Source organism: Streptomyces sp. NPDC016459 (genome assembly GCF_040632845.1).
Classification (GTDB): Bacteria; Actinomycetota; Actinomycetes; order Streptomycetales; family Streptomycetaceae; genus Streptomyces.
In genome coordinates, this window is record NZ_JBEYCR010000015.1 from 1 (window position 1) to 113,281 (window position 113,281).

The 113,281-nt window shown below is 71.7% G+C and carries 103 protein-coding genes, 2 pseudogenes and 1 riboswitch (1 of these 106 cut by a window edge); of the genes and pseudogenes, 27 read left to right on the top strand and 78 right to left on the bottom strand.

Annotation, left to right across the window (positions count from 1 at the left end; all coding sequences use genetic code 11):
- Nucleotides 1-88: 88 nt before the first annotated feature.
- From truB to rimP, 7 genes are all read right to left on the bottom strand, one after another.
- Nucleotides 89-1,015, bottom strand: coding sequence for a tRNA pseudouridine(55) synthase TruB (truB, locus tag ABZ567_RS27055; protein ID WP_360794377.1), 927 nt, complete (start codon nt 1,013-1,015; stop codon nt 89-91).
- Nucleotides 1,012-1,452 (bottom strand): 30S ribosome-binding factor RbfA, encoded by a 441-nt coding sequence (gene rbfA / locus ABZ567_RS27060; protein ID WP_360794379.1) that lies wholly within the window; start codon nt 1,450-1,452, stop codon nt 1,012-1,014. The genes truB and rbfA overlap by 4 nt, the downstream gene beginning before the upstream one ends.
- Before the next feature lie 30 nt (nt 1,453-1,482).
- The gene (locus ABZ567_RS27065) at nt 1,483-1,776 is read right to left on the bottom strand and encodes a DUF503 domain-containing protein (RefSeq protein ID WP_360794381.1); all 294 of its coding nucleotides are present in this window, start codon (nt 1,774-1,776) and stop codon (nt 1,483-1,485) included.
- Nucleotides 1,777-1,924: 148 nt separating this feature from the next.
- Nucleotides 1,925-5,020, bottom strand: coding sequence for a translation initiation factor IF-2 (gene infB / locus ABZ567_RS27070; RefSeq protein WP_360794383.1), 3,096 nt, complete (start codon nt 5,018-5,020; stop codon nt 1,925-1,927).
- A 150-nt stretch (nt 5,021-5,170) separates the two neighbouring features.
- Entirely contained in the window at nt 5,171-5,452 is a 282-nt protein-coding gene (locus ABZ567_RS27075; protein WP_360794385.1) for a YlxR family protein, read from the bottom strand.
- A gap of 74 nt (nt 5,453-5,526) precedes the next feature.
- On the bottom strand, nt 5,527-6,522 hold the full coding sequence (gene nusA, locus ABZ567_RS27080; protein ID WP_360794387.1) for a transcription termination factor NusA: 996 nt from the start codon (nt 6,520-6,522) through the stop codon (nt 5,527-5,529).
- Between the two features lie 2 nt (nt 6,523-6,524).
- A complete protein-coding gene (gene rimP, locus ABZ567_RS27085) occupies nt 6,525-7,031 on the bottom strand; it encodes a ribosome maturation factor RimP (RefSeq protein WP_360794389.1) in 507 nt (168 codons plus the stop codon).
- 167 nt (nt 7,032-7,198) lie between these two features.
- On the opposite strand from rimP, the gene ABZ567_RS27090 reads away from it, so the two are divergent.
- Genes ABZ567_RS27090 through ABZ567_RS27105 form a run of 4 tightly spaced genes read left to right on the top strand, consistent with a single transcriptional unit; the run spans nt 7,199 to nt 10,086 of the window.
- Nucleotides 7,199-7,756, top strand: a complete 558-nt coding sequence (locus ABZ567_RS27090; protein ID WP_360794391.1) for a hypothetical protein — start codon at nt 7,199-7,201, stop codon at nt 7,754-7,756.
- On the top strand, nt 7,753-8,169 hold the full coding sequence (locus tag ABZ567_RS27095) for a ferritin-like domain-containing protein (protein WP_360794393.1): 417 nt from the start codon (nt 7,753-7,755) through the stop codon (nt 8,167-8,169). Before ABZ567_RS27090 ends, ABZ567_RS27095 begins: the two co-directional genes overlap by 4 nt.
- 32 nt (nt 8,170-8,201) lie before the next feature.
- Nucleotides 8,202-9,101, top strand: coding sequence for an aminoglycoside phosphotransferase family protein (locus ABZ567_RS27100; RefSeq protein ID WP_360794395.1), 900 nt, complete (start codon nt 8,202-8,204; stop codon nt 9,099-9,101).
- Between the two features lie 46 nt (nt 9,102-9,147).
- Nucleotides 9,148-10,086: a slipin family protein gene (locus ABZ567_RS27105; protein WP_360794397.1), complete on the top strand. Its 939-nt coding sequence runs from the start codon at nt 9,148-9,150 to the stop codon at nt 10,084-10,086.
- Between the two features lie 81 nt (nt 10,087-10,167).
- Here ABZ567_RS27105 and ABZ567_RS27110 read toward each other — a convergent pair whose 3' ends face one another.
- The 10 genes from ABZ567_RS27110 to ABZ567_RS27155 form a co-directional block, all read right to left on the bottom strand.
- On the bottom strand, nt 10,168-11,868 hold the full coding sequence (locus tag ABZ567_RS27110) for a proline--tRNA ligase (protein ID WP_360794399.1): 1,701 nt from the start codon (nt 11,866-11,868) through the stop codon (nt 10,168-10,170).
- Nucleotides 11,869-11,938: 70 nt separating this feature from the next.
- Nucleotides 11,939-12,484 (bottom strand): GNAT family N-acetyltransferase, encoded by a 546-nt coding sequence (locus ABZ567_RS27115; protein WP_360794401.1) that lies wholly within the window; start codon nt 12,482-12,484, stop codon nt 11,939-11,941.
- Nucleotides 12,485-12,527: 43 nt separating this feature from the next.
- A complete protein-coding gene (locus ABZ567_RS27120) occupies nt 12,528-13,373 on the bottom strand; it encodes a GNAT family N-acetyltransferase (RefSeq protein ID WP_360794403.1) in 846 nt (281 codons plus the stop codon).
- A gap of 127 nt (nt 13,374-13,500) precedes the next feature.
- Entirely contained in the window at nt 13,501-14,658 is a 1,158-nt protein-coding gene (gene ispG, locus ABZ567_RS27125) for a flavodoxin-dependent (E)-4-hydroxy-3-methylbut-2-enyl-diphosphate synthase (protein ID WP_360794405.1), read from the bottom strand.
- A gap of 102 nt (nt 14,659-14,760) precedes the next feature.
- Nucleotides 14,761-16,068 carry a site-2 protease family protein gene (locus tag ABZ567_RS27130; protein WP_360794407.1) on the bottom strand — a complete coding sequence of 436 codons (1,308 nt, stop codon included), beginning with the start codon at nt 16,066-16,068 and terminating at the stop codon, nt 14,761-14,763.
- Nucleotides 16,065-17,315, bottom strand: a complete 1,251-nt coding sequence (gene dxr, locus ABZ567_RS27135) for a 1-deoxy-D-xylulose-5-phosphate reductoisomerase (RefSeq protein ID WP_360794409.1) — start codon at nt 17,313-17,315, stop codon at nt 16,065-16,067. The genes ABZ567_RS27130 and dxr overlap by 4 nt, the downstream gene beginning before the upstream one ends.
- Before the next feature lie 48 nt (nt 17,316-17,363).
- A complete protein-coding gene (gene aroA, locus ABZ567_RS27140) occupies nt 17,364-18,599 on the bottom strand; it encodes a 3-phosphoshikimate 1-carboxyvinyltransferase (protein WP_360794411.1) in 1,236 nt (411 codons plus the stop codon).
- A 119-nt stretch (nt 18,600-18,718) separates the two neighbouring features.
- Complete coding sequence (locus ABZ567_RS27145; protein ID WP_360794413.1) at nt 18,719-20,653, bottom strand: acyl-CoA dehydrogenase family protein; 1,935 nt, start codon at nt 20,651-20,653, stop codon at nt 18,719-18,721.
- A 128-nt stretch (nt 20,654-20,781) separates the two neighbouring features.
- Entirely contained in the window at nt 20,782-22,227 is a 1,446-nt protein-coding gene (locus tag ABZ567_RS27150; protein WP_360794414.1) for an aldehyde dehydrogenase family protein, read from the bottom strand.
- Nucleotides 22,228-22,385: 158 nt separating this feature from the next.
- Nucleotides 22,386-23,372 (bottom strand): EamA family transporter, encoded by a 987-nt coding sequence (locus tag ABZ567_RS27155; protein ID WP_360794416.1) that lies wholly within the window; start codon nt 23,370-23,372, stop codon nt 22,386-22,388.
- Between the two features lie 159 nt (nt 23,373-23,531).
- Between ABZ567_RS27155 and ABZ567_RS27160 the strand changes: the two genes are divergently transcribed.
- Nucleotides 23,532-23,726 (top strand): hypothetical protein, encoded by a 195-nt coding sequence (locus ABZ567_RS27160; RefSeq protein ID WP_360794418.1) that lies wholly within the window; start codon nt 23,532-23,534, stop codon nt 23,724-23,726.
- 87 nt (nt 23,727-23,813) lie between these two features.
- On the opposite strand, the gene ABZ567_RS27165 is transcribed toward ABZ567_RS27160, so the two are convergent.
- Complete coding sequence (locus ABZ567_RS27165) at nt 23,814-25,367, bottom strand: PucR family transcriptional regulator (RefSeq protein WP_360794420.1); 1,554 nt, start codon at nt 25,365-25,367, stop codon at nt 23,814-23,816.
- Between the two features lie 141 nt (nt 25,368-25,508).
- Nucleotides 25,509-27,770, bottom strand: a complete 2,262-nt coding sequence (locus ABZ567_RS27170; RefSeq protein ID WP_360794422.1) for an ATP-binding protein — start codon at nt 27,768-27,770, stop codon at nt 25,509-25,511.
- A 334-nt stretch (nt 27,771-28,104) separates the two neighbouring features.
- Here ABZ567_RS27170 and gabT point away from each other — a divergent pair, with 334 nt between their 5' ends.
- On the top strand, nt 28,105-29,439 hold the full coding sequence (gene gabT / locus ABZ567_RS27175) for a 4-aminobutyrate--2-oxoglutarate transaminase (RefSeq protein WP_360794424.1): 1,335 nt from the start codon (nt 28,105-28,107) through the stop codon (nt 29,437-29,439).
- Nucleotides 29,440-29,527: 88 nt separating this feature from the next.
- Nucleotides 29,528-30,292 carry a phosphatase PAP2 family protein gene (locus ABZ567_RS27180; RefSeq protein ID WP_360794426.1) on the top strand — a complete coding sequence of 255 codons (765 nt, stop codon included), beginning with the start codon at nt 29,528-29,530 and terminating at the stop codon, nt 30,290-30,292.
- Here ABZ567_RS27180 and ABZ567_RS27185 read toward each other — a convergent pair.
- From ABZ567_RS27185 to ABZ567_RS27220, 8 genes and pseudogenes are all read right to left on the bottom strand, one after another.
- Nucleotides 30,228-32,030, bottom strand: a complete 1,803-nt coding sequence (locus tag ABZ567_RS27185) for a glycoside hydrolase family 18 protein (protein WP_360794428.1) — start codon at nt 32,028-32,030, stop codon at nt 30,228-30,230. The two genes, ABZ567_RS27180 and ABZ567_RS27185, sit on opposite strands and share 65 nt — an antisense overlap.
- A gap of 143 nt (nt 32,031-32,173) precedes the next feature.
- Nucleotides 32,174-32,493, bottom strand: a pseudogene (locus ABZ567_RS27190) (hypothetical protein); the annotation flags it as partial.
- A gap of 65 nt (nt 32,494-32,558) precedes the next feature.
- Nucleotides 32,559-33,977 (bottom strand): FAD-binding oxidoreductase, encoded by a 1,419-nt coding sequence (locus tag ABZ567_RS27195; protein ID WP_360794430.1) that lies wholly within the window; start codon nt 33,975-33,977, stop codon nt 32,559-32,561.
- Nucleotides 33,978-34,014: 37 nt separating this feature from the next.
- Entirely contained in the window at nt 34,015-34,809 is a 795-nt protein-coding gene (locus ABZ567_RS27200; RefSeq protein WP_360794432.1) for an ABC transporter permease, read from the bottom strand.
- A complete protein-coding gene (locus tag ABZ567_RS27205; protein ID WP_360794434.1) occupies nt 34,809-35,741 on the bottom strand; it encodes an ABC transporter permease in 933 nt (310 codons plus the stop codon). Before ABZ567_RS27205 ends, ABZ567_RS27200 begins: the two co-directional genes overlap by 1 nt.
- Entirely contained in the window at nt 35,738-36,907 is a 1,170-nt protein-coding gene (locus tag ABZ567_RS27210; RefSeq protein WP_360794436.1) for an ABC transporter ATP-binding protein, read from the bottom strand. The genes ABZ567_RS27205 and ABZ567_RS27210 overlap by 4 nt, the downstream gene beginning before the upstream one ends.
- Nucleotides 36,908-36,951: 44 nt before the next feature.
- Complete coding sequence (locus tag ABZ567_RS27215) at nt 36,952-38,199, bottom strand: spermidine/putrescine ABC transporter substrate-binding protein (RefSeq protein ID WP_360794438.1); 1,248 nt, start codon at nt 38,197-38,199, stop codon at nt 36,952-36,954.
- 74 nt (nt 38,200-38,273) lie between these two features.
- Nucleotides 38,274-39,791: a gamma-aminobutyraldehyde dehydrogenase gene (locus ABZ567_RS27220; RefSeq protein ID WP_360794440.1), complete on the bottom strand. Its 1,518-nt coding sequence runs from the start codon at nt 39,789-39,791 to the stop codon at nt 38,274-38,276.
- A 175-nt stretch (nt 39,792-39,966) separates the two neighbouring features.
- Between ABZ567_RS27220 and ABZ567_RS27225 the strand changes: the two genes are divergently transcribed.
- The gene (locus ABZ567_RS27225) at nt 39,967-40,515 is read left to right on the top strand and encodes an NADAR family protein (protein WP_360794442.1); all 549 of its coding nucleotides are present in this window, start codon (nt 39,967-39,969) and stop codon (nt 40,513-40,515) included.
- A gap of 110 nt (nt 40,516-40,625) precedes the next feature.
- Here the strand turns inward: ABZ567_RS27225 and ABZ567_RS27230 are convergent, their stop codons facing one another.
- Nucleotides 40,626-41,327: a DUF4190 domain-containing protein gene (locus ABZ567_RS27230; RefSeq protein ID WP_360794444.1), complete on the bottom strand. Its 702-nt coding sequence runs from the start codon at nt 41,325-41,327 to the stop codon at nt 40,626-40,628.
- Nucleotides 41,328-41,402: 75 nt separating this feature from the next.
- Between ABZ567_RS27230 and ABZ567_RS27235 the strand changes: the two genes are divergently transcribed.
- The 6 genes from ABZ567_RS27235 (at nt 41,403) to ABZ567_RS27260 (ending at nt 47,202) form a co-directional block, all read left to right on the top strand.
- The gene (locus tag ABZ567_RS27235; protein ID WP_360794446.1) at nt 41,403-42,434 is read left to right on the top strand and encodes an adenosine deaminase; all 1,032 of its coding nucleotides are present in this window, start codon (nt 41,403-41,405) and stop codon (nt 42,432-42,434) included.
- A gap of 38 nt (nt 42,435-42,472) precedes the next feature.
- The gene (locus ABZ567_RS27240) at nt 42,473-43,210 is read left to right on the top strand and encodes a glycerophosphodiester phosphodiesterase (protein ID WP_360794448.1); all 738 of its coding nucleotides are present in this window, start codon (nt 42,473-42,475) and stop codon (nt 43,208-43,210) included.
- Nucleotides 43,207-43,995: an SAM-dependent methyltransferase gene (locus tag ABZ567_RS27245; protein WP_360794450.1), complete on the top strand. Its 789-nt coding sequence runs from the start codon at nt 43,207-43,209 to the stop codon at nt 43,993-43,995. Before ABZ567_RS27240 ends, ABZ567_RS27245 begins: the two co-directional genes overlap by 4 nt.
- Nucleotides 43,995-45,155, top strand: coding sequence for a histidine kinase (locus ABZ567_RS27250; protein WP_360794452.1), 1,161 nt, complete (start codon nt 43,995-43,997; stop codon nt 45,153-45,155). Before ABZ567_RS27245 ends, ABZ567_RS27250 begins: the two co-directional genes overlap by 1 nt.
- Entirely contained in the window at nt 45,152-45,868 is a 717-nt protein-coding gene (locus ABZ567_RS27255; protein WP_360794454.1) for a response regulator transcription factor, read from the top strand. Before ABZ567_RS27250 ends, ABZ567_RS27255 begins: the two co-directional genes overlap by 4 nt.
- A 125-nt stretch (nt 45,869-45,993) precedes the next feature.
- The gene (locus tag ABZ567_RS27260) at nt 45,994-47,202 is read left to right on the top strand and encodes a serine hydrolase domain-containing protein (protein WP_360794456.1); all 1,209 of its coding nucleotides are present in this window, start codon (nt 45,994-45,996) and stop codon (nt 47,200-47,202) included.
- A 206-nt stretch (nt 47,203-47,408) separates the two neighbouring features.
- Here the strand turns inward: ABZ567_RS27260 and ABZ567_RS27265 are convergent, their stop codons facing one another.
- Nucleotides 47,409-48,845, bottom strand: coding sequence for a gamma-aminobutyraldehyde dehydrogenase (locus tag ABZ567_RS27265; protein WP_360794458.1), 1,437 nt, complete (start codon nt 48,843-48,845; stop codon nt 47,409-47,411).
- 190 nt (nt 48,846-49,035) lie between these two features.
- Between ABZ567_RS27265 and ABZ567_RS27270 the strand changes: the two genes are divergently transcribed.
- From ABZ567_RS27270 to ABZ567_RS27285, 4 genes are all read left to right on the top strand, one after another.
- Nucleotides 49,036-49,542 (top strand): Lrp/AsnC family transcriptional regulator, encoded by a 507-nt coding sequence (locus ABZ567_RS27270; protein ID WP_360794460.1) that lies wholly within the window; start codon nt 49,036-49,038, stop codon nt 49,540-49,542.
- Nucleotides 49,527-50,906 carry an aspartate aminotransferase family protein gene (locus ABZ567_RS27275; RefSeq protein WP_360794462.1) on the top strand — a complete coding sequence of 460 codons (1,380 nt, stop codon included), beginning with the start codon at nt 49,527-49,529 and terminating at the stop codon, nt 50,904-50,906. Before ABZ567_RS27270 ends, ABZ567_RS27275 begins: the two co-directional genes overlap by 16 nt.
- A 233-nt stretch (nt 50,907-51,139) precedes the next feature.
- Nucleotides 51,140-51,868: an ATP-binding cassette domain-containing protein gene (locus ABZ567_RS27280; RefSeq protein ID WP_360794464.1), complete on the top strand. Its 729-nt coding sequence runs from the start codon at nt 51,140-51,142 to the stop codon at nt 51,866-51,868.
- Nucleotides 51,850-52,995 carry a hypothetical protein gene (locus ABZ567_RS27285; RefSeq protein ID WP_360794466.1) on the top strand — a complete coding sequence of 382 codons (1,146 nt, stop codon included), beginning with the start codon at nt 51,850-51,852 and terminating at the stop codon, nt 52,993-52,995. The genes ABZ567_RS27280 and ABZ567_RS27285 overlap by 19 nt, the downstream gene beginning before the upstream one ends.
- A 286-nt stretch (nt 52,996-53,281) precedes the next feature.
- Here ABZ567_RS27285 and ABZ567_RS27290 read toward each other — a convergent pair whose 3' ends face one another.
- The 9 genes from ABZ567_RS27290 to rpsB all read right to left on the bottom strand — a co-directional run bounded on the left by ABZ567_RS27290 (nt 53,282) and on the right by rpsB (nt 63,009).
- Nucleotides 53,282-54,295: an ABC transporter ATP-binding protein gene (locus tag ABZ567_RS27290; RefSeq protein ID WP_360794467.1), complete on the bottom strand. Its 1,014-nt coding sequence runs from the start codon at nt 54,293-54,295 to the stop codon at nt 53,282-53,284.
- Nucleotides 54,295-55,908: an iron ABC transporter permease gene (locus ABZ567_RS27295; protein ID WP_360794583.1), complete on the bottom strand. Its 1,614-nt coding sequence runs from the start codon at nt 55,906-55,908 to the stop codon at nt 54,295-54,297. The genes ABZ567_RS27290 and ABZ567_RS27295 overlap by 1 nt, the downstream gene beginning before the upstream one ends.
- A 38-nt stretch (nt 55,909-55,946) precedes the next feature.
- Nucleotides 55,947-57,026: a thiamine ABC transporter substrate-binding protein gene (locus ABZ567_RS27300; RefSeq protein ID WP_360794585.1), complete on the bottom strand. Its 1,080-nt coding sequence runs from the start codon at nt 57,024-57,026 to the stop codon at nt 55,947-55,949.
- A gap of 116 nt (nt 57,027-57,142) precedes the next feature.
- Nucleotides 57,143-57,253, bottom strand: a riboswitch (TPP riboswitch).
- 29 nt (nt 57,254-57,282) lie between these two features.
- Nucleotides 57,283-58,389: a 23S rRNA (adenine(2503)-C(2))-methyltransferase RlmN gene (rlmN, locus tag ABZ567_RS27305; RefSeq protein WP_360794469.1), complete on the bottom strand. Its 1,107-nt coding sequence runs from the start codon at nt 58,387-58,389 to the stop codon at nt 57,283-57,285.
- 81 nt (nt 58,390-58,470) lie between these two features.
- The gene (locus ABZ567_RS27310; RefSeq protein ID WP_360794471.1) at nt 58,471-59,565 is read right to left on the bottom strand and encodes a phosphatidate cytidylyltransferase; all 1,095 of its coding nucleotides are present in this window, start codon (nt 59,563-59,565) and stop codon (nt 58,471-58,473) included.
- Nucleotides 59,565-60,122 carry a ribosome recycling factor gene (frr, locus tag ABZ567_RS27315; protein ID WP_360794473.1) on the bottom strand — a complete coding sequence of 186 codons (558 nt, stop codon included), beginning with the start codon at nt 60,120-60,122 and terminating at the stop codon, nt 59,565-59,567. Before frr ends, ABZ567_RS27310 begins: the two co-directional genes overlap by 1 nt.
- 94 nt (nt 60,123-60,216) lie before the next feature.
- On the bottom strand, nt 60,217-60,981 hold the full coding sequence (gene pyrH, locus ABZ567_RS27320; RefSeq protein ID WP_360794475.1) for a UMP kinase: 765 nt from the start codon (nt 60,979-60,981) through the stop codon (nt 60,217-60,219).
- Between the two features lie 164 nt (nt 60,982-61,145).
- Nucleotides 61,146-61,982, bottom strand: a complete 837-nt coding sequence (gene tsf / locus ABZ567_RS27325; protein WP_360794477.1) for a translation elongation factor Ts — start codon at nt 61,980-61,982, stop codon at nt 61,146-61,148.
- 100 nt (nt 61,983-62,082) lie between these two features.
- The gene (gene rpsB, locus ABZ567_RS27330) at nt 62,083-63,009 is read right to left on the bottom strand and encodes a 30S ribosomal protein S2 (protein WP_360794479.1); all 927 of its coding nucleotides are present in this window, start codon (nt 63,007-63,009) and stop codon (nt 62,083-62,085) included.
- Nucleotides 63,010-63,265: 256 nt separating this feature from the next.
- Here rpsB and ABZ567_RS27335 point away from each other — a divergent pair, with 256 nt between their 5' ends.
- Nucleotides 63,266-63,715 carry a M23 family metallopeptidase gene (locus ABZ567_RS27335; protein WP_360794481.1) on the top strand — a complete coding sequence of 150 codons (450 nt, stop codon included), beginning with the start codon at nt 63,266-63,268 and terminating at the stop codon, nt 63,713-63,715.
- Nucleotides 63,716-63,734: 19 nt separating this feature from the next.
- Here the strand turns inward: ABZ567_RS27335 and ABZ567_RS27340 are convergent, their stop codons facing one another.
- The 17 genes and pseudogenes from ABZ567_RS27340 to ABZ567_RS27420 form a co-directional block, all read right to left on the bottom strand.
- Entirely contained in the window at nt 63,735-64,283 is a 549-nt protein-coding gene (locus ABZ567_RS27340) for a helix-turn-helix domain-containing protein (protein WP_360794587.1), read from the bottom strand.
- A 72-nt stretch (nt 64,284-64,355) separates the two neighbouring features.
- Entirely contained in the window at nt 64,356-65,192 is an 837-nt protein-coding gene (gene whiG / locus ABZ567_RS27345) for an RNA polymerase sigma factor WhiG (RefSeq protein WP_360794483.1), read from the bottom strand.
- A 239-nt stretch (nt 65,193-65,431) separates the two neighbouring features.
- Nucleotides 65,432-66,622, bottom strand: a complete 1,191-nt coding sequence (dprA, locus tag ABZ567_RS27350; protein ID WP_360794485.1) for a DNA-processing protein DprA — start codon at nt 66,620-66,622, stop codon at nt 65,432-65,434.
- Nucleotides 66,619-68,241, bottom strand: a complete 1,623-nt coding sequence (locus ABZ567_RS27355) for a YifB family Mg chelatase-like AAA ATPase (protein ID WP_360794487.1) — start codon at nt 68,239-68,241, stop codon at nt 66,619-66,621. Before ABZ567_RS27355 ends, dprA begins: the two co-directional genes overlap by 4 nt.
- A gap of 1 nt (nt 68,242) precedes the next feature.
- Nucleotides 68,243-68,599: pseudogene (locus ABZ567_RS27360) on the bottom strand (YraN family protein); the annotation flags it as partial.
- A gap of 297 nt (nt 68,600-68,896) precedes the next feature.
- Nucleotides 68,897-69,205, bottom strand: coding sequence for a DUF2469 domain-containing protein (locus ABZ567_RS27365; RefSeq protein WP_056791138.1), 309 nt, complete (start codon nt 69,203-69,205; stop codon nt 68,897-68,899).
- A gap of 55 nt (nt 69,206-69,260) precedes the next feature.
- Nucleotides 69,261-69,797, bottom strand: coding sequence for an NUDIX hydrolase (locus ABZ567_RS27370; RefSeq protein ID WP_360794489.1), 537 nt, complete (start codon nt 69,795-69,797; stop codon nt 69,261-69,263).
- Complete coding sequence (lepB, locus tag ABZ567_RS27375; RefSeq protein ID WP_360794491.1) at nt 69,794-70,543, bottom strand: signal peptidase I; 750 nt, start codon at nt 70,541-70,543, stop codon at nt 69,794-69,796. Before lepB (ABZ567_RS27375) ends, ABZ567_RS27370 begins: the two co-directional genes overlap by 4 nt.
- Before the next feature lie 74 nt (nt 70,544-70,617).
- Entirely contained in the window at nt 70,618-71,550 is a 933-nt protein-coding gene (gene lepB, locus ABZ567_RS27380; RefSeq protein WP_360794589.1) for a signal peptidase I, read from the bottom strand.
- Entirely contained in the window at nt 71,519-72,514 is a 996-nt protein-coding gene (gene lepB / locus ABZ567_RS27385) for a signal peptidase I (protein ID WP_360794493.1), read from the bottom strand. Before lepB (ABZ567_RS27385) ends, lepB (ABZ567_RS27380) begins: the two co-directional genes overlap by 32 nt.
- On the bottom strand, nt 72,507-73,313 hold the full coding sequence (gene lepB / locus ABZ567_RS27390; RefSeq protein WP_360794495.1) for a signal peptidase I: 807 nt from the start codon (nt 73,311-73,313) through the stop codon (nt 72,507-72,509). Before lepB (ABZ567_RS27390) ends, lepB (ABZ567_RS27385) begins: the two co-directional genes overlap by 8 nt.
- A 69-nt stretch (nt 73,314-73,382) precedes the next feature.
- Complete coding sequence (rplS, locus tag ABZ567_RS27395; RefSeq protein ID WP_015036473.1) at nt 73,383-73,733, bottom strand: 50S ribosomal protein L19; 351 nt, start codon at nt 73,731-73,733, stop codon at nt 73,383-73,385.
- 130 nt (nt 73,734-73,863) lie between these two features.
- Nucleotides 73,864-74,685 (bottom strand): tRNA (guanosine(37)-N1)-methyltransferase TrmD, encoded by an 822-nt coding sequence (gene trmD, locus ABZ567_RS27400; RefSeq protein ID WP_360794497.1) that lies wholly within the window; start codon nt 74,683-74,685, stop codon nt 73,864-73,866.
- The gene (rimM, locus tag ABZ567_RS27405) at nt 74,682-75,239 is read right to left on the bottom strand and encodes a ribosome maturation factor RimM (RefSeq protein WP_360794499.1); all 558 of its coding nucleotides are present in this window, start codon (nt 75,237-75,239) and stop codon (nt 74,682-74,684) included. The genes trmD and rimM overlap by 4 nt, the downstream gene beginning before the upstream one ends.
- A gap of 117 nt (nt 75,240-75,356) precedes the next feature.
- Nucleotides 75,357-75,596, bottom strand: coding sequence for an RNA-binding protein (locus ABZ567_RS27410; RefSeq protein ID WP_014048589.1), 240 nt, complete (start codon nt 75,594-75,596; stop codon nt 75,357-75,359).
- A gap of 2 nt (nt 75,597-75,598) precedes the next feature.
- Nucleotides 75,599-76,042 (bottom strand): 30S ribosomal protein S16, encoded by a 444-nt coding sequence (gene rpsP, locus ABZ567_RS27415; RefSeq protein WP_030206380.1) that lies wholly within the window; start codon nt 76,040-76,042, stop codon nt 75,599-75,601.
- A gap of 171 nt (nt 76,043-76,213) precedes the next feature.
- Nucleotides 76,214-76,807: a hypothetical protein gene (locus ABZ567_RS27420; RefSeq protein WP_024755886.1), complete on the bottom strand. Its 594-nt coding sequence runs from the start codon at nt 76,805-76,807 to the stop codon at nt 76,214-76,216.
- A gap of 375 nt (nt 76,808-77,182) precedes the next feature.
- Here ABZ567_RS27420 and ABZ567_RS27425 point away from each other — a divergent pair, with 375 nt between their 5' ends.
- The gene (locus ABZ567_RS27425; protein WP_360794502.1) at nt 77,183-77,908 is read left to right on the top strand and encodes a methyltransferase domain-containing protein; all 726 of its coding nucleotides are present in this window, start codon (nt 77,183-77,185) and stop codon (nt 77,906-77,908) included.
- A gap of 354 nt (nt 77,909-78,262) precedes the next feature.
- Here the strand turns inward: ABZ567_RS27425 and ffh are convergent, their stop codons facing one another.
- The 5 genes from ffh to ABZ567_RS27450 form a co-directional block, all read right to left on the bottom strand.
- Nucleotides 78,263-79,816 (bottom strand): signal recognition particle protein, encoded by a 1,554-nt coding sequence (gene ffh, locus ABZ567_RS27430; RefSeq protein ID WP_360794504.1) that lies wholly within the window; start codon nt 79,814-79,816, stop codon nt 78,263-78,265.
- 118 nt (nt 79,817-79,934) lie between these two features.
- A complete protein-coding gene (locus tag ABZ567_RS27435) occupies nt 79,935-82,382 on the bottom strand; it encodes a [protein-PII] uridylyltransferase (RefSeq protein ID WP_360794506.1) in 2,448 nt (815 codons plus the stop codon).
- Nucleotides 82,383-82,402: 20 nt separating this feature from the next.
- Nucleotides 82,403-82,741, bottom strand: a complete 339-nt coding sequence (locus ABZ567_RS27440; protein ID WP_015036464.1) for a P-II family nitrogen regulator — start codon at nt 82,739-82,741, stop codon at nt 82,403-82,405.
- Nucleotides 82,738-84,081 (bottom strand): ammonium transporter, encoded by a 1,344-nt coding sequence (locus tag ABZ567_RS27445; protein WP_360794509.1) that lies wholly within the window; start codon nt 84,079-84,081, stop codon nt 82,738-82,740. Before ABZ567_RS27445 ends, ABZ567_RS27440 begins: the two co-directional genes overlap by 4 nt.
- Nucleotides 84,082-84,410: 329 nt before the next feature.
- Nucleotides 84,411-85,886 carry a hypothetical protein gene (locus ABZ567_RS27450; RefSeq protein WP_360794511.1) on the bottom strand — a complete coding sequence of 492 codons (1,476 nt, stop codon included), beginning with the start codon at nt 85,884-85,886 and terminating at the stop codon, nt 84,411-84,413.
- Between the two features lie 426 nt (nt 85,887-86,312).
- Between ABZ567_RS27450 and ABZ567_RS27455 the strand changes: the two genes are divergently transcribed.
- A complete protein-coding gene (locus ABZ567_RS27455) occupies nt 86,313-86,975 on the top strand; it encodes a bifunctional DNA primase/polymerase (RefSeq protein WP_360794513.1) in 663 nt (220 codons plus the stop codon).
- 68 nt (nt 86,976-87,043) lie between these two features.
- On the opposite strand, the gene ftsY is transcribed toward ABZ567_RS27455, so the two are convergent.
- Nucleotides 87,044-88,270 (bottom strand): signal recognition particle-docking protein FtsY, encoded by a 1,227-nt coding sequence (gene ftsY, locus ABZ567_RS27460; protein ID WP_360794515.1) that lies wholly within the window; start codon nt 88,268-88,270, stop codon nt 87,044-87,046.
- 86 nt (nt 88,271-88,356) lie between these two features.
- Here ftsY and ABZ567_RS27465 point away from each other — a divergent pair, with 86 nt between their 5' ends.
- Nucleotides 88,357-89,814, top strand: a complete 1,458-nt coding sequence (locus ABZ567_RS27465; protein ID WP_360794517.1) for a cytosine permease — start codon at nt 88,357-88,359, stop codon at nt 89,812-89,814.
- Nucleotides 89,815-89,979: 165 nt separating this feature from the next.
- On the opposite strand, the gene ABZ567_RS27470 is transcribed toward ABZ567_RS27465, so the two are convergent.
- From ABZ567_RS27470 to ABZ567_RS27485, 4 genes are all read right to left on the bottom strand, one after another.
- A complete protein-coding gene (locus ABZ567_RS27470) occupies nt 89,980-91,413 on the bottom strand; it encodes a sugar porter family MFS transporter (RefSeq protein WP_360794519.1) in 1,434 nt (477 codons plus the stop codon).
- Nucleotides 91,414-91,592: 179 nt separating this feature from the next.
- Entirely contained in the window at nt 91,593-95,144 is a 3,552-nt protein-coding gene (gene smc / locus ABZ567_RS27475; protein ID WP_360794521.1) for a chromosome segregation protein SMC, read from the bottom strand.
- Between the two features lie 209 nt (nt 95,145-95,353).
- Nucleotides 95,354-95,572: a hypothetical protein gene (locus ABZ567_RS27480; protein ID WP_360794523.1), complete on the bottom strand. Its 219-nt coding sequence runs from the start codon at nt 95,570-95,572 to the stop codon at nt 95,354-95,356.
- A gap of 390 nt (nt 95,573-95,962) precedes the next feature.
- Complete coding sequence (locus tag ABZ567_RS27485; RefSeq protein ID WP_360794525.1) at nt 95,963-96,244, bottom strand: acylphosphatase; 282 nt, start codon at nt 96,242-96,244, stop codon at nt 95,963-95,965.
- A gap of 190 nt (nt 96,245-96,434) precedes the next feature.
- Between ABZ567_RS27485 and ABZ567_RS27490 the strand changes: the two genes are divergently transcribed.
- Both ABZ567_RS27490 and ABZ567_RS27495 read left to right on the top strand, forming a co-directional pair.
- Nucleotides 96,435-97,427, top strand: coding sequence for a CAP domain-containing protein (locus tag ABZ567_RS27490; RefSeq protein ID WP_360794527.1), 993 nt, complete (start codon nt 96,435-96,437; stop codon nt 97,425-97,427).
- Between the two features lie 98 nt (nt 97,428-97,525).
- Complete coding sequence (locus ABZ567_RS27495; RefSeq protein ID WP_360794529.1) at nt 97,526-97,912, top strand: helix-turn-helix domain-containing protein; 387 nt, start codon at nt 97,526-97,528, stop codon at nt 97,910-97,912.
- A gap of 112 nt (nt 97,913-98,024) precedes the next feature.
- Here ABZ567_RS27495 and mutM read toward each other — a convergent pair whose 3' ends face one another.
- The 9 genes from mutM to ABZ567_RS27540 all read right to left on the bottom strand — a co-directional run bounded on the left by mutM (nt 98,025) and on the right by ABZ567_RS27540 (nt 108,106).
- Nucleotides 98,025-98,885, bottom strand: a complete 861-nt coding sequence (gene mutM, locus ABZ567_RS27500) for a bifunctional DNA-formamidopyrimidine glycosylase/DNA-(apurinic or apyrimidinic site) lyase (RefSeq protein WP_360794531.1) — start codon at nt 98,883-98,885, stop codon at nt 98,025-98,027.
- A 256-nt stretch (nt 98,886-99,141) separates the two neighbouring features.
- Nucleotides 99,142-99,954: a ribonuclease III gene (gene rnc / locus ABZ567_RS27505; protein WP_360794533.1), complete on the bottom strand. Its 813-nt coding sequence runs from the start codon at nt 99,952-99,954 to the stop codon at nt 99,142-99,144.
- Between the two features lie 20 nt (nt 99,955-99,974).
- Nucleotides 99,975-100,148: a 50S ribosomal protein L32 gene (gene rpmF, locus ABZ567_RS27510; protein WP_015036448.1), complete on the bottom strand. Its 174-nt coding sequence runs from the start codon at nt 100,146-100,148 to the stop codon at nt 99,975-99,977.
- Between the two features lie 2 nt (nt 100,149-100,150).
- The gene (locus tag ABZ567_RS27515) at nt 100,151-100,834 is read right to left on the bottom strand and encodes a DUF177 domain-containing protein (RefSeq protein WP_360794535.1); all 684 of its coding nucleotides are present in this window, start codon (nt 100,832-100,834) and stop codon (nt 100,151-100,153) included.
- A gap of 99 nt (nt 100,835-100,933) precedes the next feature.
- On the bottom strand, nt 100,934-101,995 hold the full coding sequence (locus tag ABZ567_RS27520; RefSeq protein ID WP_360794537.1) for an ATP synthase F0 subunit B: 1,062 nt from the start codon (nt 101,993-101,995) through the stop codon (nt 100,934-100,936).
- 110 nt (nt 101,996-102,105) lie between these two features.
- Complete coding sequence (gene coaD, locus ABZ567_RS27525) at nt 102,106-102,585, bottom strand: pantetheine-phosphate adenylyltransferase (RefSeq protein WP_360794591.1); 480 nt, start codon at nt 102,583-102,585, stop codon at nt 102,106-102,108.
- Between the two features lie 26 nt (nt 102,586-102,611).
- The gene (gene rsmD, locus ABZ567_RS27530; RefSeq protein WP_360794539.1) at nt 102,612-103,193 is read right to left on the bottom strand and encodes a 16S rRNA (guanine(966)-N(2))-methyltransferase RsmD; all 582 of its coding nucleotides are present in this window, start codon (nt 103,191-103,193) and stop codon (nt 102,612-102,614) included.
- A gap of 65 nt (nt 103,194-103,258) precedes the next feature.
- Complete coding sequence (locus tag ABZ567_RS27535) at nt 103,259-106,468, bottom strand: helicase-related protein (RefSeq protein ID WP_360794541.1); 3,210 nt, start codon at nt 106,466-106,468, stop codon at nt 103,259-103,261.
- A gap of 27 nt (nt 106,469-106,495) precedes the next feature.
- Nucleotides 106,496-108,106 (bottom strand): DAK2 domain-containing protein, encoded by a 1,611-nt coding sequence (locus tag ABZ567_RS27540; protein ID WP_360794543.1) that lies wholly within the window; start codon nt 108,104-108,106, stop codon nt 106,496-106,498.
- A 236-nt stretch (nt 108,107-108,342) separates the two neighbouring features.
- Between ABZ567_RS27540 and rpmB the strand changes: the two genes are divergently transcribed.
- Nucleotides 108,343-108,528, top strand: coding sequence for a 50S ribosomal protein L28 (gene rpmB / locus ABZ567_RS27545; protein ID WP_003957616.1), 186 nt, complete (start codon nt 108,343-108,345; stop codon nt 108,526-108,528).
- Between the two features lie 117 nt (nt 108,529-108,645).
- Here rpmB and thiD read toward each other — a convergent pair whose 3' ends face one another.
- The gene (gene thiD, locus ABZ567_RS27550) at nt 108,646-109,446 is read right to left on the bottom strand and encodes a bifunctional hydroxymethylpyrimidine kinase/phosphomethylpyrimidine kinase (RefSeq protein ID WP_360794545.1); all 801 of its coding nucleotides are present in this window, start codon (nt 109,444-109,446) and stop codon (nt 108,646-108,648) included.
- A complete protein-coding gene (locus ABZ567_RS27555) occupies nt 109,443-110,405 on the bottom strand; it encodes a thiamine-phosphate kinase (RefSeq protein ID WP_360794547.1) in 963 nt (320 codons plus the stop codon). Before ABZ567_RS27555 ends, thiD begins: the two co-directional genes overlap by 4 nt.
- 233 nt (nt 110,406-110,638) lie before the next feature.
- Here ABZ567_RS27555 and ABZ567_RS27560 point away from each other — a divergent pair, with 233 nt between their 5' ends.
- Complete coding sequence (locus tag ABZ567_RS27560) at nt 110,639-110,872, top strand: Lrp/AsnC ligand binding domain-containing protein (protein ID WP_030551081.1); 234 nt, start codon at nt 110,639-110,641, stop codon at nt 110,870-110,872.
- Between the two features lie 23 nt (nt 110,873-110,895).
- Nucleotides 110,896-111,375 carry a DUF3515 domain-containing protein gene (locus tag ABZ567_RS27565; protein ID WP_360794549.1) on the top strand — a complete coding sequence of 160 codons (480 nt, stop codon included), beginning with the start codon at nt 110,896-110,898 and terminating at the stop codon, nt 111,373-111,375.
- 35 nt (nt 111,376-111,410) lie between these two features.
- Here the strand turns inward: ABZ567_RS27565 and ABZ567_RS27570 are convergent, their stop codons facing one another.
- Together ABZ567_RS27570 and ABZ567_RS27575 are read right to left on the bottom strand one after the other, a co-directional pair.
- Nucleotides 111,411-112,550 carry a D-alanine--D-alanine ligase family protein gene (locus tag ABZ567_RS27570; protein WP_360794551.1) on the bottom strand — a complete coding sequence of 380 codons (1,140 nt, stop codon included), beginning with the start codon at nt 112,548-112,550 and terminating at the stop codon, nt 111,411-111,413.
- Between the two features lie 85 nt (nt 112,551-112,635).
- Nucleotides 112,636-113,281, bottom strand: the 3' portion of a protein-coding gene (locus ABZ567_RS27575) for an NAD(P)H-dependent glycerol-3-phosphate dehydrogenase (protein ID WP_360794553.1). The gene runs 356 nt beyond the window's last position; only the last 646 of its 1,002 coding nucleotides appear in the window; its start codon lies off the right edge, out of view; its stop codon occupies nt 112,636-112,638.

Sequence of the window (113,281 nt, forward strand, 5' to 3'; positions counted from 1 at the left end):
GGTCCCGCCTGACCGGCTCGTCGGGGGGACCGCCGGGGCGGGGGCACGCGCGCGTGCCCGCCCCACGGGAGCGTCGAAGCCGGTCGGTTCAGCCGAAGACGGCGAGGCTCTTGGCCTTGCCCCGCTGGTCCTCGACGAGCGCGAGCAGTCGCCCCTCCGGTCCGAAGACCGCGACGGGCCCCGCCGGATACGTCGGCATCTCCACGCGGACGCCGTTGAGGAGGAGCTGGGCCCGCTTCTCGTCGACCTCCCACCGGGGGAACGCCGCCGCGGCCGCGTCGGCGACCGGCATCACCGTCAGCTCCTCCTGGAGCTGGTCGAGCGTCTTCGCCGAGTCCAGCTTGTACGGGCCGACCCGGGTGCGGCGCAGCGCGGTCAGGTGCCCGCCCACGCCGAGCCCGGCGCCGAGGTCCCGGGCGAGCGCCCGGATGTACGTACCGGAGGAGCAGACGACGGAGACGACCAGATCGACGACGGGGGTGCCGTCCTCGGCGGTCGCCTCCCGGACGTCGTACACCTGGAAGGAGGAGACGGTGACCGGGCGGGCCGGGATCTCGAACTCCTCGCCGCCGCGCACCCGCGCGTACGACCGCTTGCCGTCGATCTTGATCGCGGAGACCTTCGACGGCACCTGCATGATGGCGCCGGTCAGCTCGGCGACGCCCGCGTCGATGCCTTCGCGGGTGACCTTCGAAGCGTCGACCGACGCCGTGATCTCGCCCTCGGCGTCGTCGGTGATCGTCGTCTGGCCCAGGCGGATGGTGCCCAGGTACTCCTTCTCGGTCAGCGCGAGGTGCCCGAGGAGCTTGGTCGCCCGCTCCACGCCGAGGACGAGGACGCCGGTGGCCATGGGGTCGAGCGTGCCCGCGTGCCCGACCTTGCGGGTCTTCGCGATCCCGCGCATCTTGGCCACGACGTCGTGCGAGGTGAAGCCCGACGGCTTGTCGACGATGACAAGACCGTCCTGGGGTCCCCTCCCGGCCGTGGCCGGGGGAGTTGCTGCTGTGTCGCTCATTCGGCGGCTTCGTCCTCGCCCGGCTTCTTGTAGGGGTCGGCCTCGCCCGCGAAGGCGGCGCCGGAGGACGCCTCCCGCACCTGGGCGTCGGAGGCCCGCGCCCTGTTCAGGAGGTCCTCGATCGTCTTGGCGTTCTCCGGGAGGGCGTCCGCCACGAAGGTCAGCGTCGGGGTGAACTTGGTCCCGGCCGCCCGGCCGACGGCCGAACGGAGGATGCCCTTGGCACTCTCCAGGCCGGCGGCGGCGCTCGCGCGCTCCTCGTCGTCGCCGTAGACCGTGTAGAAGACCGTGGCCTCCCGCAGGTCACCGGTGACGCGGGTGTCCGTGATGGTCACGTGCGTACCCAGGCGGGGGTCCTTGATGCCGCGCAGCAGCTTCTCGGCGACCACCTCCTGGATGAGGTCTGCCAGCTTCTTCGCCCGCGCGTTGTCGGCCACTGGTCCTTCTCCTTCTTCGCCTTGCTCAAATCAGTCTTCATCAGTGTGGAGCCTGCGGCGCACCGCCAGCAGTTCCACCTCGGGGCGGGCGGCGACGAGCCGCTCGCACCGGTCCAGCACGTCGCTGAGGTGCCCCGAGTCCCCCGACACCATCGCGACGCCGATCTCGACCCGTCGATGGAGGTTCTGGCCGCTGACCTCCGCCACGCTCACCGCGAACTTCCGCTGGAGCTCGGCGACGATCGGCTTGACGACGGAGCGTTTCTCCTTCAACGAACGTACGTCGCCGAGGAGCAGATCGAAGGACAGTGTCCCCACGTACATATGTGTCCGGATGTCCCGCCGGTTCGGGTTCGGTGTGCCCGCCGACCACTCGGCGGGGACACCGGAAACGCTACACGCAACGGCCGGGGCCGATCGACGGAATACTTTCCGCCGACCGGCCCCGGCTCACACGTGCGATCGGACGCGATCAGGCGCGCGGCTTCTCGCGCATCTCGTACGTCGCGATGACGTCGTCGATCTTGATGTCGTTGAAGTTTCCGAGGTTGATACCGCCCTCGAAGCCTTCGCGGATCTCGGTGACGTCGTCCTTGAAGCGGCGCAGACCGTGGATCGTGAGGTCCTCGGCGATGACCTTGCCGTCGCGGACGAGGCGCGCCTTGGTGTTGCGCTTGACCTCGCCGGAGCGGATGAGGACACCGGCGATGTTGCCCAGCTTGGACGAGCGGAAGACCTCGCGGATCTCCGCCGTACCGAGCTCGACCTCTTCGTACTCCGGCTTGAGGAGGCCCTTGAGCGCCGCCTCGATCTCCTCGATCGCCTGGTAGATGACCGAGTAGTACCGGACGTCGACGCCCTCGCGCTCCGCCATCTGCGCGGCACGGCCGGCCGCACGGACGTTGTAGCCGATGACGATGGCGTCGGAGCCCATGGCCAGGTCGATGTCCGACTCGGTGACCGCACCCACACCGCGGTGCAGGACACGGATGTCGACCTCTTCACCGACGTCGAGCTGGAGCAGCGAGGCTTCGAGGGCCTCGACCGCACCGGACGCGTCGCCCTTGATGATGAGGTTGAGTTCCTGGACGAGACCGGCCTTGAGCACCTTGTCGAGGTCCTCGAGGGACACCCGGCGGACGCGCTTGGCGAAGGCGGCGTTGCGCTCACGCGCAGCGCGCTTCTCGGCGATCTGACGCGCCGTACGGTCCTCGTCGACCACCAGGAGGTTGTCGCCGGCACCCGGCACGTTGGTGAGACCGAGCACCAGGACGGGAGTCGACGGGGTCGCCTCCTCGACGTTGTTGCCCTTGTCGTCGAGCATCGCCCGGACGCGGCCGTACGCGTCGCCGACCACCACGGTGTCGCCGATGCGCAGCGTTCCGCGCTGGACCAGGACGGTCGAGACGGCACCGCGACCACGGTCGAGGTGGGACTCGATCGCAATACCCTGCGCGTCCTGGTTCGGGTTGGCCCGCAGGTCAAGCGAGGCGTCGGCGGTGAGGACGACGGCCTCCAGCAGGGAGTCGATGTGCAGACCCTGCTTGGCGGAGATGTCGACGAACATCGTGTCGCCGCCGTACTCCTCGGCCACCAGACCGAACTCGGTCAGCTGACCGCGGACCTTGGTCGGGTCCGCACCCTCGACGTCGATCTTGTTGACCGCGACGACGATCGGGACGCCGGCGGCCTTGGCGTGGTTGAGCGCCTCGATCGTCTGCGGCATGACGCCGTCGTTGGCCGCGACCACGAGGATCGCGATGTCGGTCGACTTCGCACCACGGGCACGCATGGCGGTGAACGCCTCGTGACCCGGGGTGTCGATGAAGGTGATGCGACGCTCTTCGCCGTTGACCTCGGTGCCCACCTGGTAGGCACCGATGTGCTGGGTGATGCCACCGGCCTCGCCCGCGACGACGTTCGTCTTGCGGATCGCGTCGAGGAGTCGGGTCTTACCGTGGTCGACGTGACCCATGACGGTGACGACCGGCGGACGGGAGACCAGAGCCTCTTCGCCGCCCTCGTCCTCGCCGAACTCGATGTCGAAGGACTCGAGGAGCTCGCGGTCCTCTTCCTCCGGCGAGACGATCTGAACGGCGTAGTTCATCTCCTCGCCGAGCATCGTCAGCGTGTCGTCGGAGACCGACTGCGTCGCCGTGACCATCTCACCGAGGTTCATCATCACCGCGACGAGCGACGCCGGGTTGGCGCCGATCTTCTCGGCGAAGTCGGTGAGGGAGGCACCGCGCGACAGGCGGATGACCTCGCCGCCACCGCGGGGAAGCATCACGCCGCCCACAGACGGGGCCTGCATGGCCTCGTACTCCTGGCGCCTCTGACGCTTCGACTTGCGACCGCGACGCGCCGGACCGCCGGGGCGACCGAAGGCGCCCTGCGTGCCACCACGTGCGCCCGGACCACCGGGACGGCCACCGAAGCCACCGGGACGACCGCCGAAGCCGCCGCCACCACCGGGACCACCCGGACGACCGCCGCCGCCGCCACCGGGACCACCGGGACGACCGGCGAAGCCGCCGCCGCCACCGCCGGGACCGGCCGGACGACCGGTGAAGCCGGGACGACCGCCGCCGCCACCGCCGGGACCGGCCGGACGGCCACCGGGGCCACCGGGGCCACGGCCGCCACCGCCGGGACCGGGGCGCGGGCCGGCAGCGGGACGCTGCGGCATCATGCCCGGGTTCGGACGGTTACCGCCGGGCGCGCCGCCCGGACGGGGAGACTGCGGGCGGGGCATGCCGCCCGGGGTGGGACGGGCACCGCCCTGACCCTGCGGGCGCGGAGCGCCGCCGGGGCCGCCCTGCGGACGCGGGGCGCCCGGACCGGCACCGGGGCCGCCGGGACGGGGAGCGCCGCCACCGGGACGGGGCGTCTGCGGACGCGCCATGCCGGTGGAGCCACCCGAGGTGAAGGGGTTGTTGCCCGGTCGGGGACCGGCCGGACGGGAACCGCCCGGACGGGGGGCCTGCTGGCCGCCGGGGCGCGGAGCACCCTGGCCCTGGGGGCGGGACGCCTGCTGGCCCGGACGGGCGGCGGCCGGGCGGGGGCCCGGGGTCGCGCCGGCGGGACGCTGCTGGGCGGCCGGGGCCGCCGGAGGCGCGGTGAACTCCGGGGTCGTCGGAGCCGGGGAGGCCGGCGCCGGCTTCGGCGCGGCCGGGGGCTTCGGACCCGGAGTGGGGCGCGACGAGCCGGCGGGAGCCGGAGTCGCGGGCTTCTCCGCAGCCGCGGGCTTGGGCGCCGGGGCGGGCGCTCCAGGCTTCGGGGCGGCGGGACGGGACGCCTGCGCCGGGGACGGCGCGGGGGTGGCCGACGCCGGCTTCGGCGCGGCGGGGGACGGCGCTGCCTTGCGGGGCGCGCCGGGCTTGGCAGGGGACTTTCCGGCGTTGCCACCGGGGCCCTGCAAAGCGTCAGTCAACTTGCGCACGACCGGCGCCTCGATCGTCGAGGACGCCGAACGGACGAATTCACCGAGTTCTTGGAGCTTGGCCATGACGACCTTGCTCTCCACACCGAACTCCTTGGCGAGTTCGTATACCCGGACCTTAGCCACTTTGCTCCTTTGTGAGGTCCGGTTACCGCCGGACCGTCGCTACTTCATGGGCGTACTCATCGCGTACTCATCGAGTGCTCATCGCAATCTCGACCTACTTCCAACTCGCGAGGTACCTGACCGCACGGTGTTCCGTGCCGTACTTCTTCTTCACTGCGGCGCCGGCCGCTCGACGTGGTTGCGCAGTTCCGTGGTGTCGAGCGGGCCCTGGACCTTGAAGGCCCTCGGCAACGCCCGGCGACGGACCGCCAGGTCGAGACAGACCACGGCGGGGTGCAGGTACGCACCCCGGCCGGGCAGCGTACCGCGATGATCAGGAACGCATTCGTCCTTGGTCACCACGATCCGCAGCAGATCGCTCTTGGCCGCTCGCTCCCGGCACCCCACACAGGTTCGCTCAGGGCACGCGCGGGCATGCGTCCGGCCAGACACGTCTAAGTCTACCTCCCCGTACCGACCTCACCTGTTTGGGGCAAGAATCGAACAGTTGTTGGCCAAAAACGGTCTCAGTCCTCGGGACCGTTCGGCTCCGTGTCGGGCCTGATGTCGATCCGCCAGCCGGTGAGGCGGGCGGCGAGACGGGCGTTCTGCCCCTCCTTGCCGATCGCCAGCGACAGCTGGTAGTCCGGCACCGTCACCCGGGCGGACCGGGCGGCCATGTCGACGATGTCGACCCTGGAGACCCGCGCCGGGGAGAGGGCGTTCGCCACCATCTCGGCCGGGTCGTCCGACCAGTCGACGATGTCGATCTTCTCGCCGAGCAGCTCCGCCATCACGTTGCGGACGCGGCTGCCCATCGGGCCGATGCAGGCGCCCTTGGGGTTCAGGCCCGAACGGGTGGAGCGGACGGCGATCTTGGTGCGGTGACCGGCCTCACGGGCGATGGCCGAGATCTCGACGGAACCGTCGGCGATCTCCGGCACCTCCAGGGCGAAGAGCTTCTTCACCAGGTTGGGGTGGGTGCGCGAGAGGGTGACGGACGGACCGCGGACACCCTTCGCCACCCGGACGACGTACGTCCGCAGCCGCAGACCGTGCGTGTAGTCCTCGCCCGGCACCTGCTCCTGCACCGGAAGGATGGCTTCCAGCTTGTCGTCCAGGCGGACGAGGACGTTCTTCGGGTCCTTGCCCTGCTGCACCACACCGGCGACGACATCGCCCTCGCGGCGCGCGTACTCACCGAACGTCACGTCGTTCTCGGCGTCGCGCAGCCGCTGCTGGATGACCTGGCGGGCGGTGCTCGCCGCGATCCGGCCGAAGTCGGACGGGGTGTCGTCGAAGTCCTTGGGCTCCTGGCCCTCCTCCAGATCGGAGGGGTCTTCCTTCGCCCACACCGTCACGTGACCGGAGGCCCGGTCCAGCTCCACGCGCGCGTGGCGGCGGGCGTCGGGGGTGCGGTGGTAGGCGATGAGGAGGGCCGACTCGATCGCCTCGACCAGCAGGTCGAAGGAGATCTCCTTCTCATGCGCCAAGCCCTTGAGCAGCTTCACGTCGATGTCCACGGCTACGCCTCCTCTTCCTTCTTGTCCTTGCGGTTGAACTCGATCTCGACACGCGCCTTGACGATGTCGGCGAACTCGACCCGGCGGGCGGTGGGCTTGCGCCCCTTCACGCCCGGCACTTCGAGGTCGAGGCCGCTCTCGTCCATGGCGATGATCCGCGCGACCAGCTCTTCGCCGGCGCCGTCGGCGGTCAGCTGGAGCTTGACCAGCCGGCCGACGGCGCGCTCGTAGTGGCGGGCCTGCGTCAGCGGGCGGTCGGCGCCGGGGGAGCTGACTTCGAGGACGTACTCGCCCTCGCCCATCGCGTCGGTCTCGTCGAGCTTCTCGGAGATCGCGCGGCTCAGCTCGGCACAGGCGTCCAGCTCCACGCCCTCGTCCGAGTCCACGACGATCCGCAGCAGTCCGCGGCGGCCGGCCCGGGAGACCTCGATCTCTTCCAGATCCAGGCCCTTGGCGTGGACCAGCGGCTCCACGAGTCCGCGCAGCCTGTCGCTCTGGGTGGTGCTCATCCGGGTGACTCCTCGGCCGCGTGTGCTGTTGTGGGTACGTCGCGTGTCAGACCAAAGGGTATCCGGTCCCGGAGGGTGTTGCCGTCCACCGACCCGGGGCCCGCGGGTACGCTCGCCTGCGGTGATCCGACGATCTTCGACGACATACCACAGCTGAGGGAGCGAGCGTGACGACGACGGGCAGGCGCGCACTCCTGACGGCCGGGGTCTCGGCCGCCGCGGCGGCCCTCGCGGGCTGCACCTCCGAGGCCCCCGGGCCCCGGGGGCCGAGCGCCGCCGAGCTGGAGGCCGAACGGGTGGCACGGGCGGAGGCGGCGCTGCGGATCCGCGCGGTGACCGCCTCCCGGACCCTGCTGGAACGTTACGACGCGGTGCTCGCCGCCCATCCCGCCCTCGCCCCCCTGCTGAGCCCGCTGCGGCGCTCGGTGGCGGCGCACGCGAAGGCCCTCGGCGAGGGCGGGACGACGGTACGGCCCGCGACGGCGGCACCGACCGCCCCTGCGACCTCCGCCGCGCCCACTCCCGCCCCCGTGCCCGTGCCCGTGCCCGTGGCGGCCGACCCCCGGGCAGCGCTCGGGGAACTGGCTGCGGCCGAAGGCACCGCTTCCGACGCCCACACCGCCGCCCTGCTCACCGCCCCGCCCGAGTACGCCCGGCTGCTCGCCTCCGTGGCCGCCGCCTGCGCCGCGCACGCCTATCTGCTGACCGAAGGAGCACGGGCATGAGCGCCCTCGACGCGACCCAGTCCGCGCTGGCCGCCGAGCACGCCGCGGTGTACGGGTACGGAGTCGTCGGTGGCCGGATCGGCGCCGAACGGCGGGCCGAGGCCACGACCGCGTACGAGGCCCACCGGGCGCGCCGGGACGCGCTGCGCAGGACCGTCCGCGACCTCGGCGGGGCGCCGGTGGCGGCGGAGGCGGCGTACGCGCTGCCGTTCCCGGTCGCGGACCCGGCCGGCGCCGTCCGTCTCGCGGCCGTCCTCGAGGACCGGGCGGCAGGGGTGTACTCCGACCTGGTGCGCGCCGCAGAGGGCCCGCAGCGGCGCGAGGCGGCCGCCGCGCTCAGGGAGGCGGCGGTACGGGCCGTCCGCTGGCGCGGCAGCGACGTAACCTTTCCTGGGCTCGCCGAGCGGGCGTGAACCCCGCCCCCGACCGAAGGAACACCGCACGCATGGCTTTCGAACCGCCGCAGCGACTGACGAGGACGCTCGGTGAGACGTACGGGGACGCCACCGCGGCCGCGTGGCTGGAAACGCTGCCCGCCCTCGCCGACCAGGTGCTCGACCAGGCGTCCCTGGACGCCGAACGGGTCATGGCCCCCGGCGGGCGGAGCAGTCTGGTCGTCCTCGTCCGGCGGTCCGACGGCTCCCCCGCGGCCCTCAAGATCGCACCCCCGTTCACCCGCCCGGACCGGGAGCGGGAGGCGCTCGCGCACTGGAACGGCTGGGGCGCGGTCCAGCTCCTCGACGAGGCCGGGGAGGGCTCCCTCGTCCTCGAACGGCTGCACCCCGAGGTCTCCCTGCGCTCCCTGCCGGAGGCGAAGGCGCTCCTGGAGGCGGCGGGGACCGTACGCAAGCTGTGGGTGGAGCCCCCGGCGGAGCACGGCTTCGAGACGGTGACCGAGCGGACGGCCCGGCAGGCCGCGGCGATGGACTCCCACCGGGGTGGCGACGCGACCGGTGAACTGACGGCGGCGGCGCTCGCGGCGCGCGAGGAGCTGGTGGCCGGCGCCTCCGAGACGGTCCTGCTGCACGGGAACTTCCGGCAGGGCAAGGTGCTTGCCGGGGACCGCGCCCCTTGGCTGGCCGTCGGCCCCGAGCCGCTGGTCGGGGAGCGGGCGTACGACCTGGCCCGGCTCGTCCGGGACCGGGTCGAGGATCTGGTGGCCGCGTCCTCCGGCGCGTCGGCGGCCCGGCGGCGGGTCAACAAGCTGGCCGACTCGCTGGACCTGGACCGGGAGCGGCTGCGCGGCTGGACCCTGTTCCGCGCGGTCGAGTCGGGGACGCGGGCGTTGGCGGCGGGGCGGCGGCAGGATGCCGAGCTGCTCCTCGAGTTCGCGAGCTGGCTGTAGGGGAATACCCTTTTTGTACTGTTCGGCTCGATGCCAGGGGGCCGCGATGATCGAAGAGCTGCTGATGGCGGCGGCCGGTGCGGCCGCCGCGTTCGCCGTGTACGCGGGCGCCGCGGCGCGGGTCGTGAAGCAGTACGAGCGGGGAGTGGTCTTCCGCTTCGGCCGGCTGCGGGACGAGGTGCGGGCGCCGGGATTCACGATGATCATTCCGGGCGTGGACCGGCTGCACAAGGTGAACATGCAGATCGTCACGATGCCCGTGCCCGCGCAGGAGGGCATCACCCGGGACAACGTGACGGTCCGGGTCGACGCGGTGGTCTACTTCAAGGTCGTCGACGCGGCCGAGGCGCTCGTCCGGGTCGAGGACTACAAGTTCGCGGTCTCGCAGATGGCGCAGACCTCGTTGCGGTCCATCATCGGCAAGAGCGACCTCGACGACCTGCTGTCCAACCGGGAGAAGCTCAACCAGGGGCTCGAACTGATGCTGGACTCCCCCGCGATCGGGTGGGGCGTCCAGATCGACCGGGTCGAGATCAAGGACGTGTCCCTGCCGGAGACGATGAAGCGCTCGATGGCCCGGCAGGCGGAGGCGGACCGGGAGCGGCGGGCGCGGGTCATCAACGCGGACGCGGAGCTCCAGGCGTCGAAGAAGCTGGCGGAGGCGGCGGAAGTCATGTCCGACCAGCCGGCGGCGCTGCAGCTGCGGCTGCTGCAGACGGTGGTGGCGGTGGCGGCGGAGAAGAACTCGACGCTGGTGCTGCCGTTCCCGGTGGAGCTGCTCAGGTTCCTGGAGCGGGCGACGCCGAGGGGCGGGGCGGATACGGGCCACGCGGAGACGATGCTGCATCCGACGCACCCGATACCGCCGCCGGTGCCGCCGTGGCCGGAGGCGTATCTGGCGGGACGGGCGGACGCGGCGGACGCGATCGAGGATCTGACGGGGACGTCGGTGGAACCGTCGGCGCAGCGGGAGGACGAGGGCTGAACCCTCCCCCGACACAGGGGGAAGGCGGGCACACGCCACGACGGGGGCGGGGCTCGGTGGGGCCCAGCCCCCGTCGTGGTCCTACGCCGTGAGGCGGGCGATCGCCTCTGCCGTCGGGAGTTCCTCCCGCTCGCCCGTGCGGCGGTCCTTCAGCTCCAGGACACCCTCGCCCGAGCGGCGGCCCGCCACCAGGATCTTCGGGACGCCCATCAGCTCCGCGTCGGTGAACTTCACGCCCGGGGAGACGCCCGCGCGGTCGTCGACCAGGACCCGGAGGCCGGCCGCGGCGAGCTGCGTCGAGACCTCGAGGGCCAGTTCCGTCTGGAGCGCCTTGCCCGCCGCCACCACGTGGACGTCGGCCGGCGCGACCTCGGCCGGCCAGCACAGACCCTTGTCGTCCGCCGTCTGCTCGGCGAGCGCGGCGACCGCGCGGGAGACACCGATGCCGTACGAGCCCATGGTCACGCGGACCGGCTTGCCCTGCCGGCCGAGGACGTCGAGCTTGAGGGCGTCGGCGTACTTGCGGCCCAGCTGGAAGATGTGGCCGATCTCGATGGCGCGGTCCAGCTTCAGGCCGGTGCCGCACTTCGGGCACGGGTCGCCCTCCTGGACGACGACGACGTCGACGTACTCGGAGACCTCGAAGTCACGGCCCGCTACGACGTTCTTCGCGTGCGTCCCGTCCTTGTTGGCGCCCGTGATCCACGCCGTGCCCGGCGCGACGCGCGGGTCGGCGATGTAGGTGACCTTCTCCAGGCCCTGCGGGCCGACGTAGCCCCGGACGAGGTCCGCGCGCTCGGCGAAGTCCGTCTCGGTGACCATCTCGACGGTGGCGGGCGCGAAGTGCGCCTCGACCTTGCCCAGGTCGACCTCGCGGTCGCCGGGGACGCCCACGGCGACGATCTCGCCGTCGACCTTCACCAGGAGGTTCTTCAGGGTGGCGGAGGCCGGGACGCCCAGGGAGGCGGCGAGGGTCTCGATGGTCGGGGTGTCCGGGGTGGGGATCTCCTCGGCCGCCGCGACGCCGGAGCCGTCGACCGTCTGCAACTCGTACGTGATCGCCTCGGTGTTCGCGGCGAAGTCGCAGTTCGGGCAGTCGGCGAAGGTGTCCTCGCCTGCCTCGGCCGGGGCGAGGAACTCCTCGGACTTCGAGCCGCCCATCGCGCCCGCCGTGGCGGCGCAGATGCGGTAGTCGAGGCCGAGGCGCTCGAAGACGCGCTGGTAGGCCTGGCGGTGCAGGGCGTAGGAGTGGGCGAGGCCCTCGTCCTCCGTGTCGAAGGAGTAGGAGTCCTTCATCAGGAACTCGCGGCCGCGCAGGATGCCGGCCCGCGGGCGGGCCTCGTCACGGAACTTCGTCTGGATCTGGTAGAGGATGACGGGCAGGTCCTTGTAGGACGAGCACTGGTCCTTGACCAGGAGGGTGAAGATCTCCTCGTGCGTCGGGCCGAGGAGGTAGTCGCCGCCCCTGCGGTCGTGGAGGCGGAAGAGCTCGGCGCCGTACTCCTCCCAGCGGCCGGTCGCCTCGTACGGCTCGCGCGGCAGCAGCGCGGGCAGGGAGACCTCCTGCGCGCCGATGGCGTCCATCTCCTCGCGGACGATGCGCTCGACGTTGGAGAGGACCTTCTTGCCGAGGGGCAGCCAGCTCCAGATGCCGGCGGCGGTGCGGCGCACGTACCCCGCGCGGACGAGGAGCTTGTGGCTGAGGACCTCGGCGTCGGCCGGGTCGTCGCGCAGCGTCTTCGCCATCAACTGGGACATGCGCTGGACCGGTGCGTTGGCCATGGTTCTCGTACTCCTGCCGGGACTGACGTTGATGGCCCGAGGTTAGCCGGGCCATCCCTGGTGGGAGAAATCAGTTCCGGCGCAGCAGCGGCAGCGGCGCGCCCATCACGGCGTACGGGCGGGCGGCGCTCGGGAAGTGCACCTGGCGGGCGAGGTCGGTGTAGCCGAGGGACCGGTAGAGGCCGCGGGCCGGGCTCTCGGTGTCGATCGCGGAGAGGATGGAGCGCTTCTCGACGGCGGTGTCGGTGATGGTGGTGATGAGCTCGCGGCCCACGCCCCGGCCCTGGAAGTCGGGGTGGACGTGGAGTTCGGTGATGACGAAGGAGTCGTCGAGCCATTCGGTGGTGCCGGTGGCGCGGAGATACGTCTCGACGACGGTGGACCACCAGTGGGTGCGGTCGTTGGGCATCCCGTACACGAATCCGACGAGCGCCCCGTCGGGGGTGGTGGCGCCGTAGGCGCGGGCGCCGGGGCTGAGCAGGTGGCGCAGCACGATGTGGCGGCGTACGGCGATCTCGTCGTCGTCCAGGCCGAAGGCGACCGCCTGCACGGCGAGGGCCTCGTCCACCCGGGCGGCGAGGTTGGCCGGACCGATCACGACCTGTGCGTCATCCATGCGGCGCACCCTACAAGCGGCCGCCCGTCCCGGGACAGCACGATCAGAACAGGACGCTCATGAAGGCGCCGGTCTCCTGGAAGCCGACGCGGCGGTAGGCGGCCCTCGCGGGGACGTTGTAGTCGTTGACGTACAGGCTGACGACGGGCGCGATGTCGGCCAGGGCCTGCTGGAGGACGGCGGCCATGCCCGTCTCCGAGAGGCCCTTGCCGCGGTGCTCGGGGGCGACCCAGACGCCCTGGATCTGGCAGGCCTGGCGGGTGGCGGCGCCGATCTCGGCCTTGAAGACGACCTTGCCGTCCTCGATGCGGGCGAAGGAGCGGCCGGTGCCGACGAGTTCGGCGACCCGGGCCTGGTAGAGCAGGCCGCCGTCGTTGGCGAGCGGGGAGACGCCGACCTCCTCGGTGAACATGGCCACGCAGGCGGGCATGATCACGTCCAGCTCGTCCCTGCGGACGCGGCGCACCAACGGGTCGGGAGTGACGGTGGTGGAGGGTGCCTCGGCGACCATCAGGGGTTGGCGGGCGCGGACGTCCCGCGCGGGGCCCCAGCTGGGCTCCAGGAGGCGCCACAGCTCGGAGGTGGCCTCGACGGGGCCGACGATCGAGGAGCAGCGGCGGCCGGTCCTGCGGGCCCGGTCGGCGAAGGCGCGGACGGCCTCGGGGGTGGCGCAGAGGGGGACCAGGTTGGCCCCGGAGTAGCAGAGGGAGCGCAGTCGGCCCTCGTCGTACCAGCCCCACATCTCGCCGCCGAGACGCCACGGGTCGAGCCCGGCGACCTGGACGCGGGCGGCGACGAAGGCGTTCTCGACGGGGGCGCTCTCCAGGACGGCGAGCGCGGCGCCGAGATCGGCGGGTTCGAGGACCCGGGTGGCGGGTTGTGTCAACACGAGGGGGCCTCACCGTGCGGTTCTGCTGGTCTTGGCACTTTACCCTTCTCGCCTGTGGCGGGGCCCTTCATGCGCACGGAGCCCCTCCGCCCGGTGGGGTGGAGGGGCTCCGTGGTGGTCCGTGTCCTCAGCCGGCGACGGCGACCGACGGCTCGCCGCTGGCGACGCCGTCCTTCTCCATCTGCTCGGCGATCTTCAGCGCCTCTTCGATCAGGGTCTCGACGATCTTCGACTCGGGGACGGTCTTGATGACCTCGCCCTTCACGAAGATCTGGCCCTTGCCGTTGCCGGAGGCGACGCCGAGATCGGCCTCGCGGGCCTCGCCGGGGCCGTTGACGACGCAGCCCATGACGGCCACGCGCAGCGGGACGGTCATCCCGTCGAGGCCGGCGGTGACCTCCTCCGCGAGCTTGTAGACGTCGACCTGGGCGCGTCCGCAGGACGGGCAGGAGACGATCTCCAGGCGCCGCTGGCGCAGGTTCAGCGACTCCAGGATCTGCATGCCGACCTTGATCTCCTCGGCCGGCGGTGCGGAGAGCGAGACGCGGATGGTGTCGCCGATGCCCTGGGACAGCAGGGCGCCGAAGGCGACGGCCGATTTGATGGTGCCCTGGAAGGCCGGGCCGGCCTCGGTGACACCGAGGTGCAGCGGGTAGTCGCACTGGGCGGCGAGCTGACGGTAGGCCTCGACCATGATGACCGGGTCGTTGTGCTTGACCGAGATCTTGATGTCGCGGAAGCCGTGCTCCTCGAAGAGGGAGGCCTCCCAGAGGGCGGACTCGACGAGCGCCTCCGGGGTGGCCTTGCCGTACTTCTTGAGGAGCCGGGCGTCGAGCGAGCCGGCGTTGACGCCGATCCGGATCGGGGTCCGGGCGTCGGAGGCCGCCTTGGCGATCTCCTTGACCTTGTCGTCGAACTGCTTGATGTTGCCCGGGTTGACGCGGACGGCCGCGCAGCCGGCGTCGATCGCGGCGAAGACGTACTTCGGCTGGAAGTGGATGTCGGCGATCACGGGGATCGAGGACTTCCGGGCGATCGTCGCGAGGGCGTCGGCGTCGTCCTGCGTGGGGCAGGCCACGCGCACGATCTGGCAGCCGGAGGCCGTCAGCTCGGCGATCTGCTGGAGCGTCGCGCCGATGTCGGAGGTGCGGGTCGTGGTCATCGACTGCACGGAGACGGGGGCGTCACCGCCGACGGCGACACTGCCGACCTGGATCTGGCGGCTCTTGCGCCGCTCGGCGAGCCGGGTCGGAACGGTCGGGATACCGAGAGCAATCGCGGTCATCTTCTGTGCAACCTCAAGGTTGTGCGTCGGCGGGCTCAGGTCTCCGAGGTTACCGCCCTGGGGGCGGGGGGCCGGACACCACCGGGGCCGGCCCCCCTGGGGCTACGTCAGTTTCACCGGGTTGACGATGTCGGCGGCGAGGACGAGCAGCGTGAAGCAGACGAAGACGCCGGCCACCACGTAGGCGGCGGGCATCAGCCTGGCCACGTCGAACGGGCCGGGGTCGGGGCGCCTGAAGATCCGGGCCGTGTGACGGCGTACGGACTCCCACAGGGCGCCCGCGATGTGCCCGCCGTCGAGCGGCAGCAGCGGGAGCATGTTGAACAGGAACAGCGAGACGTTGAACATGACCAGCAGGTTCATGAACATCACGAGGATCGTCGTGGGCGGGGCCTCGATGTTCATCAGCTCGCCGGTGATGCGGGCGGCGCCCACGACGCCGACCGGCGAGTCGTCGGCGCGTTCGCCGTCGCCGAAGGTGGCGTCCCAGAGGCCGGGGATCTTGCCCGGGAGGGCGATGACCGAGTGGACGCCGTTCTCCAGGAGGTCGGACATCCGGTCGGTGGTCTCGACGAACGTGAGGGGCGCGACCTCGGTCTTGGAGGCGAAGCCGAGGTAGCCGGCGTCGATGTACGTGACGGGCTGGACGACCTGGCCGTCCTCGTCCTTCTTCGGCACCTTGTTGGAGACGAGGGTGGGGTGCAGGTCGACGCGCTGCCCGGCGCGCTCGACGGTGACCGTGGCCGGGCCGACGGTGTCGCGGATGCGGTCGGAGAGGGTGTCCCAGTCGCCCACCGGGGTGCCGTTGAAGGCGACGATCCTGTCGCCTTCCTTGAGGCCGGCCTTGAACGCCGGGGAGACGGGGTCACCCGCCGCGCACTTCTCGCGCTTCTCGCTCTGCTCGATGACGCACTTCTGGACGCCGGCGACCTGGGTCGTCTGGCCCTCGATGCCCAGGGTCATCATCGAGCCGAAGAACAGCGCCGCCGCCAGGACCAGGTTCATGAAGGGTCCGGCGAACATCACGATCACGCGCTTCCACGGCCTGCGCGTGTAGAAGAGGCGGGTCTCGTCGCCGGGCTGCAGCTCCTCGTACGAGGCCTCGCGGGCGTCCTCGATCATCGAGCGCCAGGGCGAGGTGGAGCGGGCCTCGATGCGGCCGTCGTCGCCGGGCGGGAACATGCCGATCATGCGGATGTAGCCGCCGGCCGGGATGGCCTTGATGCCGTACTCGGTCTCGCCGCGCTTCCTCGACCAGATCGTGGGGCCGAAGCCGACCATGTACTGCGGTACGCGGATGCCGAAGAGCTTGGCCGTGGAGAGGTGGCCGAGTTCGTGCCAGGCGATGGAGACGAGCAGCCCGAGCGCGAACAGCACGATGCCCAGGGCGTACAGAAGCATTTCGGTCATGCGCGGGCCTCCGCTGTTGCCTTCGCTGCGAGCTCTCGGGCCCGGGCGCGCGCCCAGGTCTCCGCTTCGAGGACGTCCGGGACGGTGAGGGAGGTTCCCGTGGCGGGAACGCCGTGTTCCGCGACGACCGCTGTGACCGTATCCATGATTCCGTTGAACGGCAGCCGTCCGGCGAGGAAGGCCTCGACGCACTCCTCGTTCGCCGCGTTGAAGACGGCGGGGGCGGTGCCGCCGAGGGCGCCGACGTGCCGGGCGAGCCCGACGGACGGGAACGCCTCGGTGTCGAGCGGGAAGAACTCCCAGGTGGAGGCCTTGGTCCAGTCGAAGGCGGGGGCCGCGTCGGGGACCCGCTCGGGCCAGCCGATGCCGATGGCGATCGGGCCGCTCATGTCGGGCGGGGTCGCCTGGGCGAGCGTGGAGCCGTCCGTGAACTCGACCATCGAGTGGACGTACGACTGGGGGTGGACGACGACCTCGATGCGGTCGAAGGGGATGTCGTAGAGCAGATGGGCCTCGATGACCTCCAGGCCCTTGTTCACCAGGGTCGCGCTGTTCACCGTGATCACCGGGCCCATGGCCCAGGTGGGGTGGGCGAGCGCGTCCTCGCGGGTGACGTGGGCCAGCTCCTCGCGCGTACGGCCGCGGAAGGGGCCGCCGGAGGCGGTGACGACCAGCTTGCGGACGTCGGCGCGGGTGCCGGCGGCGAGCGCCTGGAAGAGGGCCGCGTGCTCGGAGTCGACCGGGATGATCTGGCCGGGCTTGGCGATCGCCTTCACCAGGGGACCGCCGACGATCAGCGACTCTTTGTTGGCGAGGGCGAGGGTGCGGCCTGCTTCGAGGGCGGCGAGGGTCGGCGCGAGGCCGATGGAGCCGGTGATGCCGTTGAGGACGGTGTGGCACGGCGAGGCGGCGAGCCGGGTGGCGGCGTCCGGGCCGGCCAGGAGCTCGGGCAGCGGCTCGGAGCCGTACAGCGCCTTCAGCGCGTCACGCAGCTCCGGCAGCGCCTCCTCGCGGGCCACGGCGACCGCGGTGACCTTCAGCCGGTGCGCCTGCTCGGCGAGCAGCGCGATCCGGCCGCCCGAGGCGGCCAGGGCGGTGACCCGGAAGCGGTCGGGGTTGCGCAGCACCAGGTCGATGGCCTGGGTGCCGATGGACCCGGTCGAGCCGAGGACGACGATGTCCCGGCGTCCTTCGGACACGTCGAAGGCGATATGGGGATCGGCGAGAGGAGAGGGGCGGTCGCTCATGCCCCCCATTCTTGCCGCAAACGCGGTGTCTTCTTCACGGGGTGCTCTTCACGGGGTGTGCGCGAACGTGTGGAACGCCCGGTGGAAGTCGGGGTACGTCTTCTTCACACAGCCGGGGTCGTCGAAGGTGATGCCGGGGGTGCGCAGCGCCGTGACCGCGAAGGACATGACGATGCGGTGGTCGCCGTGGGTGGCGATCTCGACGGGTCCGGTGGGGGCGCCGGGCTGGATCTCGATCCAGTCGGGGCCGGTGGTGACGGTGACGCCGAGGCGGCGCAGGTTCTCGGCGCAGGCGTCGAGGCGGTCGCACTCCTTCACGCGGGTGTTGGCGACGTCCTCGATGCGGACGGGTCCCTCGGCGAAGGGCGCGAGGGCGGCGAGGGTCGGCATGGTGTCGGAGATGTCCCGCATGTTGACGGTGAGTCCGTGGAGCCGGCCGGTGGAACGGACCGTGGTTCCGGTGCCGGTGATCTCGACGTCGGCGCCCATCCGGCGCAGGACGTCGACGAAGGCCAGGTCGCCCTGGAGGGCGCCGGTGCCGAGGCCGGGAACGGTGACGCAGCGGCCCGGTTCGAGGGCGGCCGCGGCGAAGAAGTAGCTGGCCGTGGAGGCGTCGGGCTCGATGTCGTACGTGCGGGCCCGGTAGCCGGTGGGAGCGACGCGGTACGTGCGGCCCTCCTGGCTGATCTCGGCGCCGAAGCTCCGCATCATCGCGAGGGTGATCTCGACGTACGGCTCCGAGACCAGGTCGGTGACGGTGATGTCGAGGCCCTCGGCGGTGAGCGGGCCCAGCATGAGCAGGGCCGTCAGGTACTGGGAGGACTGCCCGGCGTCGAGGGTGAGCGCGCCGCCCTTCACTCCGTGGGCGTGGACGGCGAGCGGGTGGTGGCCCTCCCGCCCGCCGTGCCTGAGGTCGACGCCGAGGTCGCGCAGGGCGGTACTGAGCGGGCCGAGGGGCCGCCGGCGCATCTGCTCGGAGGCGTCGAAGCGGTAGGTGCCGTGGCCCGCGGCGGCGAGGGTGGGCAGGAAGCGGGCGGTGGTGGCGCCGTCGCGGCAGTACACCTCGGCGGTGTCCGCTCCGGGGCCGCCGGGGCGGCCCTCGACGTGCCAGGCGCCGGGCTCGCGGCGGACCGCGTAGCCGAGGGCGGTGAGGCCCTCGGCGAAGCCCTCGGTGTCGTCGGAGACGAGCGGCCGCAGAAGGGTGGTGGTGCCCTCGGCCGCGGCGGCGAGGAAGAGCGCGCGGGCGGTGACGGACTTGGAGCCGGGGATGTGGGTGACGGTCACCGGGCCATGGTGCCGTGGCCTGCGCCCGTGTGGCCCACCCGTCCCGCAGGGCGGGACGGGTGGGCACCCGGAGGCGTCCGCGGCGGCGCCTCCGGGCGGGGCGTACGCCCGCGACCTGCCTACCGGATGCGGCGGTGGACGTCCTGCTCGGTGGACGGGCCGGGGCTCGCGTCCGCGATCCAGGGGCCCTCGCCGCTCGGGTCGACGATTCCGGCCTCCAGCCAGGTGTAGCGGCCGGCCAGGACCCCGTCGACGACCCGTCGGTCGAGGTCGTCCGTGTTGGACCAGAGGCGCCCGAACAGCTCCTCGATCCGCAGCCTGGCCTGGTGGCAGAAGGCGTCCGCGAGCTGGTGGGCCTCGCGGCCGTGGTCGCCGGTGGTGCGGAGGAGTTCGGCCCGTACGCAGGCCGCGCTCATCGCGAAGAGTTCGGCGCCGATGTCGACGATCCGGCCGAGGAACGCCTGCTTGAGCTCCATCCGGCCCTGCCAGCGGGACATCGCGTAGAACGTGGAGCGGGCGAGCTTGCGGGAGGTCCGCTCGACGTACCGGAGGTGGCCCGCGAGCTCGCCGAACTCTCCGTACGACCCCGGTCGTTGCCCCGGTCCCGTGACGAGACCGGGCAGCCAGCGGGCGTAGAAGCCGCCCGCCCGGGCGCCGGCCCTCGCCTTGTCGGTGAGCGACTTCCCGGGGTCGATGAGGTCGCCGGCGACGGACAGATGGGCGTCGACGGCCTCGCGGGCGATCAGCAGGTGCATGATCTCGGTCGAGCCCTCGAAGATCCGGTTGATCCGCAGGTCGCGCAGGAGCTGCTCGGCGGGGACCGCCCGTTCGCCCCGGGCGGCGAGCGAGTCGGCGGTCTCGTAGCCGCGGCCGCCCCGGATCTGCACGAGTTCGTCGGCGATGAGCCAGGCCATCTCGGAGCCGTACAGCTTGGCGAGGGCGGCCTCGATGCGGATGTCGTTGCGATCCTCGTCGGCCAGCTGCGAGGCGAGGTCGACGACCGCCTCCAGGGCGAAGGTGGTGGCCGCGATGAAGGAGATCTTGGTGCCGACGGCCTCGTGCCGGGCGACCGGCCCGCCCCACTGCTCGCGGACGCCCGCCCATTCGCGGGCGATCCTCAGGCACCACTTGCCGGCGCCCGCGCAGGCCGCGGGGAGGGAGAGACGGCCGGTGTTGAGGGTGGTGAGGGCGATCTTGAGGCCGGCGCCCTCGGGGCCGATGCGGTTCTCGGCGGGTACGCGCACGCGATGGAAGCGGGTGACGCCGTTCTCCAGGCCGCGCAGGCCCATGAAGGCGTTGCGGTGCTCGACGGTGACGCCGGGCGAGGCTGCCTCGACGACGAAGGCGGTGATGCCGCCCCGGTGGCCCTCGGACGCGGGGACGCGGGCCATGACGACGAGCAGGTCGGCGATGACCCCGTTGGTGGTCCAGAGCTTGACCCCGTCGAGGACGTAGGCGTCCCCGTCCTCGTCCCGGAGCGGTACGGCCGTGGTGGCGAGGCGCGCCGGGTCGGAGCCGACGTCGGGCTCGGTGAGCAGGAAGGCGGAGAGGTCGGTACGGGCCAGCCGCGGCAGGAAGGTGTCCTTCTGCTCCTGGGTGCCGAAGAGTTTCAGCGGCTGCGGTACGCCGATCGACTGATGCGCGGACAGCAGAGCGCCGACGGCGGGGCTGGCGGAGCCGACGAGGGCGAGGGCGCGGTTGTAGTACACCTGGGTGAGGCCGAGACCTCCGTACTTCCGGTCGATCTTCATCCCGAGCGCGCCGAGCTCCTTGAGTCCGGTGATCGTCTCGTCGGGGATGCGGGCCTCGCGTTCGATGCGGGCGCCGTCGATCCGGGTCTCGCAGAACTCCCGCAGGTTCGCGAGGAAGGCCTCGCCGCGCCGGGCGTCCTCGGGCGCGGGAAGCGGGTGGGGATGGATGAGATCCAGCCGGAACCGGCCGAGGAAGAGCTCTTTGGCGAAGCTGGGTTTGTGCCAGTCACGCTCACGTGCGGCCTCGGCGGTCTGCCGTGCCTCGTGGGCGGTGACCCTGGGCCGCTGGGTGGGCGCGGACATGGACACCTCCTGGGTCTCTTCTGTCCGTCGTACCCGATTTCCGGCGGTCCGGAAAGACGAGAAGACGGCCTGAACCCCCGCACAGTGGGCTCAGGCCGCCTGGTCTCGTGGACCCGTGGGCGTACGGGTTACAGGGCGAGGCCCGTCAGGACGAGGACGCGCTCGTAGGTGTAGTCGTCCATCGCGAACCTGACGCCCTCACGGCCCACGCCGGAGCGCTTGGCGCCGCCGTACGGCATCTGGTCGGCGCGGTACGAGGGGACGTCGCCGACGATCACGCCGCCGACCTCCAGGGCCCGGTGGGCGCGGAAGGCGGCCTGCAGGTCGTGGGTGAAGACGCCGGCCTGGAGGCCGAAGTCGGAGTCGTTGACCGCGGCGAAGGCCTCGGCCTCGCCGTCGACCTTCGCGATCGTCAGGACCGGGCCGAAGACCTCGGCGCGGGCCAGGGTGACGTCCGCCGGGAGGTCGGTGAGGATGGTCGGGGCGTAGGTCGCGCCCTCGCGCTTGCCGCCGGCGAGCAGCTTCGCGCCGGCCGCGACCGCCTCGTCGACCCAGGCCTCGACGCGCTGGGCGGCGGCCTCGTCGACGAGCGGGCCGACGTCGGTGGCGGCGTCGGACGGGTCACCGGTGACCTGGGCCTCGACGGCGGCGACGATCTTCGGCAGCAGGCGGTCGTGGACGGAGGAGTCCACGATCACGCGCTGGACGGAGATGCAGGACTGGCCGCCCTGGTAGTTGGAGAAGGTGGCGATACGGGTCGCCGCCCAGTCCAGGTCCTCCTCGGAGGACCAGTCGGGCAGGACGACGGCCGCGGCGTTGCCGCCCAGCTCCAGGGTGCAGTGCTTGTGCGGCACCGACTGCTGGATGGCGTAGCCGACCTTGTCGGAGCCGGTGAAGGAGATGACCGGGAGGCGCTCGTCCTGGACGAGGGCGGGCATCCGGTCGTTGGGCACGGTGAGGATCGACCAGGAGCCGGCCGGCAGGTCGGTCTCGGCCAGGATCTCGCCCAGGACCAGGGATGAGATCGGGGTCGAGGGGGCCGGCTTGAGGATGATCGGGGCGCCGACGGCGATGGCCGGGGCGACCTTGTGGGCGCTGAGGTTCAGCGGGAAGTTGAACGGCGCGATGCCGAGGACGACGCCCTTGGGGATACGGCGGGTCAGGGCGAGGCGGCCCGCGCCGCCGGCCTCGGTGTCCAGGCGCTGGGCCTCGCCGGCGTTCCAGCGGCGGGCCTCCTCGGCAGCGAAACGGAAGACGGAGACGGCACGGCCGACCTCGCCGCGGGCCCACTTGATGGGCTTGCCGTTCTCGGCGGAGATCAGCAGGGCGATCTCCTCGGTGCGCTCGGCGAGCCGCTTCGACACGTGGTCGAGGGCGGCGGCGCGGACGTGCGCCGGGGTCGCGGCGAACTCGTCGACGACGGCGTGCGCGGCGGCGACGGCCTCCTCGACCTGGGCCTCGGTGGGCACGCTGACCTTGCCGACCAGACGTCCGTCGTACGAGTTCGTGACGTCGAAGGTGGCGTCGCCGGTGGCCTCGCGGCCGGCGAGCCAGAAGGCGTGGGTGGTCGTCATTGCGTACCGGCCCTTTCCGTTTCGGGGGTGATGCGAGGGGGTGCTCTCGCGCTCTCGTGACACGTTAGGGCGAAGCGGGCGGCCCGGCGCTTGTCCGGTGTGGAGTGGTGGACCGTCACTCCTGTCCGCTTTGGCCGAAGGGAACCGTCCGGGGCCGCTCAGCCGCGCCGCTCCGTGGAGACGATCAGCCAGACGCCGCCGACGACGATCGCGCCGCCGAGGACGATGGGCCACGACAGGGCCTCGTTCAGGACCAGGGCACCGAGGGCGACCGCGACGACGGGGTTCACGTACGCGTAGGTGGCGACGAGCGAGAGCGGCGCGGCCTGGAGGAGCCACGCGTACGCGGTGAAGGCGATCAGGGAGCCGAAGACGATCAGGTAGGCAAGCGCGGCCCAGGAGCGGGTGGAGACCTCTCCGAGGTCCAGGCCGTGCTGCTCGCCCCGGACCAGACCGACGGCGAGGCCGCCGAGACCACCCGCGACCATCTCGTACGCGCTGGCCGCGAAGGGGTTGGCGGGCATCGGGAGGCGCGCGGAGGAGAACGAGCCGAGGGACCACAGGAACGTGGCCACGACGACGAGGGCCACCCCGCCGGCCTTCACGTCACCGCTGAGGCCGGGCAGGGTGAGCACGCCGAGCCCGGTGAGGCCCAGGAGCACCCCGGCGAGCCCGCCCGCGCTCGGCCGCAGGCCCGTGGCGGCCTTGAGCACGACGACCCAGGCCGGGACGACGGAGATGAGCAGCGCGGCGAGACCGGACGGGATGGAGGTCTCGGCGAGGACGACGAGGCCGTTGCCGCCGAGGATCAGGAGCAGGCCGACGAGCACCGCCGAGCCGAGCTGCCGGCGGGTCACCTTGAGGGCGGCCGGTCCCTGGCGCCAGGCGATGATCCCGGCGAGGAGCAGGCCGGCGGTGACGAAGCGGGTGCCGGCGGAGAGGAAGGGCGGCATCGTCTCGACGACGATCCGGATGCCGAGGTAGGTGGAGCCCCACACGACGTACACGATGCCGAGCGCGGCCCATACGGCTCCGGTGATCCGCCGCCGGGCGGGAGGGGAGGAAGCTGCGGGGGCGGCGGGGGTACGGGGCGCGGACGCGGCCCGGCGTGCTGCGGGGGCCGGATCGACGGCGGGGCTTGTCATGAGCGGAGCGTAAGGAGTGTCGGGCTCCATGACCAAGGGAATTGCCCGCGTCCGGGCAGGCGGAGCGGGAACGCGGAGGCACCGGGCGACATCTATGGCACTGACAGGATGTTCCGACCGCACACGGGAAGACCTCGGTGCACCGTTAGGGGGAAACACATGGTCCTGATCGCCTTGACCGGCGTCCTCGTCCTCACCGTCGCGGGCTGCGTCTGCGTGGTGTGGGCCGCGCGGGGCGGCCCCCGCTGGGTCCACGCCCTCGCGGCCGTGACCCTCGCGGCCGGCCGCCTGGTGCGGAGCGACCGGCGCCGGAGGGTGGGGTCCCGCAGCGGGAACGGGGACGGAGACGACTGACGGGCACGGGGACGGCTGACGGGCACGGGGACGGCTGACGGGCACGGGGCCGCCCGGGCCCTCCCGGGTCCGGACCGCTGACGGACCCTACTCCGCGCCCTCCCCCGTCGCCTTCAGGGCCAGCCACAGCTCCATCCGTACGTCCGGGTCGTCCAGGGACCGGCCGAGGATCTCCTCCACCCGCCGCATCCGGTAGCGCAGGGTGTGCCGGTGGACGCCGAGGTCCGCCGCCGCCGCGTCCCACTGGCCGTGCCGGGAGAGCCAGGCCCGCAGGGAGGCCACCAGGTCGCCGCGGCCCTTCGCATCGTGGTCCCGGAGCGCGCGGAGCATGCCGTCGGCGAAGGCGCGGACGGCGTCCTCGGCGAGGAGCGGCAGGACCGAGCCCGCCGCGAGGTCCTCGTGCTCGACGAGCGCCTTCCCCCGGCGTCTGGCCACCGAGAGCGCCTGCTCCGCCTGTTTGTACGCGGCGGCGGCCACGATCGGTCCCGCGGGGGCCGAGAGCCCGATGGTCACACCGGCATCGTCGGCGTCCCGCTCCGCGTACGTCTCGCAGGCGGCGACGACCGCGCCCCCGTCCCCGGCGAGGACGACGAGCCGCTGCTCGCTCTCCGGGACGGCGAGAACCGCCTCGCCGGCCCGGGCCGCGGCCGCCTCCAGGGACTCGGCGAGCACCGGGAGCGGCGGTTCGCCGGCCGGGTCGCCTCCAGCGGGTTCCGCGACGACGATCCGGAAGGGGGCGTCGAGCAGCCCGCCGTACACGTCCCCGGCCACCGCGCGCGCGTGGTCCGGCTGTCCCGCGAGCATCATCCGCAGGACCGCGGCGCCGAGCCGCTGTTCGGCGGCCTGGAGCGAGCGGGAACGTTCCGTCGTGAGGGTGAGCAGGGCGATCGCGGAGTGCACCGCGTACCGCTCGGCCGTCCCGAGGGGCGCGCCCGTGCCGACCGCGAGGGCGCCCCGCACCCGGCGTCCGGTGCCGAGGGACTGGAGCTCGACGCGGTCGTCCGTGCCGCCGACGACGGCGCTGGCGGGCGCCGGCCGGTCGCGCAGCCGTTCCACGTCGGAGGTGAGCCGGGCGGCCCGGCGGGCCGCCCAGTCGGGTGAGACGGCGACGACGGTGCCGGAGGTGTCGTAGAGCGCGACCCAGCCGTCGACGTGTGCGGCGAGCCGGGCGACGACGGCCTCGGGGCCCTCGGCGAGCGCGGCCCTCGTCAGCTCCCGCTGGGCCTCGAAGCCGGCCGTGACGGCCCGGTACTGGTCGGCGGAGATGGCCGCCGAGACGGCCTTGCTGATGGCGAGGAACGGCGTGCGGCGCGGGACCTCGAGGAGCGGCAGGTGCTCCTCGCGGGCGGCGTCGAGCAGCGCCCGCGGGATCTCCTCGTGGTTGACGCCGACGGCGAAGCCGAGCCCGACGACTCCCGCGGCGAGCAACCGCCGCACATAGCGGCGCATGGCCTCCGGGTCCTCCGCGTCGAGCGTGAGCGCGGTGGTGAGGAGGAGCTCGCCGCCCTCCATGTACGGGACGGGGTCGGCGAGCTCGCTGACGTGCGCCCAGCGGACGGGGGTGTCGAGGCGGTCCTCACCGGCACGCACGACGAGCTTCAGGGAGGAGTGCTGGACGAGCGAGGCGAGGGTGGGCGGCATGGGGAGACCGTCGGACCTTTGAGCGAGGGGGCGCCGCTCAGCCGAGCGGCGCCCCCGATTGTGCCAGGGCCCGGGGGCGGCCGCTCCGGCTTCGCCGCCCGCCCCGCCCGGGCTCCGGCCAGGTGCCGGCCCGGCCCCGCTTCAGTTCCGCAGGTCCACCAGCAGCGGCGGTGTGTACTCGCCCCGCACATGGGTGACGGACAGGACGGCGTGCCCGGCGGGGACGGCGTGCGCTAGGTCGGAGGCCGACCAGCGCTGGCGCTCCACCTCCCGCACGGTCACGGCCTCGGCGGTCGGGGCCTTGCCGGTCGCGAGGCGGCGCATGACGTGCAGGGCCTTGGTCAGCGGCTCGTCGGAGACGATCTGCCGGTTGGTGACATCCCGGGTCTGCACCCATTCGGTGCCCCAGGTCTCGGCGAACCGCCCGCCGTCCCAGGGCGCGATCCCGGCGAACGCCATCCGGCAGCCGACCGCCCCGAGGAGCGGCCCGCGCAGCGGCTCGGGCACGTCCTCCAGGCTGCGCAGGGCGAGGACGACGCCGGCGTTGGCGGAACGCAGCCGCTGGACGGCCCGTACCGAGTCGCCGGTGACGGTGTACGTGGCGTCGTCGAGGACCAGGCAGGCGAAGAGGGAGCGGTCGCGGCGGCCGAGGGCCGCCTCGGTGAACTGGGCGAGGAGCAGCCGGGACACGATCCGGGAGGCTTCGGCGTGGCCGCGCTCGGGGAGGTCGACGCGGACGCGGAGCGGGTGCTCGACGGCCCGGAGGGAGAACTGCGGCCGCTCGCGGTCCGCGCCGCCGCCAGGACGGTCCGCACCGCCGCGCCCGTCCGCCCCGCCGTGATCCGTACCGCCGAGCCCGTCCGGGTCGACGCCTGGGCGGCCCGCGCCGCCGTCCGTACCGCCGTACCGGTCCGCGCGTGCGACCGCGCCCCCGTCCGTGCCTCCCGTCGTGCGGAAGAAGCGGGCGAAGGCGGGGCGGTCGAGGAAGGCGAGGCGCTCGGCCAGGAGGTCGGCGACGTCGTCGCCGCGTTCGGCCTGCCGCTGCCGGGCGGTGAGCTCCCGCAGCTGGGCGGGGTCGCCCGCGACGGCTGCGCGCAGCGCGGCGAGCGCCTCGGGCGTCCCGCCGAGCAGCTCGCGCAGCTCGGGCACTCCCGGGAAGCGGCCGTGCGCCGCGCGGAACGGTCCGATCAGCTGGGCCAGCGCGGTGGCCGCCCTCCTGGTGTCGGCGGCGAGGTCGCCGACGAGCGCCTCGGCGAGGATCCGGGCGGCCTCGTCCGGGTCGTCGGCTCCGCCGTACAGGTCGAGGTCGTGGGTGGATTCTGGCCGGCCGACGGAGACGACGACGTCGAAGGCCTCGTCGGGGCCGACGGCGGTGGCGTGGGAGGTGACGGCGACGACGGCGGCGCGGTTGGCGAGAGCCTGGAGACAGAGGGACTCGACGACGGGCCGCACGAGCCGCACGGTCTTCCCCGACCCGGCGGGCCCGACGGCGAGCAGGGAGGTCCCGAGGAGACCCGGCTCAAGGGCGACACCGGTGGTGCGGCGGGAGTAGGGGTTGCGCGGGTGGTCGGCGGCGGTGCCGATGAGGACCTGGTCGGTGGCGAGGTCGTGGGTGGCGGTGCGGACAGGCAGGTCGCGCCGCCCCGAGGGGTGGCCGCACGCGGCGGCGCCCCGGGTGCGTACGGCCTCGGTGAAGGCGTGGAGCCGCTCCGGCCGGGTCCGTACGCCCTGCCAGGCGCGGCGGATCCTGGCGTAGTCCACGTCGCCGAGGCTCCCGCCCCTGGTGGCCTCGGCGAGCCGGGCGGCCGCCTCGGTCAGTCCGGCGTCGCGCAGCTCGGGCCACTCGGCAGGGTCGGCGGCCGGCGGGGGCGGCGGGGGCGGGGTGTCCTTCTTCCGGGTGTAGCGGCGCCAGATGTCCGGGACGTGTCCGACGCGGGCGAAGAAGACGAGGAATCCGCCGCCGACGAGGGCGTAGTAGGTGTAGCTGGCGGTGGCCCAGACGTCGGCGTCGGTGCGCCAGCTGTCGGGGGTGAGGACGAGCAGGGGCCAGAGCCAGTAGCGGCCGAGGTAGCCGTTCCAGAGGAGGGACCAGAGGAGCCAGCCGCTGAGCAGCGAGACGACGGCTCCGGCGAACAGTCGGCGGGCGGGCACCTCGTCCGGCTCCCGCTCGGGGCGGGGCCGGTGCCCGAGCCGCCAGATGCCGGGCTCGGCGGCGGGCCTGGGGATACGGAGCCAGTCGGCGACCCCGACGCGTGTCGGCGCATGGGCGGGCGGCGGGGGGACCAGGGGGCCGTCGGGCCCGGGGTGTGGGCGGGGCGGGGGAGGCGGCACGGGTGGACCCGCCGGGCGCGGGACCGCGCTCCCCCGCGTGTCGCGTGACTCGTACGTGCCGTCGGTCTCCATGAACCCCTGCCCCCTGACCAGCCAGGTCGCCGTCTCTGTGCCACCGTCAATCTAGTGGCCCCCGGACGCCCCGGAGGGGTTTCGCCCACCCGTGTGGCCGGAGGCCGCCGGGGGGCGGAGCCGGAAGCCGCCGGGGGCGGAGCCGGAGCGCCCCCGGCCGGAGCCTGAGCGACCACCGGGTGCCCTCACGGCGCTCGACCCCATCCGGTCTGTCCACCGCGGACAATGACCCGCCCCCAACACTCCCGATCGGCGCATGCCTCCACCACTCCCCCGCGCCTAGCCTGCGGAGGAAACCCGCAAGTGCGTCCAGAACACCCCCCAGGAGCCCCGCATGAACGCTGTCCCGCAGGAGCGGCGCGTCGTCACCGCCATCCCCGGTCCGAAGTCGCAGGAGCTTCAGGCCCGCCGTCTCGACACGGTCGCCGGTGGCGTCGGCTCCACGCTCCCCGTCTTCACCAAGCGGGCCGGCGGCGGCATCATCGAGGACGTCGACGGCAACCGTCTGATCGACTTCGGCTCCGGCATCGCCGTGACCTCGGTCGGCGCGTCCGCCGAGGCCGTCGTGCGCCGCGCCTCCGCGCAGCTCCAGGACTTCACCCACACCTGTTTCATGGTGACGCCGTACGAGGGTTACGTGGAGGTCTGCGAGGCGCTCGCCGAGCTGACCCCGGGCGACCACGCCAAGAAGTCCGCGCTGTTCAACTCGGGCGCCGAGGCCGTCGAGAACGCGGTCAAGATCGCCCGCTCGTACACCAAGCGCCAGGCCGTCGTCGTCTTCGACCACGGCTACCACGGCCGTACGAACCTCACGATGGCGCTGACCTCGAAGAACATGCCGTACAAGCAGGGCTTCGGGCCGTTCGCGCCCGAGGTCTACCGCGTGCCGGTGGCCTACGGCTACCGCTGGCCCACCGGCCCGGAGAACTGCGGTCCCGAGGCCGCCGCCCAGGCGATCGACAACATCACCAAGCAGATCGGCGCCGACAACGTCGCCGCGATCATCATCGAGCCGGTCCTCGGCGAGGGCGGCTTCATCGAGCCGGCCAAGGGCTTCCTGCCGGCGCTCGTGAAGTTCGCCAACGACAACGGCATCGTCTTCGTCGCCGACGAGATCCAGTCCGGCTTCTGCCGCACCGGCCAGTGGTTCGCGTGCGAGGACGAGGGCATCGTCCCGGACCTCATCACCACCGCCAAGGGCATCGCGGGCGGTCTGCCGCTCGCCGCCGTCACCGGCCGCGCCAAGATCATGGACTCCGTCCACGGCGGCGGCCTCGGCGGCACCTACGGTGGCAACCCGGTGGCCTGCGCCGGTGCGCTCGGCTCCATCGAGACGATGAAGGAGCTCGACCTCAACGCCAGGGCGCGGCGCATCGAGGAGGTCATGAAGGCGCGTCTGGCCGCGATGGCCGAGAAGTTCGACGCGATCGGTGACATCCGTGGCCGCGGCGCCATGATCGCCATCGAGCTGGTCAAGGACCGCGCGACCAAGGAGCCGAACCCGGAGGCCGCGGGCGCGCTCGCGAAGGCCTGCCACGCCGAGGGCGTGCTGGTCCTGACGTGTGGCACCTACGGCAACGTGCTGCGCTTCCTGCCGCCGCTGGTCATCGGCGAGGACCTGCTGAACGAGGGCCTCGACATCATCGAGAACGCGTTCGCCCAGATCTGACACTCCGTGTGAAGACTCTGTGGGGGGCCGATGGCGGGATGCGTTTCCCGCTGTCGGTCCCCTCGTGTCTGGCGTACGGTTTCCGCAGATGAGAGAAACACCCCGGGCGGAGCCTCCCCAGCCCCGCCCACACCGTGCCGTCGCGCACGCCCCTGGGGCCTCGTGCCCCGGAACTCCTCACCGATCGGACGGCCGCCCGCCCCACACCCCCCGGGGCGCGCGGCAGCCCGATCCCCTCGGCCGTCCTGGAACCACCCCCCCTGTTCCAGGGCGGCCGACTCTCTTCTCGGCGCTCGTCGCCCTCGCCGTCGTGACCTGGCAGGTGCTCGTCCACGGCCCCTTGGCCAGGCTCGACGAGCGGGTGTCCCGGGCCCTGGTGGACACGGTTCCCCGGCCCCTCTCCGAACTCGGCGCCGACCTCGGCAACATGACCGTGGCCCTGCCCGTCCTCCTCTGCGCGACGGCGTACGCGCTGTGGCGCGGCCGCCGCGCCGCCGTCCTGTACGCGGGCCTCGCGATGGCCGCGGTCCCGCTCCTGGTGATCCCGCTGAAGGAGTGGACGGCCCGGCCCGGTCCCCTGGAGCCGTGGGCCGAGGGCTACTACCCGTCGGGCCACACGGCCACGGCCGCCGTCGCCTACTTCGGCGCGGCCTTCCTCGTCTCGAACCGTCTGGTCCCCGTCGCGGCCGCACTGACGGCGCTGACGGGGACCGGACTGGTCCTGCGGGGCTACCACTGGCCGCTGGACGTGCTGGCCAGTCTCTGCCTGTCGCTGCTGATCCTGGCCGTCAGCTCCAGCGGTACGCGTCGAAGTTCTGCGAGAACTGCCACTGGTTGTAGCGGTCCCAGTTGATCGACCAGGTCATCAGGCCGCGCAGCGCGGGCCAGGTGCCGTGGGTCTGGTACGAGCCGCAGTCGGTCTTCTTCGTGAGGCAGTTCAGGGCCTTGTTCACCTCGGCCGGGGGCGTGTGGCCGTTGCCCGCCTGGGTGGAGGCGGGGAGGCCGATCGCGACCTGGTCGGCCCGCAGGGCCGGGAAGAAGCGGTCCGTGTTCCCGGCGACGGGGAAGCCGGTGAGGAGCATGTCGGTCATCGCGATGTGGAAGTCGGCGCCGCCCATCGAGTGGTACTGGTTGTCCAGGCCCATGATCGGGCCCGAGTTGTAGTCCTGGACGTGCAGGAGGGTCAGGTCGTCGCGCAGGGCGTGGATGACCGGGAGGTAGGCGCCGGCGCGGGGATCCTGGCCGCCCCAGGGGCCGGAGCCGTAGTACTGGTAGCCGAGCTGGACGAAGAAGGTCTCCGGGGCCATCGTCAGGACGAAGCCGGAGCCGTACTTCGCCTTGAGGGTCTTGACGGCCTGGATCAGGTGGACGACGACCGGGCTCGTCGGGTTCCGGAAGTCGGTGTCGCCGGTCTGGAGCGACAGGGAGTGGCCCTCGAAGTCGATGTCGAGGCCGTCGAGGCCGTACTCGTCGATGATCTTCGAGACGGAGGAGACGAAGGTGTCGCGGGCGGCGGTGGTGGAGAGCTGGACCTGGCCGTTCTGGCCGCCGATCGAGATGAGGACCTTCTTGCCCGCCGACTGCTTGGCCTTGATCGCGGCCTTGAAGTCCGCGAGCGATTCGACGTTCGGGCATTCCGTCGCCGGGCAGAGGCTGAAGCGGATGTCGCCGGAGGTCACCGAGGTCGGTTCGCCGAAGGCGAGGTTGATGACGTCCCAGGAGGCGGGGACGTCGGCCATCCGGGTGTAGCCGGAGCCGTTGGCGAAGCTGGCGTGGAGGTAGCCGACGAGTGCGTGCGCGGGAAGGCCGGGATTGCCGCCCCCGCCGCCGCTGGTCGTGGTCGCGCTCACGGCGGCCGACTTCACGGACTCGCCGGCGCTGTTCGCGGCGCTGACCTGGAAGCTGTACGCGGTGGAGGGGGTGAGTCCGGTGACGGTGGCCGAGGTGCCGGTCACCGTCTGGACCCGGGTGGCACCCCGGTACACGTGGTACGAGGTGGCGCCGGGGACCGCGGTCCAGGTGAGCGGCACGGAGCTGGACGTCGGGGAGCCCGCCGCGAGACCGGTGGGGGCGGCCGGGAGCTGCACCGGGTCGCCGCCGGGGCCGAACAGGGACAGGTCGTCGGCCTGGTAGGCGGGGGTGCCGTACCAGCCGTGGGTGTAGATCGTGACCGAGGTGGTGGAGGCGCCCGTCGTGAACGTGGTCGCGAGCCGCTGCCAGTCCGGGGCGGAGCCCGTCCAGGTGGAGACGTCGGTGGTGCCGGTACCGGAGGCGCCGAGGTAGACGTAGCTGCCGCGGACCCAGCCGCTGAGCGTGTAGGTGGACCGGGGCTTCACGGTGACGGTCTGGGAGCACTTGGCGTTGTCGCTGCCGGCCGGGGTGGCCTGGAGCGCCTTCGTACCGGTGCGTACGGGCGAGGAGACGGCGGCGCCGCTGCCCGCCGTGCAGCTCCAGCCGTCGAGGCCGGCCTCGAAGCCGCCGTTGCGGGCGAGTTCGGTGTCGGCGGCCTGGGCCGCGGGGGTGAGCGCGGCGAGTCCGCCGACGGCGAGGGCCCCGGCGAGGAGCAGGGTGAGAGGTCTGGCGCGGTGCACAACTGCCTCCGGGAATGGGGGAATCGAGGTGCGAGCGCGCCACAGCATGGTCCAGACCAATCAACTGGTCAAGACCTCTGTCCGGATGACACCTCCGCGCGGACCGTCGAGGCGGTCGAACCCCGTACCGCCCTCGGCTCCGCTCACCCCCCACCGGGACCACCCTCCCCCCTGGCCGGCCGCCCCGCCGCCTCGTGCATCGCAAGTTCGAGGAGGGCCGCGTCGGTGAGGGTGCCCGCACCGTCCGGGTCACCACCCAGCGCACCGCGCCCGTCGCCCGCCCCGGGTACGGGACGACGATCCAGGTCCCGGCGCCGGCGCCGCGCACACCGCTGCCGAGCCAGCGGGCGGCGGTGCCCGGCGGGACGAAGAAGCCCATCCGGGCGTCACCGAAGTCGGCGAGCACCGGGCCGGGCCGGCCCACCAGGCGACTCAGCACGTCGAGCGTCGGACAGCCGAGCTCCGACGGACGGGTTCTCCTGCGCGGTTTCAGCTACTCGCCAGTTGTGACGTGCATCATAGGTGAGGTCAGCTGTCGAAGCCGAGGCCCATCCGGTCCATGGCCTTCAGCCACAGGTTCCGCCGCCCGCCGTGCTCGTCGGCGCGCGCCATCGACCACTTGGTGATGCCGATGCCGGCCCAGGCGATGGGCTCCGGCGGGAACGGCAGCGGCTTGGAGCGGACCATCTCGAGGTCGGTGCGCTCGGTGCGCTCCCCCGCGAGCAGGTCGAGCATCACGTCCCCGCCGAAGCGGGTGGCGCCGACGCCCAGGCCGGTGAACCCGGCCGCGTACGCCACCTTGCCCCGGTGCGCCGTACCGAAGAAGGCCGAGAAGCGGGTGCAGGTGTCGATCGCGCCGCCCCAGGCGTGGCTGAAGCGCAGTCCCTCCAGCTGCGGGAAGCAGCGGAAGAAGTGCTCGGCCAGCTTGAGGTAGGTCTCCGGGCGGTGGTCCCTCCCGGCGTCGAGCTTGCCGCCGAAGGGGTAGACCGCGTCGTAGCCGCCCCACAGGATCCGGTTGTCGGCGGTGATCCGGAAGTAGTGGAACTGGTTGGCGGAGTCGCCGAGGCCCTGGCGGTTCTTCCAGCCGACGGAGGCGAGCTGCCCGGGGCTGAGCGGCTCGGTCATCAGGGCGTAGTCGTAGACCGGGACGGTGTACGGGCGGACGCGCTTGACCAGCGAGGGGAAGACGTTGGTGCCGAGCGCGACCCGGCGGGCGACGACCCGGCCGTACGGGGTACGGACGCCCATGCCGGCGCCGGTGGAGACCAGTTCCAGCCCGGGGGTGTTCTCGAAGATCCGTACGCCCAGGTCGAGGCAGGCCCGCTTGAGGCCCCAGGCGAGCTTGGCCGGGTTCAGCATGGCGACGCCCCGGCGGTCCCAGATGCCGCCGAGGAAGGTCGGCGAGTCGACCTCGGCGCGGACGGCGTCCCGGTCGAGGAGCTCGATTCCGTCCGCGAGACCGAGCCGGTCGATCTCCTCGTACACCTCGGCCAGCTCCTCGACCTGGTAAGGCTCGGTGGCGACGTCGATCTCGCCGGTGCGCTCGAAGTCGCAGTCGAGGGAGTAGCGGGCGACCGCCTCCTCGATGGCGTCGAGGTTGCGCTCACCGAGCTCCTCCAGCTTCGGCAGCTCGCCCGGCCAGCGGGCGAGCCCGTTGCCGAAGCCGTGCGTGAGGGAGGCGGCGCAGAAGCCTCCGTTGCGGCCCGAGGCGGCCCAGCCCACCTCGCGGCCTTCGATCAGGACGACGTCCCTGACGGGGTCGCGCTCCTTGGCGAGGAGCGCGGTCCACAGTCCGCTGTAGCCGCCGCCGACGACGAGGAGGTCGCACTTCTCGGCGCCGGTGAGGGCGGGCAGGGCGCCGGGCTTGCCGGGATCTTCCAGCCAGAAGGGGACGGGCTGGGCGTCGGAGAGAGATCGTGCAGCGAGACGCATGGCGACTGGGGCCATGGTTTCCAACTCCTTCGGCGCCTGAGCTGCCTATTGCTCAGGCTGTTGCTGTTTTCTTGCGCCGGTTCGTAATGATTTGCCCGGCCACGACCACCAGTACCGCGAGGACGAACATCGCGGAGCCGATGACGTTGATCTGCACGGGGGTGCCACGCTGCGCCGAGCCCCAGACGAACATGGGGAAGGTGACGGTGGAGCCCGCGTTGAAGTTGGTGATGATGAAGTCGTCGAACGACAGCGCGAAGGCGAGCAGGGCGCCGGCGGCGATGCCGGGCGCGGCGATCGGCAGGGTGACGCGCAGGAAGGTCTGCACGGGGCCCGCGTAGAGATCGCGCGCGGCTTCCTCCAGCCGCGGGTCCATGGACATGACCCGGGCCTTGACCGCCGTCACGACGAACGACAGACAGAACATGATGTGGGCGATGAGGACCGTCCAGAAGCCCAGCTCGATCCCCATGTTGAGGAAGAGGGTGAGCAGCGAGGCGGCCATGACGACCTCGGGCATCGCCATCGGCAGGAAGATCAGCGAGTTGATCGCGCCGCGCGCCCGGAAGCGGTAGCGGACCAGCGCGAAGGCGATCATCGAGCCGAGGACGACGGCGCCGACGGTGGCCCAGGCGGCGAGCTGGAGCGAGAGCGACAGCGACTCGCACATGTCGGCGACGCCGCAGGGGTCCTTCCAGGCGTCGAGGGAGAACTCCTGCCAGGAGTAGTTGAAGCGCCCCTTCGGCTTGTTGAAGGAGAACGCCATCACGACGAGGTTCGGCAGGATCATGTACGCGAGCGTCAGCAGGCCCGCGATGACGACGAGGTTGCGTCGTATCCAGCGCATCAGACCAGATCCTCCGTTCCGGCTCGGCGGATGTAGACGGTGACCATGGCCAGCACGATCGCCATGAGGATGAAGGAGAGCGCCGCGGCCGTCGGGTAGTCGAGGACCCGCAGGAACTGCGACTGGATGACGTTGCCGACCATCTTGGTGTCGGTGGAGCCGAGCAGTTCGGCGTTGACGTAGTCGCCGCTCGCCGGGATGAAGGTGAGCAGGGTGCCGGAGACGACGCCGGGCATCGACAGCGGGAAGGTCACCTTGCGGAAGGTGGTCGCCGGGGAGGCGTACAGGTCCCGCGCGGCCTCGTGCAGCCGCCCGTCGATCCGCTCCAGGGAGGTGTAGAGGGGCAGGATCATGAAGGGCAGGAAGTTGTACGTGAGGCCGCAGACGACCGCCATCGGGGTGGCGAGCACGCGGTCGCCCTCGGTCCAGCCGATCCAACTGGTCACGTCGAGGACGTGGAGGGCGTTCAGCGCGTCGACGACGAGGCTGTCGTCGGCGAGGATCGTCTTCCAGGCCAGCGTGCGGATCAGGAAGCTGGTGAAGAAGGGCGCGATGACGAGGACGAGGAGCAGATTGCGCCAGCGCCCGGCCTTGAAGGCGATCAGATACGCCAGCGGGTAGCCGAGCAGCAGACAGAGCAGGGTCGCGGTCCCGGCGTAGAGCAGGGAGCGGACGAACTGCGGCCAGTACTCCTGGAAGGCGTTCCAGTAGGTCGCGAAGTGCCAGGTGACCTCGAAGCCCTTCTCCAGGGAGCCGGTCTGGACCGAGGTCGAGGCCTGGTAGACCATCGGCAGCGCGAAGAAGACGAGCAGCCAGATGATGCCGGGCAGCAGCAGCCAGTAGGGGACGAGCCGCTTGCGGGTGGGCGGCTTGCGCAGGACCGGTTCCTCGACCGGGGCCGGCGCCTCTTTCGCGAGAGTCGGGGCGCTCATCCGGCGTCCTCCACCGTCTCCACGCCCGCGTCGATGTCCTGCGTGGCGTCGAGCCCGAAGGTGTGCGCCGGGTTCCAGTGCAGGACGACCTGGGCGCCGGGGACGAGCCGCGTGTCGCGCTCGATGTTCTGCTCGTACACCTGGAGCTCGGCGCCCGCGGGCGAGTTCACCACGTACTGGGTGGAGACACCGATGAACGAGGAGTCGACGATCCGGCCGGTGACCCGGTTGCGGCCGTCGGCTATGGAACCGGCGTCGTCGGCGTGCGCGAGCGAGACCTTCTCGGGGCGGACGCCCACGAGCAGTCGGCCGCCCTGGCGGACGGCGGAGGTACAGCGGTCGCCGGGCACCCGGAGCCTGCCGCCGCCCGCCGTGACGAGGACGTCGGCGCCTGTCTCCAGGACCTCGGCCTCGATGAGGTTCGAGGTGCCGAGGAAGTTGGCGACGAAGGTGGTCCTCGGGTTCTCGTACAGGTCGGCGGGGGCGCCGAGCTGTTCGACGCGGCCGCCGTTCATCACCGCGACCTGGTCGGCCATCGTCATGGCCTCCTCCTGGTCGTGGGTCACGTGCACGAAGGTGATGCCGACCTCGGTCTGGATCCGCTTGAGCTCCAGCTGCATCTGGCGGCGCAGCTTGAGGTCGAGGGCGCCGAGCGGCTCGTCGAGGAGCAGCACCTGCGGGTGGTTGATGAGCGCGCGGGCCACGGCGACGCGCTGCTGCTGGCCGCCGGAGAGCTGGTGCGGCTTGTGGTGGGCCTTGTCTCCGAGCTGGACGAGTTCCAGCATGTCGTCGACCTGCTTCTTCACCGACTTGATGCCGCGGCGGCGCAGACCGAAGGCGATGTTCTCGCTGATGTCCATGTGCGGGAAGAGCGCGTAGGACTGGAAGACGGTGTTGACCGGCCGCTTGTACGGCGGGAGGTCGGTGACGTCCGTGTCGCCGAGGAAGACGGTGCCGGTGCTGGGGTCCTCCAGGCCGGCGATCATGCGCAGCGTGGTGGTCTTGCCGCAGCCGGAGGCGCCGAGGAGGGCGAAGAAGGAGCCCTGCGGGACGGTCAGGTCGAGCGGGTGGACGGCGGTGAACGAGCCGTACGTCTTGCTGATCCCGGTGAGACGGACGTCGCCGCCGCCCGTGTTCTTTCCAGTGTGAGCAGTCTTGTCAGTCATGGGTTGTGGTCCCAGGGGAGTGAGAGAGGTGGACGACGTGGGCCTCAGGCGCCGATGAGCTTGGCGAACTTCTCCTCGTACGCCGTCTCCTCCGCGCTGGTGAGCGAGCGGAAGGCGCGCGACTTCCTGGCCATGGCCTTGTCCGGGAGGATCAGCGTGTTGTTCGCGAGTTCGGGGTCGATCTCTGCGAGCTCGTCCTTCACCCCGTCGACGGGACAGACGTAGTTGATGTACGCGGCGAGCTGGGCGGCGACGGGAAGCTCGTAGTAGTAGTCGATGAGCTTCTCGGCGTTCGTCTTGTGCCGGGCCTGGGCGGGGACGAGCAGGTTGTCGCTGGAGGTGATGTAACCGGCTGACGGGATGGCGAACTTGATGTCCGGGTTGTCCGCCTGGAGCTGGATGACGTCGCCGGCCCAGGCGAGACAGGCGGCGAGGTCGCCCTTGTCGAGGTCGGAGGTGTAGTCGTTGCCGGTGAAGCGGCGGATCTGCTTCTTGTCGACGCCCTTCTGGAGGCGTCCGATCGCCGCGTCGTAGTCGGCGTCGGTGAAGTTCCCCGGGTCCTTGCCCATGTCGAGCAGGGTCATGCCGACGCTGTCGCGCATCTCGGTGAGGAAGCCGACCCGGCCCTTCAGGGAGGGGTCGTCGAGGAGCTGGGTGACCGACTCGACCTTCTTCCCGCCGGTGGCCTTCGCGTTGTACGCGATGACGGTGGAGATACCGGTCCACGGGTACGAGTAGGACCGGCCCGGGTCCCAGTCGGGGCGGCGGAACTGGCTGGAGAGGTTGGCGTACGCGTGGGGCAGGTTCGCCGGGTCGAGCTTCTGCGCCCAGCCGAGCCGGATCATGCGGGCGGCGAGCCAGTCGGTGACGCATATGAGGTCACGGCCGGTGTCCTGGCCTGCCGCGAGCTGCGGCTTGATCTTGCCGAAGAACTCGACGTTGTCGTTGATGTCCTCGGTGTACTTGACCTTGATCCCGGTGCGCTTCGTGAACGCCTCCAGGGTGGGGCGGCCCTTCTCGTCCTCGCTGACGTCCATGTACTCGGTCCAGTTGGAGAAGGCGAGGCTCTTCTCCTTGGCCGACACGTCGGTGGAGGCGGTGCCCTGGCCCTCCCGTTTGGCCGGCGGGATGCCGCAGGCGCTCAGGGACGCGAGGCCGCCGATCGTGAGGGCGCCGACACCGCCCGCGCGCAGCATCGAACGGCGGCTGAGGGCTCCCCGGCCACTGGTCAGGCTGCGCTGTATCGCCGCCGTCTGCGCGGCGGACAGGCTGTCGGGCTCGTACTGCTCCATGCGCTGTGCCCTTTCGGGATGGTGTGAGCCGCTGGTCCGGCGGCGAGCTCCGCGCGGCGGTAGCCGCATATCGATTACGGACGGTCCCCGAAGATCGTGCGGTGCCAGTCCTTCGCGGCGACCGCCGTGTTGTCGAACATCACGTGCTTGACCTGTGTGTACTCCTCGAAGGAGTACGCCGACATGTCCTTTCCGTAGCCCGAGGCCTTGGTGCCGCCGTGGGGCATCTCGCTGATGATCGGAATGTGGTCGTTGACCCAGACGCACCCGGCCTTGATCTCCCGGGTGGCGCGGCCGGCCCGGTAGACGTCACGGCTCCAGGCCGAGGCGGCCAGGCCGTAGGGGGTGTCGTTGGCGAGCCCGATGCCCTCGTCGTCGCTGTCGAAGGGCAGGGCCACCAGGACCGGGCCGAAGATCTCCGACTGCACGACCTCGCTGTCCTGCGCGGCTCCGGTGATCAGGGTCGGACGATAGTACGCACCCTCCTTGAGGTCCCCGCCGGGGGCTTCGCCGCCGGTGACGACGGTGGCGTAGCCACGGGCGCGCTCGACGAAGGCGGCGACGCTGTCGCGGTGGCGGTGGCTGACGAGCGGGCCGAGGTCGGTCGTGGGGTCGAAGGGGTCCCCGAGACGGACGGTCTCCATCAGCTCGGCGACCCGGGCGACGAAGGCGTCGAAGAGCGGGCGCTGGACGTACGCGCGCGTGGCGGCGGTGCAGTCCTGGCCGCTGTTGATGAGGGAGGCGGCGACGGCGCCGTGGGCGGCGGCCTCCAGGTCGGCGTCGTCGAAGACGACGAACGGGGCCTTGCCGCCCAGTTCGAGGTGGAGGCGTTTCACGGTCGCGGTGGCGATCTCCGCGACCCGCTTGCCGACCGGGGTGGAGCCGGTGAACGAGGTCATGACGACGTCGGGGTGGCCGACGAGGTGTTCGCCGACGGTCCGGCCCGCGCCGTTGACGATGTTGATGACGCCGTCGGGGATCCCGGCCTCCGTCGCGGCCTGCGCGAACATCAGGGAGGTCAGCGGGGTGAGCTCGGCGGGCTTCAGCACGATCGTGTTGCCGGCGGCGATCGCCGGGAGGATCTTCCAGGCGGCCATCTGGAGCGGGTAGTTCCAGGGGGCGATGGAGCCGACGACACCGATCGGTTCGCGCCGGATGTACGAGGTGTGGTCACCGCTGTACTCGCCGGCCGACTGGCCCTGGAGGTGGCGCGCGGCCCCCGCGAAGAAGGCGGTGTTGTCGACGGTGCCGGGTACGTCGAACTCGGTGGTGAGCTTGAGGGGCTTGCCGCACTGGAGGGATTCCACGCGGGCGAAGTCCTCGGCCCGTTCGGCGAGGACGGCGGCGAAGCGGTGCAGCGCGTCGGAGCGCTCGCCGGGGGTGGCGCCCGCCCAGCCGGGGAACGCGGCCTTGGCGGCGGCGACGGCCTCGTCGACGTCGGCGGTGGAGGCGAGCGTGTACGTGTACACGCGCTCCCCGGTCGCCGGATCGATCACGTGATGTTCCTGATCGGACGTTCCGGCACGGAGCCGACCGCCGATGTACTGTGCGCCGTCCGCGAAGCGGTCCGTCACCTGGAAGCGGTTGCCCATGACGCTCTCCGTTGTCCCAGCTCGATTTGAGTGCCGATCCTGACAGAGCGACGGCACACCAACAAGGGATTCCGTTGTTGCCTTTTGGTTACGCGACGGAATCGGTCGACCATGTGTCGAGGCGCCCCGAATATCTCCGTACGGAGTGTCCGTGGCGGCTGTCAGACTCGCATGCATGAGGACGATCGAGGAGCTGACACAGCAGGTCAACAGGGGTGACAAGGTGAAGTGGCTGCACTTCTGGGGCCACCGCCCGCACCCCGATGGGCGGCTCTCCGCGAGCTGTCTGAGCCAGTGGTGGCCCGCACGCTTCGTGGTCGACGGCGTCTCCTACGCGACGGCGGAGCACTGGATGATGGCGGCCAAGGCGCGCCTCTTCGCGGACGCCGACGCCGAGCGGGCGGCGCTGCACGCCCCCACCCCCGCCGAGGCCAAGAAGGCCGGGCGGCTGGTGCGGGACTTCGACGGAGCGGTGTGGGACCGGGAGCGCTTCGGGATCGTCGTGGAGGGCAGCGTCCACAAGTTCTCGTCGAACGAGGCCCTGCGCGCGTACCTCCTGGGCACGGGCACCCGCGTCCTGGTGGAGGCCAGCCCGGTGGACCGCATCTGGGGGATCGGCCTCACGGCCGACGACCCCGGCGCCCACGACCCCGCCCGGTGGCGCGGCCTGAACCTCCTGGGCTTCGCCCTGATGGAGGCGCGGGAGCGGCTGCGGGGAGCGTGAGACGCGAGAGGGCCGCGCCGGCGTGAGAAGACCGCGCGGGCGCGCGACGCGCGAAGGCCCCGCACCTCACTCACGACCCGTGCGGGGCCCTCTCACACGCGCGTACGGCCTCAGCGGCCGCTCTCGACCACCAGGCTCGACGCGAACGGGTCCTCGTCGTACCCGGAGTCGTCGAAGGACGAGGAGTCCTGGGCGATCGCCCAGATGATGAAGCCCAGGAAGACGGCGCTGACCAGGGTGCCGATGGCGCCGAGGATGACGCCGGCGAGCGCCATGCCCCGGTTGGTCGCCTCGCCCCGTCCCGCCTTCTTCAGACCGATGACACCGAAGATCAGCGCCAGGATGCCGAGGATCACTCCCAGGCCGTACATGCAGAAACCCACCACCGAGATGATGCCGAGCACCATCGAGGTCGTCCCCATGCCGTTGGACGGCGACTGCGGGTAGCCGGGCTGACCGGGATAGCCGCCGGCGTACGGCGACGGCGACGGGTATCCGGGGTAGCCGTACCCGGAGGACGCCGCGGTCACCGGAGGGGTCGGTGCCGCCGGGTAGCCGTACCCGCCGGACGTGTCCGCCGCCGGATAGCCGTAGGCGCCGGGCGTGGCCGCGGGGCCGCCGGGGGCGACCGGCGGCGGCGGCACCGCGCCCGGATCGGGTGTCAGCGGCATGGACGTGACGGTCTGCTGGTCGTGCACCGGCGAGGGCGACGGCGTCGCCGGCTTGCTCAGTTCCACCCCGTCACGGTTCGGCGGAGCCCACGGGTCCGCCGGGTCGTACCCGTCCCGCGACTGGTCTCGGTTGTCAGACATGGGCCTCCCCCATCATGGTCCCGCCATGCTACGACCTCACCCCGTGGAGTGAACCGCCCGGCCTACGATGAGATGATGACCGACCTCCATCCCTTCATCGCGGGTCTGCCCAAGGCCGAGCTGCACGTCCACCACGTGGGATCCGCCTCGCCCCGCATCGTCGCCGAACTGGCGGCGCGGCACCCCGACTCCAAGGTCCCCACCGACCCGGAGGCGCTGGCCGACTACTTCACCTTCACCGACTTCGCGCACTTCATCGACGTCTACCTGTCGGTCGTGGACCTGGTCCGCACCCCGGAGGACGTCCGCCTCCTCACCTTCGAGATCGCCCGTGACATGGCCCGGCAGAACATCCGGTACGCCGAGCTGACCATCACCCCCTACTCCTCCACCCGGCGGGGCATCGACGAGCGCGCCTTCATGGCGGCGATCGAGGACGCCCGCAAGTCCGCGGAGGCCGAGTTCGGCACCGTCCTGCGCTGGTGCTTCGACATCCCGGGCGAGGCCGGCCTGGTCTCCGCCGAGGAGACCGCCCGCCTCGCCACGACCGACGGGCTGCGCCCCGAGGGCCTGGTCTCCTTCGGCCTCGGCGGCCCGGAGATCGGGGTGCCGCGCCCCCAGTTCAAGCCGTACTTCGACCTGGCGCGGGCGGCCGGTCTGCACTCCGTCCCGCACGCGGGCGAGACGACGGGACCCCGGACGGTCTGGGACGCGATCGTCGACCTGGGCGCCGAGCGCATCGGCCACGGCACCAGCTCGGTCCAGGACCCGGAGCTCCTCGCGTACCTGGCGGAGCACCGCATCGCCCTGGAGGTCTGCCCGACCTCGAACATCGCCACGCGCGCCGTCGCCACCCTGGACGAGCACCCGATCCGGCGGATGGTGGAGGCCGGGGTGCTGGTCACGGTCAACAGCGACGACCCGCCGATGTTCGGCACCGACCTCAACAGCGAGTACGCGGTCGCCGCCCGTCTCCTCGGTCTCGACGAGCGCGGTGTCGCCGCCCTCGCGAAGAACGCGGTGGAGGCCTCGTTCCTCGACCCGGCCGGCAAGGCCCGGATCGCCGCCGAGATCGACACGTACACCGACGGCTGGCTGGCGCGCTGACGACTGGTTCCCGGGCGGGCGACGGCGAGAATGGGTCCATGGACTCCGACACCGCCGGCAATCCGACCGCCTTCCGGGAAGCCGCCGGGAGGCGCGTCACCGTCGTGGGCCATCGCGGCGACCCGTACCGCGTCCGCGAGAACACGCTCCGCTCGATCGGCTCGGCCGTCGAGCGGGGCGCGGACGCGGTCGAGGTGGACGTCCGGCTGACGAAGGACCGGGTGCCCGTCCTCCTCCACGACGACACGCTGAAGCGGCTGTGGCGCCACGACCGGCCCCTCGCGTCGCTCTCGTACGAGCAGGTCCGCGAGCTGACGTACGGCGGGGTGCCGACCCTGCGCGAGGCGCTGCTGACCGCGGGGGACCGCCGTCTGATGCTGGACCTCCCGGGCGGTGACGAGTTCTCGGTCCGTACCGTCGTGGGGACGGTCCGCGAGTGCGGCGCCGGGGAGCGGGTGTACTACTGCGCCGGGGCCGTCGCCATGCTCCAGGTGCGCGCCGCGGACCCGGCCGCGGAGATCGCCCTGACCTGGACCTCGCTCGCCCCGCCCCGCCCGGTCCTGCTCGACGCGGTACGGCCGCGCTGGCTCAACTACCGCTTCGGGCTGGTGAGTCGGGAGCTGACCGAGCGGGTGCACCGGGACGGGATGCTCCTCTCGGCCTGGACGGCGGACACGGCCCGCACCATGCGTAAGCTGATCATGAACGGGGTCGACTCCGTCACCACGAACCGGGTCGGCACCCTCACCGACGTCCTGCGAAAGGCCCGCGCGTGAACGACCGGATCCGGACCGACATCGCCCACAACGCCCGCGTGTGGAACTACTGGCTGGGCGGCAAGGACAACTACCCGGTGGACCGCGCGGTCGGCGACCAGGTCACCGGCTTCTACCCGAGCATCGGCGAAGTGGCCCGCGCGGACCGGGCGTTCCTCGGGCGCGCGGTGACCCATCTGGCCGCCGATGCGGGCGTACGCCAGTTCCTCGACATCGGTACGGGACTGCCGACCGCCGACAACACCCACGAGGTCGCCCAGCGGGTCGCCCCCGACGCCCGGATCGTCTACGTCGACAACGACCCGATCGTCCTCACCCACGCCCGGGCGCTCCTGACGAGCGCGCCGCGGGGGGTCACCGAGTACGTCGACGCCGACGCGCACGACCCGGAGGAGATCCTGGCGGCGGCCGGTGCGACGCTCGACCTCTCCCGGCCGGTCGCCGTGATGATGCTCGGCATCCTCAACTTCGTCCTGGACACCGACGAGGCCCGGTCGATCGTGCGGACCCTGATGGGCGCCGTCCCGTCGGGCAGCTACCTGGTGCTGACGCATCCCACCCTGGAGCCGGAGCTCGGCGGCGAGGGCAACGAGGCCGCGATGGCCTTCTGGAACGAGAACGCGACCCCGCCGATCACCGCCCGCAGCCGCGCCGAGTTCGCGTCCTTCCTGGACGGTCTCGACGTCCTGGAGCCCGGCATCGTCTCCTGCGCCCGCTGGTGTCCCGCCTCCGCGGCGACGGGCGCCACCGTCGCCCAGTTCGGCGCGGTGGGCCGCAAGCCGTAATGGGCATACGGGGGCACGCGCGCGTCCGCTGGGAGCGGGCGCGGACCTGGGGCGCGGCGAACCCGTGGGCGGTGGACCTCGGGATCGCGCTGCTCGTCCAGGCGGCGATGACGATGCCGTTCGTCGTGCCGCGCCCGCCCGGCCTCGAACCTGCGACCTGGGCCGCGTACGGGCTCACGACGCTGACCGTGGTGCCCCTGGTCTGGCGGCGGCGCGCGCCCGTCGCCGTGCTGCTCGCGATCATGGTGGCGAGCGCGCTGTACAAGGTGGCCCTGGAGGGACCGGGGCAGCCGCTGCCGTACACCGGGCTCGTCAGCGTCTACACGGTCGCCCTGCTCTCATCGCCCTGGAAGCGCCTGGTGACGGCGGGGCTCCTGGTGGTCGCGGTGCCGGCCTCGGTGTGGCTCAACACGCAGTCGGCCCGTGAACTGACCTTCTCCCTCTTCGTGTTCGCCGCCGCCTATGTCTTCGGGCGGCTCCAGGACGCCCGCCAACGCGCCCACCGGATCGATGCCGAGCGGGCCGCCGCCCGTGAACGGGCCAGGATCGCACGGGAGATGCACGACGTCCTGTCGCACGCGGTGAGCCTGATGATCGTGCAGGCGGAGGCGGGACCGGTGGCGGTACGGACGGCGCCGGAGCGCGCCGAGGCCGCGTTCGACGCGATCTCGGAGACGGGCCGCGAGGCGATGAACCAGCTGCGTCAGATGCTGGGGCTGCTGCGCGAGGGCTCCGAGCCCGCCGCGCCCCGGGAGCCGCAGCCGGACCTCGCCGCGCTTCCCGGCCTGGTGGAGCGGGTCAGGAGCAGCGGCCTGGCCGTCACGTACACGACGGAGGGCGGGGTGCGGGCCGCGCTGCCCGCCGCGGTCGGGGCGAGCGTCTACCGGATCGTGCAGGAGGCGCTGACGAACGTCGTCAAGCACGCGGACGCCCGCACGGCGGAGGTACGGCTCTCCCGGGCGGACGGTGTCCTGTGCGTCACCGTGACCGACGACGGCGGCGGCCCGCGGGGCGGCTCCGGCGGTCACGGTCTCCTCGGCATCCGGGAGCGGGCCGCCGCCCACGGCGGGACGGCGACCGCCGGCCCGGGACCCGGCGGATGCGGATTCGAGGTGCGGGTCCGGCTCCCCGTACCCTCCACGGCGGAGGTGGGGCCATGACGATCCGGGTGGTGGTCGCGGACGACCAGGAACTGGTCCGCAGCGGCTTCGCGATGATCCTGGACGCGCAGCCGGACATCGAGGTGGTGGCGGAGGCAGGGGACGGGGCGGAGGCCGTCGAGGCGGTGCGCCGGCTGGCGCCCGATGTGGCGCTGCTCGACATCCGGATGCCCCGGACCGACGGCATCGAGGCCTGCCGGGTGATCAGCGCGGAGTCCGGCTGCCGGACGGTGATGCTGACGACCTTCGACACCGACGCCTACGTGTACGAGGCGCTGCACGCGGGCGCGAGCGGCTTCCTCCTGAAGGACGTCCGGCGGGACGATCTGGTGCACGCGGTACGGGTGGTGGCGGCGGGCGACTCGCTGCTCGCGCCGTCCGTGGCGCGGCGGCTCGTGGAGCAGTACACGGCGGGCGGCCCGCGCCGGACGGCACCCGGCCAGGACCCGCGGCTCGACGTGCTGACGGGCCGGGAGCGGGAGACGCTGCTGCTGCTCGCACGGGGTCTCTCCAACGCGGAGATCGCGGCGGAGCTCGTGGTCAGCGACCACACGGTGAAGACGCACGTGGGGAACGTCCTCGCCAAGCTGGGCCTGCGCGACCGGATCCAGGCGGTGATCTGGGCGTACGAGACGGGCCTGGTCGCGGCGGGGTCGCCGCCGCTCGGGTCCCCGCTGCCCGGCTCTCCCCCGCCCGGCGGAGGTGGACCCTGAGCCCCTCCCCCGCGCCGGGGAGGAACTGACCCGCCGAAGACCGCCGGTGCGGGCGATCCACCGGTCCTCCCTGGTCAGCAGGATGGAGCTGTCGAGAACGACGGCTCACACCAACGGAGTTGACCATGAGGACGTCCACCCGCACGCTGCTCGCCGCCGCCCTGGTCCTGGGTGTCGCCGCCGGACCGGCCATCGCTCCCGCCTTCGCGCGAACCCCGGGGGTACAGGCCGCCTTCCAGGCGTCTGATCCGGACCTGGCGGCCAGGATGAGCGCGGCCATCGCGGGTCTCCCCCGCGCCGACGCCACCGCTGCGCTCGTCCGGATCAGCGGCACCGAGGGCTCGTGGCAGGGCAGTTCGGGGGTCCACGACCTGGAGACGAATGCCCCGGCGGACCCCGCCGCCCGCTTCCGGGCCGGTTCGGTGACGAAGGTGTTCACGGCGGCGACCGTCCTCCAGCTCGCCGCCGAGGGCCGGATCGACCTGGACCGAACGGCCCGCTCCTACCTGCCGGAGCTGATCCCCGGCGGCTATGCCCGGGTGACCGTACGCCAGCTCCTGAACCACACCCACGGCATCCCGGCCCCCGACTTCCCGGGCGAGACCGTGGAGGAGTGGTACGCGCACCGCTTCGACGTCCACACCCCGGAGGGGATGGTCCGCTCGGCGACGGCCAAGCCGCGCGAGTTCCGGCCGGGCACCCGTCAGCACTACCTCAACATCGGGTACACGGTCGCCGGCCTGATCGTGGAGCGGGTGACGGGCGACTCGTTCGAGCGTCAGGTGGAGCGCCGCGTCCTGCGCCCGCTCGGCCTGCGGGACACCTATCTGCCGGGCACGGCCGCCGGGATCACCGGTCCGTACAACCACGGCTACCAGACGATGCGCCTCGACGACGGCACGACCGGGCTGCGGGACGTCTCGGTGTGGCGGGCGACGGACGGCTGGGCGGCCGGCGACCTCGTGTCGACCACCGCCGACCTGGAGCGGTTCATGCGGGCCCTGTTCGCGGGCCGGGTGGTGCGCGGGCCGCTCCTGGAGGAGATGTTCACGCTGCCGAAGGTCCCGGACGCGCGGTCGGGCCGGCCGGCCGCGTTCTCCGCCGGCCTGTCGATGAAGCGGCTCGGCGGACGCGAGGTGTGGGGCAAGACGGGCGGCCGCTGGGGCTACAACACGGCCGTCGCCTCGACCCGCGACGGCGCCCGCACCCTCGTCTACAGCGTCAACTCCACCGACGCGAAGGGCCAGGACATGAACCGGACCGCGCTGGACGTGATGGTGGCCGCGTACGGCATGCCGGACCAGGGGGATGTCACGGGTCAGGACAGGCCTTAGAGCCCTACGAGGGCGTTCCACCTCTTCGCGAAGGCCTGCCGCTCCTCGGAGGTGATGTCCCGGGCGACCGCGAGCCTGCTGTCACTCTCACCCGAGCAACATCCCGGCCGCCACCTGCGGCAAGGGACGGTCCGTCGAGCGGAGGACCGCGGCCCCGACACCCTGTCGATCAGGGTGTCGGGGCCGCGGTCGCCGAGCGGGAGGGATCAGCCGAGGGAGGTCATGACGTGCTTGATGCGCGTGTAGTCCTCGAAGCCGTAGGCGGAGAGGTCCTTGCCGTAGCCGGACTTCTTGTAGCCGCCGTGGGGCATCTCGGCGACCAGCGGGATGTGGGTGTTGATCCACACGCAGCCGAAGTCGAGCGCCTTGGACATGCGCATCGCGCGCGCGTGGTCCTTGGTCCAGACGGAGGAGGCGAGGGCGTACTCGACGCCGTTCGCGAACTCCAGGGCCTGGGCCTCGTCCGTGAAGGACTGGACGGTGATGACCGGGCCGAAGACCTCGTTCTGGACGATCTCGTCGTCCTGGTTGAGGCCGGAGACGACGGTCGGGGCGTAGAAGTAGCCCTTGTCGCCGACGCGGTGACCGCCGGCCTGGACCTTGGCGTGGGCCGGGAGGCGCTCGATGAAGCCGGTGACCTGCTTCAGCTGGTTGGCGTTGTTCAGCGGGCCGTAGAGCACGTCCTCGTCGTCCGGCTGTCCGGTCTTCGTCTCGGCGGCGGCCTTGGCGAGGGCGGTGACGAAGTCGTCGTGGATGGACTCGTGGACGAGGACGCGGGTGGCGGCCGTGCAGTCCTGGCCGGCGTTGAAGAAGCCCGCGACGGAGATGTCCTCGACGGCCTTGTCGATGTCGGTGTCCTCGAAGACGAGGACCGGGGCCTTGCCGCCCAGCTCCAGGTGGACGCGCTTGACGTCCTTGGCCGCCGACTCGGCGACCTGCATGCCGGCGCGCACGGAGCCGGTGATGGAGGCCATCGCCGGGATGGGGTGCTCGACCATGGCCTTGCCCGTCTCACGGTCGCCGCAGACGACGTTGAAGACGCCCTTGGGAACGATCTGGCCGATGATCTCGGCCATCAGGACGGTCGACGCGGGCGTCGTGTCCGAGGGCTTGAGGACGACCGTGTTGCCCGCGGCGAGAGCCGGGGCGAACTTCCACACGGCCATCATCATCGGGTAGTTCCACGGCGCGACCTGGGCGCAGACGCCCACGGGCTCGCGGCGGACGATCGAGGTCATGCCCTCCATGTACTCGCCGGCCGAGCGGCCTTCGAGCAGACGGGCGGCACCCGCGAAGAAGCGGATCTGGTCCACCATCGGCGGGATCTCCTCACTCGCGGTGAGGGCGATCGGCTTGCCCGTGTTCTGGACCTCGGCGGCGATCAGGTCCTCGGCGCGCTCCTCGAAGGCGTCCGCGATCTTGAGCAGTACCCTCTGGCGCTCGGCCGGGGTGCTGTCACGCCAGGCGGGGAAGGCCGCCGCGGCGGCCTCCATGGCGGCGTCGACGTCGGCCGGTCCGGAGAGCGGGGAGGTGGCGTACACCTCGCCGGTCGCCGGGTTGACCACGTCGATGGTGCGGCCGTCAGCCGCGTCGCGGAACTCCCCGTTGATGTAGTTACGCAGCCGGCGCAGCTCGGTGGTCACTTGCCACCCCTCCTGTCACGTTCTGTCGTCGCACGTCCTTGTGCGGTGTCCCGATGGGCGAGACACCTCAGCCTAGTCGCTCGACTGACGCTTTCAACAGCCCCGACCCCCCGCAACTTCGGATTCGGTGAGATTGAGGGCCTCTCGCAACTAATTACATCGCTCTGGGGTTGCACGACGGCCAATCTCGGTGCACAGTGAACCCGTGGCCAGTCGAAGCGCAGACTCCAGAACCGGAACCGGTTCGTCCCCGACGATCGACGCCGTCTCCCTAGCGATCATCGAACAGCTCCAGGAGGACGGTCGCCGTCCCTACGCGGCGATAGGAAAGGCCGTCGGCCTCTCCGAAGCCGCCGTGCGGCAGCGCGTCCAGAAGCTGCTCGACCAGGGCGTCATGCAGATCGTCGCCGTCACCGACCCGCTCACCGTGGGTTTCCGACGGCAGGCGATGGTCGGCATCAACGTCGAGGGTGACCTTGATCCGGTTGCGGAAGCCCTGACAGCCATGGCCGAATGCGAGTACGTGGTGATGACCGCGGGCTCCTTCGACCTCATGGTGGAGGTCGTCTGCGAGGACGACGACCACCTGCTGGATGTGATCAACAAGCGCATCCGCACCCTCCCCGGCGTGCGCTCCACCGAGAGCTTCGTCTACCTCAAGCTCAAGAAGCAGACCTATATGTGGGGAACCCGATAACCGTGACCCAGGACCTCTCCAAGACCGCCTACGACCACCTGTGGATGCACTTCACCCGCATGTCGTCGTACGAGAACTCGCCCGTTCCCACCATCGTGCGTGGTGAGGGCACCTACATCTTCGACGACAAGGGCAAGCGCTACCTCGACGGTCTCGCGGGTCTGTTCGTCGTCAACGCCGGACACGGCCGCGAGGAGCTGGCCGAGGTCGCGTACAAGCAGGCCAAGGAGCTCGCGTTCTTCCCCGTGTGGTCGTACGCGCACCCCAAGGCCGTCGAGCTCGCCGAGCGTCTGGCCGACTACGCCCCGGGTGACCTGAACAAGGTCTTCTTCACCACCGGTGGCGGCGAGGCTGTCGAGACCGCCTGGAAGCTCGCCAAGCAGTACTTCAAGCTGCAGGGCAAGCCCACCAAGTACAAGGTCATCTCGCGTGCGGTCGCCTACCACGGCACCCCGCAGGGCGCCCTGTCCATCACCGGCCTGCCGGCCCTGAAGGCCCCCTTCGAGCCGCTGGTCCCCGGCGCGCACAAGGTGCCGAACACCAACATCTACCGCGCCCCGATCTACGGCGACGACCCTGAGGCCTTCGGCCGCTGGGCCGCCGACCAGATCGAGCAGGAGATCCTCTTCGAGGGCGCCGACACCGTCGCGGCCGTCTTCCTCGAGCCGGTGCAGAACGCCGGCGGCTGCTTCCCGCCGCCGCCCGGGTACTTCCAGCGGGTCCGCGAGATCTGCGACCAGTACGACGTGCTGCTCGTCTCCGACGAGACGATCTGCGCCTTCGGCCGCCTCGGCACGATGTTCGCCTGTGACAAGTTCGGCTACGTGCCCGACATGATCACCTGCGCCAAGGGCATGACCTCGGGCTACTCCCCGATCGGTGCCTGCATCGTCTCCGACCGCATCGCGGAGCCGTTCTACAAGGGCGACAACACCTTCCTCCACGGCTACACCTTCGGTGGCCACCCGGTGTCGTCGGCGGTCGCGATCGCCAACCTCGACATCTTCGACAAGGAAGGGCTGAACCAGCACGTCCTCGACCAGGAGGGCAACTTCTTCGACACCCTGAAGAAGCTGCACGACCTCCCGATCGTCGGAGACGTCCGCGGCAACGGCTTCTTCTACGGCATCGAGCTCGTCAAGGACAAGGCCACCAAGGAGTCCTTCACGGACGAGGAGACCGAGCGCGTCCTGTACGGCTTCCTCTCCAAGGCCCTGTTCGAGAACGGCCTGTACTGCCGTGCCGACGACCGTGGCGACCCGGTCATCCAGCTGGCCCCGCCGCTGATCGCCGACCAGGGCACCTTCGACGAGATCGAGGGCATCCTGCGCTCGGTGCTCACCGAGGCGTGGACCAAGCTGTAACGGCCCCTCAGCATCACGCCGCCCTCACGGCGTGACTCCCGGCCCGGGCGTGCCTCCATCCGAGTGGATGGCGGCGGCCCGGGCCGTGTGCTGTCCGTACAAACGGATCTGAATCCTTACGGTGCATCCCTGGCCGTGCCCTGGATCCCTACGGAGCCAGTGACCGACAGGCCCGTCTCTTCGTTCCCCCGGACGAGGGAACACAGATCGGATCCGACATCGAGGTGTACGCGATGGCCCCACCGGACAACGACGTGCTCTGGGCGCGTTCCCTGCACTGCGCCCTGGGCGGCACGGACGCGCTCAGCGGCGTCTCCCTGGGCGTCCGCGAAGGCGAGATCCTCGCCCTCGTCGGCCCGCGCGGCAGCGGCAAGACCACGCTCATGCGCTGTCTGTCCGGCCAGCTCCTCGCCCAGCAGGGCGAGGTCTGGTTCAACAGCAGCCCCGTGCACACCCTGGGCCCCGCCGCCCGCGAGCGGCTCCGGCGCGACCGCTTCGGCTGGATCGACCCCGAACCTGGCCTCGTCCCCGAGCTCACCGGCTGGGAGAACACCGCCCTGCCCCTGCTGCTCCGCGGGGTGTCCCACCGGGCCGCGAAGACCGCCGCCCTGGAATGGCTGGAGCGCCTCGACATCGGCTCCTGCGCCCGGAAACGTCCGCACGCCCTCACCGGGCCCGAGCGCCAGCGGATCGCCACCGCCCGCGCCCTGGTCACCACCCCCTCGGTCCTGTTCGCCGACGAACCCACCGCCACCCTCCACCGGGCCGACGGCGCCCAGCTCCTGCGCACCCTGACGGCCGCCGCCCGCTCGCACGACATCACCGTGCTCCTGGCCACCCACGACGGTGAGGTCGCCGCCCTCGCCGACCGCACGGTCTCGCTGCTCGACGGACGCAGGGTCGGCGCCGTACCCCCGGCGGCAGGGGCGGAGGGCGTCGCCGCGTGCTCGCTCTCCGTCTAGCCCGCGGGGCCCACCCCCTCGTCCTGACCAGGCGACTCCTCGTCGCCGCCGCGGCGGCGGGGGTGGGCTTCCTCCTGCTGTGCACCCTCGGGTACGCCGTGGGACACCCGGAGCGCTCCTCCGCGTCCGTCCTGCGGCTGCTCTGGTGCCTCCTGCCGCTGGCCGCCACCGTCCAGTTCGCCGTCGCGGTGGCCCGCACCGACCCCAGCACCCGTCCCCGGCCCGGGCTCTCGGCGGTCGGCCTCGGCCCCGCGCGGCTCACGGCGATCGCCGCCGCGTCGACCGCCGTCTCGTGCACGCTCGGCTCCATGGTCGCGCTGCTGTTCTACCTGCACCTGCGCGGCGACATCACGGGGCTGCCCTTCGACGGGGCCGCCGCGGAACTCCTCGCCGCCGACCAGCCGATCCCGCTCGCCGCGGCCCTCACCCTGCTCGCCGTGGTCCCCGTCGTCGCCGCCACCGCCGCGGGCCTGGCGCTGCGGCCGCGCCCCGCGCCGGCCGAACCGGAGGGCGCGGAGAAGCCGGTGCCGTCCGGGCTGCCGTGGGGCGTCGCCCTGATCGCGGTCGGCCTGGCGGTCGAGACGTACGCGGGCCGTGGCGGAGGCGGCGACGGGCTCCCGCTGCCGGGCCGATTCGACGGCAACCCGGCGGGCGTCCTGGCCGGCTGGGTCCTCACCGCCTGCGGCCTCGCGATGGCGGGCCCCGGCATCACCCACGGCTGCGGCCGCCTCCTCCAGGCGGTCCGGCCGGGCGCCACCCGGCTGCTCGCTGGCCGTGTCCTGATGGACGAGTCCCGCCGTATCGGCCGACCCCTCGGCGTGGTGAGCGCGGTGCTCTCCGGTGCCCTCGCCACGGCGAACCTGCACGAGACCGGCTCCGGCGCCTTCGGCCCCCTCACCGGCCTGGGCGCGGCCCTGATCCTGGCCTGCACCACGGCCACCCTGCTGACCGCGGCCCTGGAGTCGCGGCAGAGCCGCACCCACACCACCGAGGCCCTCCTCCGCATCGGGGCCCCGCCGACCGCCCTGCGCACGGCGGCCATGATGCGCGCCGGCGTCCTGCTGGCCGTCTTCCTGCCGCTGACCTGGCTCGTGGCGGAACTGGCGGCGCTACCGCTCACCGGCTGAGAACCCCGCCGGGGCCACCCACGCGGGCGGCCCTCACCGGCCGAAACCCACGACGAAGGCCACCCGCACGGGCAGCACCCGCCGGCCGAGACCCACGACGGGGCCCCCACAGGCGGCACCCACCGGCCGAGACTCACAACAGGGCCACCCCCACGGGCGGCCCTCACCGGCTGAGACCCCCGACGGGGCCGCCCTCACCGGCTGAGACCCCGACGGGGCCGCCCCCACGGGCGGCCCCGTCGCCGTTCTCGTCCGTACGGATCAGGCCCTACGGGCGGCACTCCGGTCAGTCACCGAGCACCACGACCTCCTCCGCCCGGAAGGCCACCCCCACCTCGGCACCCTCCTCCGGCGCCTCCCGCAGGGGGAACTCCGCCTCCAGCGGCGGCCCGTCCACCGGACCGAGCCGTACGGCGACCCGGTCGCCCCGGAACGTCCGGGACTCGACTCGGCAGCGCAGGCCCTCGGCCGCGAGCCGCACCCCGCCCGGCCTGACCAGGAGCCGCCGCTCGCCCTGCGGCGCGCCCTCCGGCACCGGGATCCTCCCCCACGCGGTGTCCGCGACCGGCCCGCTCACCCGCGCCGCCACCACGTTGTCGAAACCCAGGAAGCGGGCCACGAACTCCGAGGCGGGCCGCGACCACACCTCGACCGGCGCACCCGACTGGGCGATGCGCCCGTCCCGCATGACGACCACCCGGTCCGCGAGCGCGAAGGCCTCCCCCTGGTCGTGGGTCACCGCGAGGACCGTCGTGCCGAGCCGCCCGAACAACTGCCGCAGCTCCACCACCAGCCGCTCCCGCAGCCCCCGGTCGAGCTGGCCGAGCGGTTCGTCCAGCATCAGCAGCCGGGGCCGGGGCGCCAGCGCGCGGGCCAGCGCCACCCGCTGCTGCTCGCCGCCGGAGAGCGCGGCGACCGACCGCCGCTCGGCGCCCGGCAGGCCGACGAGGTCGAGCAGCTCCGCCACCCGTTCGGTCTGTTCGGCGCGGCCCGCCCCCCGCATCCGCAGCCCGAAGGCGACATTGCCACCCACGTCCCGCTGCGGGAACAGCTGATGGTCCTGGAACATCAGGCCCACCCCGCGCCGGTGCACCGGCACCCCGCTCTGGTCGGCGCCACCGAGCAGCACCCGGCCGCCGTCGAGGTCCTGGAGTCCGGCGACGACCCGCAGCAGCGTGGACTTGCCGCTGCCGCTGGGCCCGAGGACGCACACGATCTCGTGCTCGGCGACCTCCAGGTCCACGGCGTCCAGCGCGGCCCGCTCCCCGAACCGTACGGTCGCGCGATCGAGTCTCAGCATCAGAACTCCCCGGAGGTCCGGTCGGTCCGGAGCCGTTCGAGCAGCAGCAGGGACACCGCGCACACCACCATCAGGATCGTCGAGAGGGCCATCGCCTGGCCGTAGTTGAGCTCGCCGGGCCGCCCGAGGAGCCGGGCCACCGCCACCGGGAGCGTCGGGCTCTCGGGCCGGGCGATGAAGACCGTCGCACCGAACTCGCCGAGCGAGACCGCGAAGGCGAACCCGGCGGCGATGAGCAGCGCCCGCCGCACCAGCGGCAGGTCCACCTCCCGCCAGGCCCGCCACGGCGAGGCGCCGAGCACGGCCGCCGCCTCCCGCAGCCGCTCGTCGACCGCGCGCAGCACCGGCAGCATCGTCCGTACGACGAAGGGGACACCGACCAGGGCCTGCGCGAGGGGCACGAGGATCCAGCTGGCCCGCAGGTCGAACGGCGGTTCGTCCAGGGTGATGAGGAAACCGAAGCCGACGGTCACGGCGGACACCCCGAGCGGCAGCATCAGGAGCGCGTCGAAGCCGCGTACCAGCCGGCCTGCCCGCCGGGTGAGCGCCGCCGCCGCGAGCCCGCCGATCAGCACCGCGATTCCGGTGGCGGCCACCGCGTACCGCAGCGAGTTCCCGATCGCCTCCAGGGGCGGTACGAGGAAGGTGCCGGACTCGTCGAGCGAGCCGAGCGCCCGGTAGTAGCCGAGGCCGTAGCCGCCGGACCCGGCGAAGGACCGCTCCACGAGCACCCCGAGCGGGAGCAGGATCAGCAGCGCCACCGAGACGAGGACGCCTCCGAGCAGCGCCCACTGCCCGGCGCCGCGCGGCCGGCGCGCGGTCCGCTCCGGCGGTACGAGCCGCAGCGCCGTCTCCCGCCTCCGTACCGTCCGGGCGTGCACGGCCAGGATCGCGCCGACCGCCACGAACTGGACGAGGGTCAGGACGGCGGCCGTCGGCAGGTCGAGCAGCCGGGCGGTCTGGCGGTAGATCTCCGCCTCCAGGGTGGAGTAGGCGTCCCCGCCGAGGATCTGCACGACGCCGAAGGAGGTGAAGGTGAAGAGGAAGACCATCAGGGCGGCCGCCGCCACCGCCGGCACGAGGGCGGGCAGCGTCACCGTCCGCCAGGCCGTCAGACGCGAGGCGCCGAGGACCCGGGCGGCCTCCTCCTGGCGCGGGTCCAGCTGGGACCATAGCCCGCCGACGGTCCGTACGACGACCGCGTAGTTGAAGAAGACATGGGCAAGGAGGATCGCCCACACACTCGTGTCGAGCCGCAGCCCCCACAGCTCGTCCGTCAGACCGTTCCGGCCGACGAGCGCGAGGAACGCGGTGCCGACCAGGACCGTCGGCAGCACGAACGGCACCGTCACCACGGCCCGCAGCACGCCCTTGCCGGGGAAGTCGAAGCGGGCGAAGACATACGCGCCGGGCAGCGCGACGAGCAGCGTCAGCGCCGTGGAGGCGAGCGCCTGCCACGCCGTGAACCCGAGCACGTCGAGGATGTCCGGCCGGCTCAGCGTCTCGCCGATCCGCCCGAACCGCCACGCCCCGTCGGGCCGCAGCCCCCGCTCGACGATCGAGACGACCGGCCAGGCGAAGAAGACCCCGAAGAACGCGGCGGGCAGGGCCATGAGCCCCAGCCGCGCCGCGCTCCCCCGCAGGTCGCGCGTCACTTCAGGACGAGCGACGACCACTGCTGGATCCACGGGTCACGCTTCTCTGCGATCTTCTCGGGCGCCATGGTCTGCGGCCTGTCGATGACCACGCCGTGCTTCGTGAAGAGCTCCGGCAGGGCGGCGTCCTTCGCCACCGGGTTCACGAACATCTGGAGCGGCATGTCCTCCTGGAACTCCTTCGAGATCAGGAAGTCGATCAGCGCCTTGCCGCCGACGGGGTTCTTCGCCCCGTTCAGGAGGCCGGCGAACTCGGTCTGCCGGAAGCAGGTGCCGGTGGAGACGCCGGTCGGCGCCACCTTCGGCTGCGGCTCGCCGTACAGCACCTCGACCGGCGGGCTGGAGGCGTACGACACGACGAGCGGCCGGTCGCCCTCGGCCTGCTTGCCGCCGGCCGAACCGGAGAACTCCTGGTTGTAGGCGAGCTCCCAGCTGTCGACGGTCTCCACACCGTTGGCCTTGAGCTTCGTCCAGTAGTCCTGCCAGCCTTCGTCGCCGTACTTGGCGGCCGTACCGAGGAGGAAGCCGAGGCCCGGGGAGGACCGCTCGGGGTTCTCGACGACGAGCAGGTCCTTGTACGCCGGCTTCACCAGGTCGTCGAAGGTCTGCGGCGGCGCCAGCTTCTTGTCGGCGAAGTACTTCTTGTCGTAGTTGACGCAGATGTCGCCGGAATCGATCGGCGTGACCCGGTGCTCCTTGTCGAGCCGGTACGCGGCCGGGACGCGGTCCAGGCCCTTCGCCTCGTACGGGACGAAGATCCCGTTGTCGAGGGCGCGGGACAGCAGGGTGTTGTCGACGCCGAAGAAGACGTCACCCTGCGGGGAGCCCTTGGTCAGGATCTCCTTGTTGACGGCCTCGCCCGCGTCCCCGCTCTTGAGGACCCTCACGGTGAAACCGGTCTGCTTCGTGAACTGCGCGAGCACCTCCTTGGAGGCGTTGAAGGAGTCGTGGCTGACGAGTGTCACGGTCTTCGGAGCGGGCGCGCCGGACGCGCCCGCGGCGTCACGGACGTCGTCCGTGCCGCAGGCGGTGAGGGCGGTGACGCCCAGGGCCGCGAGGAGCGCGGTGGCCGCCATCCTCTTGGTGCTCACGGAGATTTTGGTGCTCACTGAGATTTCCTCCTGGGTATGACCAGGAAGAGACGCGGCCCTGCCCACGACCGGCGGACCGGACGCGGGCAGGGCGCAACAGCTTGAGTTAACGACCGAACTTCCTACCCAGAATGACCTGGGCAAGGTTCAGAGGGTCTGCGGTCCTACGGTGACCGCACTCTCAGCGCTGTGGCGCTCCCCTGTCGGAATATGGAGATGTGTTCGAGCTCAGAGTACAAGGTCAGCGTTCGGCGGCGGCCAGCTGTCCACAGGCACCGTCGATCTCCTGGCCCCGGGTGTCCCGGACGGTCACCGGGACGCCATGGCGGGCGATGGCCTCGACGAAGGCCTTCTCGTCCTCGGGACGGGACGCGGTCCACTTCGAACCGGGCGTCGGGTTCAGCGGGATCAGGTTGACGTGCACCCGTCGGCCCTTGAGGAGTCGGCCGAGAAGGTCACCTCGCCAGGCCTGGTCGTTGATGTCCCGGATGAGCGCGTACTCGATGGAGATCCGGCGTCCGGACTTCTCCGCGTACTCCCAGGCCGCGTCGAGGACCTCCCGCACGTTCCAGCGGGTGTTCACCGGCACCAGGGTGTCCCGCAGCTCGTCGTCCGGGGCGTGCAGCGACACCGCGAGCCGGCACTTGAAGCCCTCGTCGGAGAAGCGCAGCATCGCCGGCACCAGACCCACGGTGGAGACGGTGATCCCGCGCTGGGAGAGGCCCAGACCGTCCGGCTCGGGATCGGTGAGCCGCCGGATGGCGCCGACGACCCGCTTGTAGTTCGCGAGCGGTTCTCCCATGCCCATGAACACGATGTTGGAGAGCCGCGCCGGTCCCCCGGGCACCTCGCCGTCGCGCAGGGACCGCATGCCGTCGACGATCTGGTGCACGATCTCGGCGGTCGACAGGTTCCGGTCGAGCCCGGCCTGCCCGGTCGCGCAGAACGGGCAGTTCATCCCGCAGCCGGCCTGCGAGGAGATGCACATGGTCACCCGGTCCGGGTAGCGCATGAGCACCGACTCGACGAGCGTGCCGTCGTGCAGCCGCCACAGGGTCTTACGGGTGGTGTCGTCGTCGCACGAGATGTGCCGCACCACGGACATCAGATCGGGAAGCAGCTCCCCGGCCAGCTTCTCCCGCGAGGCGGCCGGGATGTCCGTCCACTCGGCGGGATCGTGCGCGTACCGCGCGAAGTAGTGCGTGGACAGCTGCTTGGCACGGAAGGGCTTCTCGCCGATCGCGGCGACGGCCTCCTTCCGCTCGGCGGGCGTGAGGTCGGCCAGGTGCCGCGGCGGCTTCTTGGCTCCGCGGGGGGCGACGAAAGTGAGTTCTCCGGGCTTGGGCATGGTGATACCAGTGTCGCAGAGATACGAAGAAGGGCCCGCCGCCCCTGTGGACAACGAGCCCTTCACGTGAAGAACCGCAGGTCAGGCGGTACCGACGAACAGCGCGAGCAGCAGCCACACCACTGGTGCCGTGGGCAGCAGGGAGTCGAGGCGGTCCATGATGCCGCCGTGGCCCGGAAGCAGCGTGCCCATGTCCTTGATGCCCAGGTCCCGCTTGATCATCGACTCGCCGAGGTCGCCGAGCGTCGCGCTCGCCGCCACCGCGAGACCGATGATCAGGCCCTGCCACCAGATGCCGTCGTCGATCAGGAACTCCATGCACAGAGCTCCCGCCGCCATCGCGAACGTCACCCCGCCGACCAGACCCTCACGGGTCTTGCCGGGGCTGATCCGCGGGGCCAGCTTGTGCTTGCCGAAGCGCCAGCCGATCGCGTACGCCCCGGTGTCGCTGACCACGGTCAGGAGCAGGAAGGTCAGCACCCGCTGCGGACCGTCCTCGGCGGTCAGCAGCAGCGCCACGAAGGTCGCGAGGAACGGCACGTAGAACGCGGCGAACACGCCCGCCGTGACGTCCTTCAGATAACCCCCGGGAGGCTCCGTCATCCGCCACACCAGCACGGCGAGCGCCGTCAGCGCCATCGCCACCCAGGCGCCCTCGGCACCCCGGACGTAGCCGGCGACGACCATCGCCGCGCCGCCGACCGCGAGCGGGACCAGCGGAGCCTTGATCGCCTTGCGCTCCTGGAGGCGGGAGGTCAGCTCCCAGAGACCGACCACCACGGCGACCACGATCACCCCGACGAACGCCGGCTTCCAGATGAACAGCGACGCGAAGACGACGGTGCCGAGACCGACCCCGACCCCTATGGCCGCGCCCAGGTCGCGCCCCGCGGTCTTCTTCTTCCGGGGTGCGGGCGGCGGAGGCGGGGCGGGGCTGTGCATGGGCTCCTGCGGGTGCTCGTGCGGCGTCTCCTCACGGAACAGGGGACCGCTCGGGTGAGCGGCCCCCCGTCCGTGACCGTCCTGGAATCCGCCGGCGGGAACGTCGGGCACGATGGGCATGGGCCGAGTCTGCGCCGCCAGATGCCGATCGTATGCGGGACCCGCCGGGACGGGCCCCTGGTCGGGTCCCCTACTGCCGGAACCGGCCGGGGCCCCCCAGGAAGAGTCGTTCATCAGACCTCGAGCAGCTCGGCTTCCTTGTGCTTGAGCAGCTCGTCCACCTGCGTGACGTACTTCGCGGTGGTGTCGTCGAGCTCCTTCTCGGCGCGGCGGCCCTCGTCCTCGCCGACCTCACCGTCCTTGACGAACTTGTCGATGGTCTCCTTGGCCTTGCGGCGCACCGAGCGGATCGAGATCTTCGAGTCCTCGGCCTTGGTCTTGGCGACCTTGATGTACTCCCGGCGGCGCTCCTCGGTCAGCTCCGGGAAGACCACCCGGATGATGTTGCCGTCGTTGCTCGGGTTGACGCCGAGGTCCGAGTCCCGGATCGCCTGCTCGATGTTGCGCAGCGCGCTCTTGTCGAACGGGGTCACCACGGCCATCCGGGGCTCCGGGACGGAGAAGGACGCCAGCTGGTTGATGGGGGTGATGGCGCCGTAGTACTCAGCCACGATCTTGTTGAACATCGCCGGGTGCGCACGGCCGGTGCGGATCGCGGCGAAGTCCTCCTTGGCGACCACGACCGCCTTCTCCATCTTCTCCTCGGCCTCGAGGAGGGTCTCTTCGATCACCACATGCTCCTGCGTGTCGTCGCGTTGTGTCCTGCACGGTGTACGACCGGCAGGGCTCTGTCCAGCCCCTTGCGGGGCCGTTCCCCGGTTCGGGTCAGGCCCGGGTGCCCTGGTCGCTCACGAGCGTGCCGATCTTCTCACCCTTCACCGCGCGAGCGATATTGCCCTCGGTGAGCAGTTCGAAGACGAGGATCGGGAGGTTGTTGTCCCGGCACAGGGTGATGGCGGTGGCGTCGGCGACCTTGAGGTTGCGGGCGAGCACCTCGCCGTACTCCAGTGCGTCGAACTTGACCGCGTCGGGGTTGGCCTTCGGATCGGAGTCGTAGACGCCGTCCACACCGTTCTTGCCCATGAGCAGGGCCTCGGCGTCGATCTCCAGCGCACGCTGGGCGGCGGTGGTGTCGGTGGAGAAGTACGGCATGCCCATGCCCGCACCGAAGATGACCACGCGGCCCTTCTCCAGGTGGCGCACGGCGCGCAGCGGGATGTACGGCTCGGCGACCTGGCCCATGGTGATGGCGGTCTGGACGCGTGAGTCGATGCCCTCCTTCTCCAGGAAGTCCTGGAGGGCGAGGCAGTTCATCACGGTGCCGAGCATGCCCATGTAGTCGGAACGGGCCCGGTCCATGCCGCGCTGCTGGAGCTCGGCGCCGCGGAAGAAGTTGCCGCCACCGATCACCACCGCGATCTCCGCGCCGTCGCGGACGACCGCCGCGATCTCACGCGCGATGGCGTGCACGACGTTGGGGTCGACACCCAGGCCGGTACCGCCGGAGAAGGCCTCTCCGGACAGCTTCAGCATGTAGCGCCCGGCCGTCCTGCCGTTGTTGTCGTCGCCCTGTACGGCGCCCTGGTTCATGGAGATCTCCTCGTGCACATACGAAGGAGGCCATTGCCTTGGGTCCTCGCGGTTTCCCGTACGGCAATGGCCTCCTGTCAGATCTGCGGTCGTCCTGCGCGTGCGCCGACGACTGCCTCAGACCCTACCGGGGGGTCCGGTGTCCGTCGCGTCAGCGTACGGACTCAGATGCCGACCTTGATGCGGGTGAAGCGCTTCAGGGTGACACCGGCCTCGTCCAGGATCTGCTGGACGGACTTCTTGTTGTCAAGGGCGTACGGCTGACCGAGCAGCGTCGCGTCCTTGAAGAAGCCGTTCACGCGACCCTCGACGATCTTCGGGAGCGCGGCCTCGGGCTTGCCCTCGGCGCGGGTGGTCTCCTCGGCGACGCGACGCTCGGTCTCGACGACCTCGGCCGGGACGTCCTCACGGGTGAGGTACTTCGGCGCGAAGGCGGCGATGTGCTGGGCGACACCCTTGGCGACGGCGGCGTCGGCCTTGTCGAACTCGACGAGGACACCGATCTGCGGCGGGAGGTCGGGCATCGTGCGGTGCATGTACGCGTAGACGAAGCCGTCGGCGTACTGCGCGAAGCGGTCCAGGACGATCTTCTCGCCGAGGTTGGCGTTGGCCTCGTCGACGAACGCCTGCACGGTCTTGCCGGCCTCGATCTCGGAGGCGAGCAGCGCCTCCAGGTCGGCCGGGGAGGTGGCGGCGACGTGCGCGGCGAGCTGGTCGGCGACGGCCTGGAACTTGTCACCCTTAGCGACGAAGTCCGTCTCGCACTTCAGCTCGACGAGGACACCGGAGGTGTTGTCGTCGGCGATGAGGGAGACCACGGCACCGTTCTCGGCGGAGCGGCCCTCACGCTTGGCGACACCCTTCTGGCCCTTGATGCGCAGGGCTTCGACGGCCTTGTCGACGTTGCCGTCGGCCTCGTCGAGGGCCTTCTTGCAGTCCATCATGCCGGCGCCGGTGAGCTCGCGGAGCTTCTTGACGTCAGCGGCGGTGTAGTTCGCCATGAGTCTGTTTCTCTCTCGAAGTCTGAAAGATCGGGCGGGTCTACGGGTGGACGGCGGGGGCTTTGGGGCCCCCGCCGTCGTCACCCGAAGGTCCGGAAGGTCAGGCCTGCTCGGCGTCCGCGGCCGGAGCCTCGGCCGGAGCCTCGGCAGCCTCGGCGGCGGGGGCCTCGGCGGCGTCCTCGGCCGGAGCCTCGACGGCCTCGGCGGCAGGGGCCTCGGCGGCGGGGGCCTCGTCCGAGTCCGCCTTCTTCTCACCCTCGAGCAGGTCGCGCTCCCACTCGGCGAGCGGCTCGCCCTGGGCCTTCTCGCCCGGCTTCGAGTCGCCGGTCGCGGCGCCGGAACGGGCGATGAGGCCCTCGGCGACGGCGTCGGCGATCACGCGGGTGAGCAGGGTGACGGAGCGGATCGCGTCGTCGTTGCCCGGGATCTTGTAGTCGACCTCGTCGGGGTCACAGTTGGTGTCGAGGATCGCGACGACCGGGATCTTGAGCTTGCGCGCCTCGCCGACGGCGATGTGCTCCTTCTTGGTGTCCACGATCCAGACGGCGCTGGGCACCTTGGACATCTCGCGGATACCGCCGAGGGTCTTCTCCAGCTTGGCCTTCTCGCGGGAGAGGACCAGGAGCTCCTTCTTGGTGAGGCCGGACGCGGCCACATCCTCGAAGTCGATCTGCTCGAGCTCCTTGAGGCGCTGCAGACGCTTGTAGACGGTGGAGAAGTTGGTGAGCATGCCACCGAGCCAACGCTGGTTGACGTAGGGCATGCCGACGCGCGTCGCCTGCTCGGCGATGGCCTCCTGGGCCTGCTTCTTCGTACCGACGAACATGATGGAGCCGCCGTGCGCGACGGTCTCCTTGACGAACTCGTAGGCGCGGTCGATGTACGACAGCGACTGGAGCAGGTCGATGATGTAGATGCCGTTGCGCTCGGTGAAGATGAAGCGCTTCATCTTCGGGTTCCAGCGACGGGTCTGGTGACCGAAGTGGACGCCGCTTTCCAGCAGCTCCCGCATCGTGACGACGGCCATGGCCGTATCTCCTTGGGTTTCTCGGTTATGTCCTGACGCCCCGACGCGCCGTGCCACAAGGGACCGAATGGCGCTGCCACCGACCGGTGAGGGCTTGGTGGCGGGGCGTGCGAAGTCGACCCGGTGACCCGGGTCGCCATAGGAAGTGTACGGGACCCCGGGAGCGGCGGGTGACGGCTCTGTCCACAAGCTGCGGGTGGTCCACAGAAACCGTCCGGACCCCTGCGGACCGGGTGGTGCCGGGGAGCCTTTCCGTATGCACTTCACGGCACTGATCCTCATGCTCGGGCTGCTGTGGCCCGTGGGCCCTCCGCCGCCGGAGATCCTGCGCGGCTGGCAGCCCCCGGCCGGCCCTTACGCCCCCGGGCACCGCGGCGTCGACCTGGCCGCGCCACCGGACACCCCGGTCCTGGCCCCGACCGCCGGGACGGTCACCTTCGCGGGCCCGGTCGGCGGCCGCGGCGTCCTCACCCTCACCCTTCCGGGTACGGGCCTCCCGCCGCTCCGCACGACCTTCTCCCCGGTGACCCCTCTGGTGGCGAAGGGCACTCAGGTCCGGCCGGGCGCCCCGATCGCCCGGGTCGCCCCCGGCACACACTGCCCGGAGACCTGCCTCCACTGGGGGCTGCTGCGCGGCGACACCTATCTGAACCCTCTGGTCCTGATCCGAAGAGCCCCGTCCCGCCTGCTGCCGACGGGCGACTGAACGGGAAGGGGCCGGGAGCTCAGGCCGGGGTTCCGTTGACGCCGTGGAGGGCCATCGTGACCGCCGCCTCGGCGATCTCGGCCGGGTGCTCGGCGGCGCCGAGTTCGATACGGCGGACGGCGGCATCCACGACGCCCTGGAGGAGCATGGCGCCGAGGCGGGGCTGAGGCTGGCCCAGGGTGGCGAGGGCTTCGACGATCATGGCGACGAGGCCGCCGTGGGCCGCGCGGATCTTCTCGCGGGCCCCGTCGTCGAACTCGCTCGCCGAGATGGCGACGACCGCGCGGTGACGCCGGTCCCCGACCAGCTCCAGCTGCTTGCGGACGTAGGCCTCGACCTTGCCCTGGGGGGTCTCGGCCCCGTCCATCGCGGCCTCGACCTCGGCCGCCCAGAGGGGGAAGTCGACGGCGCACAGCTCTTCGACGACGGCCGCGCGCGATCGGAAGTACTCGTACACCGAGGAGCGGGCGAGGCCCGTGCGCTCGGCGAGCGCGGGGAAGGTCAGCGCCTCCGTACCGCCCTCGGACAGCAGGGAACGCGCGGCGTCCAGGAGGGCGCCGCGCTGCATCGTCCGGTGCTCGGCCACCGAGGCCGCTCGAATCCTGGGCACGGCTCCACTGTACGACCGGCTCGGGTCGGGTCAGCGTCCGACGTCGGCCAGCTTGGCGCGGAGCTGGAGGACAGACTTGGTGTGGATCTGGCTGACGCGGCTCTCGGTGACGCCGAGGACATGGCCGATCTCGGCCAGGGTCAGGCCCTCGTAGTAGTAGAGCGTGACGACGGTCTTCTCCCGCTCGGGGAGCGTGTTGATGGCTCGGGCGAGCAGTCGGCGCAGCTCGCGGTCCTCCGCGACCTCGACGGGGTTGTCGGCGGCCGTGTCCTCCAGGGTGTCCATCAGGGACAGCCGGTCGCCGCCCTCACCGCCGACGTGCAGCAGCTCTTCCAGGGCGACCACGTTCGCCAGCGACAACTGGCTGAAAACAGCGTGCAGTTCCTCCAGCGTGACGTCCATCTCGGCGGCCACCTCGGTCTCGGAGGGGGTGCGCCGGAGCTGGGCTTCGAGGGTCGCGTAGGCGCGCTCGACGTTGCGGGCCTTCTGGCGGACGGAACGGGGGATCCAGTCGAGGGCGCGGAGCTCGTCGATCATGGCGCCGCGGATGCGGGTGATCGCGTACGTCTCGAACTTGATGGCCCGCTCGACGTCGAACTTCTCGATGGCGTCGATGAGGCCGAAGACGCCGGAGGAGACGAAGTCGGCCTGTTCCACGTTGGACGGCAACCCCACGCTGACCCGGCCGGCGACGTACTTGACGAGAGGCGAGTAGTGCAGGATCAGCTGCTCCCGCAGCCGCTCGTCGCCCGTGTTCTTGTACGACCGCCACAGTTCGTCGAGGGAGGTCGGTGCGGGTGGTCGCACGGTGCCCCGGGCTGCTGGGGGCACCGCAGCGCGGTCAGACCCGGAGGTGTGCTGGGGCATGCGTTGCCTTGAGCCGTTCTGCTGTCGTGTACGTCGGTGCGGACGTCCTGGACGGAATGCAGGTGAGCGTAGCGTGAGTGCGCGGTCGCGGTGCGCGAACATCGGCGGATCGCGCCGCTCCGGGTGGACGCCGTCGGCCACATCTTCGAACCCGGGCCGTGGCGCGCGTCGGCGTCTCGGGCGCGGCCGAGAGAACTCGGTTGTTCATCGCCATCACCCTTGCACCCGAATGCCCCAGGTCAAGGACCGCCTCGCCGCGCGTTCGGCGTCGACGCGCTCGGCCGCGTCAACTCCCAGCCATCACCGCGCCGTTCGACGAATCCGAGCGAGTGGAGTTCGTACAGCTTCGCGAGGGTCTCGTCGGGGGTGGTCCCGGCGCGGCGGGCGATGACGGTCGTGGGGGTGGGGCCGCGGGCGGGGACGGCCTCCAGGATGTGGGCCGTGGCGGGGGCGAGGAGGTCGCGGGGAAGGACGGGCCCCCGGCGCGTCGGGGCGAGCTGACCCATGTCACCGATGAGTTCGACGATCTCGTCGGCGTCGGTGACGAGGGTGGCGTCGCCGCGGAGGAGTTCGTGGACGCCCGCGGAGAGCGCGCTGGTGACGGGGCCGGGGACGCCCATGGTGTGGCGGCCGAGCCGGGCGGCCGCGCGGACGGTGACCAGGGAGCCGCTGCGGTGCTGGGCCTCGACGACGACGGTGCCTCGGGTGAGAGCCGCGATGACCCGGTTGCGGAGGATGAAGCGGCTGGGGGTGGGATGACTGTCGGGTGGCAACTCCCCGACGACGAGACCCTGTTCTGTGATGCGCCGGATGAGCTGGTCGTGGCCGCGGGGGTAAGGGGCGTCGACGCCGCAGGCGAGGACGGCGACGGTGGCCCCGTCGGCGGCGAGGGCGCCTCGGTGGGCGGCGCCGTCGATGCCGTAGGCGGCGCCGGAGACGACGACCCAGCCCTGACGTGCCAGGCCGGTGGCGAGGTCGGCCGCGGTGTGGGCGCCGTACGGGGTGCAGGCGCGGGCGCCGACCAGGGCGACGGAGCGCAGGGCCCAGGTCCGCAGGTCGGCGGGGCCCCTGACCCAGAGGCCGATGGGGCGGGCGTCTTCGAGGTCGTCGAGTTGACGGGGCCATTCGGTGTCGCCGGGGATGAGGAACCGGCCGCCGAGGTCCTGGATGGTGGCGAGGTCGCGGTCGGGGTCGGCGGCGGTGGCGCGAAGTCGCCAGGAGGCGACGCGTTTGTGTCCGGTGCCGGGGAAGGGGTCGTCGCCGGACGAGGCACCGGGAGGGGAGGTGCCGGCGGTGTGGAGGAGCCGGTCGAGGAAGCCGGTGGCCCCGTAGCGGTGGAGCCAGCGCCCGGCGTGTTCGTCGCCGGGCTCGACGGCCCGGCTGAGGGCGGCGCGGGCTCGTCGTTCGTCCAGGAGGGCGGGGAGGTTCATGCGCGTTCCCCCGCTCCGACGGGCACGCCGCGGGTGACGCCGGTGCGCAGTTCGAGGGCGAGGGCGATGTCCTGGCTGTCGGGGCGGTCGTGTCCGGCGAGGTCGGCGACGGTCCAGGCGACGCGGAGGACGCGGTCGACGCCTCGGGCGGTGAGCAGTCCGCGTTCGATGTCGCGTTCGGCTGCGGCGAGGGCTCCGGGCGCGGCGAGGTAGCGGGTGCGGAGTTCGTGGCCGGGGATCTCGCTGTTGACGCCCCAGGGGGTGTCGGCGAGGCGGGCGGCGGCGCGGGCGCGGGCCTCGCGGACGCGGGCCGCGACGACGGCGCTGGTCTCGCCCCGGCCGCCCTGGCCGAGGAGGTCGGCGCGGGTGACGGGTTCGACTTCGACGCGCAGGTCGACCCGGTCGAGGAGCGGTCCGGAGAGGCGCGCCTGGTAGCGGCGGACGAGCGCGGCCGGGCATTCGCAACCAGCGCCGTGCAGGGTGTGCCGGCCGCAGGGGCAGGGGTTGGCGGCGAGGGCGAGGAGGAAACGGGCGGGGAGGCGTACGACGCCGGCGGCGCGGGCGATGACGACGTGTCCGGATTCGAGGGGTTGGCGGAGGGCGTCGAGGGCCTTCCCGGAGAACTCGGGGGCTTCGTCGAGGAAGAGGATGCCGCGGTGGGCCAGGGAGACGGCGCCCGGCCTGGGGAGTCCGTTGCCGCCGCCGACGAGGGACTGCATGGTCGCGGAGTGGTGTGGCGCGCAGTAGGGGGCGCGACGGACCAGGGGTTCTCCGGGCGGGAGGATGCCGGCGACGGAGTGGACGGCGGTGACTTCCAGCGATTCCTGTCGGGTGAGGGGCGGGAGGATGCCGGGGAGACGCTCGGCCAGCATGGTCTTTCCGGCGCCGGGCGGGCCGGAGAGCAGCAGGTGGTGGCTGCCGGCGGCGGCGACCTCCAGGGCGCGGCGGGCGCGGTGCTGGCCGGCGACGTCGGCGAGGTCGGGGCCTCCGGCGGGGTCGGTGGAGTCGGGGGCGAGTCCGGTCCCGATGCCGGCGCCGGGGACGAGGAGTCCCGCGAGCATGGCGTCGGGGCGGCCCTCTTCGGTGGGTTCCTCTTCGGGGACGGGTTCGTCGGTGAGGACGGCGATGAGCTGGCGGAGGCTGCGGACGCCGAGGACGGACACGCCGGGGACGAGCGCGGCCTCGCCCGCTGTCTGTTCGGGGACGACGACCTGGCGGTATCCGGCGTCGGCCGCGGCGAGGACGGCGGGCAGGATCCCGCGGACCGGGCGGACGCGTCCGTCGAGGCCGAGTTCGCCGATGAGGACGAGGTCGGCGATGGCGCGCGGGTCGATCCGTTCGGCGGCGCCGAGGACGGCGGCGGCGACGGCGAGGTCGAATCCCGAGCCGCCCTTGGGGACGGACGCCGGGCTGAGTCCGACGGTGAGCTTCTTCTGGGGCCATTCGGCGCCGGAGTTGACGATGGCGGCGCGGACCCGGTCGCGGCTCTCGCTGAGGCTCTTGTCGGGGAGGCCGACGAGGGTGAAGGCGGCGACGCCCGGTTCGAGGTCGGCCTGGACCTCGACGACGACGCCTTCGACGCCGAGGAGGGCGACGGAGCAGGTGCGGGCGAATCCCATCTCAGGCCACCCCCTGGGCGTGGGTGAGGACGGGGGCGCCGCGGCGGGGCAGGACGATGCCGACGAGGTCGATCCGGACGCCGCCGAGGGGCGCCGGGGTGCCGCTGCGGTCGAGCCAGCAGGCGGCGAGACGACGGAGCCGGTCGGCCTTCCGGGGCGTGACGGCGGCCATCGGGTGCTCGTAGGAGCCCAGGCGCCGGGTCTTGACCTCGCAGATGACGAGGGTGTCGCCGTCACGCGCGACGATGTCGATCTCGCCGGTCCGGCCGCAGCGCCAGTTCCGGGCGAGGATGCGCATCCCGGCCGCGGCGAGCAGACGAGCGGCCAGCTCCTCCCCGTACTGCCCTAGGGCCCGGGTCGTGCGGGACCGTCCGGGGGCCGGGGTCGTAAGAGACCGTCCAGGGGACGGGGTCGCAACAGACCGTCCAGGGGCCGGGGTCGTACGGGACGGGTCAGGGCTCCGGGTTCCGTCGGCGGGCCCTTCGGGGGTCCGGGCCGTGCTGTTTGCGCTGTTCTTGCAGGTCGCGTTCATCATGCGGTACCACCTCCGTCACCGACTGTGACGGGTCGTGGGGTTCCGCGTGCGGCGCTGTGGACGGCGGAGGGCCTGTGGAGAACGGCCTCACCCCTGAGGGTGAGGATCCGTTCGACGGTCTCAGCTGCCGGGTAGTTCGAGGTCGCTCTTGTTGAGCTCCTCGATGTTCACGTCCTTGAAGGTGAGGACCCGGACCTGCTTGACGAACCTGGCCGGCCGGTACATGTCCCAGACCCAGGCGTCGGCCATGCTGACCTCGAAGAACACCTCGCCCTGCACCGAGTGCACCTGCATCTCGTAGTCGTTGGTGAGGTAGAAGCGCCGCTCGGTCTCGATGACGAATTTGAACAGCCCGACGACATCGCGGTACTCCCGGTAGAGCTTCAGCTCCATCTCGGTCTCGTACTTCTCGAGGTCCTCGGCGCTCATGGCATGTTCCCCTTCAGCCGTGCGTCCCCCTATTGTGCGCCAGTCGAACGCGCCCCTAAACGACTTCCGGGGCGAGAACGAGCGGTGCACTGGGAGGTCCCTCGTCGAGCAGCGTGCGCAGCAGCTCGGCGAGTCTGGTCGGGTACACCGTCTCACGCGCCGCCGACAGTTCGGCGTAGGTCCACCATCTGAGGCCCGCGAGGCTGCGGCCCTCCAGCTCGGTGAGGGCTCGCGGCCCGGGCGCGGTCCCGGTTCCGCGGGTGCGGGCGAGGTAGTACCACTCGTCCTGGTCCCAGCGGCGTCCGGCGAAGGGGAAGGAGCAGTACCGCTTCCAGAGCACCGGGCCGAGGTCGACGTCGGTGATGCCGGTCTCCTCGGCGAGCTCGCGCAGCGCCGCCTCCGCGCGGGTCTCGGCGCCCTCCAGGCCGCCGCCGGGGGTGAACCACCAGGAGTCGGCCGGGTCGTCCGGCTCGTACCCGTGCAGGAGCAGCACCCGGTCGTCGGGGTCGAGGAGCACGACCCGCGCGACCCGCCGCCGGACGGGCGCCGGGTCCCGCTCCGTGTCCCCCGTTGGCGCGTCCGAATCCGTCATGTGCCCACCTTCTCGCGTTCCCGGGCCCGCCCGGCGAAGAAGCGGGCCACCGGGCCGTACGCTCCGCCGGCCAGGACCAGGAAGGCGCCGACGGCGATCGCGGTGAGGAGAGGCCGTACGGGCCCGGGTTCGGAGATCCCGCCGGGGAGGCCCGCGAAGCCCGTCGGGCGGTCCAGGAGGCCCTCGGCGGGCCAGACGACGGCGTCGACCCTGGCGACGACGCTGGAGCGGGGCACGGATCCCTGGCCGGTGTCCTCGATGTGCGTACGGGAGTCGAGCGAGGTGTGCCGGTCGTCGCCGAGGAGGAAGAGGTTGCCCTCCGGGACCGTGACGGAGAACTCCTGGCCGGAGGCGACGGTCCGGCCGCCCGGTCCCGGCCTCAGATAGGGCTCGTGGACGGGTGTGCCGCCGACGGTGAGCCGGCCCTCCCGGTCGCAGCAGGCGACGGTGTCACCGCCGACGGCGGCGACCCGCTTGACCATGGGCGAGTTGCCCCAGAGCGGGTCGGCGAAGACGACGACGTCCCCGCGCCGCACCTCGTCGCCGTCGACGCGCTGGGCGAGGATCTTGGACCCGACGCCGAGGGTGGGGGTCATGGAGTCGGTGGGGACGGAGTAGGGCTGGTAGAGAAGGGCTCCCCAGACGAAGCCGCCGAGGAAGAGCACACAGCCGACGGCCACGGCCAGCCCCGACAGCGCGCTGCCGAGGCGGCCGTGGCCGCCCTGGGTCCGTATGTTTCCGCTCATGTGCGCACCCCGTAGGTCTGTCGGCGGACCGTGGGTCTCTCCACGGTCCGGGACGGCACCCTACCCGGGGGTCACTACGCGGCGGTATGCCGTGCGGCGAGCTTCCTCCGGCGCCAGAGCACCAGCGGGAGCGCCCCGGCGAGACCGGCCGCGCCTACGGGGGCGGCGGTCATCGCCTGGTCGAGACCGGGCTGGTCGAAGATGTCGGGCACGGGGAGAGCGGCCCAGCGGGTGACTGGCCAGGCGACCACGACAGCGCGGCCCACGACCTCGTCGTCGGAGACGGTGCCGCCGCCGGGGAGCTGCTGGTGGAAGCGGGAGTCCAGGGAGTTCTGCCGGTTGTCGCCCATGACCCAGATCCGGTTCTCGGGGACCTTGATCGGACCGAAGGAGTCCTGGCAGGGGACGGAGCCGGGGTAGAGGTAGGCGGTCTCGTCGAGCGGCTTGCCGTTGAGGACGACCTTGCCGCCCTCCTTGCAGGACACGGTGTCCCCGCCCACGGCGATGACGCGCTTGATGAGGTCCTTCTCCTCGGCGGACGGCATGAGGCCGATGAAGCTGAGGAACTTCTGCACGACGTTCGGCGTGGGCGTGTCCTGGCCTTCGAGCCAGCCGCCCGGGTCGTGGAAGACGACGACTTCGCCGCGCTCGGGCTCGGAGCCGAACCACGGGGTCAGCTTGTCGACGAGGACCCGGTCCCCGCGCTGGAGGGCGTTCATCATCGATTCCGACGGGATCGAGAACGCCTGCACCAGGAAGGTCTTGATCAGCAGGGCGAGTACGAGCGCGATGCCGACGAGGAGGGGCAGTTCCTTCCAGAAGGAACGCTGCTTCTTGGGGCCACCGACGGGGCCGTCCGCCGCGTCGTCGCCACCGCCCGGCTCGCCACCGCCCGGCGGCCGCGCCTGCTCGTCATCCGTCACGTCGTCACCCGTCGTGTCATCGCCGAAGGCCCCGCCGGCCCTCTTGTCGGGCTCATCGTGTCCGGATCGTGCGTCGACGGCCAAATCCCCCACATCCACTCCTCAGTCCGTGCGATCGCCCGCCCCGGGTCAGGGACAGGCCCACCACTCCCATAACGAGCAGAAGTTCCGCAGGGGTCGGGAGCCCGGGGAATCCGTTCAGATTCCGCTGGGACACACTATGCGACGGACCGGGCGCGGATTCGGCGCCCGTACGGGCGCCCGGTACGGCGGCGAAGACGTCCCGCTCCTCCAGACGCCGCCAGTGCCCGACGGGCCAGGCGATCACCACGGCACGCCCCACGACCTGCTCCTCGGAGACCGTCCCGTGGCCCTCCTCGTCAAGATGGAAGCGGGAGTCCGCCGAGTGGGAGCGGTGGTCGCCGAGGACGAAGATCCGCCCCTGCGGGACCTTCACCTCGAAGGGGATGGTGGACGGCTCGTTCCCCGGGTGCAGATACGGCTCGTCGAGCGGTACGCCGTTGACGGTGATCCGCCCGTCCTTGCCGCAGCAGCGGACGGTGTCCCCGCCCACGGCGACGACCCGCTTGATGAGGTCCCGGTCGTCGGCGGACGGCAGCAGCCCGATGAAGGTCAGGGCCTGCTTGGCCTGCTTGATACCGACCGGGTCGTCCGCCGGCGCCGTGGCCTCCTGCGGGAGCCAGTTGCCGGGGTCCCTGAAGACCACCACGTCACCACGTTGGGGGCGGGAGCCGAACCAGGGGGTGAGCTTGTCGACGAGGACCCGGTCGGAGATCTGGATCGTCCGCTCCATGGAGCCGGACGGGATGACGAACGCCTGGACCAGGAAGGTCTTCAGGACGAGCGCGATGAGGACGGCCACCGTGACCAGGATGGGGATCTCGCGGATCGCGGAGCGCTGCCGGCGCCGCTTGACCTTGCGGGCGAGCCTGCGCCGCTCGGCCCGTCCCGGCAGGGCGGGGCCCCGGCCGGCGTCCTGCTCGGCCGTGTGGCCGGCTCCGCCCGGTGGTCGTCCCCTGCTACCCATGGGGCCCCGCCCCGTGTCCTGCGGGTGGCGCGGCCGGTACGGCGCCGAAGGCGTCCGTCGCGGGAACGGTGGACCAGCGGCCGAAGGGCCAGGCGATCCAGTCGGCGCGTCCGACGACCCGGTCGACGGGGACCATCCCGCCGCCGGGGCTGCCGAGGTGGTCCCGGGAGTCGCTGGACTGGCTGCGGTGGTCGCCCATGACCCAGAGCCTGTCTCGCGGGACGACGATGTCGAAGGGCACGCTGGACGGCTGGTCGCCCGGCATGACGTACCGCTCCGCGACGGGAACGCCGTTGACGCTGAGCCGGCCGTCCTTGTCGCAGCAGATCACCCGGTCGCCGCCGGTGCCGACGACCCGCTTCACGAAGTCGGTCTCGTCGGGTTCCGCGAGTCCGAGGGCGGCGGCGCCGTCGTGCAGGAGTCCGGTCACCGGATCGCCCGGCGGCTGTTCGCGTACGAAGGAGCCCGTGCCGTCGAAGACGACGACGTCGCCGCGCGCCGGCTCGCCGCCGAACCGGTACGCCAGCTTGTTGACGAGGATGCGGTCACCGACCTGGAGCGTGGGCTCCATGGAGCCGCTCGGGATCAGGAACGGCTGGATCACGAAGTGGCTCAGGAGCATCAGGAAGGCCACACAGGCGCCGCCCACCAGGGCCGTGCGGCGCCAGGAGGGCACGGCCCCACCGGGCGGGACCTCGTCCGGTGCGGACCCCTCGGCCTCGGAAACGCGCGCGGAGCGCGACCTCTCCTCCGGATCGGAAGAGGGGTCGCGCTCCGTGTGCTGTGCTTCGGTGTCCATCGGGGGCAGAGCCTATCCGGCCTGCCTGTGGGAGGACTCGGAAGCGCAGCGCGTGCCGGGAGCCGGAGCTCAGCGGTCGCGCTTCTCCTTGATCTTGGCGGCCTTGCCGCGCAGCTCACGCAGGTAGTAGAGCTTGGCGCGACGGACGTCACCGCGGGTCACGAGCTCGATCTTCTCGAAGATCGGGCTGTTCACCGGGAAGGTGCGCTCGACGCCGACGGAGAACGAGACCTTGCGGACCGTGAAGGTCTCGCTGACGCCCGAGCCCTGGCGACGGATGACGACGCCCTTGAACTGCTGGATACGGGAGCGGTTGCCCTCGATGACGCGAACGTGGACGTTCACGGTGTCGCCGGGGCGGAAGGCGGGGAGGTCGGAGCGGAGCGAACCCGCGTTGACCTGGTCGAGCAGGGAGGCCATGGAGGTCTCTTTCCTCGCTGATGCCACAGGTCATCAGCGGTACGTTTCGTGGAAGATCCGGAGCGTCGTCCGCTCCTGGCGGCGTCGTTCCCCCTGTGGCAGGGGCGCGCGCCGGACGGACGACAGCGGCCTATTGTTCCACGTCGTCGAGCCTGCGCCAAAATCGGCCGCCGGGCTCGGGCGCCCAGCCCATCATCGAGAGGATCTCGCGGTCCTTCTTGTCGAAGGCGGCCGGGTCGCAGCGCTCGATGAGATCCGGTCGATGGGCCGCGGTGCGCCGGAAGGCCTCGTCGCGCCGCCAGCGGGCGATCTTGCCGTGGTGCCCGCTGAGCAGGACGTCGGGGATGCCCCGTCCGCGCCACTCGGGGGGCTTGGTGTAGACGGGGCCCTCCAGGAGGTTGGCCATGGCCCCGGGGGCGAAGGAGTCGTCCCGGTGCGACTCGGCGTTGCCGAGGACACCGGGGAGCAGGCGGGCGACGGCCTCCGTGACGACGAGGACGGCGGCCTCTCCCCCGGCCAGGACGTAGTCGCCGATGGACACCTCGTAGACCGGCATCCGGGTCGCGTACTCGTCCATGACACGGCGGTCGATGCCCTCGTAACGCGCGGGCGTGAAGATCAGCCAGGGCCGCTCGGACAGCTCGACGGCCAGCTCCTGGGTGAAGGGGCGGCCGCTCGGGGTGGGGACGACGAGGACCGGGCCGTGGGCGCCGCCCTCGTAGCCGTCGGCGAGCGTCTGGTCGAGCGCCTCACCCCAGGGGTCGGTCTTCATGACCATGCCGGGACCGCCGCCGTACGGGGTGTCGTCGACGGTGTTGTGCCGGTCGTGGGTCCAGTCGCGCAGGTCGTGGACGTGGACGTCCAGCTGCCCCCGCGCGCGGGCCTTGCCGACCAGGGAGACGTTCAGCGGTTCGAGGTACTCGGGGAAGATCGTGACGACGTCGAGCCTCATGCGTCGTCACCCGGTTCGGCGTCCCGGGAGGAGACGATCTCGGCGCGGTCGTCGATGAGGCCGGGCGGTGGGTCGATGACGGCCCGCTGCTCCTCCAGGTCGATCTCGGTGACGATCTCCGAGACGAACGGGATCATCAGCTCGGTGCCGTCGGGACACTCCACGATGAAGAGGTCCTGGGACGGCAGGTGGGAGATCTCGGTGATCCGGCCGATCTCGGTGCCGTCGACGAGGACGACGTCGAGGTCCATCAGCTGATGGTCGTAGTACTCGTCCTCCTCCTCGGGCATCTCCGTGGGGTCGACGTCGGCGATGAGGAGGGTGTTGCGCAGGGCCTCGGCGCCGGTGCGGTCACGGACGCCCTCGAATCGCAGCAACAGCCGACCGCTGTGCACCCGGCCGGTCTCGATGGTCAGCGGCCCGATCGCGGCCGGGTCGGTGCGCAGTACGGCACCGGGACCGAGCCTGAGCTCGGGCTCGTCCGTCCGAACCTCGACGGTGACCTCGCCCTTGATGCCGTGGGCGCGGCCGATCCGCGCGACTACCAACTGCACTGCTCCACACTCTCCTGTCACCAGCTCGTACGACGGAAACGACAACGGGCCGGGGCGGGCTCGTAAGCCCTCCCCGGCCCGTGCCGGCACATCATTCAACCGATGTGGCCGACCTGCTCAGCGAACCTGGTCCACGTCGACGAGGTCGACGCGGATCCCACGGCCGCCGATGGCGCCCACGACGGTACGCAGCGCACGCGCGGTGCGGCCGTTACGGCCGATCACCTTGCCGAGGTCTTCCGGGTGGACCCGGACCTCCAGCACGCGGCCACGGCGCAGGTCGCGCGAGGCGACCTGCACATCGTCGGGGTTGTCGACGATGCCCTTCACGAGGTGCTCGAGAGCCTCCTCGAGCATGCTCAGGCCTCGGTCGACTCGGTCGACGCGGCCTCGGCCTCGTCAGCCTTCTTGTCGGCCTTCTTGGCCTTCGGGGTGATGGCCTCACCCTTGTCGTCGCCGCTCTCGAGGGTCTTCGCGAACTCGTCGAACGAGGCGCGCTTCGCCTCCTTCGTCGCCGGGACGAGCAGAGCCTTCTCGGGGGCCGGCAGGCCCTTGGCCTTCTGCCAGTCACCGGTGAGCTTCAGGATGGCGAGAACCGGCTCGGTCGGCTGCGCGCCGACGGACAGCCAGTACTGCGCACGCTCGGAGTCGACCTCGATACGCGACGGGTTGTACGTCGGGTGGTAGAGGCCGATCTCCTCGATCGCGCGACCGTCCCGGCGGGTGCGGGAGTCGGCGACGACGATGCGGTAGTGGGGCTGACGGATCTTGCCGAGGCGCTTGAGCTTGATCTTGACTGCCACTGAAGTGGTGTCTCCTGGTCTTGACGTGGTTGGGCACTTTGAGATGCCACGTGGGGTTGCGGTACTCGGATGCCCGATGGACGCGTCAGCCGGAGGAGAGAGGGGTCCTGTGCGACTGTCGAGTACAGCTAGCCATTGTGCCACACGCCGACGAGGCACCGACCCCGAGGTTCAGCTGGCGGCGCCCACCGTCTCCGGGATGCGGAACGGCTTGCCGCAGCCGCCGCAGACGATCGGGGCCTGGGCGAGCACCGAGGGCACCACGCGCACGTTCCGCCCGCAGTCGCAGACCGCCTTGACGCGCACGCCGCCGCCCGAGGACCCGTGCCGCGCGGCCGGTCCGCGGAACGAGCGCTTGGTGTCGGCCGCCGTGGCCACCGTGTGGGCCTTGAGGGCGCGCTGGAGCCGCTCGATGGTGGGCCGGTAGCGACGCCTCGCCTCGGGGTTGAGCGTGACCAGGGAGAAGCCGCTGCTGGCGTGCGGCTCCTCGGGGTGGTCGAGGCCCATCTCCTCGGCGATCGCGAGGAATCTGCGGTTGTGGTAGCGGCCGGCCCTGGAGGTGTCGCGGACACCTCGGGCGGCGGCGATGCCGTGGACTGCCTCGTGGAGCAGCCGTTCGAAGGAGAGCTCGGCGCCGCAGGCGGACGAGGACTCTCCGATCAGGGACTCTGGCGCGGCAAGGTCGGGCAGCTCGGGGTGGTGCCGCTGAATGTCGGCCCACGCCTGTGCCAGCTCTGCGGCGAGAACAGGTGGTGTCGTGCTCACGTCGGGTACAACGAGCCGGATCCCTTCCGGGTTCCATTACGGGGCATCCCAAATAATTTGCACGTACCAGTCAGTTGCCGTTGATGCGTGCGGACGCGGGCCAGTGCGCCGATCTGCGGAGAAGCCACGCAGGGAGCGTCAAGCCGGTGCGTAGTGGCGCATACGCCCCGGCGCCTGACCGCGGTGCGCGCGCCCCCCGAGGGGGCCCGCTGCCGCCCGGGAGGATCGCGAGGACACTACCGGGTCTCCGGGCGGGACGGGGCACCGCCCCTCCCCCGGGCGAATCGGTGCGGTGCGAGCACTGGACGCGGCCCGGGATGCGCAGTTCCCTGACTACGGGGGCTGTCGTCCGAGCACGGATTGGGGCACTTTTCCATGACACCTACGCTCGTCCCGCACCACCCCGCGCGTGACTGGGCCGAGATCCAGGAACGGATGCTCGTACCGCTCTACGAAGCGGTGTACGAGCGCCTCGCCGTGGGCGCCGGTTCGCGGGTGCTCGGCCTCGGCTGCGGCTCCGGTCTGGCGCTCCTGATGGCTGCCGCGCGGGGCGCCCGGGTGGCCGGCGCGGACCGGGACCACGCGCGCGTGGAGCTGGCCAGGGAGCGGTTGCCGGAGGACGTCACGGTCACGGAGGAGCCTCCGCGGGCCGGCCCGTACGACGTCGTCACGGCCTTCCACGCCACCGACGGGATCCTCCCGGAGCTACGGGCGCTCACCCGTTCGGCGCAACCGGGCGCGGCCGTCGTACTCGCCGGGTGGGGCCCGCCGGAGCGGTGCGCCACGGAGCCGGTGCTGCGGGTCGCGGCCCGTCTCGCGGAACGCCCCTCGTCGGTGAGGGCGGACCTGGACGGCCTGGTGGCGGAGGCGGGGCTGCGTCCGGACGGATCGGGGCAGGTGGCCTGCCCGTTCGGGTACGCGAGCGAGGGCAGCGCGGTGCGCGGGCTGCTGTCGACGGGCGCGTTCGACCAGGCGCTCGGGGAGACGGATCCCTCGCAGGTGACGAAGGAGATCGAGGAGGCCCTGGCCCCCTACGTGCGGGCGGACGGGACGGTCTGGATGCCGAACGTCTTCCGGTACGTGATCGCCCGGGTGCCGTAGGAAGCGGGGGCCGCCGGGGGCGGGGGGGCCGGTCGGTCGTCCTGCCCTCGTGGGGAACGCGCCGGCCGCCTGCCGGGCTTCGCTCGTGCGAGGCCCGGCACCCGGGGCCACGCCATCCGCCGGCCCGGGGCGGGCCCCGTCTCGGGCCGGCGGATCCTCAGACGTCGTGGCTCCCGTCCGGCGTCAGGTCCGACGTCGCCCGAGCACCCCCTCCCGGCGGGTTCGCGAACGTCACCCGGTGCGAAGGGGGTGCGCCGCCCGCTCTCCCGTCGGCCCGGCGGGCACCCGGACGTGCGAGAAGGGGCCCGGGACGGTGGCGTACCGTCCGGGCCCCTTCTCACGCCGCGACCGGCGTCAGCTCATGAACTTCTTGAACTCGTCCGGGAGCTCGAAGTCCTTGGGGGTCTGGCCCGCCGCCGGGAGACCGAACGCGCCACCCGCCTGGGCCTGCTCGCGGCGCTCGGCCGCGGCCTGCTCCTCGGCCTTCCGCTTCATCGGGTTGCCGCTCTTGCGCTTGCCCTTGGCCTGCTTGATCTGCTTCTTCTGACGACCGGGGCCGCCGCCCATGCCCGGCATGCCCGGCATCCCGGGGAGACCGCCGCCCTGGGCCATCCGGGACATCATCTTGCGGGCCTCGAAGAAGCGCTCGACAAGGCCCTTGACCGCGCTGACCTCGACGCCGGAACCCTTGGCGATACGGGCGCGGCGGGAGCCGTTGATGATGGTCGGGTCATGGCGCTCGCCGGGGGTCATCGACTTGATGATGGCGGCCGTACGGTCGACGTCCCGCTCGTCGATGTTGGCGATCTGCTCCTTCATCTGGCCCATGCCGGGAAGCATCCCGAGCAGCTTCGAGATGGAGCCCATCTTGCGGACCTGCTCCATCTGCGCCAGGAAGTCGTCGAGCGTGAACTCCTGGCCCTTCTTCGAGGCGAGCTTCGAGGCCATCTTGGCGGCCTCGTCCTCGTCGAAGGTCTGCTGGGCCTTCTCGATGAGGGAGAGCATGTCGCCCATGCCGAGGATGCGGGACGCCATGCGGTCCGGGTGGAACGCGTCGAACTCGTCCAGCTTCTCGCCGTTGGAGGCGAACATGATCTGCTTGCCGGTGACGTGCGCGATGGAGAGCGCGGCACCACCGCGGGCGTCGCCGTCGAGCTTGGAGAGCACGACGCCGTCGAAGCCGACGCCGTCGCGGAAGGCCTCCGCGGTGTTGACCGCGTCCTGACCGATCATGGCGTCGACGACGAAGAGGACCTCGTCGGGGCTTACGGCGTCGCGGATGTCCGCGGCCTGCCGCATCAGCTCCTGGTCGATGCCGAGGCGGCCGGCGGTGTCGACGATGACGACGTCGTACATCTTGGTCCGCGCGTACTCGATCGAGTCCTTGGCGACCTGGACCGGGTCACCGACGCCGTTGCCCGGCTGGGGGCCGTAGAAGGCCACGTCGGCGCGGTCGGCGACGACGGAGAGCTGGGTGACGGCGTTGGGGCGCTGGAGGTCGCAGGCGACGAGCAGCGGGGAGTGGCCCTGGCCCTTGAGCCAGAGACCGAGCTTTCCGGCGAGGGTGGTCTTACCGGCGCCCTGGAGACCGGCGAGCATGATCACGGTCGGCGCGGTCTTGGCGAACCGCAGGCGCCGGGTCTCGCCACCGAGGATGGAGACGAGCTCCTCGTTGACGATCTTGATGACCTGCTGGGCCGGGTTCAGGGCCTGGGAGACCTCGGCGCCGGCGGCACGCTCCTTGACCTGCTTGATGAAGGACCGGACGACCGGAAGGGCGACATCCGCTTCGAGCAGCGCGATACGGATCTCGCGCGCGGTGGCGTCGATGTCCGCCTCGGACAGACGGCCCTTGCCGCGGAGGTTCTTGAAGGTCGCTGCAAGGCGGTCGGAGAGGGTATCGAACACGGCGGTCGCGGATCCTCGGTGTCGGGGGCGGTCGGATTGCCCTCCAGGGTATCGGGCCGCTCGAAGTGTGTGCCCCCGCCCGCCGGATCCGGCGCGCGGGGCGGGTCGGGGCGGGGCTTCAGCGGAGCGCCGACTCCAGGGTCCGGGCCAGATCGACCGCCTCCTCGTCGGGGAGGAGGGAGCCGTCGGGCCGGGTCACGTACAGGGTGTCGACGGCGTTGGCGCCGAGCGTGGAGACATGGGCGCTGCGGACGCGTACCGCCGCTCCCTCCAGGGCGCGGCCGACCCGGTGGAGGAGGCCGGGGGCGTCCTGGGCCCGGACCTCGATGACGGTGGCGAGACGGGAGTCGGCGGCGGCGACGGTGACACGGGGCGGCGGGGCGGTGAGGCCGCGTCGGCGCGGGTAGGCGGCCTCGCGTTCGGCGAGGCGGGCGGCGATGTCGAGGGAGCCGTCGAGGGCGCGGACGAGGTCGGCGCGGAGCCGGTGGGCCTGGGGCAGCGAGCCGTACTCGGCGGCGACGCGCCAGTCGAGGACGAGGACGGAGCCGGCGCCGACCTCGGTGGGCAGTTCGATGGCCCGCAGATCGGCGGCGCGGACGGTCAGCCGGTGGAGGGCGAGGACGCCGGCGACGGCGGGCAGGACGCCGGGCTGGTCGGGCAGGGCGATGACGAGTTCGACGCCGACGGGTTCCGGTTCCTCGGGCTCCGCGCCGACCGGTTGGGTGTGGAGGGCGAGGACGGGTTCGCCGGTGCGCAGCGCCTCCATGGCGAGGCGTTCCTGTTCGGCGCTGGGGGCGGCCGCCTCGGGGTCGGGCGGGGTCTCGCCCGCGAGGACGCCCGCCACCCGCTTGACCAGGTCGGCGACGAGGGAGGCGCGCCAGGACGACCAGGCGGCGGGCCCGGTGGCGAGCGCGTCGGCCTCGGTGAGGGCGTGCAGCAGCTCCAGGGTGCCGACGGTGCCGACGGCGGAGGCGACGGCGCGGACGGTGGCGGGGTCGTCGAGGTCGCGCCGGGTGGCGGTCTCGACGAGGAGCAGGTGGTGGCGGACGGCGGTGGCGAGGACGCCGACGTCGGCGCGGTCGAAGCCGATGCGGGTGGCGAGGTCGCGGGCGATGGTCTCGCCGGCGACGGAGTGGTCGCCCGGCCAGCCCTTGCCGATGTCGTGGAGGAGGGCGGCGACGAGGAGGAGGTCGGGGCGGCCGACCCTGCGGGTGAGCGAAGAGGCCCGTACGGCGGTCTCGACGAGGTGGCGGTCGACGGTCCAGGTGTGCACGGGGTTGCGCTGGGGCCGGCAGCGGACGCGTTCCCAGTCGGGGAGCAGCTGGGTGATCAGCCCTTCGGCCTCCAGGGCCTCCCAGACGGGGACGGTGGCCTCACCGGCGCCGAGCAGGGTGACGAGCTCCTCGCGGGCCTCGGCGGGCCAGGGCACGGGCAGGGGCGTGGCGGTGGCCGCGAGGCGGCGTACGGCGTGCAGGGAGATCGGCAGGGCCGACTGGGCGGCCGCGGCGGCGGCCCGCAGGGGCAGCACGGGGTCGCGTTCCGGCCGGGCGGTGCGGGCGAGGACGACCTCGCCGTCCATCTCGACGACGCCCTCGGCGAGCGGGGTGCGTTCGACGGGGGGTTTCGCGACGCTGCCGCGGCCGGTGAGGAGGGCCCGCAGGCGGGGCCGGGCGGAGCGGGCCTTGAGGACGCGGTTGACCTCGCGCCAGGTGACGTCGGTGGCGTACGAGATGGTCCGGGCGGCCTCGTACACCTCGCGGAGCAGGGTGTCGGCGTCGAGGAGACCGAGGTCCAGCGCGACGGCGTCCTGGTCCTGGAGGGCTAGCCGGTCGGTGGCGCGGCCGGTGGTGAGGTGGAGGGCGTCGCGGGCGTCCAGGAGACGGCGACGGGCGGCGTCGAGGCCCTCGCGGGGGGCGTCGGCGAGCCAGGAGGCGGCGACGGCGCGGAGGACCTGGACGTCGCGGAGTCCCCCTCGGGCCTCCTTGAGGTCCGGTTCGAGCAGGAACTGGAGCTCGCCCATGCGATCGGCGCGTTCCCGGCAGAGTTCGTCGAGTTCGGGAAGGCGCTTGGGGGCCTGGTTGCGCCAGTCCGCGAGGATCGTGGTGCGCAGGGCGGCGACGAGGCCGTGGTCTCCGGCGAGGGGCCGCGCGTCGAGGAGGCCGAGGTGGACCTTGAGGTCCTCGCCCGCGGTGGCGCGGGCTTCGGCGGGGGTGCGGACGGAGTGGTCCAGGGCGAGCCCGAGGTCCCAGACGGGGTACCAGATCCGGTCGGCGAGGGCGGCGACCGCCGCCTTGTCGGCACTGCCGTCGTGGAGCAGGAGGAGGTCGAGGTCGCTGCGGGGGGAGAGCTCGGCGCGGCCGTAGCCGCCGACGGCGACGAGGGCGACTCCCCGGGGCGGTGCGGCGGACGTGAAGAGCCCGGTCAGCCAGTCGTCGGTGAGCCGGGCGAGGGCGGCACGGCGCGGCGGCCCGGACCGCTCCTTCTCCTGGAGGAGGAGCAGCCGGGCCGCCGCGTAACCGCCGGGTCCCGAATCTTCGGTCTCTTCGCTGACTTCGAGGCTCGTCACCCGGCGGCTCCTTCGTGTGCTTACAGTGCGTCCGGACCGCGCTCGCCGGTGCGGACCCGTACGGCGGTCTCGACCGGCACGCTCCACACCTTGCCGTCACCGATCTTGCCGGTTCGGGCGGCCTTGACGACGACGTCGATGAGCTGTTCGGCGTCCTCGTCCTCGACGAGGACCTCGATGCGGATCTTGGGCACCAGGTCGACGGTGTACTCGGCGCCCCGGTAGACCTCGGTGTGGCCGCGCTGGCGGCCGTAGCCGCTGGCCTCGGTGACGGTGAGGCCGTGGACGCCGAACGCCTGGAGGGCCTCCTTGATCTCGTCGAGCCGGTGCGGCTTCACGACTGCGGTGATGAGCTTCATGCGTCCACCTTCTTGTTCTCCGTGACGGCCGGGGCGGGGGCGGTGGAGCGCGAGGACGTTCCGCCGCCGGCTCCGCTGAAGTCGTACGCGGTCTCGGCGTGCTCGACCTGGTCGATGCCGGAGACCTCGTCGTCCTCGCTGACCCGCATCCCCATCGTCTTGTCGATGATCAGGGCGAGGATCGCGGAGGCGATCAGAGAGTAGGCCAGGACCGCGAAGACACCGATCGCCTGCTTGCCGAGCTGGTCGAGGCCGCCGCCGTAGAAGAGGCCCTTGACGTCGGACTGGACGCCGCCGGTGGCGAAGAGGCCGACGAGGAGGGAGCCGATGACACCGCCGACGAGGTGGACGCCGATGACGTCGAGGGAGTCGTCGTAGCCGAACTTGTACTTGAGGCCGACGGCCATGGCGCAGACGAGGCCGGCGATGGCGCCGACGGCGATCGCGCCGAGGGGGCTGACGGCTCCGCCGGCCGGGGTGATGGCGACGAGGCCGGCGACGGCGCCGGAGGCGGCGCCGAGGGTGGTGAAGGAGCCGTGGCGGATCTTCTCGTACGCGAGCCAGGCGAGCATGGCGGCGGCGGTGGCGACCTGGGTGTTGACGAACATCACGGCGCCGACGCCGTCGTCGTTGCCGAGCCAGGAGCCGGCGTTGAAGCCGAACCAGCCGAACCAGAGGAGACCGGCGCCGAGCATGACCAGCGGGAGGCTGTGCGGGCGCATCGGGTCCTTCTTGAAGCCGACGCGCTTGCCGATGACGAGGATCACGCCGAGGGCGGCCGCGCCGGCGTTGATGTGGACCGCCGTGCCGCCGGCGAAGTCGATGACGCCCATCTCGAAGAGCCAGCCGCCGGCGCCCCAGACCCAGTGGGCGACGGGGAAGTAGACGACGGTGACCCAGAGGGTGATGAAGAGGGCCCAGGCGGTGAACTTCACGCGGTCGGCGAGGGCGCCGCTGATCAGGGCCGGGGTGAGGATCGCGAACATCAGCTGGAAGACGGCGAAGACGTACACCGGGATGGTGTAGCCGTCCCACAGTTCGGTGACGCCGATGCCGCTGAGGCCGACGTACTCGGAGGACCAGCCGACGATCGAGCCGATGTCGGTGCCGAAGGCGAGGCTGAACCCGAAGAGCACCCACAGGATCGTGACGATCCCCAGGCTGATGAAGCTCATCATCAACATGTTGAGGGTGGACTTGACGCGGACCATGCCTCCGTAGAAGAAGGCGAGTGCCGGGGTCATCAGCATGACCAGGGCGGAGCAGATGAGCATGAACCCGGTGTTGGCGGCGGACAGCTCGGGGGCGTCTGCTGCCAGGGTCATGATGGCTGGTGCCATCGGCGTCTCCTCGTCGTCGGTACGGCCGTGCGGGGCGGGGCCGGAGAGAGCGGGCGGCCGTGAGGGTGGCCGGTTATGGCCCAGAGATTCGCGCAGCGCGGTTTCCGCCGATGCCGCTCGATGTTTCGGAGCGGTGACGAAGGGGTGGGGCGTGTTACGTGACCGTGAACGGCACAGTCACGGGAAGGTAACGGGCGTACCCTCTCCCGGACGGCGGACCGGCCGCGTCGGCCGTCCGTGTGACCTTGCGGCGGGGGAGCCGAGTCGGGCAGTACGGGACGTCCGGCGCGGCCGGGGTCGGGGGGCCCATGGGCGTCGGGCCGGGGGGGTCAGACCGCTTCGGCGGCCTCGGGCAGCAGCTGGGTGAGCCGGTCGGTGAGCTGGACGACCTCGGCCACGTCGCTGTAGTCGCGGGCGGCGTGGTCGACGGTCTTGCGGAGCCGGGTGTTGACCCGCTCGGAGCGGATGCTGCGGGCGACCCCGAGGGCCTTCTCCGCGAGGACGACGGACTGCTCGGGCTCGCGCTTGAGGAGGTGCACGGTGGCCATGCCGATGAGGTTGAGCGCATACGACCGCTGGTGGTCGGGGTCCTTCTCGAAGAGCTGGACGGCCCGCTCCATGACGGGCTCGGCGAGCGAGGCGTACGTCGGGGAGCGCCCGGCGACGTAGGCGAGGTCGCGGTAGGAGTGGGAGTTCTCGCCGTTGAGCTCGGCCTCGGAGAAGAAGCCGATCCAGTCGGGCTCGGGCTCGCCGTCGAGGCCGACGTCCGCGAAGGTGTCCTCGGCCATCCGGACGGCCCGCTTGCACTTGGAGGGCTGCCCCATGTTGGCGTAGGCGCGGGCCTCCATCGCATACAGCATGGCCTGGGTCCGCGCGGTGGCGCAGTCACGACTGCCGTACTGGGCGAGGTGGATGAGTTCGAGGGCGTCGTCGGGCCGGCCGAGGTGGATCATCTGGCGGCTCATCGAGGACAGGATGTACGAGCCGAGGGGCTTGTCGCCGGCTTCCTTGGCGGCGTGCAGGGCGAGCACGAAGTACTTCTGCGCGGTGGGCTGGAGGCCCACGTCGTAGCTCATCCAGCCGGCGAGCTCGGCGAGTTCGGCGGCGCAGGTGAAGAGACGCTTGGCGGTCGCGGCGGGCTGGTGCTCCTGGAGGAGGTCGGTGACCTCGTGGAGCTGGCCGACGACGGCCTTGCGGCGCAGTCCGCCACCGCACTGGGCGTCCCACTTGCGGAACATGGCGGTGGTGGACTCCAGGAGGTCGAGCTCGATCTCGGAGAGCCGGTTGGGGCGGCGGGAGTTGCCGGGGGCGTCGGGCCGCTCGACGTCGCCGACGGGCGTGGGGACGAGCCAGCGCTGCATCGGTTCGATGAGGGCCGGCCCCGCGGCGAGCGACAGGGACGAGCCGAGGAAGCCCCGGCGGGCGAGCATGAGGTCGCTGCGGGAGAACTCGCTGAGCAGGGCGACGGTCTGCGGGCCGGCCCAGGGCAGGTCGACGCCGGAGACGGAGGGCGACTGGTGCGCGGTGCGCAGGCCCAGGTCCTCGACGGCGACGACGGAGCCGAAGCGCTCGGAGAACAGCTCGGAGAGGATGCGCGGGATGGGCTCGCGCGGCTGCTCGCCGTCGAGCCAGCGGCGCACCCGCGAGGTGTCGGTGGAGATGTGGTGCGCGCCCATCTGACGGGCCCTGCGGTTCACCTGCCGGGCCAGTTCGCCCTTGGACCAGCCGCTGCGCACGAACCACGAACCCAGCTGCTCGTTCGGGCGCTTCCCGGCAGTCGTACCGTCTGTGCCGTTGCCGCCCACTGGAACGCCCCCATCCACCTGATTGCCTGTCCTGCGAACCCCTATCAGAATGCCGCGTCCTGCGGCACCCGTCCGGCGTTCGCGCTCCTTCGAACTGGAAACCGGGTTGCCTCCGGCATACCCGCGTGCGCATGCGGTCCCGGGCTTCGAGTACCGAAAGTAATCCCACGATCACCGCTCCACGAGGGTGTTTCAAGAAACGCCACCATTCGCCACCCCTTCGAATGAACTCGCCGCCCGGGGAACGCGATTCACTTGACATGCGACGGACCGGAGTCGGCGGACGGATGCGCGGAGAGGCGCGCGCACCGGCCCGCACCACCCCTCGCACGACCGCGCGACGCCACGCGGCGGCAGACCGTGACGAAGGGTGATGACGGTGCTCCCGGTCGTAACCACCGGCGCGCTCGACCCGTTGGAGGGGACATGGGTTTCACGATCGGCGGCATTCGTGAGATGCGGTCCGGCGCACGCCGCCGCGTACGCACCACGGAGTGCACAGCGGTGGCCGAGTACACAGGACTGTGGGGCTGGGACGTGGTCCCCGGCGCGCGGGCCGTCTCCGGCCAGTGCTCCTGCGGGGATCCGGCGTGTACGGCCCCGGGCGCGCACCCCCTCTCCTTCGCGGAGCCGGTCCCGGCTGGCGCCGGCCTCGACGACGCGGCCAAGGCGTGGTCGGAGTACCCGGGCGCGGCCCTGATGCTGCCGGTGGGCAAGGCCTTCGACGTGATCGAGGTCGCGGAGGCGGCGGGCCGTCTGGCGCTGGTGCGGCTGGAGCGCATGGGGCTGCCGCTGGGCCCGGTGTGCGCGACGCCGACCGGGCGGGCGCGGTTCCTCGTGGCCCCGGGCGCCGCGGCGGAGCTGCCGCAGCTGCTGTACCGGATGGGCTGGGACGACGCCGATCTGGACCTGCACTGTCTGGGGCCCGGCGGTCACATCACCGCTCCCCCGTCGGACCTCGGCGGGCTCGGTCCGGTGCGCTGGCTGCGGCCGCCGACGCTGGACACGGCGGGCGCGCCGCCCCAGGCGCGGCTGTTGCTGGGCACCCTGGCGTACATCTGCCACCGCACGCCCTTCTCGTCCCGCTAGTCCACGCGCACGTGTGAGGGCCCCCGCCGTCCTCGGCGGGGGCCCTCACACGTGCGCGTGGACCGTGGTCAGTCGCCGATCAGGGCGTCGACGAAGGCGCCCGGCTCGAAGGGGGCCAGGTCGTCCGGGCCCTCGCCGAGGCCGATCAGCTTGACCGGGACGCCCAGCTCGCGCTGGACCGCGACGACGATGCCGCCCTTGGCGGTGCCGTCGAGCTTGGTGAGCACGATGCCGGTGATGTCGACGACCTCGGCGAAGACACGGGCCTGGATCAGACCGTTCTGGCCGGTGGTGGCGTCGAGGACGAGGAGGATCTCGTCGAGCGGGCCGTGCTTCTCGACGACGCGCTTGACCTTGCCGAGCTCGTCCATGAGGCCGGTCTTGGTGTGGAGCCGTCCCGCGGTGTCGATGAGGACGACGTCGGCGCCCTCCGCGATGCCCTCCTTGACGGCGTCGAAGGCGATCGACGCCGGGTCGCCGCCCTCAGGGCCGCGAATGGTCCGGGCGCCGACGCGCTCGCCCCAGGTCTGGAGCTGGTCGGCGGCGGCTGCGCGGAAGGTGTCGGCGGCGCCGAGGACGACGGACTTGCCGTCGGCGACGAGGACGCGGGCCAGCTTGCCGGTGGTGGTGGTCTTGCCGGTGCCGTTGACGCCGACGACCATGACCACGCCGGGGACGTCCGTCGGGCTGTCGGTCCTCACCGTGCGGTCGAGGTCGGGGCCGAGGAGGGCGATCAGCTCCTCGCGGAGCAGGGCGCGCAGCTCCTCCGGGGTGCGGGTGCCGAGCACCCTGACCCGCTCGCGCAGCCGCTCGACGAGCTCCTGGGTGGGGGCGACGCCGACATCGGCGGTGAGGAGGGTGTCCTCGATCTCCTCCCAGGTGTCCTCGTCGAGGTGCTCGCGGGACAGAAGCGTGAGCAGCCCCTTGCCGAGCGAGTTCTGGGAGCGGGCGAGCCGGGCCCGGAGGCGTACGAGACGGCCGGCGGTGGGCTCCGGGATCTCGATCTCGGGGGCCGGCGGTTCGGCGACGACCGGGTCCTCGACGGCGACCGGCGTATCGACGGCCTCCTCGGCGGTCGGGAGGCCGACCTCGTCGATCGTCCGGCGCGGTTCCTCCCGCGGCGTCTCCGCCTCGTCACCGACGTGCGGCTCGGCGGGCGGAGCGGTGATGGTCGGCGGGGTGGACGGCGGCTCGGCCGGCGGCAGCTGCTTCTTCTTGCGACCGCTGATCACGAGCCCGCTCGTCACGGCGACCGCGACGACCAGAGCGATGACTAGAGCAAGGATGAGTTCCATAACCCCCTCAGTATCGGCCACGGAGGGGCCGGGGACGGAGCACGTACGCTGGGTGGGTCCCCCCCACATCTGTACGGAGTACCCCCATGCCCCACGACGCCTCCGAAGCCGCAGGCGCGACGCACGACGGCGCGATGGAGACCCGCGGTCTCGAACCCGTCCCCGACGCCGAGCGGACCGGCCGGGTCCGCGAGCTCTTCCCGACCTGGGTCGCCGCGAACATCAGTGTGCTGCTGCTCACGATGGGCGCCGGGCTGATCGTCTTCAACGGCCTGAACCTCTGGCAGGTCCTGGCCGTGGCGGTCGCCGCGCCGGTCCTCTCGTACGGGATCGTCGGCCTGATCTCGATCGCGGGGAAGCGGGGCGGGGCGCCGGGGATGGCGCTGTCGCGGGCCGTTTTCGGTCAGCGCGGGAACCTCTTCCCGGGGACGTTGATCTGGGTCGCGCGCTGGGGCTGGGAGACCATCAACGCGGTGACCGGCGCCTACGCGGTGCTGACCGTGCTCGATCTGCTCTTCGGCGTGAAGTCGAACACGCTTCTCATCGTGGTCACGCTGCTGCTCTTCGTCACCTGCACCTTCCTGGTCTCGGGCCTCGGGATCCACGCGCTGCGGGTGTGCAGCAAGTGGTCCACGTACCTCTTCGGCGGCTTCTCGGTGCTCGTCCTCGTCCACCTGGTGGCGAACACCGACTGGTCGGCGGTCTTCGACAAGCCCGCCGGTTCGACGGCGATGATGATCGCGGGCATCGGCACGATCGCGGCCGGTGGCATCAGCTGGGTCCCTTCGGGTCCCGACTTCACCCGCTATCTGCCCCGTACCGCCTCCTCGAAGGCGATGGTCGGCTCGACGGTCGGCGGCGCCGGGATCGTCGTCCTGCCGATGGTGCTGATGGGCGCGGTGATGGCGGTGTCGACGCCGGACCTGGCCTCGGCGCAGGACCCGGTCTCCTTCATCGGCGAGCTGCTGCCGATGTGGATCTCGGTGCCGTACCTGGTGATCGCCCTGATCGGGATGCTGCTGATCAACTCGATGTCGATGTACTCGGCCGGGTTCACGGCGCAGACCCTGGGCATCAAGGTGTCGCGGGCGGCGGCGGTCAGTGTGAACGCGGTGATCAGCCTCGTCTTCGGCTTCCTGCTCATGGTCGTGGCGACCAGCTTCATCGGTTCGTTCATCTCCTTCCTGACGCTGCTCGCGGTGGCGTTCTCGGCCTGGATCGGCGTCTTCGGTGGGGACATGCTGCGGCGTCGCTCGTACGACGCGGTGGCGCTCATGGACACGACGAGGACCAGCGCCTACTGGTATCGGGGCGGTTTCGCCTGGCAGGCCATGACGGCGTGGGCCGTGGCGCTGCTCGTGGGTCTGCTGTTCACGAAGGTCGACTGGTTCGCCGGTCCGCTCGCCTCCTCCTGGATCGGTGAGAACGGTCTGGGCTGGGCGGCGACGATCGTGGTGGCCGGCGTGCTGTACGCCGTACTGCCCCGTACGCCCGTGAAGGCTCCGGTGGAGGACACCGGGGCGCGCGAGACCGTATCCGTCTGACGCTGCGTCGGCCACCGTCCCCTTCGCCGGCATCCCACCCTCGCGGGGGGACTTCCTCCGGATCCTCTGCGCGGCGGGATGCCAGGACGACGGCGTACTGCCCCGGCGCGAGGCGTGGGCCTCGGGCCGGGGCAGTTCCGTGGATGAGGAGCGGGGCAGCGGGGGTCAGCCCATCTCCTCCAACGCCTTGCCCTTGGTCTCCTTGACGTACTTGAGCACGAAGGGGATCGAGAGCACGGCGAAGACCGTGTAGATGATGTAGGTGCCCGACAGGTTCCAGTCCGCGAGGGACGGGAAGCTGGCGGTGATGGCCCAGTTGGCGATCCACTGGGCGGAGGCGGCGACGCCGAGGGCGGCGGCGCGGATCCGGTTGGGGAACATCTCACCGAGGAAGACCCAGACCACCACGCCCCACGAGAGGGCGAAGAAGAGCACGAAGACGTGGGCGGCGACGAGCGCCACGACGCCCTGGGTCTCGGGGAGCTTGCCGTCGACGAGGTCGGCGGAGAAGGCCCAGGCCTCGAACGCGAGGGCGATCGCCATACCGATGGAGCCGACGAGGGCGAGCGGCCTGCGGCCGACCCGGTCGACCAGGACCATCGCGATGACGGTGCCGATGATGTTGATGATCGACGTGGTGAACGAGTAGAAGAACGAGCTCGACGGGTCGATGCCGACGGACTGCCAGAGCGTCGCCGAGTAGTAGAAGGCGACGTTGATGCCGACGAGCTGCTGGAAGACGGAGAGTCCGATGCCGACCCAGACGATGGGCAGCAGCTTGAAGCGGGCGCCGGTGGCGAGGAGGTCCTGGAAGGTGGACTTGTGCTCGCTGCGCATGGCGCGGTCGATCTCGGCGACGCGGCGGTCGAGGTCGACGCCGTGGCCCTCGACTTCGGCGAGCACCTCCTTGGCCCGGTCGGTCTTCCCGACGGAGATCAGGAAGCGCGGGGACTCGGGGATGGCGAAGGAGAGCATGCCGTACAGGACGGCGGGCACGACCATGACGCCGAGCATCCACTGCCAGGCCTCCAGACCGCCGATCTCACCGCGCTGGTCGCCGTCGGCGAGCTGGAGGATGCCGTAGTTGACCAGCTGGGAGATGGCGATGCCGATGACGATCGCGGCCTGCTGGAAGGAGCCGAGGCGGCCGCGGTACGCGGCGGGGGCGACCTCGGCGATGTAGGCGGGGCCGATCACGGAGGCCATGCCGATGGCGAAGCCGCCGATGACCCGCCAGAGCGCCAGGTCCCAGAGGGCGAAGGGGAGGGCGGAGCCCACGGCGCTGACCGCGAACAGCACGGCGGAGATCTGCATGCAGCGGATGCGGCCGATGCGGTCGGCGATCCGGCCGGCGGTGGCGGCGCCGATGGCGCAGCCGATCAGGGCGACGGCGATGACCTGGGCGAGGGTGCCGGAGCCGATGTCGTAGCGGTCCCGGATCGCCTCGACGGCGCCGTTGATGACGGAGCTGTCGTAGCCGAAGAGGAAGCCGCCCATCGCCGCGGATGCCGTGATGAAGATGACGTGGCCGAGGTGGTCCGGGTGGGCGGCTCGGCCTTCGGAAGGCGGCGGCGTGGGCGCCTGCGCGGTGTTGGTCACATGGACTCCTCGGTGGGGGGAAAGCCCTTCCAGTGGCGCACAACATCACGCCGCCCACCACCGAAGGCAAAAGCAACGTTGCAGAGACTATGTCTTCAAGTTTCGAAGTCAATAGGCGAAGTCGTGTGACTTTAAGAGCGCGAGGGGGCCTATTGAGTTCAACACTTGAACGGACAGTCCTAGCGCAGTCGCTGGCTGATGACCTTGGATACCCCGTCGCCCTGCATGGAAACGCCGTAGAGCGCGTCCGCGACCTCCATCGTCCGCTTCTGGTGCGTGATCACGATCAGCTGTGAGGACTCCTGGAGTTCCCGCATGATCCGGATCAGCCGCTGGAGGTTGGTGTCGTCGAGCGCCGCCTCGACCTCGTCCATCACGTAGAACGGGCTCGGCCGCGCCTTGAAGATCGACACGAGCAGCGCCACGGCCGTGAGGGAGCGCTCTCCTCCCGAGAGCAGCGAGAGCCGCTTGACCTTCTTGCCCGGCGGCCGGGCCTCCACCTCGACGCCCGTGGTGAGCATGTTCTCCGGATCGGTGAGGATCAGCCGGCCCTCGCCGCCCGGGAAGAGCCGCGAGAAGACACCCTCGAACTCACGGGCCGTGTCCCGGTACGCCTCGGTGAAGACCTGCTCGACCCGGAGGTCGACCTCCTTCACGACCTGAAGCAGGTCGGTACGGGTCTTCTTCAGGTCCTCCAGCTGCTCGGACAGGAAGCGGTGGCGCTCCTCCAAAGCCGCGAACTCCTCGAGGGCCAGCGGATTGACCTTGCCGAGCTGGTGGTAGGCCCGCTCGGCTGCCCTGAGCCGCCTCTCCTGCTCCGAACGGATGAAGGGGCGCGGCGGGGCATCCGTGCCGTCCGCCTCCTCGGCCCCCTCGACGGTGGGCGACGGGGGTACGGGCTGCTCCGGGCCGTACTCGGCGACCAGGTCACCGGTCTCCACACCGAACTCCTCCAGGGCCTTCGCCTCGAGCTGCTCGATCCGCAACCGCTTCTCGGCGCCGAGCACCTCGCCCCGGTGGACGGAGTCGGTCAGCTTGTCGAGCTCGGCCTTGAGATCACGGCCCCGGGTCCGGGCGGCCGTCAGGCCTTCCTCCCGGTCGGCGCGGGCCGCCTGGGCCGCCACCCGCTCCCGCTCGGCGCGGACCAGTGAGACCTCGACATGGGCCAGCAGGCTCCGGGCGCCGGCGGCGACGGCGCCCGCGACCCGCTCCTCGTGGCGCAGCCGGGCCCGTCGCTGCTCGGCACGCGCGCGTGCGTCCCGTTCGGCGCGGGCAGCCCGGTCGAGCGAGTCGGCCCGCCCGGCGAGCGCCTTGACCCGCTCCTCGTGGGTACGGACCTGGAGCCGCGCCTCCATCTCGGCCTGGCGCGCGTGGGAGCCGTCGATCGCGAGGCGGTCGCGGGCGGCGGTGTCGGGTTCCTCGTCCCCGCCGTCCGCGAAGTCGGCGGCCTCCTGGGCCACGAGGAGCCGTTCGGCGAGTTCCTCCGCCTCCGCGGTCGCCTTCTCCAGGGCCTCCTGGGCGCGGGCGGCCGCGGCCGCGGTCCGCTCGGCCTCCCCCGCCGCCGCCCTGGACTGCCCGGCGAGCCGCCCGAGTTCCTTGGCGACGGCCGACTTCTCGCGCTCGGCGGTACGGCGGCGGGTGTCGAGTTCCTCGACGAGTGCGGCGGCGGTACGGCGGCGCTCGTCGGCCTCGCGCCTGGCCGTGGCCAACGCCTCGCACCGCACGCTCAGTTCGTCGAGCTCGGCGGCGGCCTCGGCCACCGAGGCCTGGACTTCGAGGAGGCTCGGGGCACCCGCTGAGCCTCCCCGCGCGAAGTGCGCCCCGAGCAGGTCGCCCTCGGCGGTGACGGCGGTCAGCGCGGGCCGGCTCCTGACCAGCTCGGCGGCCTCGTCCAGGTCCCCGACCACCACGACTCCGGCGAGCAACCTGCTGACGGCCCCCATCAGTTCGGCGGGTCCCCGCACGAGGTCGGCCGCGTACGGATGTCCTGCGGCCGCCGGGCGGGGCTCCGGTTCGGGGGCTCCGGTCAGGAGCAGGGAGGCGCGGCCCGCGTCCTGTTTGCGCAGCAGCCGGAGGGCTTCGACGGCGGCGGAGGGTCCGGTGGCGGCGACCGCGTCGGCGGCGGCGCCGAGGGCGGTGGCGACGGGGATCTCGTACCCGGGGGTGATGGTGAGGAGTTCGGCCGCCGGGCCGAGGACTCCGCCGAGTCCCGCACTGAGCAGCGCGCCCGTGCCGTCCTTGCGGCGCAGTCCGAGGGCGAGGGTGTCGTGCCGGGCCCGGGTCGCGGCACGGCTGCGCTCCGCCGTGTCGGCGGCCTCGCGGGCGGCGCCGAGCACGGCCTCGGCCTCGGTCAGCTCGCGACGGGCGGCCTCGTGGCGCTCCGCCTCGGCGGTGTCGGCCGCGTCGAGTGCCTCGACCTCCGTCCGGAGCCGTTCGTACTCCTCCTGGGCGGTGGCCGCCCGCTCCCCCGCCTCGTCGCGGGTGGCGGCGAGCCGGTCGATCTCGGCCTGGGCGGAGGCGGCGCGCGAGCGGGCCGCGTTGACCTGGCCGTGGAGGCGGGCGAGGCCCTCGCGCCGGTCGGCGAGGGCGCGGGTGAGGTCCTTGAGGCGGCGCTCCTCGGCCGCCAGCTCCTGTTCGAGCCGGGCGCGGTGGGCGACGGTGTCCTCAAGGGCACGCTCGGCCGCTTCCAGGGCGACTTCCAGTTCCGCCTCCTGCTCGCGGACGCGGGCCGCCTCCCGCTCCAGGTCCTCCGGGTCGCGGCCGCGGCGCTCGTCGGTGGGCGCGGCGGTGGCGCTCTTCACGCGCGCGCCGGCGAGGGAGACGGTGCCGCGGACGCGCTCGGCGAGCTGGGACAGGTCGTACCAGGTCTGCTGGGCGCGCTCCAGGCGGGGCACGAGGGCGCGGGCCTCCGCTTCGAGCTCCGCCTCCCGGGCGAGCGCGGCGCGCAGCTCGGTCGCGGTGGCCTCCTTGCGGGCGAGGAGGGCCGCTTCGTCGGCGACCTCGGCCGTGAGGGCCCGCTGGAGGTGGACGAGGTCGTCGGCGAGGAGGCGGAGCCGTGCGTCGCGCAGGTCGGCCTGGATGACGACGGCACGGCGGGCGACGGCGGCCTGCCGGCCGAGGGGCTTGAGCTGACGGCGGAGTTCGTCGGCGAGATCCTGCACGCGCGCGAGGTTGGCCTGCATCGCGTCGAGCTTCCGCAGCGCCTTCTCCTTGCGCTTGCGGTGCTTGAGGACGCCGGCGGCCTCCTCGATGAAGGCGCGGCGGCCCATCGGGTCGGCGTGCAGCACGGAGTCGAGTTGTCCCTGTCCGACGATGACGTGCATCTCGCGTCCGATGCCGGAGTCGGAGAGCAGGTCCTGGAAGTCGAGCAGCCGGCAGGTGTCGCCGTTGATCTGGTACTCGCTGCTGCCGCCGCGGAACATGATCCGGGTGAGGGTGACCTCGGCGTAGTCGATGGGCAGCGCGCCGTCGGAGTTGTCGATGGTGAGGGAGACCTCGGCGCGGCCGAGCGGCGGGCGCCCGGTCGTGCCGGCGAAGATGACGTCCTCCATCTTGCCGCCGCGCAGCGACTTGGCGCCCTGCTCCCCCATGACCCAGGAGAGGGCGTCCACGACGTTGGACTTGCCCGATCCGTTGGGGCCCACGACACAGGTGATTCCTGGTTCGAACCGCAGGGTGGTGGCCGATGCGAACGACTTGAATCCGCGGAGGGTCAGGGCCTTGAGGTGCACCCCGAGGACTCTACCGGGGCCCGTGCGTTTCACCCGGGAAGGTGCAGGGCAGATCCTCGGTGGAGAGGGGTGGGACGTGGGGGGAACGACAGGTGAAAGAAAGAAGGGACGCCGAAGCGCCCCTTGCAGATCCAGCTGTGCCGGGCTGGGTGTCCCAGTCCGCCGTGCCGGCGTGCGTGTTTCCCACCTGGCCCCTCGGGGCTGGGTTGTCAGGTGAGCGCAGGCTCCGCCTGGGGTACGTCGAGGTCGATGCTGTTCAGCAGCGACTCTCCCTGGTGATGAGCGACGGCCGCGGCGAGCGAGTCGTTCTCGGACTGGATCCGTACCAGCTCGGATTCGAGGTCCTGGACGCGCTGCTGAAGCCGTCGCATCTCGGCGAGGAGTCGCGGGTCGGAGCCGCCGACGTAACCGAGAAGCGCCTTTGCCATGATGGATGGTCCTCCACAATGAGTGACCGACCGAATGCGGTTGGGTCGTGAGGGATTCGCACCCGCGGTGCTCGGCAGTACTGCTTGTGGTGCCGGTTCCACTGCCGAACAGTTAAGGTGCGCGGGGCTTCCAGAGTCTCACCAAAAAGTTTGACGGTCAACACGATCACGCCCCGTTCACAGGGGCGGCCGAGGAGACCGGGGCCGCTCAGGGGCGGCGGGGCCTCGCAGACTCGGCGCCTCAGGGCGTCACGATCGTCCTTACCTGGAACCCTTCCACGACGGGCGCTTCTTGGCAACCACCAGGCGATTTCCTTGTCGGACGCCTGTTACCACCCGTCCGCCCGACGCCCCTCTCGGTCACCGTACGGGGGTCGCCGCCCGGGACCCTCAGCGGATGGCGAAGCCGTCGTAACCGCCGCGCGGCGTGGCCCAGATCTCAGTGACGCCGTCCACGCGCCCGGGTGTGTCGTCGGAGTGGAGCCAGGCGAGGAGACGGTGGCAATTCTCACGCGTCCCTTCGGCCACCACCTGCACACGGCCGTCGTCGAGATTCAGGGCGAAGCCCACCAGGCCGCCGATCTCCAAAGCGTTTGCCCTGGTGAACCAGCGGAAGCCCACTCCCTGTACCCGGCCGCGTACCCAGGCGGTCATCCGTACGTCGTCGTTCATGGCTGCACGCTAGCGGGCTGATTGCCGGAGAAGCACTTCGCCCCCGTCGCGCATGGACTACAGTCCCGACCGAACACGCCTCACCCGTTCGGGCGCGCGCTGTTCGACTGTCGGCCCGAAACGGTACCGACAGCAAAGATCAGCAAAGATCCGCAAGCGCCAGCAGGACCAGCAGAGGAAGGCAGAGCAGATGGGACGCCACCGTCGCGCCGGAGCCGCGCCCGCCGCAGAAGAGTACGCGGCCGGCCCGGACCGCCTGCACCGGGGTGCCCGCCGCAAGCGGCGCGGGCCCGTGCGCACGGGTCTGTTCGGCGCCTCCGCCGCCGTCGCCATGGGCGCGGTCGCCGTCGCCACCGGCCTGCTCCCCGGCGGGGACACCTTCACGGTCGGCAGCGCCGGCACGACCGAGCGGCCGAGCCAGTCCCGGCAGGCCCCGGAGCTGACCACGCAGGGCGGGGCCACTCAGACCCCGGCGGGCGAGTCGTCCACGGGCAGCGCCACGGGCCCGCGTAGGGGAACGAGCACGGGTACGGCCAGCGGCAGGGCGGCCACGCCGTCGGCCACCCCGTCCACGAAGCCGGCCCCCGAGGCGACGCCGAAGGTCACACCGAAGCCGACCCCGACGAAGGCGACCCCCCCGAAGCCGGTGACCCCGAAGGTCACCAAGGCCCCCAAGCCCGCGCGGACCGCGCCCGCGACGCCGAGGGTCACCACCGCGCCCTCCACGAAGGCGCCCGTGCCGAAGCCGGACCCGACGACCGAGGCCCCGGTCGAGAAGACCTCGGCCCCGTCCACCGCCGACCGGGCCGATGCCGCCGAGGCCGAGGTGCTCCGCCTGGTCAATGCCGAGCGCGTCAAGGTGGGCTGCTCCGCCATGAGCGCGAGTGCCCAGCTGGCGGCACTGGCCGGGGCGTACAGCTCCGACATGGCGGCCCGCGGCTTCTTCGACCACACCGACCCCGACGGCGACACGCCGTGGGCGCGCGCACAGAAGGCTGGCGTCTCGGGCCTGGGCGGCGAGAACATAGCCCGCGGCCAGGCGGACGCGGCGGCCGTGATGGAGTCCTGGATGAACAGCGACGGTCACCGCGCCAACATCCTGAACTGCGACTTCACGACCCTGGGCGTCGGCGTCCACTTCGGCGACGGCGGCCCCTGGTGGACCCAGAACTTCGGCTACTGAGCCCGCACGAAGCCGACGGAGCACCCACTCATCGATAGCGCTTACCGGTCGACAGCGCACCCTGGAAGTGAGCACTGTGGGCGAGTACGGTGGAAGGCATGACCGACGACCTCGCCTATGACGTGTTCGCGCGGGCCTGCCCCTCACGCGGGACGCTCGAGCATGTGACGGGCCGCTGGGGCAGCCTGACGCTCGGAGCGCTGTACGACGGGACGTTCCGCTTCAACGAGCTGCGGCGGCGGATCGACGGCGTGAGCGAGAAGATGCTGTCGCAGACCCTGCACGCCCTGGAGCGCGACGGCCTCGTCCATCGCGAGGCGCAGCCCACCAACCCGCCCCGGGTCGACTACCGGCTCACCCCGCTCGGCCGCGAGGTCGCGGAGCGCCTGATCGGCCTGATCGAGCTGGTGGAGGGGCGGATGCCCCAGGTCGAGGCGGCCCGGGAGAGGTACGACGCGGAGCGCGCCGCTCCGGTCACCGCCTGAGCCTGAGCCTGACGCTGGGCATGAGGCTGGACGTCAGGCTGAGCCCGAACCCGTGCGCTGACCCGAGCCTCGCCCTCAGCCTCGCCCCCGGCACACGTCGTCCTCCCCGCCGCTACGGCGTCACGCGTGGCGCCCGCTGACAGCGCGGGCAGAAGTAGCTGGACCGGTTCATCCACGGCCGCCGCCGCAGCGGCGTACCGCAGCGTCGGCAGGGCTCGTCCTCGCGCCCGTAGGCGTCGAGGGAGCGGTCGAAGTAGCCCGACTCGCCGTTGACGTTCACGTACAGGCTGTCGAAGCTGGTGCCGCCGACCGCGAGCGCCTCGTTCATCACGTCCCTGACGTGCCCGAGGAGCTCGGCCGAACGCGGTCGCGTCAGCGTCCCGGCCGGCCGGTCGTAGTGCAGCCGGGACCGCCAGAGCGCCTCGTCGGCGTAGATGTTCCCGACGCCGCTGATCAGGGACTGGTCGAGGAGCGCCCGCTTGACGGTCGTACGGCGCAGGCGCAGCGCGCTGTGGAAGACGGCGTCGTCGAACTCGGGGTCCAGTGGGTCGCGGGCGATGTGCCCGATGACGTCCGGCAGCCCGTCGGGGGTCTGGTCGTGGACCGAGAGCCCGCCGAAGGTGCGCTGGTCGACGAAGCGGAGCTCGGTGCCGGCGGCGTCGTCGAAGCGGATCCGGATCCGCAGGTGCTTCTCGTCGAGGGCCTTCTCCGGCTGGACGAGCAGTTGCCCGCTCATTCCGAGGTGTCCGAGAACGGACGTGCCCGTGCCGGCCAGCGGCAGCCAGAGGTACTTGCCGCGTCGCCGCGCCACCTCGAACCGCTGCCCCTCCAGCCGGGCCGCGAAGTCGGCGCCGCCCGCGAGGTGTCGCCGTACGGCCCTCGGGTGGAGCACCTCGACCTCGGTCACGGTCCGTCCGGCGATCCAGCGCTCGAGACCGCGCCGTACGACCTCGACCTCGGGCAGCTCGGGCACGGGACTCCTCCGGACGGACGTCTTCGACAGCGCCTCAACCCTACCGGCCGTCCACCGACGGACGTACGGGCCCTCCGGACATGGGGACCCTCCGGACGTACGGGCCCTCCGGACATTCGGGCCCTTCGGACATGCGGGCCCTTCGGACATGCGGGCCCTCCGGACATGGGGACCCTCCGGACGTACGGGCCCTCCGGACATGCGAGAACCCCGCCCGGGGGCGGGGTTCTCGGGAAGCGATCGGGGGTGCGGGCCGTCAGGCCGACGCCCCGTGGACGGTCGGAGAGGGGTCGGCGACCTCTCCCGTTCCCGCCTCGGCCACGACCTTCGCCGCCGCCGCGCGTTCGTCCGCGGCGGCGCGAATCTCGCGCCACGCGGACTCCGCCGCCTGCTGTTCCGCTTCCTTCTTGCTGCGGCCGGTGCCGGTGCCGTACGAGACACCACCGACGCGGGCGGCAGCAGTGAAGGTCTTCTCGTGGTCGGGGCCCTCTTCGGAGACGAGGTACTCCGGCACGCCCAGACCCTCGGCCGCGGTGAGCTCCTGGAGACTGGTCTTCCAGTCCAGGCCCGCACCGAGGTTCGAGGACTTCTCGATCAGCGGGTCGAAGAGCCGGTGCACCAGCTCGGACGCCGCGTCGAGGCCCTGGTCGAGATAGACCGCGCCGATCACCGCTTCAAGCGTGTCGGCGAGGATGGACGCCTTGTCCCGGCCGCCCGTGCCCTCTTCGCCCCGGCCGAGCCGGATGAAGGAGCCGAGTTCGAGTTCGCGCCCCACGTCCGCCAGCGCACGCGAGTTGACCACCGCGGCCCGCAGTTTGGCCAGCTGGCCTTCCGGCAGGTCGGGGTGGGTCCGGTACAGCGTGTCCGTGACCACCAGGCCGAGCACGGAGTCCCCGAGGAACTCCAGCCGCTCGTTGGTGGGCAGACCGCCGTTCTCGTACGCGTACGAACGGTGGGTCAGCGCACGCACCAGAAGGGCGGACTCGAGCTTGTAGCCGAGCCGCCCTTCCAGAAGCGTGTGGGACGAGGCATGGTCCGTCTTGTCGTCCGTCTTGCGGGACTCAGACATTGCGCCTCTCACCAGCCCAATCAGACCGAGAGGACCTGGCGCTTGTTGTAGGTGCCGCAGCTCGGGCACGCGATGTGCTGGAGCTTCGGCTCCTGGCAACGCTCACACGAAACCAGGGTGGGGACCGCAGCCTTCCACTGCGACCGGCGGTGGCGCGTGTTGCTGCGCGACATCTTCCGCTTCGGAACAGCCACGGCTACTTCTCCTGCTTCTCGGCGGCGCTTCGGACGTCCCCGTCAGAGGCCTTGCCGCTCATGTTGTCCTTCTCATCGGTTCCCAGCGAACCGGCGAGTCCCTGCAGTGCCGCCCACCGAATGTCGGCGACGTCGTGGTGGTGGTCCGGGTTCTCGTTCAGGTTGGTTCCGCACTGGGAACACAGGCCTGCACAGTCCTCCCGGCACACCGGCTGCATCGGAAGTGCGAGCACCACCGCATCACGCAGCACGGGTTCGAGGTCGAACATGCCGTCCTCGAGGGGGATCATGTCCTCGTCTTCCTCGGCTTCGTCGTCCGCGGCCGCCCTGGAGCGGCTCCGGTCGTCGGAGTCGGGGTACGAGAACATCTCCTGGAAGTCCACGTCGAGCTCCAGCTCGACGGGCTCCAGACACCTTACGCACTCCCCCTCGGCCGATGCACGGGCGGTGCCTGTGACGAGCACCCCTTCCATGACCGACTCAAGACGGAGATCGATGTCCATCGGAGCGCCCTCGGGCACTCCGATCACTCCTTCGACGCCCAGGTCCCTGGGGGCCTCGACCGAACGGGAGAGCTTCTGGAGGGCACCAGGACGCCGCCCCAGCTCGTGTGTGTCGAACACGAGGGGGTTGCGGTGGTCGAGGCGCGTGCTCAGGGCTCTTCCTGCTTTCGGATCGTTTCGCATCGTGAGGAGGCTGCCGGAACGTGGGCAGCGGGGATCGCGGAGATACGCGCGACCGAAGAGCCAGGATACTGGACGCTTCGCCCAGGACCCAATCCGGGCCTAGTGCCCCTGTTCGTACCGCCGCAGCTGCTCCAGGTCGATCATGCCGGTGTCGAAGAAGCTGGTCTCGTCGAGCGCGGCGGTCTGCTGCTGGACGGGCTGCTGCGGCGGCTGGACGGGCTGCTGCTGCGGCTGGACGGGCTGCTGGTACGCGTAGGGGTCCTGCTGCTGGTAACCGTACGGGTCGGCCTGCTGCGGCTGCTGGTACGCGTAGGGGTCCTGCTGCTGGACCTGCTGGTAGGCGGCGTACGGGTCGGGCTGCTGCTGGACCTGCTGGTACGCCGCGTACGGGTCGGCCTGGGGCTGCTGGGCCGGGATCTGGACCGGCTCGGGGTCGGACAGCTCCGCGAGCCCGGCCAGGTAGTCGGCGTCGCTGGTGTGCACGGCGCCGCCGAGGCCGTCCTGGGCGGCCATGTGCTCACCCAGGGCGTCGGAGGCGATCCGGCCGTGCAGCTTCTGCCGGCCCCGTCCCACGGCCTCCAGGGTCTTGCTCAGCACGGCCTCGAAGGCGCCGAGCTTGGCGTCGACGTACTCGTCGGCCCGGTGGATCAGGGTCCCCGGGTCGGAGCTGTACTCCGGGGCGTCCGGGTCGACGTACCCGTCCTGGTCGAGTCCGGGACCGCGGCCGAGGAGCTTCTCGCGGCCCCGGTCGACGGAGCCGATCGTCTTGTTGAGGACGACCTCGAAGTTGGCGAGCTTGGAGTCGACGTAGTCGTCGGCCTCCGCTCGGACCTCCTCGGCCTCGCGGCGGGCCTCGGCGAGGATGCGGTCGGCCTCCTCCTGCGACTGCCGGGCGACCTGGGTGTCGGAGACGATCGAACCCCGCTCGGCGTGTGCGGCCTCGATGATCCGCTCCGCCTCCTGGCGGGCCTGCTCGACCAGCTGCTCGCGGCCGCCGATCAGCTCCTGCGCCTGGGCGAGGGAGCCGGGCAGGGCCTCCCGTACCTCTTCGAGCAGGGCGAGCAGCTCGGCCCGGTTGACCACGCAGGATGCCGACATGGGCATGGAGCGGGCGCCCTGCACGGTCGCGACGATCTCGTCGAGCTTCTTCTGTACGTCCACCGGGTGCTCGCCACTCTCTACAGCTGGATGGAGACGGACGGGACGACTGTAAGGGCAGTCGGCGCCCGTCCGACACCTGATGACGGAGCGTCAGCGGGGGTGGCCACGCGTCACTTCCGCGCCAGCCGCTCGGCCAGCCGGGGAAGGACGGTCGGGGGCACGAGGTGCGAGACGTCGCCGCCCCAGGCGGCGACCTCCTTGACCAGCGAGGAGGAGAGGAAGCTGTACGTCGGGTTGGTGGGGACGAACAGGGTCTCCACGCCCGTGAGGCCGTTGTTCATCTGGGCCATCTGCAGCTCGTAGTCGAAGTCGCTGACCGCGCGCAGCCCCTTGACGATGGCGGGGATGTCACGCTGCTTGCAGAAGTCGACGAGCAGCCCGTGGAACGACTCCACCTGGACGTTGCCGAGGTCGGCGGTCACCTCGCGGATCAGCTCGATCCGCTCGTCGACCGTGAACAGGCCCTTCTTCGACTGGTTGATCATCACCGCGACGTGTACGACGTCGTACAGCTTGGAGGCGCGGGCGATGATGTCGAGGTGTCCGTTGGTGATGGGGTCGAATGACCCCGGACAGACGGCGCGGCGCAACGTGGGTCCCTCGCTCTCCGGTCCGGTCATCGTGCGTCTTCGCACGTAGAGGCGGCGCGACCGTACCAAAACGTTCCCTCGCCGTAACGACGGGCCCGCAGTGGTGCGAAACCGGCCGGCCAGCCGAATTCACCGCCTCTGGTGCTGCGCTCCACGGTGACGAGAGCGTCGTCCGTGAGCCAGCCCCCTGAGCGGAGTGTGAGGAGTATCTCGCGAAGATCGTCGTCCCCGACGGCGTACGGCGGATCGAGGAAGACCAGGTCGTACGGGTCGGCCGGCGCCGGTCCCGTCACGATCTGCTCCGCTTTGCCGGTACGGAGTTCGGCGCCGGGCAGACCGATCGACCGGACGTTGTCCCGGATCGTCTTCGCGGCGCGCGGGTCCGCCTCGACGAGCAGGGCGTGGGCGGCGCCGCGGGAGAGCGCTTCGAGGCCGACGGCCCCGGAGCCCGCGTACAGGTCGGCCACGCGCGCCCCGGCGAGGCCGTGGAACGCCTCCCAGGTGGAGAAGAGGCCCTCGCGCGCGCGGTCGGATGTGGGGCGGGTGCCGTTGCCGGGCGGCACGGCCAGGCGGCGCCCGCCGGCGGTGCCGGCGATCACGCGGGTCATCGGTGTCCTCGTCCTTCATACCTATTGCGTACGCAATAGCTTATGGCCCTTTCAGTCACCCTGCGTCAGCCCTTCTCCAGGTACTCCTCCCGGTCCTTGTCGAGCAGCGCGTCGAGCGCGGTGCGCAGTCCGGGGTGGGCGGTGAGGTCGGGGTCGGCGAGGACGACGGCGGTGGCCTCCTCGCGGGCGGCGGTGATGACCTCCTCGTCGTCGATGACGGTGAGTACCCGCAGGGACGAGCGGACGCCGGACTGGGCCTGGCCGAGGACGTCGCCCTCCCGCCGCTGTTCGAGGTCGATGCGGGAGAGTTCGAAGCCGTCGAGGGTGGCGGCGACGGCGGCGAGGCGCTGGCGGGCGGGGGTCGCCTCGGGCATCTCGCTGACGAGGAGGCAGAGGCCGGGGGCGGAGCCTCGGCCGACGCGGCCGCGGAGCTGGTGGAGCTGGGAGACGCCGAAGCGGTCCGCGTCCATGATCACCATGGCGGTGGCGTTGGGGACGTTGACGCCGACCTCGATGACGGTGGTGGCGACGAGGACGTCGAGCTCGCCCGCGGCGAAGCGGCGCATCACGTCGTCCTTGTCGTCGGGGTGCATCCTGCCGTGCAGGACGGCGATCCGGAGCCCGGTGAGGGGACCCGTGCGGAGCTTCTCGGCGACGTCCAGGACGGCGAGGGGAGGGCGCTTCTCGGCCTGGTCCTCGGCGGACGCCCTGGACTTCTTCCTCTGGTCCTCCTCGTCACCGATGCGCGGGCAGACCACGTACGCCTGGTGTCCCTTCTCGACCTCCTCGCGGACCCGCTCCCACGCGCGCGCGAGGAAGTGCGGTTTGTCGGCGGCCGGGACGACATGGCTGGCGATCGGGGAGCGGCCGGCGGGCAGCTGGTCGAGGACGGAGGTCTCCAGGTCGCCGAAGACCGTCATGGCGACCGTGCGCGGGATGGGCGTCGCGGTCATCACCAGGAGGTGCGGGGGCTGCCTGCCCTTGCCGCGGAGGGCGTCGCGCTGCTCGACGCCGAAGCGGTGCTGCTCGTCGACGACGACCAGGCCCAGGTCGTGGAACTGGACCTTGTCCTCGATCAGCGCGTGCGTGCCGATGACGAGGCCGGCCTCCCCGGTGACCAGGTCGAGAAGGGCCTGCCGGCGGGCGGCGGCGCCCATGGAGCCGGTGAGCAGCACGACCTTGGTGGCCCGCTCGGCGCCGCCGAGCATCCCTCCCTCGGCGAGCTCGCCCATCATCTCGGTGACCGAGCGGTGGTGCTGCTGGGCGAGGACCTCGGTGGGGGCGAGCATGGCGGCCTGTCCCCCGGAGTCGACGACGGCGAGCATGGCGCGCAGGGCCACCATCGTGTTGTGCGTCACGGTGAAGTGATCGGTCACATAGGCGTGACTCTGGTCGGCGACGCTGATGCACTGCACCGACTTCCGCCCGACGTACTCGACCGCACGGATCGCACGTCGGAAAGTGCTGTACTTCGGCCTCGGGCCCATGCGCCGGGCCTTCCGGGCGCAACGGAACGGGACGTACTCGTCCGGCAACGCGATCGAGACGTGGAACGCCGCCTTCCTCGGCAGCACTCTGGCCCGCCCTCCCAACGAACGGACCAGCCACGCCACGTCGTCGGCCAGCGGCCTGGAGGCCGAACGGAACGACACGCTCAGGCCTTGGGCGTCCACGGTCCCGTCCGTGTCCATGAGTCCTTGCAGGACCGCCAGACGGTTCTTGACCGATGTGTTCTTGAAGGCGAGGGGCAGGAACTTGTCGTGCGACGTGGCCCCCCAGAGACCCAGCTCGCGCAGCACGCTGATCACTGGATTCCGCCGTGTGCCGCCCCTTGGGCCCCGCGGCCCGATGGGGTAGTCGCAGCGAGAGCCGGGAACCGGGGTGACCTCGCATTCCGGAGCCAGCACGGAGCGCACGGCGCCCAGGATTTCCTCGTCGGTCGTCGAGAGGCGCAGGTTGTGCCGGAAAGATCCGTCTCCCAGCAGCAAACCGAACACGTACGGGTCGAGATGTGGTGCCGTGCCGTCGGACAGGTCCACTGGGGTGGCCACGGGGAGGTACCACTTCGACGAGCCGTTGGCTTGGAACGTGTCCGCGCGGATCTCGCGCGTCGTCATGACCTTCGGTGTCTGCCCCCGGTCCCAGGCACAGCTCGTCCCGACGATCCACAAGTGCTCGTCATCGCATTCGACGGAGGTGTCGTCGGACAGCACGAGACGCCACACGTCCCGCTCGCCCTGGGGAAAGACGCCGTCGACCCAGCTGATCCCCCCGCTGGGGACCACGACCTCGTCTCCCACGGAGATCTCCCCCATCTTCCGGAAGCCCCCGGGCGTCAGCACGAGGGAGTCGAGGGGCTGGGCCTTGCCCGAGCCGACCTCGCCCTGGAGGAGGCGGTGCATGGGGTGGTCGGTGGCGAGGTCGTCGAAGATCTCCTTGGAGACCTTCTGCTGGCCGTCGGTGAGGGTGAAGGGGAGCTTGGCGTCGAAGGCGTCGAGGATGCCGTCGGGGGCGGGACGCCGGGCGACGGCGGGGAGTTGGGTGTCGGCGTGCCTACGGCGGGCGAGGGCGACCTGGAGGACGAAGGCCTCGTCCCACTTGAGTCGCTCGCGCGCGGTGGCGACGTCGGCCTTGGTGCGGGGCCGGTGGATCAGCCGCAGGGCTTCGGGGAGTTCGGCCAGACCGCGGCCTTCGCGGAGGGCGTCGGGGAGCGGGTCGACGGCGTCGACGACGCTGGGCAGCACGGCGTCGACGGCCTTGGCGAGCTTCCAGGACTCCAGCTTGGTGGTGGCCGGGTAGATCGGGATGAGGGCCCCGGCCCAGGTGTCCACCGCCTCCTCGCTGTCGCCGCGGAGGAGTTCGTACGACGGGTGGGCGAGCTGGAGGCGCCGGTTGAAGAGCGAGACCTTGCCGGCGAACATCGCCCGGGTGCCGGGCAGCAGGTCCTTGTGCGGCTTGTGCACGCCCTTGCCGAAGAAGACCAGCTGGAGGCGGCCGCTGCCGTCGGTGATGGTCACTTCGAGGCGCTGACCGCGTCCCTTGGAGCCGTTGAAGGTGAGCACACGGGCGTCGGCGACCTGGGCGACCACCGTGACGTGCTCGTCGAGCGGCAGGTCGGAGAGGGTGGTCAGCTCCCCCCGCTCGGCGTACCGGCGGGGGTAGTGGTGGAGCAGGTCACCGACCGTGTGCAGGTCGAGCGCCTCGGCCATGACCTTTGCGGTGGCGGGGCCGAGGGACTTCTTGAGTGGTTCGTCGAGCGCGGGCACGCGTTCCATTGCACACCACGGGACCGACAGTCGGGGTCATTCGACGCCGATGAGCAGCGGTGGGGCCCCCGCGCCCGCGTGGTAGGTGGTGGTGTCGACGGCCAGGTAGCCGCGCCTGACGTGCCGTTCCAGGTCGGGGGCGAGTTCGGGCGGGGCGTCGTCGGCGACGACGAGGGTGACGAGTTCGCCGCCGGCCGACAGCATCCGGTCGAGGACCGTGCGGGCCGTCTCGGTGAGGTCCTGGCCGATGACGGCGACGTCGCCCTCGATGAGGCCGAGGACGTCGCCCGCCTGGCAGACGCCGGCGGACGTGAAGGACTGGTGCTCGGCGACGGCGAGTTCGGCGTAGCGGGTGGCGCCGGCGGCGGCCGTCATGGCGACGACGTCCTCGTCGAAGCGCCGGTCGGGTTCGTGGACGGCGAGGGCGGCGATGCCCTGGACGGCGGCCCGGGTCGGGATGAGGGCGACGCGGATACCTTCGGCCCTCGCGCGTTCGGCGGCGGCGACGGCCGTCTGTCGCAGGTCGCTGTCGTTGGGAAGGAGGACGACCTCGCGCGCGTGGGCCCGTCGGATCGCGTCGAGGAGTTCGTCGCCCGCGGGCGGTTCGCCGGGTTTGGTCCGTACGGTGGTCGCGCCGGCTTCGGCGCAGAGCCCGGCGAGTCCCTCGCCGGGGACGACGGCGACGACGGCACGTTGGACACGTTCGCCGCGGACGTCGGTCGCGGCCGTGTCGGCCGCGAAGTGGGTGATCCGGATGCGGTGCGGCCGGCCGGCCTCGACGCCGGCCTCGACGGCGGCGCCCGCGTCGTCGACGTGCACGTGGACGTTCCACAGTCCGTCGCCGCCGACGACGACGAGGGACTCCCCCAGGGCGTCGAGACGGCCGCGCAGCAGTTCCACGGCGGCTTCCTCGGCCTCCAGGAGGTAGATGACCTCGTAGGCGGGCCCGCCCTCGGTGGGGCACTCCTCGCGGGGGGCGTACGGGACGGCGGCCGTGTCCGGCGGGGGCGGGGCCTGGCCGGTGACGGTCTCAAGGAGGGCGCCGAGGACGGTGACCAGGCCCCGGCCGCCCGCGTCGACGACTCCGGCGCGTTCGAGGACGGCGAGCTGCCCCGAGGTGGCGGCGAGGGCGGTCCTGGCCCCGTCGTGGGCTTTCCCGGCCACCTCCACGAGTCCGCCGCCGGCCGCGCAGGCCACGGCCGCGGCCGTGGCCACCGTGAGGATGGTGCCCTCGACGGGGTGGGCGACGGCTCGTCGGGCCGCGCTCGCGGCCTCGGCGAAGGCGCGGGCGAGATGATCACCGTCACAGCCCTCGGCGAGCACCCCGGCCATGCCGCGCAGGAGCTGGGAGAGGATGGTCCCGGAGTTGCCACGGGCCCCGAGGAGGGCGCCGTGCGCCATGGCCCGTACGGTCTCGGCGGTGTCGGGCGCGGAGGCGGCGAAGACGGCCTCGACGGCCTGGTGGGCGGCTTCCGCCGTCAGGTACAGATTGGTGCCGGTGTCCCCGTCGGCCACGGGGTAGACGTTGATCGCGTCGATCTCCTCGCGTTCCCGGCCGAGCGCGTCCAGGGTCCGCGCGCACCAGGACCTGACCGCCTCCGCGTCGAGCTCGACGAGTTCCTCGAAGGGCTGAAGGGCTCGCGACAACGGGGTCCTCCTTGGGCGGTGAGCTCACCGCAGGGTAGACCCGGCGTGTCCTGCCCGTGACCAGGGCCCGGGAGGGGGGCCGAGCGGATCGTGGTAGTTTCGTTCCACCGAGGCAGGCGTTGTATGCTGCTTCGGTTGCCCGGTTCACACCGGGCCGTCCCCCGGCAAGCCACTTCAGACTCCTGATTCCGGTGCGCCGGAATTCACTGTAAATCCTGAAGCTTTTGGAGTGACCCGTGGCTGCCAACTGCGACGTCTGCGGCAAGGGGCCGGGCTTCGGCAACAACATTTCGCACTCGCACCGCCGTACGTCCCGTCGCTGGAACCCGAACATCCAGCGCGTGCGTGCCGTGGTCGGTCGGACGCCGAAGCGGCTCAACGTCTGCACCTCGTGCATCAAGGCCGGCAAGGTCTCGCGCTAATCGCGACGTTCTGTCGTAGCGCAGCCCCTGCGGTTGCCTTGAAAGGCCGGTTCACCTAGGTGAACCGGCCTTTTGCCGTACCCGGACCCGGAGCGGGCCCCGGCGGCCCCGGGGCCGTCAGGTCCTGAACCGCCAGCCGTGGTCGACCGGGCCGATGCCCGCGCCCAGGGCGAACCCGGCGCCGATGGCCCCGGTCACGTACTCCTTGGCCTGCCGTACGGCCTCCGGTACCACGAGTCCCCCGGCGAGCCCGGCCGCGATCGCCGAGGCGAGCGTGCAGCCCGTCCCGTGGGTGTGCCGGTTGTCGTGGCGCGGGGCGCGCAGCCAGTGCTCCTCGGCGCCGTCCGTGAGCAGGTCGACGGCCTCGGCGCCGGTGGGCAGGTGCCCGCCCTTGATCAGGACCCACTCGGGTCCGTACGACAGGACCGCCTCGGCGGCGACCCGCATGTCGCTCTCGTACACGACGTGCACGCCTGTGAGCTGCGCCACCTCGTCCAGGTTGGGCGTGGCGACGGTCGCCCGGGGCAGCAGCCTCTCCCGTACGGAGCCGAGCGCGCTCTCGGCGAGCAGCGGGTCCCCGTGCTTGGAGACGCCGACCGGGTCGACGACCACCGGGGCCTCGGTGTCCGCGAGCAGTTCGGCGACGGCCTCCACGAGCGCCGCCGTGGCGAGCATGCCGGTCTTCACCGCCTGGACGCCGATGTCGTCGACGACGGCCCGGTACTGGGCGCGGACGGCCTCCGCCGGCAGCTCCCAGACGCCCTGGACGCCGCGCGAGTTCTGGGCGGTGACGGCGGTGAGCACGCTCATGCCGTGGACGCCGAGCGCGAGCATCGTCTTCAGGTCGGCCTGGATGCCGGCGCCGCCGCCGGAGTCGGATCCGGCGACGGTGAGCACCAGCGGGGGCCGGGAGATCACTCGGTCTCCCCGAAGTGGTCCCAGCCGCCCACGGTGTGCCAGGGGGCGCCGTCCACGGTGACCTGCGGCAGCGCGGAGGGGTGGAGGACCTCCCCGATGACCTTCCAGCGGGCGGGGAGCTTCACGTCCGGCGGGAAGGTGGCCACGATGGCGTGGTCCTCCCCCCCGGTGAGCACCCACTGCATGGGGTCGACGCCGACGGCCTGCCCGATGTCGTTCATCTGGGTGGGGATGTCTATGAGCCCGGAGCGCAGGTCGATGCGGACCTTGCTGGCCTCCGCGATGTGGCCGAGGTCGGCGATGAGGCCGTCGCTGACGTCGCACATGGCGGTGGCGCCGAGTCCGGCGGCGGCGGGACCCGCGTGGTACGGCGGCTCGGGCCTGCGGTGGGCCTCGACGAAGGCGCGCGGGGAGCGGAAGCCGCGGGAGAGGACCGCGTAGCCGGCGGCGGACCAGCCGAGCCAGCCGGTGTAGGCGACGACGTCGCCGGGCTGGGCACCGCCCCGGGTGACCGGGTCGTGGTTGCGGAGGTCGCCGAGGGCGGTGATGGAGACCATGATCGTGTCGCCGCGGACGACGTCGCCGCCGACCACCGCGGCGCCCGCGACCTGACATTCGTCACGGAGGCCGTCCATGAGTTCGGTGGCCCAGGTGACGGGGAGTTCGGCGGGGACGACGAGGCCGAGGAGGAGCGCGGTCGGGACCGCGCCCATGGCGGCGATGTCGGCGAGGTTCTGCGCGGCGGCCTTGCGGCCGACGTCGTACGCCGTCGACCAGTCGCGCCGGAAGTGACGTCCTTCGAGGAGGATGTCCGTGCTGGCCACCACGCGCCGGTCGGGGGCGGAGACGACCGCGGCGTCGTCGCCGGGCCCGACCCGTACCGCCGGGGTGGAGGTGAGCCGGGACGTGAGCTCTCTGATGAGCCCGAACTCGCCCAGCTCTCCGACTGTGCCCTTCACCGCGCCTCACCTCGTGTCTTCGTGCCGGCCGGCGGGCGGGTGCGCGTCGTCGCGCGCCGCGGGTCGCGGGCCGTCACCGTGCTGGGTACCGTCAAGTAGACCGTCAACTTCTGTCCTGCGTACGCCACCCCGGCAGCACCCCGGGACGCGCGGGTCTCCCCGTGGCCCGCGGCGACGCGGTACCGTGGCGTCCCTTTCTCCCACAAGATCCTCGTGGTCGCCCTGGAGGTTCCGTGGTTCAGGCGTACATCCTCATCCAGACCGAGGTGGGCAAGGCGTCGATCGTCGCCGACACCATCTCCAAGATCCCGGGGGTGCTCCAGGCCGAGGACGTGACCGGCCCGTACGACGTGATCGTGCGCGCGCAGGCGGACACGGTCGACGACCTCGGCCGCATGGTGGTCGCCAAGGTCCAGCAAGTGGACGGCATCACGCGCACCCTCACCTGCCCGGTCGTTCATCTGTAGCCCCCGTCTACGCTTGGCCGGTGATGTCTTCGCACCGGCCCTTCGGCCTGCCCGCCGCTGTGGCGGCCGCCGTCCTCCTGCTGGCCGCCGCCGGCTGTTCCTCGACGGACGCCGCGGCGTCCGTCGAGGTTCCCACTCCCTCCGCGGCGGAGGCCGCCTTCTGCCAGGCCTTGGCGAAGGAGCTTCCCGACACCGTGGCGGGGTGGGAACGCAGTGACCCGGAGCCCGGCTCCGAGCTGACCGCCGGATGGGGTGACGGTGCGATCGTACTGCGCTGCGGAGTGCCCCGGCCTGAAAAGATGAGCGATCCGAAGGCCCAGGGCATCGAGGCGGACGGGGTGAACTGGATGGTGGAGCGCCCGCAGGGCAGCGGGCCCCGTCTCACCTCCACGTACCGCAGGGCGTACGTCGAGGTGACGCTCGACGAGCGGTACGCGCACGATGTGACGCCGCTCGCCGATCTCGCCGCCTCCGTGCGGAAGACCGTGCCGCCGAGCCTCTGAGAGGCGGGGGCACGGTCTTGCCGTTTCGGCTCCGGTCAGCGCAGGCCCGTGGAGCGGCTCAGCGCGGCCTGGATGAGCCGGTCGACGAGCTCGGAGTAGCCGACGCCGCTCTCCTGCCACATGCGCGGGTACATGGAGATGGGCGTGAAGCCCGGCATGGTGTTGATCTCGTTGATGACGAAGTCGCCGTCCTCGGTGAGGAAGAAGTCCGCGCGGACCAGGCCCTCGCAGGAGACGGCCTCGTAGGCGGCGACGGCGAGGCGCTGCACCTCGGCGGTGGCCTCGTCCCCGATCGGGGCGGGCACGATGCCGGAGGCCGAGTCGATGTACTTGGCCTCGAAGTCGTAGAAGTCGTGGTCGGTGACCGGCGGGATCTCGGCCGGCACGCTGGCGCGGGGACCGTCCTCGAACTCCAGGACGCCGCACTCGATCTCACGGCCGCGCAGCAGTGACTCGACCAGGATCTTGGGGTCGTGGCGGCGGGCCTCCTCGATGGCCTCGTCGAGGCCGGAGAGGTCGTCGACCTTGGTGATGCCCATCGACGAACCGCCGCGGGCCGGCTTCACGAAGAGCGGCCAGCCGTGGTCGGCGGCGAACTCGACGATCTTCTTGCGGGCGGCGGCCGGGTTCTGCTCCCACTCGCGGGGCCGGATGACCTCGTAGGGGCCCACCGGGAGGCCGAAGGAGACGAAGACCCGCTTCATGTACTCCTTGTCCTGGCCGACGGCGGAGGCGAGGACGCCCGCGCCGACGTAGGGGACACCGGAGAACTCCAGGAGGCCCTGGAGGGTGCCGTCCTCGCCGTACGGGCCGTGGAGCATCGGGAAGACCACGTCGACCTCGCCGAGGGCCTTGGGCACGGCGCCGGGCTCGGTGAGGACGACCTCGCGGTTGGCGGGGTCGACGGAGAGGACGACGCCGCCTTCCGCGGACTCGGCCAGGTCGGCGACGTTCGGGAGGGCGCGGTCGGCGATGGCCATGCGCTCGGGGGCGTCGGCGGTGAGCGCCCAGCGCCCGTCCGTCGTGATGCCGATGGGCAGCACGTCGTACTTGTCCCGGTCGATGGCGCTCAGGACGGCGCCCGCCGTGACGACGGAGATGGCGTGCTCGGAGCTGCGTCCGCCGAAGACGACGGCCACGCGCGGCTTGCGGGGGCTCTGGGTGTTCTCGCTCATATCGCGATGAGCGTACCTTGCGCGTCCCGAACGGCCGTGCGCCCCGCTGCCGCCGCGCGCGTACGGCCCAGCGCCGGGGGGCCGCTCAGTGGCGCTCGGGCTTCGCGCTGCGCGACATCAGCTCCTTGAGGGCGACGATCGGCGGCTTGCCCTCGTGGACGATCGAGACGACGGTCTCGGTGATGGGCATGTCGACACCGTGGCGGCGGCCCAGATCCAGCACCGACTCGCAGGACTTGACGCCCTCGGCGGTCTGCTTGGTGGCCGCGATGGTCTCCTGGAGGGTCATCCCGCGGCCGAGGTTGGTGCCGAAGGTGTTGTTCCTGGAGAGCGGTGAGGTGCAGGTGGCGACGAGGTCGCCGAGGCCGGCGAGGCCGGAGAAGGTGAGTGGGTCGGCGCCCATGGCGAGGCCGAGCCGGGTGGTCTCGGCGAGGCCGCGGGTGATGAGCGTGGCCTTGGAGTTGTCGCCGAGGCCCATGCCGTTGGCGATGCCGACGGCGAGCCCGATGACGTTCTTGACCGCGCCGCCGAGCTCGCAGCCCACCACGTCGGTGTTGGTGTACGGGCGGAAGTACGGGGTCAGGCAGGCGGTCTGGATCCGCTGGGCGACCGTCTCGTCGACGCAGGCGACGACGGCTGCGGCGGGCTGCCGGGCGGCGATCTCCTTGGCGAGGTTGGGGCCGGTGAGGACGGCCACGCGCTCGGCGGGCACGTCGGCGACCTCGGTGATG

Excerpts from the sequence above, each read along its gene's own strand:
- truB (WP_360794377.1), bottom strand. The coding sequence starts at position 1,015 with ATGAGCGACACAGCAGCAACTCCCCCGGCCACGGCCGGGAGGGGACCC.
- ABZ567_RS27065 (WP_360794381.1), bottom strand. The coding sequence starts at position 1,776 with ATGTACGTGGGGACACTGTCCTTCGATCTGCTCCTCGGCGACGTACGT.
- rimP (WP_360794389.1), bottom strand. The coding sequence starts at position 7,031 with ATGAGCACCACCCAGAGCGACAGGCTGCGCGGACTCGTGGAGCCGCTG.
- ABZ567_RS27095 (WP_360794393.1), top strand. The coding sequence starts at position 7,753 with ATGAGCGCCCTCGACGCGACCCAGTCCGCGCTGGCCGCCGAGCACGCC.
- ABZ567_RS27100 (WP_360794395.1), top strand. The coding sequence starts at position 8,202 with ATGGCTTTCGAACCGCCGCAGCGACTGACGAGGACGCTCGGTGAGACG.
- ABZ567_RS27105 (WP_360794397.1), top strand. The coding sequence starts at position 9,148 with ATGATCGAAGAGCTGCTGATGGCGGCGGCCGGTGCGGCCGCCGCGTTC.
- ABZ567_RS27110 (WP_360794399.1), bottom strand. The coding sequence starts at position 11,868 with ATGGCCAACGCACCGGTCCAGCGCATGTCCCAGTTGATGGCGAAGACG.
- ABZ567_RS27115 (WP_360794401.1), bottom strand. The coding sequence starts at position 12,484 with ATGGATGACGCACAGGTCGTGATCGGTCCGGCCAACCTCGCCGCCCGG.
- ispG (WP_360794405.1), bottom strand. The coding sequence starts at position 14,658 with ATGACCGCGATTGCTCTCGGTATCCCGACCGTTCCGACCCGGCTCGCC.
- ABZ567_RS27130 (WP_360794407.1), bottom strand. The coding sequence starts at position 16,068 with ATGACCGAAATGCTTCTGTACGCCCTGGGCATCGTGCTGTTCGCGCTC.
- dxr (WP_360794409.1), bottom strand. The coding sequence starts at position 17,315 with ATGAGCGACCGCCCCTCTCCTCTCGCCGATCCCCATATCGCCTTCGAC.
- ABZ567_RS27145 (WP_360794413.1), bottom strand. The coding sequence starts at position 20,653 with ATGTCCGCGCCCACCCAGCGGCCCAGGGTCACCGCCCACGAGGCACGG.
- ABZ567_RS27150 (WP_360794414.1), bottom strand. The coding sequence starts at position 22,227 with ATGACGACCACCCACGCCTTCTGGCTCGCCGGCCGCGAGGCCACCGGC.
- ABZ567_RS27155 (WP_360794416.1), bottom strand. The coding sequence starts at position 23,372 with ATGACAAGCCCCGCCGTCGATCCGGCCCCCGCAGCACGCCGGGCCGCG.
- ABZ567_RS27160 (WP_360794418.1), top strand. The coding sequence starts at position 23,532 with ATGGTCCTGATCGCCTTGACCGGCGTCCTCGTCCTCACCGTCGCGGGC.
- ABZ567_RS27165 (WP_360794420.1), bottom strand. The coding sequence starts at position 25,367 with ATGCCGCCCACCCTCGCCTCGCTCGTCCAGCACTCCTCCCTGAAGCTC.
- ABZ567_RS27170 (WP_360794422.1), bottom strand. The coding sequence starts at position 27,770 with ATGGAGACCGACGGCACGTACGAGTCACGCGACACGCGGGGGAGCGCG.
- gabT (WP_360794424.1), top strand. The coding sequence starts at position 28,105 with ATGAACGCTGTCCCGCAGGAGCGGCGCGTCGTCACCGCCATCCCCGGT.
- ABZ567_RS27180 (WP_360794426.1), top strand. The coding sequence starts at position 29,528 with ATGAGAGAAACACCCCGGGCGGAGCCTCCCCAGCCCCGCCCACACCGT.
- ABZ567_RS27195 (WP_360794430.1), bottom strand. The coding sequence starts at position 33,977 with ATGGCCCCAGTCGCCATGCGTCTCGCTGCACGATCTCTCTCCGACGCC.
- ABZ567_RS27200 (WP_360794432.1), bottom strand. The coding sequence starts at position 34,809 with ATGCGCTGGATACGACGCAACCTCGTCGTCATCGCGGGCCTGCTGACG.
- ABZ567_RS27205 (WP_360794434.1), bottom strand. The coding sequence starts at position 35,741 with ATGAGCGCCCCGACTCTCGCGAAAGAGGCGCCGGCCCCGGTCGAGGAA.
- ABZ567_RS27210 (WP_360794436.1), bottom strand. The coding sequence starts at position 36,907 with ATGACTGACAAGACTGCTCACACTGGAAAGAACACGGGCGGCGGCGAC.
- ABZ567_RS27215 (WP_360794438.1), bottom strand. The coding sequence starts at position 38,199 with ATGGAGCAGTACGAGCCCGACAGCCTGTCCGCCGCGCAGACGGCGGCG.
- ABZ567_RS27220 (WP_360794440.1), bottom strand. The coding sequence starts at position 39,791 with ATGGGCAACCGCTTCCAGGTGACGGACCGCTTCGCGGACGGCGCACAG.
- ABZ567_RS27225 (WP_360794442.1), top strand. The coding sequence starts at position 39,967 with ATGAGGACGATCGAGGAGCTGACACAGCAGGTCAACAGGGGTGACAAG.
- ABZ567_RS27230 (WP_360794444.1), bottom strand. The coding sequence starts at position 41,327 with ATGTCTGACAACCGAGACCAGTCGCGGGACGGGTACGACCCGGCGGAC.
- ABZ567_RS27235 (WP_360794446.1), top strand. The coding sequence starts at position 41,403 with ATGACCGACCTCCATCCCTTCATCGCGGGTCTGCCCAAGGCCGAGCTG.
- ABZ567_RS27240 (WP_360794448.1), top strand. The coding sequence starts at position 42,473 with ATGGACTCCGACACCGCCGGCAATCCGACCGCCTTCCGGGAAGCCGCC.
- ABZ567_RS27250 (WP_360794452.1), top strand. The coding sequence starts at position 43,995 with ATGGGCATACGGGGGCACGCGCGCGTCCGCTGGGAGCGGGCGCGGACC.
- ABZ567_RS27255 (WP_360794454.1), top strand. The coding sequence starts at position 45,152 with ATGACGATCCGGGTGGTGGTCGCGGACGACCAGGAACTGGTCCGCAGC.
- ABZ567_RS27260 (WP_360794456.1), top strand. The coding sequence starts at position 45,994 with ATGAGGACGTCCACCCGCACGCTGCTCGCCGCCGCCCTGGTCCTGGGT.
- ABZ567_RS27280 (WP_360794464.1), top strand. The coding sequence starts at position 51,140 with ATGGCCCCACCGGACAACGACGTGCTCTGGGCGCGTTCCCTGCACTGC.
- ABZ567_RS27290 (WP_360794467.1), bottom strand. The coding sequence starts at position 54,295 with ATGCTGAGACTCGATCGCGCGACCGTACGGTTCGGGGAGCGGGCCGCG.
- ABZ567_RS27295 (WP_360794583.1), bottom strand. The coding sequence starts at position 55,908 with ATGGCCCTGCCCGCCGCGTTCTTCGGGGTCTTCTTCGCCTGGCCGGTC.
- ABZ567_RS27300 (WP_360794585.1), bottom strand. The coding sequence starts at position 57,026 with ATGGCGGCCACCGCGCTCCTCGCGGCCCTGGGCGTCACCGCCCTCACC.
- rlmN (WP_360794469.1), bottom strand. The coding sequence starts at position 58,389 with ATGCCCAAGCCCGGAGAACTCACTTTCGTCGCCCCCCGCGGAGCCAAG.
- ABZ567_RS27310 (WP_360794471.1), bottom strand. The coding sequence starts at position 59,565 with ATGAACGACTCTTCCTGGGGGGCCCCGGCCGGTTCCGGCAGTAGGGGA.
- pyrH (WP_360794475.1), bottom strand. The coding sequence starts at position 60,981 with ATGAACCAGGGCGCCGTACAGGGCGACGACAACAACGGCAGGACGGCC.
- tsf (WP_360794477.1), bottom strand. The coding sequence starts at position 61,982 with ATGGCGAACTACACCGCCGCTGACGTCAAGAAGCTCCGCGAGCTCACC.
- rpsB (WP_360794479.1), bottom strand. The coding sequence starts at position 63,009 with ATGGCCGTCGTCACGATGCGGGAGCTGCTGGAAAGCGGCGTCCACTTC.
- ABZ567_RS27335 (WP_360794481.1), top strand. The coding sequence starts at position 63,266 with ATGCACTTCACGGCACTGATCCTCATGCTCGGGCTGCTGTGGCCCGTG.
- ABZ567_RS27340 (WP_360794587.1), bottom strand. The coding sequence starts at position 64,283 with ATGCAGCGCGGCGCCCTCCTGGACGCCGCGCGTTCCCTGCTGTCCGAG.
- whiG (WP_360794483.1), bottom strand. The coding sequence starts at position 65,192 with ATGCCCCAGCACACCTCCGGGTCTGACCGCGCTGCGGTGCCCCCAGCA.
- dprA (WP_360794485.1), bottom strand. The coding sequence starts at position 66,622 with ATGAACCTCCCCGCCCTCCTGGACGAACGACGAGCCCGCGCCGCCCTC.
- ABZ567_RS27355 (WP_360794487.1), bottom strand. The coding sequence starts at position 68,241 with ATGGGATTCGCCCGCACCTGCTCCGTCGCCCTCCTCGGCGTCGAAGGC.
- ABZ567_RS27365 (WP_056791138.1), bottom strand. The coding sequence starts at position 69,205 with ATGAGCGCCGAGGACCTCGAGAAGTACGAGACCGAGATGGAGCTGAAG.
- ABZ567_RS27370 (WP_360794489.1), bottom strand. The coding sequence starts at position 69,797 with ATGACGGATTCGGACGCGCCAACGGGGGACACGGAGCGGGACCCGGCG.
- lepB (WP_360794491.1), bottom strand. The coding sequence starts at position 70,543 with ATGAGCGGAAACATACGGACCCAGGGCGGCCACGGCCGCCTCGGCAGC.
- lepB (WP_360794493.1), bottom strand. The coding sequence starts at position 72,514 with ATGGGTAGCAGGGGACGACCACCGGGCGGAGCCGGCCACACGGCCGAG.
- lepB (WP_360794495.1), bottom strand. The coding sequence starts at position 73,313 with ATGGACACCGAAGCACAGCACACGGAGCGCGACCCCTCTTCCGATCCG.
- rplS (WP_015036473.1), bottom strand. The coding sequence starts at position 73,733 with ATGGCCTCCCTGCTCGACCAGGTCAACGCGGGTTCGCTCCGCTCCGAC.
- trmD (WP_360794497.1), bottom strand. The coding sequence starts at position 74,685 with ATGAGGCTCGACGTCGTCACGATCTTCCCCGAGTACCTCGAACCGCTG.
- ABZ567_RS27410 (WP_014048589.1), bottom strand. The coding sequence starts at position 75,596 with ATGCTCGAGGAGGCTCTCGAGCACCTCGTGAAGGGCATCGTCGACAAC.
- ABZ567_RS27425 (WP_360794502.1), top strand. The coding sequence starts at position 77,183 with ATGACACCTACGCTCGTCCCGCACCACCCCGCGCGTGACTGGGCCGAG.
- ABZ567_RS27440 (WP_015036464.1), bottom strand. The coding sequence starts at position 82,741 with ATGAAGCTCATCACCGCAGTCGTGAAGCCGCACCGGCTCGACGAGATC.
- ABZ567_RS27445 (WP_360794509.1), bottom strand. The coding sequence starts at position 84,081 with ATGGCACCAGCCATCATGACCCTGGCAGCAGACGCCCCCGAGCTGTCC.
- ABZ567_RS27455 (WP_360794513.1), top strand. The coding sequence starts at position 86,313 with ATGGGTTTCACGATCGGCGGCATTCGTGAGATGCGGTCCGGCGCACGC.
- ftsY (WP_360794515.1), bottom strand. The coding sequence starts at position 88,270 with ATGGAACTCATCCTTGCTCTAGTCATCGCTCTGGTCGTCGCGGTCGCC.
- ABZ567_RS27465 (WP_360794517.1), top strand. The coding sequence starts at position 88,357 with ATGCCCCACGACGCCTCCGAAGCCGCAGGCGCGACGCACGACGGCGCG.
- ABZ567_RS27480 (WP_360794523.1), bottom strand. The coding sequence starts at position 95,572 with ATGGCAAAGGCGCTTCTCGGTTACGTCGGCGGCTCCGACCCGCGACTC.
- ABZ567_RS27485 (WP_360794525.1), bottom strand. The coding sequence starts at position 96,244 with ATGAACGACGACGTACGGATGACCGCCTGGGTACGCGGCCGGGTACAG.
- ABZ567_RS27490 (WP_360794527.1), top strand. The coding sequence starts at position 96,435 with ATGGGACGCCACCGTCGCGCCGGAGCCGCGCCCGCCGCAGAAGAGTAC.
- ABZ567_RS27495 (WP_360794529.1), top strand. The coding sequence starts at position 97,526 with ATGACCGACGACCTCGCCTATGACGTGTTCGCGCGGGCCTGCCCCTCA.
- rnc (WP_360794533.1), bottom strand. The coding sequence starts at position 99,954 with ATGTCTGAGTCCCGCAAGACGGACGACAAGACGGACCATGCCTCGTCC.
- ABZ567_RS27515 (WP_360794535.1), bottom strand. The coding sequence starts at position 100,834 with ATGCGAAACGATCCGAAAGCAGGAAGAGCCCTGAGCACGCGCCTCGAC.
- rsmD (WP_360794539.1), bottom strand. The coding sequence starts at position 103,193 with ATGACCCGCGTGATCGCCGGCACCGCCGGCGGGCGCCGCCTGGCCGTG.
- ABZ567_RS27535 (WP_360794541.1), bottom strand. The coding sequence starts at position 106,468 with ATGGAACGCGTGCCCGCGCTCGACGAACCACTCAAGAAGTCCCTCGGC.
- ABZ567_RS27565 (WP_360794549.1), top strand. The coding sequence starts at position 110,896 with ATGTCTTCGCACCGGCCCTTCGGCCTGCCCGCCGCTGTGGCGGCCGCC.
- ABZ567_RS27570 (WP_360794551.1), bottom strand. The coding sequence starts at position 112,550 with ATGAGCGAGAACACCCAGAGCCCCCGCAAGCCGCGCGTGGCCGTCGTC.